Source organism: Methylomonas koyamae, from assembly GCF_019669905.1.
GTDB classification, from domain to species: Bacteria; Pseudomonadota; Gammaproteobacteria; order Methylococcales; family Methylomonadaceae; genus Methylomonas; species Methylomonas koyamae.
Genome location: NZ_AP019777.1, coordinates 3,092,175 through 3,207,517 on the forward strand (window position 1 = coordinate 3,092,175; position 115,343 = coordinate 3,207,517).

At 55.0% G+C, this 115,343-nt stretch carries 93 protein-coding genes and 1 pseudogene (1 of these 94 only partly in view); 44 read left to right on the plus strand and 50 right to left on the minus strand.

Translation table 11 applies throughout. The annotated features are described in order from the left end of the window. Window positions 1-117 carry the 3' end of a type II toxin-antitoxin system PemK/MazF family toxin gene (locus tag MKFW12EY_RS13870; protein WP_054762489.1) on the plus strand. The gene continues 273 nt to the left of window position 1, outside the view, so only the last 117 of its 390 coding nucleotides appear in the window; its start codon lies beyond the left edge, outside the window; its stop codon occupies window positions 115-117. Window positions 118-285: 168 nt separating this feature from the next. Here MKFW12EY_RS13870 and MKFW12EY_RS13875 read toward each other — a convergent pair whose 3' ends face one another. After that, window positions 286-741: a hypothetical protein gene (locus tag MKFW12EY_RS13875; protein WP_157199434.1), complete on the minus strand. Its 456-nt coding sequence runs from the start codon at window positions 739-741 to the stop codon at window positions 286-288. Window positions 742-821: 80 nt separating this feature from the next. After that, complete coding sequence (locus MKFW12EY_RS13880) at window positions 822-2,399, minus strand: RNA-directed DNA polymerase (RefSeq protein WP_221053193.1); 1,578 nt, start codon at window positions 2,397-2,399, stop codon at window positions 822-824. 229 nt (window positions 2,400-2,628) lie between these two features. Here MKFW12EY_RS13880 and MKFW12EY_RS13885 point away from each other — a divergent pair, with 229 nt between their 5' ends. Both MKFW12EY_RS13885 and MKFW12EY_RS13890 read left to right on the plus strand, forming a co-directional pair. Next, complete coding sequence (locus tag MKFW12EY_RS13885) at window positions 2,629-3,162, plus strand: REP-associated tyrosine transposase (protein WP_054762483.1); 534 nt, start codon at window positions 2,629-2,631, stop codon at window positions 3,160-3,162. 383 nt (window positions 3,163-3,545) lie between these two features. After that, window positions 3,546-4,094: a flavodoxin gene (locus tag MKFW12EY_RS13890; RefSeq protein WP_221053194.1), complete on the plus strand. Its 549-nt coding sequence runs from the start codon at window positions 3,546-3,548 to the stop codon at window positions 4,092-4,094. Between the two features lie 163 nt (window positions 4,095-4,257). On the opposite strand, the gene MKFW12EY_RS13895 is transcribed toward MKFW12EY_RS13890, so the two are convergent. Together MKFW12EY_RS13895 and MKFW12EY_RS13900 are read right to left on the minus strand one after the other, a co-directional pair. Beyond that, on the minus strand, window positions 4,258-5,964 hold the full coding sequence (locus tag MKFW12EY_RS13895; protein ID WP_221053195.1) for an AAA family ATPase: 1,707 nt from the start codon (window positions 5,962-5,964) through the stop codon (window positions 4,258-4,260). A 207-nt stretch (window positions 5,965-6,171) separates the two neighbouring features. Then, the gene (locus MKFW12EY_RS13900) at window positions 6,172-7,530 is read right to left on the minus strand and encodes a heterodisulfide reductase-related iron-sulfur binding cluster (protein ID WP_054762481.1); all 1,359 of its coding nucleotides are present in this window, start codon (window positions 7,528-7,530) and stop codon (window positions 6,172-6,174) included. Between the two features lie 311 nt (window positions 7,531-7,841). Here MKFW12EY_RS13900 and MKFW12EY_RS13905 point away from each other — a divergent pair, with 311 nt between their 5' ends. Then, window positions 7,842-8,150, plus strand: a complete 309-nt coding sequence (locus MKFW12EY_RS13905) for a DUF6156 family protein (RefSeq protein WP_054762507.1) — start codon at window positions 7,842-7,844, stop codon at window positions 8,148-8,150. A gap of 37 nt (window positions 8,151-8,187) precedes the next feature. Here MKFW12EY_RS13905 and MKFW12EY_RS13910 read toward each other — a convergent pair whose 3' ends face one another. The 12 genes from MKFW12EY_RS13910 to MKFW12EY_RS13965 all read right to left on the minus strand — a co-directional run bounded on the left by MKFW12EY_RS13910 (window position 8,188) and on the right by MKFW12EY_RS13965 (window position 22,419). Further along, window positions 8,188-9,897, minus strand: a complete 1,710-nt coding sequence (locus tag MKFW12EY_RS13910; protein ID WP_221053196.1) for an ABC transporter transmembrane domain-containing protein — start codon at window positions 9,895-9,897, stop codon at window positions 8,188-8,190. A 75-nt stretch (window positions 9,898-9,972) separates the two neighbouring features. Continuing rightward, the gene (locus MKFW12EY_RS13915; protein WP_221053197.1) at window positions 9,973-11,703 is read right to left on the minus strand and encodes a bifunctional protein-serine/threonine kinase/phosphatase; all 1,731 of its coding nucleotides are present in this window, start codon (window positions 11,701-11,703) and stop codon (window positions 9,973-9,975) included. A 31-nt stretch (window positions 11,704-11,734) separates the two neighbouring features. Continuing rightward, window positions 11,735-12,034 (minus strand): hypothetical protein, encoded by a 300-nt coding sequence (locus MKFW12EY_RS13920; RefSeq protein WP_064024006.1) that lies wholly within the window; start codon window positions 12,032-12,034, stop codon window positions 11,735-11,737. 50 nt (window positions 12,035-12,084) lie between these two features. Further along, entirely contained in the window at window positions 12,085-13,560 is a 1,476-nt protein-coding gene (locus MKFW12EY_RS13925; RefSeq protein WP_221053198.1) for a NarK family nitrate/nitrite MFS transporter, read from the minus strand. A 28-nt stretch (window positions 13,561-13,588) separates the two neighbouring features. Then, complete coding sequence (locus MKFW12EY_RS13930) at window positions 13,589-15,382, minus strand: bifunctional protein-serine/threonine kinase/phosphatase (RefSeq protein WP_221053199.1); 1,794 nt, start codon at window positions 15,380-15,382, stop codon at window positions 13,589-13,591. Window positions 15,383-15,400: 18 nt separating this feature from the next. Further along, entirely contained in the window at window positions 15,401-15,844 is a 444-nt protein-coding gene (gene cynS, locus MKFW12EY_RS13935; protein WP_054763667.1) for a cyanase, read from the minus strand. 65 nt (window positions 15,845-15,909) lie between these two features. Then, window positions 15,910-16,722, minus strand: coding sequence for a formate/nitrite transporter family protein (locus tag MKFW12EY_RS13940; protein WP_054763668.1), 813 nt, complete (start codon window positions 16,720-16,722; stop codon window positions 15,910-15,912). Between the two features lie 682 nt (window positions 16,723-17,404). Then, a complete protein-coding gene (locus MKFW12EY_RS13945; RefSeq protein ID WP_221053200.1) occupies window positions 17,405-18,004 on the minus strand; it encodes a PqiC family protein in 600 nt (199 codons plus the stop codon). A gap of 16 nt (window positions 18,005-18,020) precedes the next feature. Then, window positions 18,021-19,013: an MlaD family protein gene (locus MKFW12EY_RS13950; RefSeq protein WP_221053201.1), complete on the minus strand. Its 993-nt coding sequence runs from the start codon at window positions 19,011-19,013 to the stop codon at window positions 18,021-18,023. Next, on the minus strand, window positions 19,014-19,805 hold the full coding sequence (locus tag MKFW12EY_RS13955; RefSeq protein ID WP_054763615.1) for an ABC transporter ATP-binding protein: 792 nt from the start codon (window positions 19,803-19,805) through the stop codon (window positions 19,014-19,016). 2 nt (window positions 19,806-19,807) lie between these two features. Continuing rightward, window positions 19,808-20,968, minus strand: a complete 1,161-nt coding sequence (locus MKFW12EY_RS13960) for an MlaE family ABC transporter permease (protein ID WP_054763616.1) — start codon at window positions 20,966-20,968, stop codon at window positions 19,808-19,810. Between the two features lie 308 nt (window positions 20,969-21,276). Continuing rightward, entirely contained in the window at window positions 21,277-22,419 is a 1,143-nt protein-coding gene (locus MKFW12EY_RS13965) for a TIGR03118 family protein (protein WP_054763617.1), read from the minus strand. A gap of 594 nt (window positions 22,420-23,013) precedes the next feature. Between MKFW12EY_RS13965 and MKFW12EY_RS13970 the strand changes: the two genes are divergently transcribed. The 3 genes from MKFW12EY_RS13970 to MKFW12EY_RS23300 all read left to right on the plus strand — a co-directional run bounded on the left by MKFW12EY_RS13970 (window position 23,014) and on the right by MKFW12EY_RS23300 (window position 25,835). Further along, a complete protein-coding gene (locus MKFW12EY_RS13970; RefSeq protein WP_245006310.1) occupies window positions 23,014-24,045 on the plus strand; it encodes an IS5 family transposase in 1,032 nt (343 codons plus the stop codon). A gap of 928 nt (window positions 24,046-24,973) precedes the next feature. Beyond that, window positions 24,974-25,147 carry a hypothetical protein gene (locus MKFW12EY_RS13975; protein ID WP_157199652.1) on the plus strand — a complete coding sequence of 58 codons (174 nt, stop codon included), beginning with the start codon at window positions 24,974-24,976 and terminating at the stop codon, window positions 25,145-25,147. 67 nt (window positions 25,148-25,214) lie between these two features. Further along, window positions 25,215-25,835 (plus strand): DUF7002 family protein, encoded by a 621-nt coding sequence (locus tag MKFW12EY_RS23300; RefSeq protein ID WP_054763656.1) that lies wholly within the window; start codon window positions 25,215-25,217, stop codon window positions 25,833-25,835. Between the two features lie 360 nt (window positions 25,836-26,195). Here MKFW12EY_RS23300 and MKFW12EY_RS13980 read toward each other — a convergent pair whose 3' ends face one another. Then, a complete protein-coding gene (locus tag MKFW12EY_RS13980; protein WP_054763655.1) occupies window positions 26,196-27,263 on the minus strand; it encodes a sigma-54 interaction domain-containing protein in 1,068 nt (355 codons plus the stop codon). Between the two features lie 883 nt (window positions 27,264-28,146). Here MKFW12EY_RS13980 and MKFW12EY_RS13985 point away from each other — a divergent pair. The 6 genes from MKFW12EY_RS13985 (at window position 28,147) to MKFW12EY_RS14010 (ending at window position 32,515) form a co-directional block, all read left to right on the plus strand. Then, window positions 28,147-28,944 carry an energy transducer TonB gene (locus MKFW12EY_RS13985; protein ID WP_221053202.1) on the plus strand — a complete coding sequence of 266 codons (798 nt, stop codon included), beginning with the start codon at window positions 28,147-28,149 and terminating at the stop codon, window positions 28,942-28,944. Between the two features lie 9 nt (window positions 28,945-28,953). Beyond that, the gene (locus MKFW12EY_RS13990) at window positions 28,954-29,724 is read left to right on the plus strand and encodes a MotA/TolQ/ExbB proton channel family protein (RefSeq protein WP_221053203.1); all 771 of its coding nucleotides are present in this window, start codon (window positions 28,954-28,956) and stop codon (window positions 29,722-29,724) included. After that, on the plus strand, window positions 29,724-30,137 hold the full coding sequence (locus MKFW12EY_RS13995; protein WP_054763817.1) for an ExbD/TolR family protein: 414 nt from the start codon (window positions 29,724-29,726) through the stop codon (window positions 30,135-30,137). The genes MKFW12EY_RS13990 and MKFW12EY_RS13995 overlap by 1 nt, the downstream gene beginning before the upstream one ends. A gap of 202 nt (window positions 30,138-30,339) precedes the next feature. Further along, entirely contained in the window at window positions 30,340-31,233 is an 894-nt protein-coding gene (locus MKFW12EY_RS14000) for a dienelactone hydrolase family protein (RefSeq protein ID WP_221053204.1), read from the plus strand. A 17-nt stretch (window positions 31,234-31,250) separates the two neighbouring features. After that, window positions 31,251-31,961 (plus strand): cytochrome b/b6 domain-containing protein, encoded by a 711-nt coding sequence (locus MKFW12EY_RS14005; protein ID WP_054763780.1) that lies wholly within the window; start codon window positions 31,251-31,253, stop codon window positions 31,959-31,961. Window positions 31,962-32,053: 92 nt separating this feature from the next. Continuing rightward, a complete protein-coding gene (locus MKFW12EY_RS14010; RefSeq protein ID WP_054763781.1) occupies window positions 32,054-32,515 on the plus strand; it encodes a c-type cytochrome in 462 nt (153 codons plus the stop codon). Between the two features lie 325 nt (window positions 32,516-32,840). Here MKFW12EY_RS14010 and MKFW12EY_RS14015 read toward each other — a convergent pair whose 3' ends face one another. Further along, window positions 32,841-33,938 carry an IS5 family transposase gene (locus MKFW12EY_RS14015; RefSeq protein WP_221053058.1) on the minus strand — a complete coding sequence of 366 codons (1,098 nt, stop codon included), beginning with the start codon at window positions 33,936-33,938 and terminating at the stop codon, window positions 32,841-32,843. Window positions 33,939-34,290: 352 nt separating this feature from the next. On the opposite strand from MKFW12EY_RS14015, the gene pyp reads away from it, so the two are divergent. The 3 genes from pyp to MKFW12EY_RS14030 all read left to right on the plus strand — a co-directional run bounded on the left by pyp (window position 34,291) and on the right by MKFW12EY_RS14030 (window position 37,569). Continuing rightward, a complete protein-coding gene (pyp, locus tag MKFW12EY_RS14020) occupies window positions 34,291-35,829 on the plus strand; it encodes a photoactive yellow protein (RefSeq protein ID WP_221053205.1) in 1,539 nt (512 codons plus the stop codon). A 44-nt stretch (window positions 35,830-35,873) separates the two neighbouring features. Further along, entirely contained in the window at window positions 35,874-37,031 is a 1,158-nt protein-coding gene (locus MKFW12EY_RS14025; RefSeq protein WP_172680400.1) for an AMP-binding protein, read from the plus strand. Window positions 37,032-37,380: 349 nt separating this feature from the next. Then, entirely contained in the window at window positions 37,381-37,569 is a 189-nt protein-coding gene (locus tag MKFW12EY_RS14030) for a hypothetical protein (RefSeq protein ID WP_157199658.1), read from the plus strand. Between the two features lie 144 nt (window positions 37,570-37,713). Here the strand turns inward: MKFW12EY_RS14030 and MKFW12EY_RS14035 are convergent, their stop codons facing one another. Continuing rightward, window positions 37,714-37,878 carry a hypothetical protein gene (locus MKFW12EY_RS14035; RefSeq protein ID WP_157199657.1) on the minus strand — a complete coding sequence of 55 codons (165 nt, stop codon included), beginning with the start codon at window positions 37,876-37,878 and terminating at the stop codon, window positions 37,714-37,716. Window positions 37,879-38,018: 140 nt separating this feature from the next. Next, window positions 38,019-38,177, minus strand: a pseudogene (locus tag MKFW12EY_RS23305) (transposase); the annotation flags it as partial. 95 nt (window positions 38,178-38,272) lie between these two features. Between MKFW12EY_RS23305 and MKFW12EY_RS14045 the strand changes: the two are divergent. Continuing rightward, on the plus strand, window positions 38,273-39,304 hold the full coding sequence (locus tag MKFW12EY_RS14045) for an IS5 family transposase (RefSeq protein WP_245006310.1): 1,032 nt from the start codon (window positions 38,273-38,275) through the stop codon (window positions 39,302-39,304). Window positions 39,305-39,461: 157 nt separating this feature from the next. On the opposite strand, the gene MKFW12EY_RS14050 is transcribed toward MKFW12EY_RS14045, so the two are convergent. The 13 genes from MKFW12EY_RS14050 to MKFW12EY_RS14110 form a co-directional block, all read right to left on the minus strand. After that, window positions 39,462-42,968 (minus strand): NACHT domain-containing protein, encoded by a 3,507-nt coding sequence (locus MKFW12EY_RS14050; protein ID WP_221053207.1) that lies wholly within the window; start codon window positions 42,966-42,968, stop codon window positions 39,462-39,464. A 201-nt stretch (window positions 42,969-43,169) separates the two neighbouring features. After that, the gene (locus tag MKFW12EY_RS14055) at window positions 43,170-43,994 is read right to left on the minus strand and encodes a hypothetical protein (RefSeq protein ID WP_221053208.1); all 825 of its coding nucleotides are present in this window, start codon (window positions 43,992-43,994) and stop codon (window positions 43,170-43,172) included. Between the two features lie 422 nt (window positions 43,995-44,416). Beyond that, window positions 44,417-44,623, minus strand: coding sequence for a twin-arginine translocase TatA/TatE family subunit (gene tatA / locus MKFW12EY_RS14060; RefSeq protein WP_054763543.1), 207 nt, complete (start codon window positions 44,621-44,623; stop codon window positions 44,417-44,419). A gap of 92 nt (window positions 44,624-44,715) precedes the next feature. Continuing rightward, window positions 44,716-46,374 (minus strand): PepSY domain-containing protein, encoded by a 1,659-nt coding sequence (locus tag MKFW12EY_RS14065; RefSeq protein WP_221053209.1) that lies wholly within the window; start codon window positions 46,372-46,374, stop codon window positions 44,716-44,718. Between the two features lie 163 nt (window positions 46,375-46,537). Further along, window positions 46,538-47,122 (minus strand): peroxiredoxin, encoded by a 585-nt coding sequence (locus MKFW12EY_RS14070; protein ID WP_054763189.1) that lies wholly within the window; start codon window positions 47,120-47,122, stop codon window positions 46,538-46,540. A 48-nt stretch (window positions 47,123-47,170) separates the two neighbouring features. Then, complete coding sequence (locus MKFW12EY_RS14075) at window positions 47,171-47,791, minus strand: c-type cytochrome (protein WP_245006311.1); 621 nt, start codon at window positions 47,789-47,791, stop codon at window positions 47,171-47,173. A 123-nt stretch (window positions 47,792-47,914) separates the two neighbouring features. After that, complete coding sequence (locus MKFW12EY_RS14080) at window positions 47,915-48,496, minus strand: peroxiredoxin (protein ID WP_054763190.1); 582 nt, start codon at window positions 48,494-48,496, stop codon at window positions 47,915-47,917. Window positions 48,497-48,510: 14 nt separating this feature from the next. Continuing rightward, window positions 48,511-48,897 carry a hypothetical protein gene (locus MKFW12EY_RS14085; protein WP_221053210.1) on the minus strand — a complete coding sequence of 129 codons (387 nt, stop codon included), beginning with the start codon at window positions 48,895-48,897 and terminating at the stop codon, window positions 48,511-48,513. 529 nt (window positions 48,898-49,426) lie between these two features. Further along, a complete protein-coding gene (locus MKFW12EY_RS14090) occupies window positions 49,427-50,386 on the minus strand; it encodes an SMP-30/gluconolactonase/LRE family protein (protein WP_221053211.1) in 960 nt (319 codons plus the stop codon). Window positions 50,387-50,491: 105 nt separating this feature from the next. Then, the gene (locus MKFW12EY_RS14095) at window positions 50,492-51,955 is read right to left on the minus strand and encodes a DUF1501 domain-containing protein (RefSeq protein WP_054763192.1); all 1,464 of its coding nucleotides are present in this window, start codon (window positions 51,953-51,955) and stop codon (window positions 50,492-50,494) included. A 32-nt stretch (window positions 51,956-51,987) separates the two neighbouring features. After that, a complete protein-coding gene (locus MKFW12EY_RS14100) occupies window positions 51,988-54,306 on the minus strand; it encodes a DUF1549 and DUF1553 domain-containing protein (protein ID WP_221053212.1) in 2,319 nt (772 codons plus the stop codon). 112 nt (window positions 54,307-54,418) lie between these two features. Further along, the gene (locus MKFW12EY_RS14105; protein WP_221053213.1) at window positions 54,419-54,865 is read right to left on the minus strand and encodes a rhodanese-like domain-containing protein; all 447 of its coding nucleotides are present in this window, start codon (window positions 54,863-54,865) and stop codon (window positions 54,419-54,421) included. A gap of 363 nt (window positions 54,866-55,228) precedes the next feature. After that, a complete protein-coding gene (locus tag MKFW12EY_RS14110; protein WP_221053214.1) occupies window positions 55,229-58,132 on the minus strand; it encodes a TonB-dependent receptor domain-containing protein in 2,904 nt (967 codons plus the stop codon). 583 nt (window positions 58,133-58,715) lie between these two features. Here MKFW12EY_RS14110 and MKFW12EY_RS14115 point away from each other — a divergent pair. The 7 genes from MKFW12EY_RS14115 (at window position 58,716) to MKFW12EY_RS14145 (ending at window position 64,582) form a co-directional block, all read left to right on the plus strand. After that, window positions 58,716-59,171 (plus strand): cupin domain-containing protein, encoded by a 456-nt coding sequence (locus MKFW12EY_RS14115; protein ID WP_054762605.1) that lies wholly within the window; start codon window positions 58,716-58,718, stop codon window positions 59,169-59,171. 114 nt (window positions 59,172-59,285) lie between these two features. Then, the gene (locus MKFW12EY_RS14120) at window positions 59,286-60,446 is read left to right on the plus strand and encodes a pyridoxal phosphate-dependent aminotransferase (RefSeq protein WP_221053215.1); all 1,161 of its coding nucleotides are present in this window, start codon (window positions 59,286-59,288) and stop codon (window positions 60,444-60,446) included. 247 nt (window positions 60,447-60,693) lie between these two features. Next, window positions 60,694-61,350: a GTP cyclohydrolase II gene (ribA, locus tag MKFW12EY_RS14125; protein ID WP_054762602.1), complete on the plus strand. Its 657-nt coding sequence runs from the start codon at window positions 60,694-60,696 to the stop codon at window positions 61,348-61,350. Next, window positions 61,328-62,050: a RibD family protein gene (locus MKFW12EY_RS14130; RefSeq protein ID WP_221053216.1), complete on the plus strand. Its 723-nt coding sequence runs from the start codon at window positions 61,328-61,330 to the stop codon at window positions 62,048-62,050. The genes ribA and MKFW12EY_RS14130 overlap by 23 nt, the downstream gene beginning before the upstream one ends. After that, entirely contained in the window at window positions 62,044-63,066 is a 1,023-nt protein-coding gene (locus MKFW12EY_RS14135; protein WP_054762600.1) for a zinc-dependent alcohol dehydrogenase, read from the plus strand. Before MKFW12EY_RS14130 ends, MKFW12EY_RS14135 begins: the two co-directional genes overlap by 7 nt. A gap of 42 nt (window positions 63,067-63,108) precedes the next feature. Beyond that, the gene (locus tag MKFW12EY_RS14140) at window positions 63,109-63,486 is read left to right on the plus strand and encodes a 6-pyruvoyl trahydropterin synthase family protein (RefSeq protein WP_054762599.1); all 378 of its coding nucleotides are present in this window, start codon (window positions 63,109-63,111) and stop codon (window positions 63,484-63,486) included. Window positions 63,487-63,490: 4 nt separating this feature from the next. Further along, on the plus strand, window positions 63,491-64,582 hold the full coding sequence (locus tag MKFW12EY_RS14145; protein ID WP_054762597.1) for a glycosyltransferase family 4 protein: 1,092 nt from the start codon (window positions 63,491-63,493) through the stop codon (window positions 64,580-64,582). A gap of 31 nt (window positions 64,583-64,613) precedes the next feature. On the opposite strand, the gene MKFW12EY_RS14150 is transcribed toward MKFW12EY_RS14145, so the two are convergent. Beyond that, complete coding sequence (locus MKFW12EY_RS14150) at window positions 64,614-65,306, minus strand: hypothetical protein (protein WP_054762595.1); 693 nt, start codon at window positions 65,304-65,306, stop codon at window positions 64,614-64,616. Window positions 65,307-65,502: 196 nt separating this feature from the next. Here MKFW12EY_RS14150 and MKFW12EY_RS14155 point away from each other — a divergent pair, with 196 nt between their 5' ends. Next, window positions 65,503-65,865 (plus strand): hypothetical protein, encoded by a 363-nt coding sequence (locus MKFW12EY_RS14155; RefSeq protein WP_221053217.1) that lies wholly within the window; start codon window positions 65,503-65,505, stop codon window positions 65,863-65,865. A gap of 106 nt (window positions 65,866-65,971) precedes the next feature. On the opposite strand, the gene MKFW12EY_RS14160 is transcribed toward MKFW12EY_RS14155, so the two are convergent. The 5 genes from MKFW12EY_RS14160 to MKFW12EY_RS14180 form a co-directional block, all read right to left on the minus strand. Next, on the minus strand, window positions 65,972-66,649 hold the full coding sequence (locus tag MKFW12EY_RS14160; RefSeq protein WP_221053218.1) for a class II glutamine amidotransferase: 678 nt from the start codon (window positions 66,647-66,649) through the stop codon (window positions 65,972-65,974). 81 nt (window positions 66,650-66,730) lie between these two features. Further along, the gene (locus MKFW12EY_RS14165; protein ID WP_054762586.1) at window positions 66,731-67,012 is read right to left on the minus strand and encodes a hypothetical protein; all 282 of its coding nucleotides are present in this window, start codon (window positions 67,010-67,012) and stop codon (window positions 66,731-66,733) included. Then, entirely contained in the window at window positions 66,978-67,175 is a 198-nt protein-coding gene (locus MKFW12EY_RS23310) for a DUF6316 family protein (RefSeq protein WP_221053219.1), read from the minus strand. Before MKFW12EY_RS23310 ends, MKFW12EY_RS14165 begins: the two co-directional genes overlap by 35 nt. 264 nt (window positions 67,176-67,439) lie before the next feature. Next, complete coding sequence (locus tag MKFW12EY_RS14175; protein WP_221053220.1) at window positions 67,440-68,438, minus strand: lysylphosphatidylglycerol synthase transmembrane domain-containing protein; 999 nt, start codon at window positions 68,436-68,438, stop codon at window positions 67,440-67,442. Next, complete coding sequence (locus tag MKFW12EY_RS14180; RefSeq protein WP_221053221.1) at window positions 68,438-69,490, minus strand: CDP-alcohol phosphatidyltransferase family protein; 1,053 nt, start codon at window positions 69,488-69,490, stop codon at window positions 68,438-68,440. Before MKFW12EY_RS14180 ends, MKFW12EY_RS14175 begins: the two co-directional genes overlap by 1 nt. A gap of 189 nt (window positions 69,491-69,679) precedes the next feature. Here MKFW12EY_RS14180 and MKFW12EY_RS14185 point away from each other — a divergent pair, with 189 nt between their 5' ends. Continuing rightward, window positions 69,680-71,302, plus strand: coding sequence for a sulfatase-like hydrolase/transferase (locus MKFW12EY_RS14185; RefSeq protein WP_221053222.1), 1,623 nt, complete (start codon window positions 69,680-69,682; stop codon window positions 71,300-71,302). Window positions 71,303-71,614: 312 nt separating this feature from the next. Here MKFW12EY_RS14185 and MKFW12EY_RS14190 read toward each other — a convergent pair whose 3' ends face one another. The 4 genes from MKFW12EY_RS14190 to MKFW12EY_RS14205 form a co-directional block, all read right to left on the minus strand. Continuing rightward, entirely contained in the window at window positions 71,615-72,853 is a 1,239-nt protein-coding gene (locus MKFW12EY_RS14190; RefSeq protein WP_221053223.1) for an RBBP9/YdeN family alpha/beta hydrolase, read from the minus strand. Between the two features lie 47 nt (window positions 72,854-72,900). After that, window positions 72,901-73,518, minus strand: a complete 618-nt coding sequence (locus tag MKFW12EY_RS14195; protein WP_221053224.1) for a redoxin domain-containing protein — start codon at window positions 73,516-73,518, stop codon at window positions 72,901-72,903. 19 nt (window positions 73,519-73,537) lie between these two features. Beyond that, window positions 73,538-75,673, minus strand: a complete 2,136-nt coding sequence (locus MKFW12EY_RS14200; protein ID WP_221053225.1) for a protein-disulfide reductase DsbD family protein — start codon at window positions 75,671-75,673, stop codon at window positions 73,538-73,540. A gap of 376 nt (window positions 75,674-76,049) precedes the next feature. After that, window positions 76,050-76,358: a hypothetical protein gene (locus tag MKFW12EY_RS14205; protein ID WP_221053226.1), complete on the minus strand. Its 309-nt coding sequence runs from the start codon at window positions 76,356-76,358 to the stop codon at window positions 76,050-76,052. A 12-nt stretch (window positions 76,359-76,370) separates the two neighbouring features. Here MKFW12EY_RS14205 and MKFW12EY_RS14210 point away from each other — a divergent pair, with 12 nt between their 5' ends. From MKFW12EY_RS14210 to MKFW12EY_RS14240, 7 genes are read left to right on the plus strand one after another with little or no spacing between them, the layout of a single operon-like run. Further along, window positions 76,371-76,796, plus strand: coding sequence for a DUF6152 family protein (locus tag MKFW12EY_RS14210; protein WP_197495999.1), 426 nt, complete (start codon window positions 76,371-76,373; stop codon window positions 76,794-76,796). A gap of 34 nt (window positions 76,797-76,830) precedes the next feature. Continuing rightward, on the plus strand, window positions 76,831-77,631 hold the full coding sequence (locus MKFW12EY_RS14215) for a hypothetical protein (protein WP_231914875.1): 801 nt from the start codon (window positions 76,831-76,833) through the stop codon (window positions 77,629-77,631). A gap of 24 nt (window positions 77,632-77,655) precedes the next feature. Then, window positions 77,656-78,714: a hypothetical protein gene (locus tag MKFW12EY_RS14220; RefSeq protein WP_221053227.1), complete on the plus strand. Its 1,059-nt coding sequence runs from the start codon at window positions 77,656-77,658 to the stop codon at window positions 78,712-78,714. Window positions 78,715-78,768: 54 nt separating this feature from the next. Then, a complete protein-coding gene (locus MKFW12EY_RS14225; RefSeq protein ID WP_221053228.1) occupies window positions 78,769-79,581 on the plus strand; it encodes a hypothetical protein in 813 nt (270 codons plus the stop codon). A gap of 46 nt (window positions 79,582-79,627) precedes the next feature. Continuing rightward, complete coding sequence (locus tag MKFW12EY_RS14230) at window positions 79,628-80,125, plus strand: DUF6644 family protein (protein WP_054761889.1); 498 nt, start codon at window positions 79,628-79,630, stop codon at window positions 80,123-80,125. Between the two features lie 16 nt (window positions 80,126-80,141). After that, window positions 80,142-80,615: a DUF6644 family protein gene (locus tag MKFW12EY_RS14235; protein ID WP_054761893.1), complete on the plus strand. Its 474-nt coding sequence runs from the start codon at window positions 80,142-80,144 to the stop codon at window positions 80,613-80,615. 21 nt (window positions 80,616-80,636) lie between these two features. Further along, window positions 80,637-81,185, plus strand: a complete 549-nt coding sequence (locus MKFW12EY_RS14240) for a cytochrome c (protein WP_054761897.1) — start codon at window positions 80,637-80,639, stop codon at window positions 81,183-81,185. A 492-nt stretch (window positions 81,186-81,677) separates the two neighbouring features. Here the strand turns inward: MKFW12EY_RS14240 and MKFW12EY_RS14245 are convergent, their stop codons facing one another. The 5 genes from MKFW12EY_RS14245 to MKFW12EY_RS14265 all read right to left on the minus strand — a co-directional run bounded on the left by MKFW12EY_RS14245 (window position 81,678) and on the right by MKFW12EY_RS14265 (window position 91,843). Continuing rightward, window positions 81,678-85,622 carry an NACHT domain-containing protein gene (locus MKFW12EY_RS14245; RefSeq protein WP_221053229.1) on the minus strand — a complete coding sequence of 1,315 codons (3,945 nt, stop codon included), beginning with the start codon at window positions 85,620-85,622 and terminating at the stop codon, window positions 81,678-81,680. Between the two features lie 359 nt (window positions 85,623-85,981). Further along, the gene (locus tag MKFW12EY_RS14250) at window positions 85,982-87,616 is read right to left on the minus strand and encodes a SulP family inorganic anion transporter (RefSeq protein WP_221053230.1); all 1,635 of its coding nucleotides are present in this window, start codon (window positions 87,614-87,616) and stop codon (window positions 85,982-85,984) included. Between the two features lie 414 nt (window positions 87,617-88,030). Further along, the gene (locus MKFW12EY_RS14255; RefSeq protein WP_221053231.1) at window positions 88,031-89,119 is read right to left on the minus strand and encodes an XdhC family protein; all 1,089 of its coding nucleotides are present in this window, start codon (window positions 89,117-89,119) and stop codon (window positions 88,031-88,033) included. Window position 89,120: 1 nt separating this feature from the next. Next, complete coding sequence (locus MKFW12EY_RS14260; RefSeq protein WP_221053232.1) at window positions 89,121-91,373, minus strand: xanthine dehydrogenase family protein molybdopterin-binding subunit; 2,253 nt, start codon at window positions 91,371-91,373, stop codon at window positions 89,121-89,123. Continuing rightward, window positions 91,370-91,843, minus strand: a complete 474-nt coding sequence (locus MKFW12EY_RS14265; RefSeq protein ID WP_054761917.1) for a (2Fe-2S)-binding protein — start codon at window positions 91,841-91,843, stop codon at window positions 91,370-91,372. The genes MKFW12EY_RS14260 and MKFW12EY_RS14265 overlap by 4 nt, the downstream gene beginning before the upstream one ends. Before the next feature lie 255 nt (window positions 91,844-92,098). Between MKFW12EY_RS14265 and MKFW12EY_RS14270 the strand changes: the two genes are divergently transcribed. The 5 genes from MKFW12EY_RS14270 to MKFW12EY_RS14290 all read left to right on the plus strand — a co-directional run bounded on the left by MKFW12EY_RS14270 (window position 92,099) and on the right by MKFW12EY_RS14290 (window position 96,991). Continuing rightward, window positions 92,099-93,049: a chromate resistance protein ChrB domain-containing protein gene (locus tag MKFW12EY_RS14270; RefSeq protein ID WP_221053233.1), complete on the plus strand. Its 951-nt coding sequence runs from the start codon at window positions 92,099-92,101 to the stop codon at window positions 93,047-93,049. Next, window positions 93,042-94,394, plus strand: coding sequence for a chromate efflux transporter (gene chrA / locus MKFW12EY_RS14275; protein WP_221053234.1), 1,353 nt, complete (start codon window positions 93,042-93,044; stop codon window positions 94,392-94,394). Before MKFW12EY_RS14270 ends, chrA begins: the two co-directional genes overlap by 8 nt. A 12-nt stretch (window positions 94,395-94,406) precedes the next feature. Next, window positions 94,407-95,162, plus strand: coding sequence for a superoxide dismutase (locus MKFW12EY_RS14280; RefSeq protein ID WP_054761910.1), 756 nt, complete (start codon window positions 94,407-94,409; stop codon window positions 95,160-95,162). A gap of 257 nt (window positions 95,163-95,419) precedes the next feature. Beyond that, a complete protein-coding gene (locus MKFW12EY_RS14285; RefSeq protein ID WP_245006312.1) occupies window positions 95,420-95,644 on the plus strand; it encodes a Fe-Mn family superoxide dismutase in 225 nt (74 codons plus the stop codon). Between the two features lie 312 nt (window positions 95,645-95,956). Next, complete coding sequence (locus MKFW12EY_RS14290) at window positions 95,957-96,991, plus strand: IS630 family transposase (protein WP_221053235.1); 1,035 nt, start codon at window positions 95,957-95,959, stop codon at window positions 96,989-96,991. A gap of 31 nt (window positions 96,992-97,022) precedes the next feature. Here the strand turns inward: MKFW12EY_RS14290 and MKFW12EY_RS14295 are convergent, their stop codons facing one another. Further along, window positions 97,023-98,141: a restriction endonuclease gene (locus MKFW12EY_RS14295; RefSeq protein WP_082409838.1), complete on the minus strand. Its 1,119-nt coding sequence runs from the start codon at window positions 98,139-98,141 to the stop codon at window positions 97,023-97,025. Window positions 98,142-98,396: 255 nt separating this feature from the next. Continuing rightward, the gene (locus tag MKFW12EY_RS14300) at window positions 98,397-99,734 is read right to left on the minus strand and encodes a pentapeptide repeat-containing protein (RefSeq protein WP_221053236.1); all 1,338 of its coding nucleotides are present in this window, start codon (window positions 99,732-99,734) and stop codon (window positions 98,397-98,399) included. A gap of 530 nt (window positions 99,735-100,264) precedes the next feature. Between MKFW12EY_RS14300 and MKFW12EY_RS14305 the strand changes: the two genes are divergently transcribed. From MKFW12EY_RS14305 to MKFW12EY_RS14330, 6 genes are all read left to right on the plus strand, one after another. Further along, a complete protein-coding gene (locus MKFW12EY_RS14305; RefSeq protein WP_221053237.1) occupies window positions 100,265-103,438 on the plus strand; it encodes an efflux RND transporter permease subunit in 3,174 nt (1,057 codons plus the stop codon). An 8-nt stretch (window positions 103,439-103,446) separates the two neighbouring features. Then, complete coding sequence (locus MKFW12EY_RS14310; protein ID WP_054762752.1) at window positions 103,447-104,664, plus strand: efflux RND transporter periplasmic adaptor subunit; 1,218 nt, start codon at window positions 103,447-103,449, stop codon at window positions 104,662-104,664. A 292-nt stretch (window positions 104,665-104,956) separates the two neighbouring features. Further along, entirely contained in the window at window positions 104,957-105,385 is a 429-nt protein-coding gene (locus MKFW12EY_RS14315; protein ID WP_054762750.1) for a desulfoferrodoxin family protein, read from the plus strand. 370 nt (window positions 105,386-105,755) lie between these two features. Continuing rightward, window positions 105,756-107,225, plus strand: coding sequence for an MBL fold metallo-hydrolase (locus tag MKFW12EY_RS14320; RefSeq protein WP_221053238.1), 1,470 nt, complete (start codon window positions 105,756-105,758; stop codon window positions 107,223-107,225). 709 nt (window positions 107,226-107,934) lie between these two features. After that, entirely contained in the window at window positions 107,935-110,049 is a 2,115-nt protein-coding gene (locus MKFW12EY_RS14325; protein WP_221053239.1) for a PAS domain S-box protein, read from the plus strand. Next, window positions 110,036-114,562 carry a PAS domain S-box protein gene (locus tag MKFW12EY_RS14330; protein ID WP_221053240.1) on the plus strand — a complete coding sequence of 1,509 codons (4,527 nt, stop codon included), beginning with the start codon at window positions 110,036-110,038 and terminating at the stop codon, window positions 114,560-114,562. Before MKFW12EY_RS14325 ends, MKFW12EY_RS14330 begins: the two co-directional genes overlap by 14 nt. Window positions 114,563-115,343: the final 781 nt, after the last annotated feature.

Below are 115,343 nucleotides of genomic sequence, written 5' to 3' on the forward strand. Positions count from 1 at the left end.
TCCTTCGACTGGCGCTTGCGCAAGGCCAAACCGCATCCGCTCAAGTCATTGCCGAGCAATTTGTTCGCTCAGGTTTGCGAGCGGTTGAATCAGATTATTCAGATCGGTTCGTGCTGATCTCGCGATAAGCATGGTCGATCCGGGCTCCGGCGCTGAGCTCTGGTTCCCAAGCTCCGGCTTGGGAACCCCGGCCTTGGAAGCTCCGGCTTCGAGTTTGGTTGTAGATGAAAAGCTAGAGCTTACTAGATAGCGTTCCCAAACTGGAGTTTGGGAACTAGAAAAAACTCAGGGGCGCGCCGCTTTTTGCGCGTCCCCTGGAGCGCTTGGTTGGGCAGCGGGCACGGTGACTGGACACTGCGCGGATTGAGAAGTGATTGACTCAGCGCCAAAGGCGGAAGCCAGAATATTTTCAAGACGAGCCATACGTTTTTCGAACTTTGTACTTTCAAAGGGAGCTCCTGTTGCATAGAAACAGACCGCAACACCTTGTTCGGTAAGCATTGCCCAAACATGCGTTGGCTGCTTGGAGCACTCAAACGGGAACTGATTTGACTCTGGACATGATAGCCCCAATTCAGCAGCGAATTTACGAATGGCGTCTATCAGCACGGCGTTTGAAGAAGAATCGACGGTGAAAGAGGTATTTGCTCGTGGGGTTACATCAATGCGTCGCCAAAACCAAGCATCGCATCCGGCAATAGACAACACAAGCAAGATTATACTGACGTAGGTTAGTTTCATGCCGCCCAACGATAGCCATAACGGGCGTCAAAATGCGAAGCGAAGCTTTTTGACGTCCCAGTTGATGGCATTGTTATATTTCATTTTTTCGCTTTCTTTGGATCGAATGATTCAATCGCGAAATAATCTTCGGATGAATGTACTTTTACATTTTTACGCCACGGGCGCTTTTCTTCTTCTGAAAGGATGGAATCGACAATTCTAATAATTGACCTCTTTTCCCAGAGATCAGCCCTTGGGTAATACTGTCTTATTTCCAAGACATCGGTTCTTGTTGTATTTTCCGAAAGAGCATCCAAGACCGCTCGCCCGATATATGCTCCTGAATTTCTTTTTAAACTACGAAACAACTCCATCAATGAGCTGGCATTTGAAAACCCTTTTGTGCCCAGGAGTCTGACGATAGAAATTAACATGTATTCCGGATACTTCGCACCTTCTGACAAAATATCTGAGAAATAGCCTTTTATTGACTCCTTTAACGCGACTGGAATAAGGGGTTCTTTCTTGATAAGAAGATCTACGAGCAAAGGGGTGAACTGAGGAAACTTCTCGACCAAAGATTGATACAGAGAGAGCTTGCTGTAATCGCCACTTGCGACAACAATCCGGAGAAATCTCCTAACATCATCAGGCTGCAAGATTTCGTTTGTCGTGATTTTCTTTTCTAATTCCTCGGTTGCAACCTCTTTGAGTTCGGAAATATCGCGTTCGGACAACTCTCTGAATTTGGTAGGGATAGTACCTGAGTAGCCAACAATTATTCGCCCTTGGCGAAGTTCATTTGCAACCTGCCTTGCCTCCTCAGATATAGCTGTTGACGATTTAGATTTCTTGGAAACATCTTCGATAACTGTTTTTGCTGGATTTACAGTTAAACCCTCCAAATATAATCTTTCTACCAAGATCGTTAGCCATGCGTGAGCAGTTTTGGCATCAGGGGCGAAAAGACGATAATCATCCACGAATCTGCAGAATTGGACTTTTAATGAACGCAAATAATCATCTACGGAAGTCAAGGCCGCTTCTGCCAGGATTCTGCTCGCGTTGCCTCCAATAGGAAGACTATATGAATCTCTATTCGCCCAGAACAACAACAACTCGTTGGTGAGTTTTATCAGTTTGTTGTCGATTGGGAGACTAAGCAGTGTTGATTCAAGGCGATGAAGATTCAGACGATCATAGAAGTTGGATATGTCACATTTAACAAGCACCTTGACCCTTCGGCTTTTTTGTCGCTCCGAGACATGTGCTTGAAAAGAAGTGTAATTGTACTTGGGGTCAAAAAGGTAACCGCCTTTGGGTTTGAACCTATAGGAAAAAACAACATTATTTCTTTTTTCAATACGGTGCTTCTCAATAACATCTGCGTACATCAGTACAAGAGCCAGATAAGTTATTGTATCGACTGGTTGAATCAGCGCGGCACGACGGAAATCATAGGCATCCTTTTTGGGAAAAAGGACGTGGCTGATTGGGTATACTTTTAGGCCAGCTAAAGAGTTGGAATTGATTCTTGCCTTGATTTGGTCAGATAAGAGCACACGGAAATGCTCATTTTTCAACAATGACACTTCGAAAGGCGTGGTAAAGATATCCGTCAGCCCCTCCTTACGGATATTATCTAGGGCTAATTCGATTGCCTTGTCGATGTTCAAGATATTCCTCTATGAAATATAACTATTAATTATTAGGCAAATCTGCCCGTATACGCTGATATTAACCGCGTTTTCAGGCACTTGTGCTTGCGTATTCGGAAAAGTGGGCATATTTGCCTCGATAACTTGATATTGGCGGCCAATTCAGGCAAGTTTGCCTGCGTAAAAAATGCCGCTGACTCTATCAGGTAGAATTTTTGTGTCAACTGAAAACGCCCAACCCTAAGCCATGACCCGCAGCCGCTACCGAGTCCTGCAAAACCCCAGTCCGCACTTTATGACCGCGACGATCAACCATTGGCTGCCGCTGTTTACCCGGCCGGCGACGGTTAATATCGTGCTGGATTCCTGGCGGTTTTTGCAGCGCGAAAACGGGTTTCAACTGTACGGCTATGTGATCCTGGAAAACCATCTGCATTTGATCGCCGCGTCGGCGGATTTGAGCCGAGACATGCAGCGCTTTAAGGCTTATACCGCCAAGCAAATCATCGCCTATCTACAACAAAGCGGCTCGGCGCGGGTGTTGGAGTTATTGGCGTTGTTGAAGCGGCCGCATAAGACCGAGAGCGAGTTTCAGGTGTGGGAAGAAGGCAATCATCCGCAACTGATCGAAACCGAGGCGGCGATGCGGCAGAAGCTGGATTACATCCACCGGAATCCGGTAGAGCGCGGTTATGTCGATTTACCGGAGCATTGGCGCTACTCCAGCGCGCGGAATTATGCGGGGTTGGAAGGCTTGATCGAGGTGGTTCGGGAATGGTGATCGAGTCGGGAAGCTGGAGCTTCCGAAGGAGTGGGTTCCCAAGCTGGAGCTTGGGAACCAGAAACCAGAAAATACTGAGCGAGTTTATTCGCAAGCTGACGTCAACCTCGCCCTACGCCAATGGTTCCACCAAGCCATTTGTCGCAAACTCGTCCCTCTGTTAGCTGAATTGTTGCCAAAACCACCAAGCGCGCTCCGTACGACTTGACCAACTCGGTGGCTTCTTTGGCCGGCAGCTTAGCGCCCTACCCCAAAAACCATATAAATCAACGGTTAGCGGCATATAGAGCGCTTTTACCTAGGCGGACCGTAGCGCGCCCTCCCAACGCAAGAGTGGAGTAAATTTTGCTTTGCTGATTGGGACGACAATCCGAGGCTAAACGATGAACAAAATCGGCATTTTCTACGGAACCGAACAAGGCATGACCGAGATGATGGCTCAAGTCATGTACCGAGTGCTGGGCGACGATATCGCCAGCGAACCGGTAAACGTCAATCGGGCGTCGGTCGCTCAGCTATTAAGTTACCAGGCCTTGATTCTGGGCATACCCAGCTACGGGGTCGGCGAAATTCCCGGCCGGACCACCGGCAGCGAAGAAGGCAACTGGGAGGAATTCTTGTTCCGGCTGGACGAAGCCGATCTGTCCGGCAAACGCATTGCCTTGTTTGGCTTGGGCAATCAGCAAAAATATTATGATCGCTTCGCCGGTTCCTTAATTCATTTGTACCACTACGTGGCCGGCTACGGCGCCGAGGTGGTGGGCGCCTGGAGCACGGACGGCTACCACTTTACCTATTCCAACTCGGTGGTGGACGGCAAATTTGTCGGCTTGGTTCTGGACCACCACAATCAACCAGAGCTGACCAAATCGCGGATTCTGGATTGGCTGGATCAAATAAAACCGGCATTGCTGGAGAAGCTAGACTGTTAAAGCCTACAAACCTGTTCGCCAGTACGTCCTGTAGCTATTGAGCGGGGCGCACCGCATAAGGCTTTGACAGGCTACGCCCAAGCGGAATACTCGCATCGCTGCCCCGCGCCGTTCCGAAACGAAAGAAGGATCGTTCGGCGGTGGCGCGGACAGTAAACCACTATCAAGCCGCTTGATCCACCAACTCCAAGCCCCGGAACACCGAACAACGAATAAACACGTCCAAGGTCGGCGCCAGTTGCTTTTGCATGCAGAACTTGGCGACCAGTTTGGTCAGGCCCTTGATATCGCGCCCGGAGGCGCCGGGGAACAAGTCCACCAGTTGCTCGATCAGGTCGTCCGCGACCGGCAGCGAGAACTGTTCGGTCATCACTTTCCAGATTTTGCGGCGGTCGGCGCTGTTCGGCGAGTGGTAACGGATCATCGCGATGCAGCGGGAAATGATGGCTTCGTCGATGTCGTCGACCCGATTGGTGGTCAGGAACAACAGGCCATTGAAGTATTCCAGCACCCGCAGGAACACGCCTACCACGGCGTTGGAAGCCAAGTTGTCGGCGCGCTTTTTGATGTAGACGTCGGCCTCGTCGATCAGCATCACTGCGCCCCAGCGTTGGGCGCGAATCAAAGTTTCCTTCAGAGTTTTTTCCATTTCGGCGACGTTCAAACCGAGCTGGCCGGAATGCACCCGGTACAGCGGCCGCTTGATGATTTCCGAATAGACCTCGGCGGTCAGCGTCTTGCCGACCCCGGCCGGCCCGGCGCACAGCACCGTAGTGCCGCCGGATTTGCCTTCGACGATGTCGTCCATCAGCATGTCCATTTCGGCGGTCAAGATGTCGATCAAGTCGGTTTGCTCCGGCGGCAGAATCAGTTTTTGTTTCAGTTCCGGTTGGTAGACGTAGGGCTGCATATCGTCGACATGGACCCAGACGTGGTGATGCAATTCCAGATGAAACAGCAGGATGTAGCCGTGCACCGGCAATTCGGTGAACAAGCCCTTGCCGACCTCGGCCTTGGCTTGTTCCATCTGGCTTTCGGTCTTGCTGTCGTAGCGCATGCTTTTGCCGGCCTTGCGCAAATAGGTGCCGAAGATGTCGCCGGAGGCTTCCAGCGTCAACGCCCGGTCGGCCAGGATGTTCTCGTCGTTGACCAGCCGGCAGGCGCCGCCGCCGGACGACAGTACCACGGTGTTTTTGCGGGTCCAGTCGCTGCTGCGGTGGCTGGCGGTCGGGTCTTCGGCATAAATGCCGGTACCCCAGCCGGAAAATTGCTCGCCGTAACGGCCGCGCCATTCGAAATAGCGGGCGGCGGCTTCGTCGTAGCTGGCGATCAAAGCTTCGGTTTCTTTTAAATAGCCCTTGCCGGCGAAGATTTCCGGGATGGTTTTGTGGTCCAGATCCTTGCCGCGGATGACCAGGGTTTCGATGGCGATCTTACCCTTGCTGTTGGCTTTTAATTCGATCAGGATACGGCCGGCCTCTTCCTCGCCCGGCGGGGTGTAATCGACCCGGGTAATCAAATAAGCCAAGGTGCGGCCGCCGTGCTCGACGTGAAACAACCAACCGCGAATCGCACCGTCCAGCAAATAATGAGCGATGTCCGGCAGCAATTTTTCCAGGTCGTCCGGGCCGTAGCGGCGCTGGTCGTCGCTGAAGGCGTGCTGCAACGCGGTCAGTAACGCGGCCTGTTGCTGCAGGCTCTCGCCTTGCTGGGCGTAAATGCCGGCCAAGGTCGCCATCTCGGCGCTGCTGAGCTGGTCGTAAAACACCAGAGCCTTGCTGCCAAAGCGCAGTTGCTCGCTCAGGCCGTTCAGGCGCGGGTGGGCGGCCAACAATTGCTGGAGATGCGGTTTTTCTATGGACAGTTTCATCGATTTATTCCTTATCAAAGCGGCGAAATTCAAAAACTTCTGGTTCCCACGCGCCGCGTGGGAATACATATCGGCCGCGCGGCGGTCACTTTGTTAGCGGTTGCCGCAGCGCGGCTGCCCAGAGTTACTACGCAGAAAACTAGGTACGCACCGCGTACCTTTTGCAGTCTTGCCAATCGGAGCCCGTCGAGGTACGCATTGCGTACCCTACGTCTGAGAAGGTAAGGCAAGACAAAGTAATTCCGATAAATGCAGCGGTTTGGCAAAGCCACCGCCGACGATTTGTTCGCGGCAGGAAAACCCGCTACCGACCAGCAAGGCATCCGGCTCGGCGCGCAAGGCCGGGAACAAAGCCTGCTCGGCCATCGCTTGCGCGTCGGCGTAATGTTCGGCTTCGACGCCGAAATTGCCTGCCATGCCGCAACAGGACGATTCGATCAGTTCGAACGACAGCTCGGGAATCTGCTTCAAGAGTTTACGCACCGCTTTAATCGAGCCGACCGCTTTTTGGTGGCAATGGCCGTGCAGCAGCACGCGGGATAGCTTAGGGATGGCCTGGAACGCCAAAGTCCAGCGCTTGGCGCTTTGTTCGCGAACGATGAACTCTTCCAGCAACACGACTTTCTCGGCCAATTTACGGGCCGATTCGCCCAAGTCCAGTTTCAGGTATTCGTCGCGCAAACTCAGAATGCAGGACGGCTCCAGGCCGACGATGCTGCGGCCGGCCTCGATGTGTTCCGCCAGCGCGGCCAGCATCCGGCGGGCTTCGGTCCGGGCCTGGTCCAGCATGCCGTTGGAAAAATAGGTGCGGCCGCAGCATAGCGGCCGCCGGTCTTTATCGTCTGCGGCCGGCGCAGCGACGTGGACATGGTAGCCGGCCGCGGTCAACAGTTGTCTCGCGGCGTCGGCCGAAGCCGGATTGAAGTAATAGTTAAACGTATCGACCAGCAGCACTACTTGCCGCTCGGCCAATTCCGGATGCAAGGCCAAGCGCGACTGTTTCGGTATCCGAAACGGCGATGGCGCCGGCAGTGGCAATTCGGCCTTGGCGCTGATGCCCAAAGCGGTTTGGGCCAGCTTGGCCAGCAGCGGCGAACGGTTGCGCCAAGCGATCCAGCGGCGCAATCCCGGCCAGGCCAACAGTTTGGGCAGATGGCCCCACAGTTTGCGCCGCAACGGCAAACCGCGCCGGGCGGCTTGCTGGGCCAGAAATTCGGCCTTGATCGCCGCCATGTCCACCTCGTTTTCGCATTCGCGCTTGCAGCCCTTGCAAGCCACGCACAACTCCATCGCCGCAACCAGTGCCGGGTCGAACAAGGCTGCCGGATCGTCGGCGTTCAGTGCCGCTTTCAATAATTTGACCCGGCCGCCCGGCGACAAATCCGGATTGCCGCTGACGCGATAACTCGGGCACATCACGCCTTTGTCGACGTGTTGCTGGCACTGCTTGCTGCCGATGCACACCGCCACCGCCTTGGCAAAATCGGCGCCGTGCTTGGGAATGTCGGCGTAGGCGTCGCCCATGCCGGCGTTGCGGTAGGACGACCAATCGAGGAACAGCTTCATAGGCGTTATGCAATCGAAAACCTATGCCAAGCAAAATCGGCGCCAGCAATGGTCAAGGCTAATGCGCTGCGCTAACCGCGGCATCGGCAAGCAAAACCACGCTATTGGGAACGGTGGAACCGGCTGCGCAAGTCATTTGCGGTTGCCGATCAGCGAAGCGCTAATGTCGCAAATCCGACAAAGCGGTGCGGCGGCGGACGATTTACCACAGCGATAACAAGCTTAATCGACGGCAAACCGCGCCACTGGCCGCGGCAAATTTCGGCACAATATTTGCGGAAATTAGGCTTTTATTTTGCGAGGAGCATTACGTGGAATTGGATAACTGTGCCTGCCGTTATTTCATCAGCTACAGCGGCGTCAAATTACCGCTGAAACTGGTCAACGAACTGCCCGACGAAAGCCACCTGGAAAATCGCAACACCTACTTCCGCGGCTTTTTCGACGGCAACGAACGCCTGTTGCTGCTGGAAAAACTGGTCTACGGCGACGTCGAACTGCGCCACCGCTACCGTTACCACGCGAACGGCGCATTGGCCGACGCCGAAATTACCGATGCCGACGGCGAGATCGACATACTCAGGTTCGACGAGAACGGCGCGGCCATCGCAGCCGGCTGAGCGGACGCGGCGCCGCAAACGGCTGCCCTCCCCGCCTTCAGTGCATCTCGAACTGCAAACTCGCCAGCCTGGCGTACAGACCGCTCTGTTGGCGCAGGTCATCCGGTGCGCCGGTTTCGACGATGCGGCCCTGATCCAACACGACGATGCGGTCGACATTTTTTACCGTCGCCAAGCGGTGGGCGATGATCAACGTGGTCCGGCCTTGCATCGCGGCAGCCAGGCCTTGCTGAACCAGAATTTCCGACTCGGCGTCCAGCGCGCTGGTGGCTTCGTCGAGTAATAACAGCGGCGCATTTTTCAAGATGGCGCGGGCGATGGCGATGCGTTGGCGTTGGCCGCCGGACAAGCGAGTGCCGCGTTCGCCGAGGAAGGTTTGGTAAGCCTCCGGCAAGCGCCGGATAAATTCGTCGGCATGCGCGGAACGGGCCGCAGCGATGACCTCGGCGTCGGTGGCATCGGGCCGGCCGTAGCGGATGTTTTCCAGCGCGCTGGCGGAAAAAATCACCGCTTCCTGCGGCACCACGGCGATTTGCCGGCGCAACTCGTCGAGCGCCAAGCGCCGAATATCGATGCCGTTCAGCAAAATCGTCCCCTGCGTGGCATCGTAAAAGCGCAGCAATAATTGAAACAACGTGGTTTTGCCGGCGCCGGACGGACCGATCAAGGCCACGCTGTCGCCGGCGCTAATCTCCAGCTCGATGCCGGCCAGCGCCGCATGCTCGGGACGCGACGGATAGCGAAACTCCACGTTGCGGAATTGGACGCCGATTCGGTGTTGCTCGGCCCTCGCGAATATTTCCTCGCCGCCGACGATGGCGGCTTCGCTGCGCAACAGCTCCAGCAGACGGCCGGCGGCGCCGCTGGCGCGCATCAAATCCCCCCACACTTCGGCGATGGTGCTAACGCCGCCGGACACCAGCGTGGCGTACAGCACGAACGAGGCCAATTGGCCGCCGCTCATCTCGCCGGCCTTGACTTGGTTGGCGCCGACCCACAACACGAAAATGATGGCGCCCATCACAGCCATAATCACAAAAGCGGTCAGCAAGGCCCGGAACCGGCTGCGGCGGATCGCCGTCGCGAAACTCGCCTCGGCCCGCCCGGCGTAACGTTGCGCTTCGCGGACTTCCTGGGAATAAGCCTGCACCGTCGGCACCGCATTCAGAATTTCGCCGGCCAGCGCCGAAGCGTCGGCAATTTTATCCTGCGACTCGCGCGACAATTTCTTCACATAACGGCCCATCGCCATAAGCGGCAGCATCAGCAACGCGATCAGGCCCAGAATCAACGAGAACAGGTGGAAGCTGGTCACCGCCAGCATCGCCATGCCGCCGATAAACTGGAACAGGCTGCGCAGGCCCATCGATACCGAACTGCCGACCACGGTTTGAATCAGCGTGGTATCGCCGGTCAACCGCGACAGCACTTCGCCGGTTTGCAAGGTTTCGAAAAATTGCGGCGACTGCGCCAGCACCTTGCGGTAGACCGCGCTGCGCAAATCGGCCGCGACCCGCTCGCCGACCCAGGACACCGTGTAATAGCGGGCGGCTATCGTCACGGCCCACAGGCTGGCCAAAGCGAACAAGGCCAAGAAGCGGCCGTTCAGGCTCAGGCCATCGGCCAAGCCGCCGTTTGCCGGCGTCTGCTTGCCGCCGAAACCGAAATCGATCAGGTCGCGGAACGCCAGCGGCACCAATAACAATGTCGCCGAACCGAGACACAGCAAGACGAAGGCCAACGCCACCTTGGCGCGATAGGGCCGCTTGTTATAGCACAGGCCGCCGGCGCACGATCCGAAACCCGCCGCGGCCGGCGCGGGCTAATGCCGGCTCAACAGCAGCAAGGCCAGCACAAAGCTGCAAGCAAAGAAAAACAAGGCCGCGCTTTTCCAGAACAACAACGGATTGCGCTCGACCAACGGGATTTTGTCTTCGGTTTTCAGAAATTGCGGATTCGGCATGGCCAGGTCGTGCAGAAATTCGGACAGTTCGTCGTAACGGCTGCGCGGCGAAATGCTGGTGGCTTTGCGCAACGCGCCGTCGATCCAGACCGGTACCATGGCATTGCGCCTGATGCTGGGGATATAAGCCAACCGCTCCAGATTGGTCCGGTTCGGTTTTTCCGGCAGCGGGCCGAACGGCAGCTCGCCGTTCAACATTTCGTAGCAAATCACGCCCAACGAAAACAAATCGGACTTGACCGTGCCGCGCTGGCCGAGATGGTACTCCGGCGCCGTGTAATTGCGCGTACCCAGCACATTCTCTTCCCCGGCCTGTTCCAGCGGCGTGATTTCGGCAATGCCGGCGATTTTCACCGAACCGAAATCGATGATTTTGACGCGGCCGTCGCCGGCGATCATGACGTTTTCCGGCTTCAAATCCTGGTGCAGCATTTCCATGCGGTGGAACGCACGCAGGCCCTTGGCGATTTGTTCGACCAGCGCCCTGACCTGGCGTACCTCCGGCTTCGGATTAGCGGCCATCCACTCCCGCAGCGTACGGCCGTCGATGTATTCGGTGACGTAATACAAGCAGGACTTGGCCCGGTCGGTTTCCAGCACCTGCAACACGTTGGCATGCTGAATCCGTTTGCCGGCCCATTCCTCGTGCAGAAAATGTTCGATGTAATGGGTATCGTCGTCGTACAGCACCGACGGCGTCTTCAAAATCACCCGCCGCTGCTGCACGGTATCGTAGGCCCGGTAAATCTGGGTGCGCGTGCTGGCGTGCAATTCGGCTTCGATCCGGTAGCCGTCCAGCACCATGCCCGGTTGCAGCGGCGGCGGAAACGGCAAATGGCCGTTGTGGCGCAACACCTCGTCTTCCTGCAGCAACGGCAGGCCGTCGATCTCGACAATCTGGCAGGTGACGTTGTCGTCGCTGGCGTTGGCCAGCGCCAGCGCCACCAGGTTTTTGGCGATCAGCTCCGGATCGCCGGCCTCGGCCAATTGGGCGCGGATGTAAGCTTCGCCGACGAAGTCGTGCAGGCCGTCGGTGCTGAGCAGAAAACGGTCGCCCTTCTCCAGCGTCAACGATTTGTAATCGATCTCCAGATGCGGCTCGATGCCCATCGCCCGGTTCAGATAGCTCTTGTCGTCGCTAACCCACAACCGGTGGTCGCGCGTGAGCTGTTCCAACTGCCCCTGCCGCCACAAATAAATGCGCGAATCGCCTACGTGGAAAATATGGGCGGTATTGGATTTCAGCACCAACACGCTCAAGGTGCTGACCATGCCTTTTACTGACGCGTAACGCATCCGGCCCTGGCTATGCAGCCAGGAATTGGTCGCCGACAGGATTTTTTGGCCGGCCTTGGTCACCGACCAGGAATCCGGCGTGCTGTAATAATCTTCCAGGAAGGCGGTGATACAACAATGGCTGGCTTCCTTGCCGGCCTCGCTGCCGCTCATGCCGTCGGCAATCGCGACGGCTATGCCTTTTAACGTTAACTGCGGTTCGGCCGGCACCAAGGCGCCCCAGAAATCCTCGTTGTCGGCTTTGACGCCCTTGTCGCTGGCGGCGCCGATGCGCACCGCTAAGGTTTTGGCCATGCTGCGTGTTTAACTTGGTTCGGATTAACCCTTATCGGCAAGCCGGCCTGCTGCCGAACTCGGCCAGAACCTGTTGCAGTTTGGCGCTGACCAGGGCTTGGTGGTGGCGGCGCAATACCGAATCGGACGGGCGCGGCGCCAGGCCGGCTTCGATCTCGTTATTGATTTGTGCCAGAAAATGCCGGCGCAATACCGCGTCTTCCGGCAGGCGGCGAACGCCGGCCGCAGCGGACATTTCGCCGGCCGGCGCCGCTTCGGCCGCCTGGCGGCAGGCGGTGCGCCAGCAAAATACCATGCCCAGTGCCACGGTAGCCAATACAGTTTCAATCATGTCGGGTACTCCTATCGATCATCGCAAAAAGGCCGGACGCCGCCGGCCGTTCAGTTCAGTTCTATCATCGCCACGCTGCCGTCTTCCATGACTTCCGCCATGTGCCCGGCCGGTTCGGCGATGAATTGAACGCTTACCGCCACTACCGCCGCCGTGGCGGCAATGGTCAGGAAGAAGGTTTCCGGCGTCACGAACGACAGCACGGTCAAAAAGGTCACGCCGCCGACGTTGCCGTAAGCGCCGACCATGCCGGCGATTTGGCCGGTCATGCGGCGTTTGATCAGCGGCACCATCGCATACACCGCGCCGCAGCCGGCCTGGACGAAAAACGAGCACAAGAAGGTCACGGCGAAGGCCAACGCAATCGGCCAGCTCGACTCAATTTGCGACATCGCCGCATAACCGACCGCGCAACCGAGTACGCAGATAGTTAACGACAATTTGCGGCCGTATTTATCGCTGAGCCAGCCGCCGCCGGGACGCGCCACCAGATTCATGAAAGCGAAACTGGACGCCAGCAAGCCGGCTTGTACCGTGCTGATTCCGGTATGTTTGAAAGTATCGTGGAAGAACATCGGCAGCATCGACACCACGGCCAGTTCCGAGCCGAAAGTCACCAGATAGGCCAAATCCAAAATCGCCACCTGTTTGAACGGGTAGCGGTGTATCGCTTCGATGGGTTGGGCCAGGTGTTCGGCGTTGATGTGCACGATTTTGTAAACGTTGTAGGCAAACAGCGTCCAAATCGCGACGTAAGCGGCGATGGTGGCCGGCTCCGACAACAATTTCATGCCGGTCGGCGACAGTTTCCAGGCCAGCAGGGTCAATGCCGCATACAGCGGCACACTCATCAGGATGTACAGCGCCAAGTCGGCGTAGCTGGTGACTTCCATCGCCCCGGCCTTTTTCGGTTTGAAATAGGTCGAGCCCTTCGGCGTATCGCTGACGCTGAAAAAATACAGGACCGAATACAGCAAGGCCAATACGCCGGTCGCCGCAATCGCGTAACGCCAGCCATTCTCGCCGCCGAAGGCCAGCGCCAGCGACGGCAATACGATAGCGGCCGCGGCCGAACCGAAGTTGCCCCAGCCGCCGTAAATGCCTTCGGCGATGCCGAGCTGCCGGGCCGGAAACCATTCGCCGACCATGCGGATGCCGATCACGAAACCGGCGCCGACGAAGCCCATCAGAAACCGGGCCAGCGCCAGTTGTTCGAAATTGTCGGCCGCGGCGAACATGAAGCACGGCATGCTGCCGACGGCCAGCAAGGCCGAATAGGTGCGCTTCGGCCCGAACTTGTCCACCAAAATGCCGATCGCGATCCGCGCCGGTATCGTCAGCGCCACGTTCAGAATCAAAATGGTCTTGGTCTCGGCCGGGCTGAGTTTCAGCGTTTCGGCAATCGCCAACATCAACGGCGCGTGGTTGAACCAGACCACAAAGCTGATGAAGAACGCCAGCCAGCTCATGTGCAAAATTTTCATTTTGCCGGTAAAACTGAAAAGTTCGAGTTTGCTTGCAGACATAAAAAATCCAAGAACGGAGTGAATGAAACTATTGGCCGGCGGCCGCGGCGGACGGCGATGCCGCGCCGGCCGCCGCAATGCGCGGGTGGGTGGCGTTGTGCAACGCCAGAGATAAAGCGAAAACCAAAAGTGCCAGCAGCAACGACAAACCCTTCCAAAACGCCAGCGGGTTGCGTTCGATCAGCGCCGGCCGGGCCTGGCGCAGATAGGTTTGGTTGGGGTAGCGCAGGTCGTGGACGAATTCGGCGATGTCGGCGTAGCGCTGGTTCGGGTCGGGATGTAAGGCCTTGCGCAACGCATGGTCGACCCACAGCGGAATCTGCGGTTGCGCGTAATGCAGCTCTTGGTAGCGCAGTTTGTATTGCGCCTGCCGGCTGCGGCACTGGCTGACTTCCGCGCCGTACGGCAAGCGGCCGCTCAGCATCTGGTAGGCGATAACCGCCAACGAATACAAATCCGAGCGCGGCGTGCCGGCCTCGCCGAGAAAATATTCCGGCGCGGTGTATTGGGCCGTGCCGAGGATGGCTTGCCGTTCCGGTTCCGGCAGGATTTCGGCAACGCCGGCCACCCGCACCGAACCGAAATCGATGATTTTTACCGCGCCGGCATGGTCGATCATGACGTTTTGCGGCCGCAGGTCCTGATGCAGCATTTCCAGGCGGTGAAACGCACGCAAGCCCTTGGCGATCTGTTCGACGATGGCCCGCACCGCTTCCAGCGCCGGCTGCGGATGGTCCAACATCCACTGCGCCAAGGTGCGGCCGTCGACGAATTCGCTGGCGACGTAGAGGAAATGGCGTTTGCGGGTCTGCGGGCACGGCTTCAGCACGAAGGGGCTGTCGATCCGGCGCGCGATCCAGTCTTCCATCAGAAACCGTTCCAGATAGGCCGGATCGTCGCGCAGGTCGAGCGACGGCGATTTGATCACGACCGGCAACCGACTCTCGGTGTCGATGGCCAGATGGACATGGCTGCGGCTGCTGACGTGCAACTCGCGCAGCACGGTGTAACCGTCGAATTCCATCCGCTCCCGCAACAACGGCGGAAACGGCAGGTCGGCCAACGCCGTCAGCAATTCCCCGGCATCCGCTTGCGGCAGTTGCTCGATGCGGACGATCTGTACCGTCAGGTTGTCGCCGCTGCCGGCGGCCAGTGCGGTATCGGCCATGGCTTTGGCCGCGGCGTCCAGATCGTGGCCGGCCGCGGCGACGGCCTGGGCCATCGCGCTCGGTTCGACGAATTCGTAAACGCCGTCGGTGGCCAGCACGAACACGTCGCCGCATTCGACCGGCTCGGCCCGGTAATCCAGTTCCAGATGGCTGTCCATGCCCAAGGCCCGGCTCAGATAACTGGTGTCCGGCGACACCCACAGCCGGTGGTCGTTGGTCAATTGCTCCCATTCGCCGCCGCGCACGCGGTAAATCCGGCTATCGCCGACGTGGAACAGATAGGCGGTGGCGGATTTGACCACCAGCGCGCTGAAGGTGCAGACGTAGCCGCGGTCTTTGTCGTAACAGTAGCGGCTGTAGCGGGTTTGCGCGTACAGCCAGGAATTGGTGGCAAACAATACTTTCTGCACCGATTTTTTTACCGACCAGGCTTCGGAGGTACAGTAATAATCCAGCAAAAAACCGGTTACCGCGGCCTGGCTGGCGACGTGGCTGACGCCGCTGCTGCTGATGCCGTCGGCCACGGCGACCGCGATGCCTTTGGCGCTCAATTGCGGTTCTTTGGCAATGTAAACGCCGTAGTAATCCTGGTTCAGCGGCTTGCGGCCGCGGTCGGAATATTGGCCGACGCCGACGGTAAGTCGCCCGGACATGTTCGCTCCGGCCCCGGCTCAGTAGCTCTTATACGGCAGGAATTTGCCGCTCATCACAATCCTGACCCGGTCGCCTTTCGGGTCCGGCTCGCGCTGCAAATCCATGCTGAAATCGATCGCGCTCATGATGCCGTCGCCGAACTCTTCGTGGATCAAGGCTTTAAAAGTCGTGCCGTAGACGTTGACCAATTCGTAAAACCGATAGATCAGCGGGTCGGTCGGTACCGCGCTCGGCAGCGAGCCTTTGTAAGGCACCACTTGCAATTGCTCGACGGCTTCTGCCGGCAATTCCAGTAACGCGCCTATCGTCGCGGCCTGCTCGGCGGTCAAGGTCATCTGCTCCAACAGCGCGGCCGTGGTCCATTCCTTGCTCATGCCGATAGCCTCGGCCAGTTGCGGCCAGGTCAGTTGTTTGCGCAGTTTTTGCGCGATAACCAGTTCGGTGACTTCGTTACGGTTCATGTTGTGTGCTCCTGGGCTAGCGAATAGGCAATGGCCGGCCCGCCATGCTGCGGGCCGGATCGGGCTTAGTGGACGGCACGCTTCGGCGCAGTTCTGACGTGGGTCGAATACAAGGTCAGGCCGGTAAAGGCCAGACCGCCGACCAGATTGCCGAGTACGGTCGGAATTTCGTTCCAGATGAAATAATCGGCGATAGAGAAATTGCCGCCCATGATCAAGCCGGACGGAAACAGAAACATGTTCACCACCGAATGCTCGAAGGTCATGCCGAAGAACAGCATGATCGGCATCCACATCGCGATGACCTTGCCGCTGACCGAAGTCGAAATCATCGCCCCGACCACGCCGGTCGACACCATCCAGTTGCAAAGCATGCCGCGGATGAAAATGGTCATCCAACCGGCCAGGCCGTATTTGGCGTAACCCAGGGTACGGGCTTCGCCGATGCCGGCCAGTTTCTGGCCGACCGCATCGGGCGACACCGAAAAGCCGTAGGTAAACACGACCGACATCATTACCGCGACGGTCAGCGCGCCCAGAAAGTTGCCGACGAAGACCAAGCCCCAATTGCGCAGGATACCGCCTAGCGTGACGCCGGGCCGCTTGTCCAACCAGGCCAGCGGCGACAGCACGAATACGCCGGTCAACAGGTCGAAACCCAACAAATACAGCATGCAGAAACCGACCGGAAACAGAATCGCACCGAAGATCGGCGAACCGGTCTGCACGGTAATCGACACTGCAAACACCGCCGCCAAAGCCAGGATCGCTCCGGCCATGTAAGCCCGGATCAAGGTATCCCGGGTCGACATGAAGACCTTGGATTCGCCGGCATCGACCATTTTCGTGACAAATTCCGCTGGAATCAGATAAGACATAATTCACCTTTGAGTTGGATTAGGTACGCAAAAACCCAGACGCAACAGTACAAACGCCCGGATGGATTTTATGGAGCCCGATCGCGCAAGCCTCCGTCCCCGACAACTGGCGCCGTTATTCGCCGATTGTTGGACCTGAGACTTCAAGGTGGGAAACAATGGGCAAATGCCAAGCGCCGCCCGCAAATCGCGAGCCGCTGTTCAACGCCATTGTTGAAGGGGAATTGGTGCTACCGTGCACCGGCCAGATGTGAAGCAGAATTAATGCCAACCTTCGCAATACCGCCAATTGCCGGGCGGCGTAGCTCGCCGAACCCGGCATCGGCGGCGCGAACCCGCACCAACTTGGATCGGGAGCGCACCAAAACCGGAGCAAGCCGGCGGTCGGCCAGGGTTTGGCCAGCCGACCCGGTTTACGCGGATGCCGGCAACTATTTCGCAGCGGCTAACGCTCATCGTTATAGACAAGTGCCGTCATGCCCGCAGGACTCGGGCATCCAATGCCATGGACGGCAACGTCAAGCTATCCTTGCAGCCTGGATTCGCTTAACGGTCTACGGCTCCGGCACAAATCCGTCAGGAACGGATTTGCATTAACCCGAAGGGCATTGGGCAGGATAGCCCAATGTGAATCCCTGCCGGAATGACGGTTACAAACAAAGATGTGTATAACGGCTAGCGGCTAACGCGCCGTAGCTGCGGCGCGCACGGCGCCGGCCAGTTCGGCGGCGAAGCGGCTCAAACAGGCACTCTGTGCGGCAACGATGGCGTCGGCACTGTCGGCCGCCGCTTCGCTGCATTCGAAGCGCTTGCCGGCCAGGCTTCGTTCGCCTTGCTTCAATTGCCATTGCGCCGACAGCACGCTACGCCCGGCCGCAGTCTGGTGCAATTGCAGAATGTCGAAACTGAGCTGGTAATCCAGCCGCTGCCGGGCCGGCCACGGGTAGCGCACCACCTGCTCGACACCGAGCCGGCCGGCTAAGGCCTGACTCAGGGTGCGGGCAATATTCTCGTCCAGCCGTTCCGCCCAGCGGTTGCGTTCGTCCAGCCGGTACTGGTGCTCGCTCAAAGCCGTGACCAATTGCGGCCGGTCCAGATAAGCCGGCAAGCGGATCGGCCCCAAACCGATGACCGTTCCCGCCGGCAGCGCCGGGCCGGATTCGACGAGCGGCGGGTTGTCGGCCGCCAGCATGTAAAACTGCAGCGGCGCGCTGCCGCACGCGGCCAATCCGGCCAAAGCCGCGGCCGCCAGGGCCGGAAAACTCCATCGCATCCAGTTCATCGCCTGTAACTTACCTCTATTTACCGTAAATGATCGCGCTCGGCTGCCGCTCCAGCGATTCGCCCAGGTCTTTCAGGGCACGGGCGGCGTTGCGCATTTCCTGCATCGCCTGGCTCAACGGTGCGTCCGGCGCCGCCATCGCCTCGACCGCAGCCAGCGTACCCTGCGACGATTGCATGACCTGGGTGGCGGTGTTCAAGCTGGTTTCCACGGCTTTCAGTACCGGCAGCAATTGCTTGTTCAACTCCTGTAACGTAGTGCGGGTATCGCTCAGCGCGCCGTTGGCGTTGGTCAGCAACGGCCCGCTTTGGCTATTCAATGTCGCCATCAGTTTTTGGGTTTCCTGCAGCGACTTGGCCAGGGCCGCCATCGATTTGCGGGTATCGTCCGATTGCAACAAGCCGCGAATTTCGGCCAGGGTTTCCGACAGGTTTTTCAAGGTGTCTTCCAACGGCAACTGTTTGGCGCGGTTGATGATTTCGTCGGCGGTATTGCGGATTTCGTCGACCGTGGTCGGCACGCTGGGCAGTTCCGGCAAGTTCTTGTAATCCAACTTGACCAGATTCATCGGTTTATCGGCATGGAAATTCAGATCCACGTACAGCAAGCCTGTTAGTAAGCTTTGAGTTTCCAAACGGCCTTTCAGGCCCAGGTCGATCAATTTTTGCGCGGCCTGGCGGTGCTGTTTCTCGGTATGGGCGCCGCCCTGCTGGCCGGAGACGTCGCGCAGCAAGGCCGGGTCGATTTCGATCACGACCGGTTTGAACACCCGCCCGGTGGCTTCGTCCATCACTAGCGAAATTTCGTTGACATTGCCGATCTGCACCCCCTGCAATTTGACCGGCGCGCCGACGTTCAAACCGTTCAAGGCCGAATCGAAAAAAATCACGAAACGGTTCTTTTCCTTGAAAAACTGGCCGCCGCCGAACACCATCAAGGCTACGACCAGCAGCGTCAAAGCGCCGACCAGAAAAGTGCCGATTGCCAATGGATTGGCTTGTTTACTCACTTATTTACCGCTCCCTTTTATGTGCTTGCCGGCGTGGCGCCCGTCCTGCTCGCCGCGGGTCAAGAAGCGGACGATGCTCGGGTCGGCGGATTGTTCCAGGAGTTGGCGCGGCGGGCCGCCGGCGATCATGGTGTGGGTCTCTGCATCCAGAAACACCGAGTTGTTGCCGATAGCGAAGATGCTATCCAGATCGTGGGTAACGACGACGATGGTCGCCGACAACGCGTTGCTCAAGCTCAAAATCAAATCGTCCAGCAGCTTGGCCGTGATCGGGTCCAGGCCGGCCGACGGCTCGTCGAAAAACAGAATTTCCGGGTCCATCGCCATCGCCCGCGCCAGGCCGGCCCGCTTTTGCATGCCGCCGCTCAATTCCGACGGGTAATAATCCTCGAAGCCGGCCAGGCCGACCAAGGCCAGTTTGTACGATACGATTTCCCGGACCTTCTGCGCCGGCAGCGTGGTGGCTTCGGTGATCGGCAACGCCACGTTTTCGGCCAGCGTCATCGAACTGAGCAAGGCACCGCTTTGAAACAATACGCCGGTCCGGGCCAGAATCCGCTCGCGGGTTTTCGGGTCGGCCTGCCACAAGCCCTGTTCGCCGTAATATACGTCGCCCTGCGCCGGCGCCTTCAAACCGATCATGTGCCGCAGCAGCGTGGTTTTCCCGCAACCGTTGCCACCCATCACGACGAAGACGTCGCCGCGGTTGATCGTGAAATTGAGATCGCGCTGAATCACGAAATCGCCGTAGGTCATGGTCAGGTCTTTGACCGTGATGCAAGCCTCGGACATGACTAGATCCCGAGCCGGTTGCAGATAATGGTCATCACCGAATCGGCAACGACGATGAAAACAATCGCAGTGACCACGGCCGACGTGCCGGCCTCCCCCACCGCCGAGGCGCTGCGGCCGCACTGCATGCCGCGCATGCAGCCGGACAACGCGATCAGGATGCCGAACACCGCGCATTTAACAAAGCCGATGGTGAAGTCCTTCATTTTCACGGCGCTGGCGGTGCGGTCCAGATATTCGGTCAACGACACGTCGAAGAAATTGACGGTGACCAGGCCGCCGCCGATGATGCCCATCAAATCGGCGTACAAGCACAACAGCGGCATGATCAGAATCAGCGCCAGCATCCGCGGCAATACCAGAAACGCCATAGGGTCCAGATTCATCGTGCGCAAGGCGTCGATCTCGCTGTTGACGTGCATCGTGCCGAGCTGGGCGGCGTAGGCGGCGCCGGTGCGGCCGGACATGATGATCGCCGTCATCAGGCCGCCCATTTCCCGAGTCATGCCCAAGCTGACCAGATTGGCGATATAGATTTGGGCGCCGAACAACGACAACTGCACCGCGCCGACGAAAGCCAGAATCAGGCCTACCAACAGGCTGATCAACGTGACGATAGGCAAAGCCGACGGCCCGCATTCCTGCACGTACAACCACAAATCTTCGCGGCGGAAGTGGGCCTGGCCGCGCACGGTCGCCAGCGTACTCAACGCCATTTCGCCGACGAAAACCAACATGGCCCGGCTTTCGCGCAAGGTTCCCAACCAGGCGGCATGCATGGCCTCGTGCCAGGATACCGACTGCTGGCTGCGGTGGGCGTCGATCCGCTCCGGTACCGCTGCGGCTAGCGCCAACAGGTTCTGGATCGGCAGCGGCAAGCTGGTTTTATCGACCGCGACGCCGCTGCGATTGGCGCATTCGATCAATTTCACCACTTCGGTGACCAGCATGCTGTCCCAGCGGCCGAGACCGGCGGTCGCAAACTGCAGGCTTTTTAATTGGCTATCGTGTTCGATTTGCGCCAGCACCGGCTCCAAGGCCGGTACCGGCGCGTCCAGCACCCAGTCGCCGCTCAACGCCAGTTCCAGCGTTTGCTGGCGGCGGACGGTATTGATCGAGGCAGCGGAGTTAACGGTGGCGGACGATTGATTGCTAAGCGTCATTCCTGAAATTACCGAATGGAGCGGGCGACAAGTATGCGCACAAGCCCGCAACATGACAAGAGCCTAGCAGCAAATGGCCGTGGGCATCGGGTGCGGCAGCCTTTTCGTTCGAGACCGATTTGTCTTATGTTTGGGTCATGCTGTGCGCATGTCCCACGGCAGCTTTCGACCCAAAGTAGTCGGTGATAGAGCCTAATTGAGCGATAGCAGTTCAGCCATAACCAGCCAATGGTATTGCATTTCTTCCTTAGAAATCCAAAAGACCAAACCCAGCAACGGGTTTGGGACTTTTCAGTTTTGGCAAATCTTCAAGCGAAGACTTTCTTTTTTCCATATTCACGGCTAGCAAATCCCAATCCCCACATGCCAAGGACAACGAGAGACAGACTACCCGGTTCGGGAACGGTTGCCGATAAACTGCCGAAAAGACCGTCGGCCTCGTCGTTAAGCCCGGCGGTGAAATAGAGCTTGTTCTTTTCTCCACCATTGCCTCCGTTGCCGAAAGCAAGCCCCCAAAGTCCATCGATCACTATGGGATTGCCTGAATCGTCCAACAAATCCCCGAGAAGAACGCCGGTAACGGGATCGAAAGCGTTGATCCTGCCGTCGCCGAAATTGCCAACCAGCAAGGCGTTGCTGTATTCGCCAAAATCGGAGGGCGCTATCGTGATACCCCAAGGGGAGTTTAGTGGTCCATTAGAAATTAGACGCGTAAATTCGTTGGTGTTTGGGTCGTATTTGTCGACAAAGCCATTACCGTCGCCGGGCATGTCGTCACCCCCTACACCTTGTTTAGCAAAGGTGACGAAGATGGTTCCGCCGATATTCTGGACGTTGAATGGGGCAAATCCGTCAGGCAGGGTGGGATCGATGAAAGAACCGAGCGGATTGTATGAACTGCCATATTTTTCCAATCCGCCTGATGACGCAAAATTGGCCGCAAAAAGCGCATCTTGAGTAGAGTCGATAGCCAATCCTTTGTAATTCACACCAGATGTGGAATTATCGACCCGTGTTGCTGCGACGGTACCACCTTGCCAACCCGCGATCGTGCCACCTTCGGTGGCGAAAATAAATCTATCTCCGGAAAAAGCCGTTACGTTACTGTTGAAGACCTGACCGGTGGGTTTGGCTACAGTGCCTACCGGACTACCCGGTGGTGGTGGTGGCACCGTGACAACAAGACCCTGAGGGATTCCGCTTGTGTTGTAAATCGTAGAAAGCCCAGTTCCATTATCTGAAACCCAGAATGGGCCTACAGGACTAGAGGATATTCCCCAAGGATTCACTAAATTGGGATCGGTGTAAGCCGCGAGTCCAGGTATGTTGGAAACTAGGTTTTCCTGGCGATACCCAGCCATCGCCTGTTGCGATAATAAGCTGGCGCTAATGGCTGCAATAAGGGCGATCAGGGGCAAAGAAATGCCTTGAGTTGTGCGTATAGGATACATGGCTGGAATCTCCCGTGTCTTAAAAGATAGATTTGTTCACAAACTCTGCCGATGAGGCAGTCACAGATCATCTTGCCCCCCCAGAAACAAAGATTGGTAATTCAAAGAGCTAGTACACCCTCGGTTTAGGAGGATTGTCTTGCCTTATTCTTCGAAGTCGTCAGTATTGGCTAGTGTTTGAATAGTTATGAGAAAGGGGTTGCGTAGCCCGTTACAGACTACAAAACCACCTAGTCCCAGATTTCCAGTTCGCTATCATTTCGGCGAATTTGTACAACTCGGCCAGTCGTATTTTGTTCAATCCGAGCGATGTTTGGATCTTCTACGGTATCTGCAATGATGTGTCAACACAAAAACGGACACATAATTCAACGGCTTGATGCCGCAATGCGTAATTAACCGGAGACAGATAGCCATTGGCGGAATGCAACCGCTCTCGGTTGTAAAACGCTATTTACTTTCTAAACAGAGGCTAGTTTTTATCGTTTTATTAAACTCTTTCAAGATATTCAAGTGAAATAATTAATGGGAACCTCTAAAAATTGCGCCCGGCGAGTAAAATGAGTCGGAGCTAAAGACCTTTGGAGAGCAGAGATGACGGTGGCACAAGACGACCTTTTCGGTTCCCTGTTTGAACATCGAGATCGTCGAATCGATCGTTTGGGTAATCCGTTGTTGGAATTGGACGCGCAAGTGGATTGGGACGCGTTCCGGCCGCTGCTGGATCGAGTCCATCACAAAGTCCGCAAATCGTCTGCCGGGCGTAAGCCTTGGGATGGGGTGTTGATGTTCAAAGCGTTGGTCATCGCCAGTCTCTACAATCTGAGCGACGAGCAACTGGAGTTTCAAATCGAAGACCGGCGCAGTTTTCAGCGTTTTATCGGTTTGTCGGATGCCAAGCACGCGCCGGACCGCAACAGTTTCTGGCTATTTCGCGAGTCGCTCAAGGCGTTGAAATTGACCGAAACCTTGTTCAACGAATTCAACCGGCAATTGGATCGCGCCGGCCTGATTGCCCGCAAGGGTCAACTGATTGACGCCAGCTTCGTCAAGGCGCCGGTGCAGCGTAATACGCCGGACGAGAACGCCCGGATTAAAGCTGACGAAACCGTCGAGGACTGGTCAGCCTCCAAACGCCGTCAGAAGGATACCGATGCGCGCTGGACCAAGAAAGGTGACAAGAGTTATTACGGGTACAAGAATCACGTCAACGTTGATAATGCCCACAAGTTGGTGCGCAAATACACGGTCACCGATGCCAGCATCCACGACTCCCAAGCCCTGAACGGCTTGCTCGATAGCGGCAATACCAGCCGGGATGTGTGGGCCGACAGTGCGTACCGATCCGAAGCCACGGAAGCCTGCCTTAAAGCACAAGGCTACCGCAGCCGGATTCACCGCAAAGGGGTGCGCGGCAAACCGCTGACTGACCGGGAAAAACAAGGTAACAGTACCCGCTCCAAAACCCGTTGCCGGGTCGAGCACGTGTTTGCCTGGATGGCGCAATGGGGCGGTAAGACGATCCGTTGCATTGGCCTAGCCCGCGCCGAAGTGCGTATCGGCTTCATGAATCTGGTGTACAACATGCGACGTTTTTGCGCCATTCGCAGGGTAGCTGCGTCTTGATGCCGCCCATCGGAGCTGAAAAGGTTTCGAGTTGAAGGTAGTCCGCTTGGAAATGTCCGCTTTCGAGCGCGTTTTACGCCCCGAATCTGATTAATCGTGGATTTTTAGAGGCTCCCTAATGCCTTTTCATTAATGTAGTTATGCATAAAAGTTGACAAAAATCCTCAGTAGAAACCATATAACCTCTATGCTATATCTTGCGTTAACTGCTAAATCTATCGGAAGGCAGGTGGTGAAAAGCCGCGGATCCCGAATAAATAAGCTACAGGAAAACCGACTTCAGGATGGGTTATTAGAATTTCCACAAATCCATATCAGAACGCTGAATTTATATGGATTGGTTGAGGAGCATCGTCTTGGATAAAGAAAAATAATGCCTCAAAACTATTTGGTATTACCAATGTGACCAATGCCTGCATCAACCCCAATACACCTGGATTTAGCTGGAAAAAGCCCGACCTAAATATTCTGAGACGGCATACATCGAACCAAATCGGTTCACGGCAGAATGGACAAAGAGCCTTTGAAGCTTTGCGATAAGCTGTCGCTCAAAATGCGGGGTGGGTTTGCTCAATTCCACTTTTTTCTTGGGGCGAACTTATGAAAAAATTATTATTGATATTCCTTATGACATTTTTAGTTGGTTGTTGTGGATTAGATAAGCCACGATTTTGCGTGCCAACAGTGTATAAAGCTGCAAGAGGGAGGCCGACTATAAACTCCGAAAGAACTGTGTTTGGAGTTATGGGAAGAAATCTATGGTGGTACACGCTCCTTCCCTTGGCTATACCTGTTGACATCATCAGCGTTACTCTATTAATTGGCACGATGCCCATTTCTGGTCAAATCTTGGATGCGGGAAGATAATTTCCGAACGCTGAATACCTTCGAAACGGAACGAAGTAGAAGTAGGCTGGGTTGAATGATAATGAAACCCAGCTTCGAAGCTGGTAAATTTTGTAATCCAACGAGCAGTTTGAATGCAAAGAAACTCGGTTATTTCAAAGCAATTGCTGGGTTTCGCGTTGCTCTACCCAGCCTACGGCCCTTGTTTGAAAATGCTTGTGCAAAAATCAATGAACTCAAACAACAACTGGCATAACACGTCGCTCAAAGAGAGGCTCCGCTTCGCCGCGCGCCCCTTAGCTTGGCGTTAGGCAGCACCCAAAATGCCACTCGATCTCCACCGCTTGTCGACGCTTCGGCCATTCCTGTATCACCTGACGGCAAGCCAGAACCTCGCCTCAATCGAGCTTAGGAGAGAGCTTTCGTGTACAAATCAATTGCTTACCGAAGTCAGTATGCAAGGTCTCGGAAGCAAACGACGCACGGAGCACTTGGAGCTTGGAACTGGCATAGTCATCCGTGACCAGAAGCCACTCTCGGCCGGGTCTATCGCCTTCGAAGATGGTTGGAACCTTGAGCGCTTCGTCTCCTACGTGAACGACCATGTCTTCTTCTGGCCCGGCACTGAGTCTGGGCCTATTGACGCAGGGATAAACCACTACACAAGGTACGCGCATGAGCAACCCGTGGTCCTACGCTTTCCAGCAGATCCCAACACACTCACGAACCTCTACTTTTGCCGGTACAACTCCGGCGCACCACGCTGCTCAGGTGGAAAGCACAGCCCGCGCGGCAGTTTCACCTATCAGCCAGCAAGCCACTTCAACGGCAGTTGCTCGCAAGTCACTGAAGTCGTCGCGAAGGGTAAACTCGCGTTACCAGGCAGCACCCAGGTGGCAGCCTCTCCTTCAGGGCCGTGGGCACCGCTCGCAGGTGCTACCTAATCGGGTAAGAGTCTGTAAGGTACACACCGCGTACCATCAGTAAGCCATCATGGTAGCGACAGCCAAAAGGTACGCTGTGCGTACCCTACATCTGGTGTGGGAAAAACCAAGTCGTTGACAGAATATGGCCGGTTCGCAGTCGTTGGCTTGCATATGCTTTTTGACGGCTTGTGGCCGAAAGCCAACCCTCCTCAACACAAACCACCACACCGGCAAAAAACCTGCAAGCTGATGTCCAAACTACGCTCGGCCAGCAAGCCTCGATGGAATCGAGGCTTCGGAGAGCAACATTTTTTCAATTGCCGATATTGGCTCGATGGCGAAATGGTCGCCCTAGCCGGCGGTTAAATCCTTAGGGGCTCAAGCCACCTCCTGCTCTGCCGCCCGGCGTTGGCCGTTGGGCAGCATGCCGTACAGGCCCAGTTTATGGCGCAGCACGTTGCGGCTGATGTCCAGCATCCGCGCGGTCTGCACCTGGTTTTGTTCGCAGTATTCGAAGGCGGAACGGATCACCGTCTCTTCGATGATTTCGAATAACTTGGCCGGCGCCTGGTCGAACAGGCGTTGCAACGAGGTTTCCAGCGATACGGTGGAAACGGCCTGGCTTTGCTCCGCCACCCTGACCCCGGACAGTTTAAAGTCCTCCGGCCGCAGGCAATTGCCGGGGCAAACCAGCAAGGCGCGATGCACCGCATTTTCCAGTTCCCGGATATTGCCCGGCCAGTCGTAATTCAGCAGCGCCAACTCGGTGGCCGGCGACATTTTCACGTCGCCGTAACCCAGACGGTCGGCGTAAATTTTCAGGAAATGCCGGGTCAACGGCAGGATATCGCCCGGCCGCTCGCGCAGCGGCGCCAAATGGATCGCGGCGACGTTGAAGCGGTAATACAAGTCGGCGCGGAAATGTTGCGCGGCGACGGCTTCTTCCAGGTTGACGTTGGTGGCGGCGATGATGCGGACATCGACAGGCACCGGGTGGCGCGATCCGACTTTGACCACCTCCCGTTCCTGCAACACCCGCAGCAACTTGGCTTGCAACCCCAACGGCAAATCGCCGACCTCGTCCAGAAACAGACTACCTTTATTGGCGGTTTCGAACCACCCCATTTTGGTAGCTAGGGCACCGGTAAACGCGCCTTTTTCATGGCCGAACAATTCGCTTTCGATCAAATTCTCGCTCAACGCCGCGCAGTTCAGTGCGCCGAAGGCTTCCCGGCTGCGCCGGCTCAAGGCGTGGATATGCCTGGCCACCAGCTCCTTGCCGGTGCCGGTCTCGCCGATGATCAATACCGTGGCGTCGCTGGGCGCGATCCGCTCGATCTGCTCCAACAGGCGGCGGGAAACCGGGTCCTCGAAAACCAAGGCGCTTGCCCGCACCGACAGTGCCAACGAACGCGATTGTTGCTCGTCAAAAGCTAATAAAGTCATAACATCCCCTAATAACGGTCAATAACAATTTAGCCGTCTTATATTCAAATTTATACCGGCAGTTAGGTTCGATATTCCTACCGCAGGTTTTCCGCTGCAATTGCGTTTTAATTACCCGGCTCCGGTGCAGGTTAAACCGGGAATTTGGTCGATTTAAACGCTGCGGCAGAACCGGAATCTATCGGCTTTAACGGATTAAACGATCCGAATATTCAGGCCGGCAACGAATCCGGTTTACCCATGGAATTAGCAAGCTATAACCGAAAAACGCTTTAGCCGTATCGGCCGATATTTAATTGGTAGGTCTCGGCAAAGCCAATAACCGCATTTATCTTTAATGGACGAATCGAGCGTCGAAATTAAAATCGGTAACCCCTAAAAATAAGGTTTGGCCCAACCAACTTACGGTAAATAGTACCGTTACAGCCCCCCGCGAATAAAACGTTAAAATTAGAAAAGCAAATCGAATTAGTGCATAACAATCAGCGGATCGCTCACGCCGAGGCATATCAATCCGCATGCGCCAACCCCCGCCGCACGAATCGACCGAGATCGTCGAGACACCCCATCCCCCGGCTGCTGCACTGCCAGCAGCCGATAAACACTCCGCCGCCAAATCTGATGCCAGACGAACATTCCGCCCCCTCCTCCAACCGGACCGATTGGCAAGTTGCACCGAGTCGCTCCGGATAGATTGAAAATTTTCTACCTTAAAAATCAGCCAATTAGAAAATAGCCACTAAGACCCAGCAGCAAAAACCGCCCGATCCGTCCGGTTTGGCACAGCTTGTGCGATATAGCTCACAGTCACCCCGAATTTCGAACCGGAGCTTGCATCCGCGCCACGAACAGCCGGGACGTTTTTTCTGAACGAGGAACCACGATGAGTACGCCTTTCGCAACAATCAAACATCTGGATGCCGAGAGCTGGACCGACGCCGAAGTACCGTCATTAAAACCGGCGGCAAATTCGCTGTTGGACGGCTTCGCACAAACTCCGCTGGCTAATGCCTTACAGAGCTTTAAGTACACCAGCAAAACCCGCGACCACAAGCTGGTCGATTTTCTGGCAATCGGCGTTCTGTCCGTGCTGATCCACACCACGCTGCTGGAACAATTCCGCGGCGCGGCGTTGGAACAGGAATTCGTCGAACCGGTAAAAGAACCGCCCAAAGTGCAAATCACGCTGAGCCGGCCGCGGCCGGTAGCACCGCCGCCTCCGGTTGTGCGCGAACCGCCCAAACCCAAGGTTGTGCCGCTGAAACCGCCCAAGGTCAAACCCAAACCGGTGAAACAGGAAGCCGAACCGGCGCCGATCCCCGATCCGACGCCGGGACCGGTCAGCGATTCCGCGCCGCCGGCTCCGCCTGCGCCGCCGGCGCCGGTGGTCGAGGAAAAAATCACGCCGCCCACGGCCGGCGCCGACTATCTGCATAACCCGCCGCCGGAATATCCGGACATTGCCCACGAACGCGGCTGGGAAGGCAAGGTGCTGATGAAGGTGCACGTCCAAGCCGACGGCAAACCCGACAACATCACGGTGATCAAAACCAGCGGCCAAAAAGTGCTGGACGACGCCGCAGTCAAGACCGTTTCCAAATGGTCGTTCGTACCCGCCAAACGCGGGGATACCCCGGTCGCCGGTTACGTGACCGTTCCGATTACTTTCAACTTATCTTGAGGTGTATACATGTCTGATATCGCAACCAACGTCATCGTCGATGGCACATTAAACACGCTGATCGGCGCCTCGGTCGTCACCTGGGCGTTGATTCTGGTCAAAGGGGTGCAACACCTGCGCATCTCCTACCACCACCGCAACTTCAGCAAACGCTTTTGGAGCGCCGCCGATATCCAGGCCGCGTCGCAATTGCCGGACCAGCACGGCCCGGCCGCCCGCGTCGCCGGCATCGGCTTCTCGACCTTGATCGAAACCGATAGCGGCGCCTCGACCCACGATCTGGAACATACCTGGGACCGCCAGGAATTGTTGGATCGCCGCCTGCGCCAGCAAATGCAAAAAGAGCGCGGCTCGTTGGAAAGCGGCCTGGCGGTATTGGCCACCATCGGCAGCATCTCGCCCTTCGTCGGCTTGTTCGGCACGGTATGGGGCATCATGGGGGCGTTGACCAACATCAGCAAAAGCGGCTCGGCCAGCCTGGAGGTCGTGGCCGGCCCAATCGGCGAAGCCTTGATCGCCACCGCGGTCGGGATCGCGGTCGCGGTGCCGGCCGTGATCGGTTACAACTTCTTCATCCGCCGCAACAAAGTGATCTGGGCCTTTCTGGACGACTTCGCCATCGATTTCGTGCATCTGGCGCTGAAACACGGCTTCGTCATCGAACGCGCCGGCAACAAATCCGCCAATGCGGCGGCACGGCTGACCGAAATCAGCGCGGCCAAAAAACCGGCATCGAAGCCGCTGCATGACGAACTGATCGCGAAGGAGGCGCACGCTTAATGGCTTTCAATACTAAAGACGACGGCGGCGACGACGTCATGGGCGAAATCAACGTCACCCCGCTGGTAGACGTAATGCTGGTGCTGTTGGTGGTGTTCATCGTCACCGCCCCGCTACTGACCAATGCGGTACACGTCAACCTGCCGAAAACCGCGGAAACCGCGCCGCCGGAAGAAAAGGCCGCCACCTATCTGAGCGTGGATGCGCAAGGCAAGGTGTTCATCGACAAGCAGGAATTTGCCGTCGATGCCGTCGAAACCGAGCTGAAAAACCGCAAAGCGGCCGATCCGGAACTGGCGCTGAACCTGAACGCCGACGACGGCGTGCAATACGGCATCGTCGCCAAAGTGATGGCCGCCATCGAGCGGGCCGGCGTCACCAAACTGGCCGTGCTGACCGCACCGTCCAACTAAACCCAAGCCAACCCGGCCCGGCAACGGCAATGCCGTTGAGTTAAACGGTTCGATGTTCACTCCCCTCTTTGAAAAAGAGGGGGCGGGGGAGATTTTTCAAATCCCCCTCGATCCCCCTTTTCCAAAGGGGGAGGCCGGCTTAACTTAACGGCATTGCCGGCAACGGGCCGGGTTTAGTCGTTACCCAATCAAGGAGAACCCAATGGCGCGCAAAACCGCCGACGACTTCCACCCGGAAGCCCTGAAATTATTCGACCAATACGTGCACGGCGATATTTCCCGGCGCGATTTTTTATCCTCGGTCCCCAAATACGCCCTGCTCGGCCTGAGCGCCGAAGCGCTGCTGGAGGCGCTGAATCCGCGCTTTGCGGAGGCGAAACAAATCGCCGACAACGACCCGCGCGTCAAAACCCGTTATCTGGAGATTCCGTCGCCGCACGGCAACGGCAAAGTTCGCGGCTTGCTGGCAGAACCGGCCAATGCCAAAGGCAAACTGCCCCTGGTGCTGGTGGTCCACGAAAACCGTGGCCTGAATCCGCACATCGAAGATATCGCCCGCCGGTTGGCGGTCGACAATTTCATCGCCTTCGCCCCGGACGCGCTATACACGCTGGGCGGCTATCCGGGCGACGAAGACAAGGCCCGCGAATTGTTCCAGAAGCTGGATAAAACCAAGACCCAAAACGATTTCCTGGCCGCGGCCCAGGCCCTGAAAAAATTGCCGGAAGGTAACGGCAAACTCGGCGCGGTCGGCTTTTGCTACGGCGGCGGCATCGTCAATTTCCTGGCGACGCGGTTACCGGACCTGGCAGCCGGCGTGCCGTTCTACGGCGCCCAACCGCCGGCCGAAGAAGCCGCCAAGATCAAGGCGCCATTGCTGATCCATTACGCCGGCGTCGACGACCGCATCAACGCCGGCTGGCCGGCCTACGAAGCGGCGCTGCAAAAAGCCGGCGTCAATTACGAAGCCCATACCTATCCGGGCGTGCAGCACGGCTTCAATAACGACACTACGCCGCGTTACGACGCCGCAACGGCCAAGCTGGCTTGGGATCGAACCATCGCTTTCTTCAACGCTTATTTACGCGACAGCTAAACGTAAGGAGGTTAACCGTGAAAGTGGAAGTACATGTCTGGGATTGGCCGTTACGGCTATTCCATTGGTTGTTGGTGGCGGCCGTGGTCGGCGCTTACTGGACCGGCAAAGTCGGCGGCGAATGGACCGACTGGCACGGCCGTTTCGGCAGCGCGGTACTGGGCTTGGTCGTGTTCCGGCTGGTGTGGGGTTTTGTCGGCAGCACTCACGCCCGCTTCGCCAATTTCTTTCCGACCTTTTCCCGAATCGCCGCCTACATCCGCGGCGAATGGCTCGGCGCCGGCCACAATCCGCTCGGCGCGCTGGCGGTATTTGCCTTGCTGGCGGTGTTGATCGTACTCGCCGGCACCGGCTTGTTCGCCAACGACGATATCGCCTTCGAGGGCCCGCTGTTCGACCTGATCGACAAGGATCTCAGCGACAAACTCAGCGGCTGGCATTTACGTAGCGTCAACGTGCTGCTGATCCTGGTCGGCGTCCACGTCGCGGCGATTTTGTTTTACCAGCACGTGAAAAAAGCCGGTCTGATCGGCGCGATGCTGACCGGCAAAAAGCAGTTGCCCAGGTCGTTGGCACCGGCAGACGCCACACCGGCCGGACCGATACGCTTGATCGCCAGCATCGCCTTGGCGCTGTCGGTGGTATGGGGCGTTTGGGGCGGCGAACCGTTGCAGGCCCTGGCCAAACTGGCCGGCGTGCAGAACGTACAGGCCGGCAACAAACTCTGAGTAACCTCGGTTTGCCGGCCACCGGCCGCCGGCGAACGCGTTTGGCAAGCAAACCAGGCCGGACATTTTTGAACAATAAAGGAGCAAACCCAATGAAAACCCAATTGGCAATCGCACTGGCGCTAGGCGCGGTTACGACGGCGGCTTTGGCCGGGCCGATCGAGGAGCAAATCCGTTTCCGCCAGTCCGCTTATTCCTTCCTGGGCTGGAACACGGCAAAAATCAAAGCCCAAGCCGCCGACCACCCGGAAACCTTCAATAAAGACCAAGTCGTCGCCGCCGCGAACGCGATTGCCGCGGTGGCCAATGCCAATCTACTGGAATTGTACGGCCCCGGCACCGACCAAGGCATCGGCTGGAAACCGACCCGCTTGAAGCCGGAATACTTTCAAAAACAAGCCGAAGTCAAAGAGCTGGAAGCCACGTTCATTAAAGAAGCCAACGAATTGCAGAAAGTGGCCGAAGACGGCGATGTCGGCGAAATCAAGGCCCAGTTCGGCAAACTCTCCGCCAGTTGCAAAGGCTGCCACGATTTGGTCAGAGTCCGCGAGTAAGCCGTTTCGAAAAAATACACGGCCATTCCAATCCAAAAGCCAACCGGGGGCTTGCCACCGGTTGGCTTTTTTATGCCGGAAACATTGGTTTCGACAGCGGCGATACCTAACGACACTTAAAGCGACAAACCGGTGTAACTTCAAAGCCAACACAGCATTAACAGGCTGGTGAAAAACCCACTGATATTTCCCCTTACCCACGGTTTCCGTGATTTTTTCGTGTTGAAATCGGTCATGACATCGAGTTTCAACCGTTTTGCCCCTGTTTCAAGGGCTTTTTATTCGCCTGAAGCCGTCTGTGGACGGTTTTCAGGCGCACTTCGCCCTAGGTGGGCGCACTCCACGCCGGTTTCGGCGTGAACACCAATAGGTTGAGCAAGCGCGTCAGGTTGTAGGCGGCAAAGCAAAACAAGGCCTGACCTGCGACTTTGGCTAAGCCGATGTGGCGGGTTTTACGCAGGCCCCCGACGGTCTTGATCCAGCCGAAGGCTTCTTCGACGATTTTGCGGCGCTTGAGGCTTTGAGCGTACGCTTTGCCGCGCGCGGTGCGGCCATCGACGGCACTGCCGGTCTTTTTGCGAGCAACATGGGCTTTGATGTCTTGCGTCTTGAGTTTGTTGACGAACGCCGGTTGGTCATAGCCTTTGTCGGCACCGACGCTGCCGCCTTTGGGAACACGGCGTTTGATCATTGTTTGCGCGGCTTCGATTTCAGCGGTGCCGGTGGCTTGGGTGGTTTCGACATCGACAATCAGGCCGTTACGATTCTCGGATAGGGCATGGGTGATGTAACGCAGTTTGGCCTCGGTGTATTCGCCTTTCTTGTAAAGCCGCGCTTCGGGGTCTGTCGTGCTCTGATGCGTGGCATTGCTGCGCTTTTCGCCGCTGAAGTCGACCTCGGGATTGCGGCCGGCGGGTTTATCAGGACCGCTGCCGTCTTTCTTCACGAAGCTTTTGTGCGAGGCCCAGGCTTCGATCAGGCTGCCGTCGACACTGAAGTGTTCGTCGGACACCAGGTTTTGCCATTCGGCAATGGCCAAGACCCGCTCAAAAAACTCGCGACTCAGTGCTTCGGACAGCAGGCGCTCGCGGTTGGCGCTGAACACGCTGCGTTCCCAGACAGCATCGTCGATACCCAAACCGACAAACCAGCGAAACAGCAGGTTGTAGTCCAGCTGTTCCATCAACTGGCGTTCGCTACGAACGGTGTACAGCACTTGCAATAGCAAGGCGCGCAGCAGTTTTTCGGGCGCAATCGACGGGCGGCCAGTATGGGAGTAGCATTCGGCAAAGACCGCATCCATAGAGGCCAATACGCCATCGACGAGTAGCCGTAAACGACGCAACGGATGCTGTTTGGGAATACGGTCTTCCAGGCTAACGTAGCTGAACCAGCTATTTTGAATGGCATCGTGTCCGCGCATGGGGGGCTTCTCCAATTTAGATGCGCTATTTTACTTGTTTGCTGAGGCTATGCGCCTTGATGACTGCAGCTTTGGGAGTTTTTCACCAGCCTGTTAAACGAGTCTGTATTTCAAAAGCTTAACGTTAAGCGACCAATCTCTTCACCGTCCGCAGCCTTTTAGTGCAAGGCAAATTGCTAAGCCGCGCGTCTAAACCTGCCGGATTTGTCACAGTTTTAGTTCGGCAAAACAGTACTACACTGGAATGCTGTTACCTAGACAATACAAACGAATATTCAATAGAGCGATGCTTAATCAAACTTCAATCAAAACGCGTGTTACCGGGATTATTCTTTTTGTAAACATTGTTTTCTTGCTTTTAGGCATTTTTTACTGGGTCTGGCTGCAAAGCCAACCATTGGCCAGCATGCCGGCAGACGAGTTGATTGCGAAACTGAATAACACCGTGCGCCTACTTGCTGGCGGCTTTGTCGCTTCGATAGCCTGTTCGGTATTCGCTGTGTCGATGACCATAGAGGCGCATGTCAGTCGTCCCATTGAGCAGGCCATCGGTCAGCTGAAACGCATGCAGCAAAATTTGCATACCCGATTGGACACCGAGGCCGATGACGAATTGGCGAGGTTATTTTCAGCTTTTAATAACCATTCCGACGGTTTGCAACATATCATCGAAGAAGTGGCTGTAACTTCCGATGATCTCAACGTTGCGGTTGAACAATTCATCGGCAACAGCCAACAGAGCATCGATTTGGCAACCTCGCAACAACGTGAAACCGATCAGGTGGTCCGAGCCAGTTCGCAAATGGCGCTTTCTTCCAACGGTATGGCCCATCATGCCGAAGCCACCCAGTCTTCCGCGTCCAATGCCAAAAAACAAACCGAAACTGGCTTACAGGTGGTGAACCAAACTATCCATGCCATCGGTTCGTTGGCCGGCCAAATGGAAGGCATGCAGAGTACTGTGACCCGATTGGATAAGGGCAGCCAAAATATCGGTGACGTGATAGACACCATCGCCAAGATTGCCGATCAAACCAATCTGTTAGCATTAAATGCCGCCATCGAAGCTGCCAGAGCTGGCGAACACGGCCGCGGTTTTGCCGTGGTAGCCGATGAAGTACGCAAACTGGCATCGGATACTCAAGGCGCGACTCAGCAAATTCACCAAATTATCGTCGATCTGCAAGGCGCGGCGCGGGATGTGACCAATGCGATCGGCAAGGGTACCGAGCAAGCGCGTAACTGTGTCGAACAAGCCAATTCCGCCGGCGCTGCGCTCAACGAGATCAACCATCGCGTCGATTCGGTCAACGCCATGGGCCAGCAAATTTCGGTAGCGGCGCAACAGCAATACCAATCCGCCGAGGAAATTAGCCAGAGCATGCTGCGCATCAACCAGCTTGCGGAAGCCAACACGCAAGCGATGAACCAGAACCAGGAAGTCAGCGAAATTTTGTCGCAACGGGCCAAAAAACTGGAACAACTGGTTTCCCGCTTCAAGCACCCATCGGGTTCGAATGCCGTGGAATTCGGCCGGGACGACATCGTCAATGCCGTCAGAAACATGAGTGCGGCTGAAATCGACCGGATGGCGTTTGGCGCCGTGGAACTGGACAGCAATGGCATTATCATTCGCTACAATGCCGCGGAAGGGGCGATTACCGGACGTAAACCGCAAGAGGTATTGGGCAAAAACTTTTTTACCGACGTAGCCCCGTGTACCAACACGCCCAAATTCAAAGGCGAATTCGATCAAGGCGTGCGTAGAGGGATGTTAGACAAGAAATTCGAATATACCTTCGACTACAACATGCGCCCCACCAAAGTGAAAGTGCACATGAAGAAATCGCTGAGCGGTAACACTTACTGGATTTTCGTAAAACGGATCTAAGCGCGATGTGGTGGGCGAATAGCGCCAATCTTCGCCGGTTAATCGTGGATATCGTTTCCGGCTACTTTGCTACGCAGCGCCTTGGCGGCTTCGTACCTTCCATACAAAACATCACCCTGGCCGATGACTGGTTGCAGCCGCCGGTAGCGATGGATTCTATCGAACTACTCGACTGCGCCACGCAGTTTGCCCAACGGCTCCACATTCACGACACCGGATTGGAAGATTTATTACTGATCCAGCCGTGTTTGAAAAACTGGAAAGCGGTCGCCGAGCAGAGTCTGGAAAAAGCCCATCGCAATATCAGTTTCTTCAGTTCCGGTTCGACCGGTCCAGCCCAGCGCTATTGCCTACCGGCCGCACATTTGATGACGGAAATTCAGTTCATTGCCGAGCATCTGTTACCCGGAACTGCGCCGGTTCAAAGGCGGGTATGGACCTTGGTACCTGCCCAACATATTTACGGCTTCATTTTCACAATCCTGTTGCCTGCGGCATTAACCGACCGTCCCGAAGTATTGGATGGCCGCCGGCGCATGCTGTCAGCCTTGCAGCGGGAATTTAGACCGGGTGACATCATTGTCGCCGTCCCGGACTTTTGGCGGCAATGGGTCAAAGCCGGTCAGATGTTACCGCCCGGCGCTATTGCAATCACCGCATCGGCGCCATGCGAACCCGATGTGTTACAGGTATTGCAAGAACAAGGGGCTGAAATACTCGAAATTTACGGCGCTTCGGAAACCGGAGGCATTGGTTTTCGCAAACAACCCGACTCGGCATTCACCTTAATGCCCCACTGGCGTGTGAAGCAAAACAATTTAGTCAGTACCTTCCATAGCGCCGCGATCCCAGACCATCTGCAATGGTTAGACGAACAAAACTTCATAGTTTGCAATCGCCGAGACGGAGCGATACAACTCGGCGGAACCAATGTCTATCCCGATGAAATTGCCCAATTGATTTGCCGGCATGACCGAATCGAAGCGGCGGCGGTGAGATTGCACGGACATCAACTTAAAGCCTTTCTTGTACCCAATTCCCCCATCCAAGCCGACGCCGAATTGATAGCCGATGTGTCGGTTTGGCTAGCAGCCCGCCTCCCCGCCTTACTTATTCCCAAACATTTCACCGTTGGCGTTGCGCTGCCGCGTAACTCGATGGGCAAACTCAGCGACTGGCCGCTCAATTACCAATCCAATTGATCCGAGCACTCGTCCACAGGAGTATTCAAACCATCGATAATGGCTTGCTTGATTTTCGGGTCTTTAGATAAATAGTCGCTGTCTGCCTCAGCATTAATATTGTTTTTTAGAAATAGCACAAAGTCGAGGACTTCTTTTTGAGAAGGTAACGGCAATGTGTTGATTTATTTATGAATTTTTTCTTGCAGAGAATTCATTTATTAATCTCGATTTGTCGCTCGGTGATTGCCTAATTTATCCAGCAAAATCTTCATGTTTTGCCTTCAAAGGCATCCAGCAGGTCATCCGGCACAGGCGCAACTGTCGAGTAACACCCGGTTCATGACGGAATCTCCAAGTCTCGTAATGCTTGCCAATTGTCGTCAATATCGACCGCCCCTCTGCAATTCAGCAACTTTTGATGCTGCTTGAAGCGGATGTATTCCTCAATCGCTTTGGCAATGCCTTCCTTGCTGGTTTTGGCTTAGGTGTAAATCAGAAGTTGCTCCAGAACCGAATTATCCAGGGAGGTAGTGGTTTTCATGGAACGACCTTTTAATAACATTTCAGAACTTATAACATGCCAGCCTACAAAACCCGGTAGCCGAAAAAACGGCGCAAGCGTCCAGTAACAGCTTGATGGTTGATTCCATTCGTTGCGCATGGTTTGAAATTCGGTGTTTATAGCTTCATCGCTACGCTGTCAGACCGGCAGGCTGTGTAGAAAAGCAACCAAGGCTTCGTTGGCTGCAGGTTCCGGCGTCGAGTCGGGTTTGGATTCGGGAAATTCGACGAAATGTAAAACCTCCAACACCTTGGCGATCGGTAGGGCTTTTACGTGTTGGTAGATGGTGTCGGCGATGGTCATTTAAGTTGTTATCCAGGAATTTTAGGGAGCCTCTAAAAATCCACGATTAATCAGATTCGGGGCGTAAAAAGCGCTCGGAAGCTGACATTTCCAAGCGGACTACCTTCAACTCGAAGCCTTTTCAGCTCCGATAGGCGGCATCAAGACGCAGCTACCCTGCGAATGGCACAAAAACGTCGCATGTTGTACACCAGATTCATGAAGCCGATACGTACTTCGGCGCGGGCTAGGCCAATGCAACGAACCGTCTTGCCGCCCCATTGCGCCATCCAGGCAAACACGTGTTCGACCCGGCAACGGGTTTTGGAGCGGGTGCTGTTGCCTTTAGGGAACCTCTAAAAATTGCGCCCGGCGAGTAAAATGAGTCGGAGCTAAAGACCTTTGGAGAGCAGAGATGACGGTGGCACAAGACGACCTTTTCGGTTCCCTGTTTGAACATCGAGATCGTCGAATCGATCGTTTGGGTAATCCGTTGTTGGAATTGGACGCGCAAGTGGATTGGGACGCGTTCCGGCCGCTGCTGGATCGAGTCCATCACAAAGTCCGCAAATCGTCTGCCGGGCGTAAGCCTTGGGATGGGGTGTTGATGTTCAAAGCGTTGGTCATCGCCAGTCTCTACAATCTGAGCGACGAGCAACTGGAGTTTCAAATCGAAGACCGGCGCAGTTTTCAGCGTTTTATCGGTTTGTCGGATGCCAAGCACGCGCCGGACCGCAACAGTTTCTGGCTATTTCGCGAGTCGCTCAAGGCGTTGAAATTGACCGAAACCTTGTTCAACGAATTCAACCGGCAATTGGATCGCGCCGGCCTGATTGCCCGCAAGGGTCAACTGATTGACGCCAGCTTCGTCAAGGCGCCGGTGCAGCGTAATACGCCGGACGAGAACGCCCGGATTAAAGCTGACGAAACCGTCGAGGACTGGTCAGCCTCCAAACGCCGTCAGAAGGATACCGATGCGCGCTGGACCAAGAAAGGTGACAAGAGTTATTACGGGTACAAGAATCACGTCAACGTTGATAATGCCCACAAGTTGGTGCGCAAATACACGGTCACCGATGCCAGCATCCACGACTCCCAAGCCCTGAACGGCTTGCTCGATAGCGGCAATACCAGCCGGGATGTGTGGGCCGACAGTGCGTACCGATCCGAAGCCACGGAAGCCTGCCTTAAAGCACAAGGCTACCGCAGCCGGATTCACCGCAAAGGGGTGCGCGGCAAACCGCTGACTGACCGGGAAAAACAAGGTAACAGTACCCGCTCCAAAACCCGTTGCCGGGTCGAGCACGTGTTTGCCTGGATGGCGCAATGGGGCGGTAAGACGATCCGTTGCATTGGCCTAGCCCGCGCCGAAGTGCGTATCGGCTTCATGAATCTGGTGTACAACATGCGACGTTTTTGCGCCATTCGCAGGGTAGCTGCGTCTTGATGCCGCCCATCGGAGCTGAAAAGGTTTCGAGTTGAAGGTAGTCCGCTTGGAAATGTCCGCTTTCGAGCGCGTTTTACGCCCCGAATCTGATTAATCGTGGATTTTTAGAGGCTCCCTTTAATTTAAAAACGTCCAAAAACTTGCAAAGTCCGATGTTTCAACGTTCTTCAATATCTATTTTTTGCTTAACGCAAACGATTTCATTTTGCTCGTTCAATGAATACACGAAAGAATGAACTCTGCGCCCAACGAAATCATCGTGATGCTCGCCATATGCGCCTTTTTCTCCGGCAATAATCCAAACCGGAGCCAAGTTTTCTTTATCCAGTAAATTTAAAAATGCCGTCTTATTGATCAGGGCAGTGCTCGGTCCTTCTTCCTCTACTGATGGATCTTTGAACAAAGTTTGGCCGTTCTCATCTGCAAAGCACAGCGTGCGCCCATCAATTAGCCTTAAACCAAGCTTTTGTATTAGCCACGGCGCTGGCAAATAAATATTGATACTCCCATCAAGCGAGTAATCGTATCCTCCACGTTCCGCAGTGTATTTGGCGAATGTTGGTAACAGTTTGGAACGAAAACCATAATCTCGGTCAACTGTTGTCCAGTCATCGTCCAACTTATATGACGGATGCCAAGGGTATTCGCCTATAAACGAATCATAAAATTCGCCGATTTTTGGAAACGCATTGGGATCGACCAAGTTATGTTTGGAAATCGCGTTTATGAATTGGTTTTTATGCCGCTTTCTGACGACCACACACCAACATCTACACCATGAGTCGATACGCGAGTCCAAATCATAAGAAGTGCTGTAATGCTTGAAACTTTTCAAAACCAACCAACGCTGCCCCGTTTCTGAATCAGTTACATCTAGCAACGACGAACTATTCAATTGATCGGATTCGTTTTGTAACCAAAGTTTTTGCTCTTGCTTCTTCAGTAATCGCAACTTTAGCGTTTGCGGCGACCACCAGGCATAGCGATGATTTTCCCAGTCGTCGTCTTTGGTTTTAAAAATTAATAATGACGGATCTATATTTCGTTTACCAATCTGCCACGGGCCATAGTATTCGTGAACATCATCACTATAACCAGAGTCGTATATTAAATTATCCGCCATCCGTGCCAATAATTCATACAAAGCCAGCCATTGATATTTCTTTCCAATCCGTTCCATTTGTTTATGGCGTCTGCCGCGGCCAGAGCCAATTCTGCTATCGAATTCGCCAAATAAATCAGTTGACCATCCGTAATCGTGAGCCCTTTTGGTTACCCATAGCTGAGCTAAAATATCGTCAAAATGCTCCGTTCGATTAGTTGAATATCGATTCAGAATTTGTCTTATTCCTTGTCGGCATCCAGCCCAGTATTCGTATTTATATTTGTCGTCGAGTAAGTGAATAAATTTTTTTTCAAGCTCTTCGAATCTAGCTTCGTTTTGCTTCTTTATCTCTAAATTCTTATCGTCATAAGCAACAATTTTGATCTTGATTTCAGTGCTGGACGCTTGTTTTTGTGATTTTTGATTTTCCGTATTTGGCTCCGAGCTATTGCAATCGATACAGAACTCCAGCATTTCATTAAATGCCGATAACTGATCAGAGTTTGCATGATCGGCTAGCATTGAACGGAAGACTTCAAAGTTCTCGTGCGGCGTTAATGCCTTATCTAAGTCAAGTGTTGTTACTGTCCAATAACGAATTGAAGGACTGATAATATATTTGGCAAAATCCCCCAGCCACTCACTGCTCGCCGACCTAACAATATGATCTTTGAATTTGTCGCCATATTTCTCTAAATCCTCTTTGGCCACGAATTCAATCGGCCAATCACTGTGATATGGTGGCCTTACTTTTTCAATATCTACTTCTTCCGGCAACAACTCGCAGTGCAACGTGTATTCGATGATACCTCTGGCATAGTCGCGTAAAAGCAAATGGGGTGGCGGCTTACCATCGGCAAAAATCCATTGGTAAACAAAAAGAGCAAGTTCGGAGAGATTTTTTTGGGTTTGAGCTTGTAATGTAGCGCCATAGCAGGCCGCTAATAGCCGCTCCAAAATGTAAAGGTCATCGACCTGTTTGAAGCGTTCCAACAAACTAAGTGCTAACAGCAATCGTGGCGCTAGTAAAGCGGTTAATCCTTTGGTAGCCCGATCTCGAACAGTGCGATACGACGTCGAAAATAACCATGCCAACATCGTTGCCGCCAATTCGGCGCGCAGTGGGTCTATTTTCTCAAAACCCGATTCCACCGTCCAGGAAAGCAAAGTATCAAGCGGTTCGCCATCTTCAAGGTTGAGATTGGCGATAGCAATAGACCATTTCGCATCGCGCTCAGGCATCGTCAAATGAGCTAATTTTCCATGCAGATAATTAGCATTGAAGCGGTTGTCAGGCTCCGTACTAACAGCAATAAGTGTTTCCAGCCAGTGGTTCCGATAATTTTGTGATAAATCAATCACTAATTCCCGAGTTCTATCGGTAAAACAATCCTGACGACGTAATAATAAACTTTTGAAAAATGCTTCATTAATTATCCATTTATATGATCCGTTCGCTGATGGAAATATATCGAGCAATTCACAATCTCTTGTTTCCGATAGTAAAACCGCTAGTGCTTCGATAATACCGGCAACCCTGTAAACATCTTTACGGGAAAGAAAAGTGTGTAGCGGAGTCCCTGTTTCCAAGGGTTGAATGCTATTTTTCGAAGAAATATGCTCATTTAACAAATGCCCAGCAATTTGAAAGTCGCTGAAACGCTCGAACGTAAAACGTGCTTGTTCTTCTAACTGATTATTTTCGATATAAATAGGCTCAATCGTTAAAATTCCCTCATGTTCTAATTGGCTCAACAAGCTGCGGTCTTGTTGACCCGTAGAGGCATATATCGAATCAAAACAAGCGATAGTCGTTTCAATTGACAGGTAGGAAGATTGATTGGTTAGTAATTTTGCAGTAAATGCCTTTAACCCCCGCACAATAATATTCTGCCTTTTATCCAGCCCCATCCGCAATTCAATTTGGTTGGCTAATGATTTTAGATAAAAATCGAAATATTCCGTTAAACCTTGTATTCCTCGTGGAAAACAGTTGAGCCCTTGTCGTTCCAAACTGTCGCACAAGGTTTTAAGGAAAAGCGGGTTGTTAAATTCAGGTAATAACTGCGGAACACTAGGCCGGATAATTTTGCGTTTGGCCAGATAAGTTCTGGCTGCGTACCCGCCTCCATCGGCAAAACCGTGGTGTTCTATCTGCTTCAAGCTATCACGCAGTAATGAATCGGCGGGCAAGACAAACGGTAAGTAAGTTGTGCGGCATGAAACAATAAGGGCGAGATGGGGATAGCGTTTAACTTCCTCTATTATCGGAGCCAGATGTTGAGGCCAAATTTCGACACCGAAACGTTCGTTTAACGCGTCGATCATCAGCAACGTTCTCACGCCTGCTGCTTGTCCCGCCGCATCCAACGCTCCGAGAAAGGTTGAAAATGAGATATGTCTTAAATCCAACTGCTCAAGAATTTGTGTGCGAGGGTCTTGTAAAAAAAACTGACTGTTGATCAATAAAACAACCGGATAACCTTTTTTGAATGCATCATTGGCAATGTCAGCCAACAGGTGCGATTTGCCGGATCCCGCTTCGCCGTAAAGAAGCACAGCCTGTTCGTTTGCCAGTACCCAAATATCTGAATTGAGTTTTTCGTCTATTTCCTCAAGCGTTTGTACGAACTGATTAAGTTCGTTTAATGCGGCCCGGACTTTATCTTTTTTCGCTTTATCTTTTTCTTCTGAATCGAGATGCCAGAAATGGGCCTGCCATTCATTCGTAACAGCCTGTAGTTTTTGAATTTGGCTGCGCTATTCCGCGATAGGGTAAGGCTTTGTTATCGAATAACTTTGCTTAAGGACATCGATTAGTTTGTCGTTTTCGTTTAATAAAGCCTGTAAATCTGTTTCTGGGATATTAGCTTGTTGAAAATCATATTTTAAGCTATTGAGTTGTTTTCTTATCGGCGCAATGAAACCCTCGCGTTGTTCCTCAAGCCAAGGTGATCGACTAATTCCTAAAAATACTTGCCGTATTGGTAACGATATATGAAATTCAGGTGTATATCGGGAACCTAACGAACTACAGGCAGTGTTGATGTGCCGAGAAAACCAAACAGGCGTAAAGTAAAGTTCATCAAAGAAAAAACTTATTCTTCCGGCGTAATACGGGTCATTGCGATGCAAGCGTTCTCGAATATTGGTGGCTTGCCAAAGTACAATATCTATATTGCGTTCTTCATCTAATTCGGAGAGCTGAGCAGTTTTCCAATCTATCCAACGTTGCCCTTCAGTTTTACGTTTTCCGGTTCTCCCATCTTTAAGATCTATTGGTAAACAAACGATATAACGATTCAGTTTGGGATGCTTTTCAATCGCTTGTTGCAACGACTCGGTAAGCTGCGCCATCTGACCGGAATCAAATTTATCGAAGAATTTTGCTTGCCAACCTGTTTCGGTTTCGTCAGCGTGACGTATGTAACATTCAACTCCGGCATCCGATCCAATACCCTTACGAAGAAACTCATCGCCCATTGCTCGCGGTTCAAGAGAGGCAAGCTGACAACATAACTCTTCGAAGGCATAGTGTTGGCTACCATTTAACGCGCGAATTTTTAATAGATCAGTATCATTCATTAGTAATCGCTGTAGCTTTTTTAAAATGCGCTGTAGATTTGACAGGATACTGATTGAGTAAGCCGACAGAGCCCATAAGTGGTCGCCTGAATCCGGAGTGCGGTTGAATGGGTAGTAAATCAACTGGATGTTTTAGCTAATTTTCCAGGCAAAGTCACGTTGCAATCAGTGCGTGACAGTCAAAGTCTTGATTTACTGAATCACCGTTGCAGAATCAGGCAAAACGCTAGCCGATCAATCGGCAGCCATCCCACGAACCAGCCCAATAAATGCCGAATCAGCCATGTGCATTGCAAAGGAACATCAGCCGCGACGGTATAAACAAGATGCAGGGTATCCGGCCCCGCCGGAAAGGATAAACCGCCATCGTCCAGCGGGCGACGGCGGTTGAAATATGGCCTGCGAGCGGCCTTGGAGAAAGGTTACTGTTCGGTTTTCGGCAGATTGGCGTCGTTCAGCAAGCGGTCGTTGCCGGCGCCGGCCGCATCCGCTTCGCCCTCTTGTACCGCTTTGCGGAAGCCCTTGATCGCATCGCCCAAGTCGGCGCCGACGTCTTTCAGACGCTTGGTGCCGAATACCAGTACCACAATTGCCAGCACTACCAATAAGTGCGGAACGCTAAAACCCATGTTGAATCTCCCATCCGGTTATATCGATTGAGGCGGCGCGGCGCCGCCGGTTAATTAGGCCAAGCCGCCGCCGGCAGCCTGGCTGGTTGAATTTAATCCACCGCTTCGGTGGCCAGCGTTGCCGGCAACGGCCCAGCAGCCTGAACCGCAGCTCTGCGACGCTTTTTCGGGGCGAAGGTTTTTTTCAGCCGTTTCCAGCCGATTACCAGTGAGCTGGCGCCTAACACCACGCCGAATCCGACCCAGGTCAGCATCCACACGTCCCAAATCGGCCGGTAATACAGCCAGCCGAAATCCCAATGGTGCAAGCCGGAATACAGCCAGCGGTAAAGCCGGCGGCTGCTGTCCAGTTTGGCAAGTATGCGGCCGTCTTGCGGATCGAGGTAAACCCGGGTGCCGGCCTGGTCGTGGAATTGCGCCAATACTACCGGCAGCGGCTTATCGACCTGGGTTTGATGGTGGCGCGGGTAGTAATAGCTGTCGTAATCGTCCAACACCGCCAGCTCGACCGAGTCGCCGGCGCCGTCCAGGCGTTGCAACGCGGCGGCCAGGGCGGCTTCGCTGAAGCGCGGACCGACGCCGTCCGGGGTTTGCGGCAGACGTTGGCCGTCGCGAGCGTTGGCCAGCAATACCGTGTCGCTACCGAGGCGGCGCCAGTTGATTTCGACGATGTCCGCCCGCCGTGCGGTCTCCGGTAACGGACCGGGCCGCCAGTCGAACATCGCGGTCGGCAATTCGCCGCCCAGGTAGCGGCTGGCTTCGGCCTTGGCGATATTGCCTTCCGAAAACAGTTTGCCGGGATTGGTATCGATGAAGCCGCTCAAGGACCAACCCAACGCAACGGTGCCGCCGATCAAGCCGGTCCAGAAATGCCATTTGAACCAGAATTCCCGGTAGGGTTGGGTGCGGCCTTGAGAATAGGTCGGCTTGCCGCCGAAACCCGGCCGCCAGCGCAGCCAGCCGATGATCAGGCCGGTGATGCAGGCAATCGTCGCCGCCAAACCGGACCACAATTGCACGTCGTGGCGGATATGGCCGAGGCCGATGGCCTCCAGCGGCTTGAATAAGTGGATCCAATTACCGACCCAATACAAGCCGCGATTGAAGCGGGTCGACGCGTGCAACACCTCGCCGGTCCGTGCCGAAATCAGCAATTCCTCGCCGCCGTCGCCGGCTATTTTGTGGAACGGCCGCAACGCGCCCTGGTTGCGCAGGATGATCGGGTTGTCGACGCTTTCCATATAGCTCAACTTAACGTCCCGTTCCGGCTGTTCGGCTGTGAACCAGTGTCGGGCGATTTGCAGCGCCTGTTCTGTGGAAATTTCGCGCAAGCTTCCGTCTAACGCCGAGAACGCAAACCGGTTGCCCTGGGTATCTTCTATCAACCACAGCGGCTCGCCGGCGGTGCGTACCAACCGCGCGTCGGCAATGTTAAGCGGCAATTCCTCGGCGGGTTTGGCTTTGGCCGCGGCGGCCATAGTCTCGCCGCCCGCTGTTGGCGTGGCTTTCAACTTGGCGACCGCCGCCTGGCGCGGCCCGACGCTGTTGGCCCAGACTTCGCCCAAACTCAGCCAGCCGGATTGCGGCTCCAGCGTTTCCGCATGCGCCAGTTGTTGCGCCTTGGTCTGCGTCATCGGCGTCGTATACATAATGGACAGGCCGGACGCAAACCAGACGAACATAAACAACGCCAATACCACGCCCAGCCAACGGTGGGTTTCGTATAGCAACCAATTCAACGACTTCTTCATACTGCCTCGCTTATTTGCTTTATCGAAAATTTTGCCGCCGGCTGCGGCGCAGCGTTGAGACGGTCGGGTCAGAGGCCGGCCAAACCACATCCATGTCCAAGGGGGTTGGTGCCTATATTCGTCTCCGGCCTCTGACCGGACCGCCCGACGCCGGCGTTCGGTTTCAAGATCGGGTGTTTGCCACGGCGGCTTTGACTATCTCCAGCGCCTTAGCCACGTTCTCGGCCGGTTTCAAATCGCCGACCTTGCCCAGCACCTTACCGTCCGCGCCGACCACAAACGTGGTGCGGGCGATAGAACCGTGGTCGACGACGCTGCCGCGGCTATCCAGACGGCCCACGGTGGATTGGTCCACCGCCAAACCGTAAGCGTTGGCGATTTTGCCGTCCGGATCGGAGGCCACCGGGAATTTGCCGGCACAGGTATTCGGGTCGGCGGAGAATTGATTCAGCCGCTCGATACCGTCCAGCGACACGCCGACGATAGAAGCGCCGGCCGCGGTAAATTCGGCGTAATGCTCGGCAAAAGCCCGCGCCTGCACACTGCAGCCGCGGCCGAACGCAGTCGGATAGAAATAAACCACGACCGGGCCTTTCGCCCGTGCCTGGCGCAGCGAGTAATGCAGCGGCTTGCCTGCGTGCGACGCCTGGGCGTCGATATCGGGTGCATAGTCCTGTTGTTCCAGATCGGCAAACACCGAAAACGCTGCCGTCAACCACAACAGGCTAGCGCCGATAAAACGTTTCATATCTACTCCGTAAAAAGGATGGGCGGGATGCGTCGGCCGAGACATGGCTTACAACCCCGATACATAATCGACCAAGGCCTCGATCTCATCGTCGGCCAAGGCTTTGGCTACTTTATTCATCACAGCCTCCGTACTGTTCTTGCGTTCGCCCAATTTCCAATTCAGCAATTGCCGGCGCAGATACAATCTGTTCTGGCCGCCGATCACCGGATATATCACCCCGTTCTCGACCCTGCCCTTGCCGTTCTTACCGTGGCAGGATTCGCAGGACGCCAATTCCCGGGCCGGATCGCCGCTTTCGAACAAACTCTTCGCGCGCGGGTTTTCGTGCTCCACCCGGCCGCGCATGACGGGCTGCCCGGCGAAATAGGCGGCGATATCCGCCATATCCGCCGGCGTCAAATCGGCCGCCATTTTCACCATGATTTCGTGCCGGCGCGCCCCGCTTTGAAAATCCTGCAACTGCTTGACCAAGTAAGCGGCAAATTGCCCGGCATGTTTCGGAATCCGCGAATCCTCGGCGTTGCCGTCGTGGCCGTGGCATTCCTGGCAACGTTCGCTGTCGGATTTGAGCTTGCCCGCCACCGGATCGCCGGCACCGGCATGCTGCACGCCGGTTTCAGAAACAGGATCCGCCGCCAGACCGGGAGCGGATGCGATGATTGCCACAGTTCCCAGCGCCAGCCAGGCCCGCTTCCGCCAACACCTACCGCTGCGGCGCCAACCGCCAACGGCAGACGCCGATTTGGCGCGGCGAACCGCCGGCGCCGTTTGTAAATAAGCCGCCACCGGTTACGGCTTGTGTTCGGCCAGGATCTTCACCACCTCTAAGGCCTTGGCCACGTTCTCCTCGGGTTTCAGACCGCCGAAACTGGCCGCGATCTTGCCGTCCGGCCCGACCACGAAGGTGGTGCGTTCGGCAAAGCCATGCCCGATTTCGACGCCGCGGGTATCCTGTTTACCCGGTGCCGCTTCGCGCACCGACACGTCGTAGGACCGCGCAATGCTGCCGTCGGCATCGGACGCGACCGGAAACTTGCTCGCGCAATAATTCGGATCGGCCGAGAAATCGTTCAACCGTTCTATGCTGTCCAGCGAGACGCCGACGATGGAGGCGCCGGCGGCGGCGAATTTATCGTGGTTTACGGCAAAGGTATGCGCCTGCAGATTGCAACCGCCGGTATAGGCCGACGGGTAGAAATAGACCACGACCGGACCGTTGCGCAGCGTGTCTTTCAACGAATACGCAAATGCCTTGCCGGCCAGAGAAGCCTGCGCCGAAAAATCCGGCGCCGGATGGCCCTCCGGCAACGCCGCCAGCACCGGCAAGGAAACGGCGAACGGCAACAGCGCCTTGAATACAGTTTTTTTCATTGGTTCAACCTTGTTTACAACGGTTTATATTTATCGTGGCAGGCGCCGCGACATTGTTTGGAAAAGTCGTTCGCAGCCACTGCCGCGGCATCCAGGTCGCCGGCAGCCAAAGCGCTTTGGATCGATTGCGCCTTGCCTTGGTATTCCTGCGAGTTATGCACCGCATCCGGCGCATCGCCCCGTTTCTGAAAAAAGCCCTCGACCAGTTTGAACTGCTCCTGCAATTCCTTGGCCTGGGTCGCGGCGGTCGCCGCATCCTTGGCGGCGATATTGTTTTGCACGTTTTGAATTTTGGTTTCGACATCGTTCATCAATTCTTCGAAATCGAATTCGGCTTCGGCAAACGCCGCGCCGCAAATCAAGCTCAGGGCCAACGCAAAAGCCCACTTTTGAGTTCCCATGCTAAAAATCAGTCTCCTCGTTAATCCTCGAAAAAATCCGCAACCGGATTCGGTTTAGTTAGGTAAATGCAATGCATGTGCCAGCTTGTGCAAAAAACTCGAATTAGCGCCAAGCACTATTAACCATTGTTTTAACGGGATTTTTACCGGCTTTAGCCGACACATTGCCAAACCGGGACTGGCTGCGAGACGGTAGCTGGTGACTGGTCAACATCCCGGCAGCATTCCCTGTTGCTGCGCTAGCAAATGCGAACCGTAGGTGCAAATGTCTAAGCGGCCGGCAATACGGCAAAAAAAAAAGCGGGCAAGACTTTCGCCTTGCCCGCCAAGTGTCAAACACCACGAGTACCGAGATACCTATTGATCGATTTGCCGGCTCCCCGCGCCGGCAGGCGTCTTACTTTTCAACTGCGTCCTTGGGCAACCGTTCCGTCGATTGCCGGCGGCGAAACCGAGGTTCAAGGAGATAATCCCGCGGCCGCCGCTTGCTTCCCAGCCCAGCGATGAAAACTTATAACCAAAGCAACTGCTATTTGGCGCGCGTCGATATACCGCGGGCCAATAGCGGAATTTTATAGGCCGATCCGCGGCCGACCACATACAGCACATTCTTGTTCGGCCCGGAGAACGCCAGATTTTGCGGTTTTTTCGGGATCGGAATCACACCCAGCGCATCGCCTTTGTCGCTGAAAACTTCGACGCCGGCATTCGAGGCCACGTACAAACGGCCTTCGTCGTCCAGCGCCAGACCGTCGGCCCCACCGGACCACTTGCCGTCCTCGCCTTGTCGCCAACCGGCCAGTTTGGCGAAATTCCGCCGGTTCTGAATCGTGCCGTCGGCGGCGATATCGAACGCCAGCACGTGCTCGCCGGCCGTATTGGCGACATAAAGCACCTTCTCGTCCTTGCTCAACTGAATCCCGTTCGGCCGCTCGATATCGTTGGCCAGTTGCTTCAATTCGCCGCCCGGACCGATGTAATACACGCCGGGATGACTGGGCGGCGGATTCGGATTGTCCTTACTGGGTCGGGTGCCGCTATCGGTGAAATAAATTGCGCCGTTATTGGCCCGCACCAGATCGTTGGGACGCTGGAACGGCGTACCTTGGTAATCGGCGGCCAGCGTCTGCTTTTTATCGGCCGGATAAACCACGCCGACTTGGGTTTTCAAGGTCTGCACCGCAACGATACTGCCGTCCGGCGCCAACGCCAGGCCGTTAGCGCCGTTGGACTTATCCAAAAAGGTCGAGACCGTATCGTCCGGCGCAATCCGGATAATTTTATTGGCGTTGGTTTCGGTAAACAGCAAACTGCCGTCGCTGTATCCGAGCGGCCCTTCCGTGCCGTTGAATCCGTCCTTGATTTCATCGACCAGCACCCCGCCGGCCGCCACCCCAAGAATAGGCGGCGTATAAACATAGTCGGCTCCCGCAGCCGCAGAACTCAGCAGCGCACCGATACTGAACGCCAGCAAACGCTTGGCTAACATATTCGTCTCCTCTTTCCTGCTTAAAGCGTGTCGGTAAATTCGCTATCGCAACGGCCCTCACCTCCCCAGCCCAACCGGGAAGATGAGGCACGCGCCGCAGAGCTGTTACGCAATCAACTCTTTGATCACCTTGCCGTACACCACGGTCGGACGCTCGGAGCGGCCGTTGTGGAAGTAAGTGGTTTTCAGATGGTCCAGACCCATCAGTTGCAACACCGTCGCATGCAGGTCGTAGGTATCGACCGCTTTGCTCTTATCGGCGACCTGCAAACCGATTTCGTCGGTCGCGCCGTGGGTGTAACCGGCATTGACGCCGCCGCCGGCCAGCCATTGGGTGTAACCCCAAGGGTTATGGTCGCGGCCGTTGCCGCTTTGGCCGTAGGAGGTGCGACCGAACTCGGAGGTCCATACCACCAGCGTGGTATCGAGCAGGCCTCTTTGTTTCAAGTCGGTCAACAGACCGGCAATCGGTTTGTCCACCGCGTAGGCGTGTTTCTTGTGGTTTTCCTCCAAGTGGGTATGGCCGTCCCAGTTGCGGCTGTCGCCGGCCACTTCCTGCGGGCCGGAAATGACCTGTACGAAACGCACGCCGCGTTCGACCAAACGCCGTGCCCGCAGCAACACTTCGCCGTAGCTTTTGCTGCCGTCGTCGTTAATGCCGTACAGGGCTTTGGTCGCATCGGATTCTTTTTTCAGATCGACGGCTTCCGGCGCCGTGCGTTGCATCCGGTCGGCCAATTCGTAAGCCTGCAAGCGGGCTTCCAATTCGGAATCGCCGGGGTATCTGGCGTCTTCCAGCTCGTTCAAGCGTTTCAACAAATCCAGGGTTTTGCGCTGCTCGGAGGCCGAAGTCAGCTCCGGACGTTCCAGATACAGGATCGGCGATTCGCCGGGACGGAACGCGGTGCCCTGGTACACGGCCGGCAGGAAGCCGGAACTCCAGTTGATCGAACCGCCGGTCGGCTCTTTCTTGTCGTTGTACAACACGACATAGGCCGGCAAATCCGGATTGGCGGTGCCCAATGCATATTTGATCCAGGCGCCCAGCGACGGCCGGCCCGGATTCAAATCGCCGGTGTTCAATTTCAGAATCGAAATGTTATGGGTCGCGCCTATCGTCACGCTGGATTTGATGAAGGCCAGCTCGTCGGCGTGTTGCGCCAGATTCGGCAACAGGTCGGAGAACCAGGCGCCGCTTTGGCCGTATTGCTTCCAGGTACGGTTGGTGGCAAACAATTTACCGGTACCGCCGCGCACCCCTTCCTTGATGCCTTCCATGAACGATTTCGGGATATCCTGGCCGTGCATTTTCACCAATTGCGGCTTGTAGTCGTACAAGTCGATGGTGGACGGCGCGCCGTCCATATGCAGCCAGATCACCGATTTCACTTTCGGCGCGAAATGCGGCGCTTTCGGCGCCAACGGATCGACGATACCGGCACCGGCGGCCAGTTCGGAAGCCATTGCGCCGGAAAAGCCGTTCAATCCGGGCAGCATGCCGCCCAACGCCAAACCGCCCAGGCCGTAACCGCTCTTGATTAAAAAGTCTCTACGAGATTTATTGTTCATTGTCTGTTTCCTAATATTCAGTAAGTGTTCGCTTAGAAGCGGTAGACGAATTCGTTGGAGTTGGCCACCGCGTGCACCAGGTCGACGAAGGCCGACGAACGCACCGGGTCAAGCTTTTCCGCATCCTTCACGCCGACCGGCACGCTGGCGGTGAATTTGCCTTCCGCAACTTTTTGCTTAATCACTTTTTCCTGCTCTGCCAGGAAGCCTTCCAGAGTTTCTTTTTCCGCGTCGGTCGGGCTGCGGGCGAACAGAATCTGGTACAAGCGTTCCAATTGGTCGGATTCGTCGGCGCCGGCTTCGTTGATTACTCGCCCGGCCAGAGCCTGCGACCAACCGAACACGGTATCGCTGTTGAACAGGGCCAACGATTGCAACGGCGTCGTCGTCACGTCGCGCTTGCTGTGCACTTGCTGGGCGGAGGCCATATCGAAGGTATCCAGCATCGGATACGGCACGCTGCGTTTAGTAAACACGTACAGGCTTCTGCGGTTGGTTTCCTTCGCGGTTTTATCCACCGGCCATTTATCGCCGGCATTCAAACCTTTAGGCACTTCCGGGAATACCGGCGGCCCACCGACGCTGTCTTCCAACTTCGCTGAGGCGACCAGCAACGAATCGCGGATTTGTTCGGCTTCCAAGCGTTGGCGCGGGAATACGGCCAGCAATTTGTTGTCCGGATCGGCTTTAGCCACGTCTTCGCGCGGTTTGGAATCCTGGCGGTAGACGCTAGACAGCAGGATTTCCTTGTGCAGCTTTTTCACGCTCCAATTCTGTTTGATGAAATTGGATGCCAGATAATCCAGCAATTCCGGATTGGTCGGTTTGGTACCGGCTTTACCGAAGTCGCTGACGGTTTCGACGATGCCTTTGCCGAAATACTGGCCCCAGACCCGGTTGACGAACACTCTCGCAGTCAACGGATTGGTCGGGCTGGCGATCCATTTCGCTAGAGCGGCGCGGCGGCCGGACGATACCGCGGTCGGTTTAATATCCGGTTGCTCGCTGGAAATTGCGGCCGGGAAGCCGGGTTGCACTTCTTCCAACGGCTTGTCGAACTGGCCGGCAAAACGCACGTGGGTCGGCGGTTGCTGCGGATGGCCCAGCTCGGACACTGCGGAGATGTAGACAGAACCTTTCACGGGCTTCAATTTTTCCCATTTTTTCAGTTCTTTATTGATCTCCTTAAACTCTTCGGCTTTTTTCTCATAGCTCGGATCGTAGCTGTAGGCGCCTTTGGCCGAGTTGTCCTGATAGAAGGCTAACGCCGCGGCCGCTTCGTTCTCGTTGGAATCGTAACGGTGGTTGATCCAGCGGTCTTCCGGCGTCCATTGGCTTTCCGGTTTGTTCAATGCCGCCTGAGTCTCCAGCGAGAACCGCTCGTAGTTGTATTTCCGGGCTTTATCCTTGACCGGATCGATCAAAGCCTGGCGTTTGGCTTTGATTTCCTTGACCGCCTCTTCCCATTTGGCGTTGGCTTTTTCCCATTCCTGTTCGGTTTCGCCTTTGACCGGCACCGGAATCTTGTCCACCGCATTGACGTTGGCGAAGAACGATTGCAGTTGGTAGTACTCCTTCATCGAAATCTTGTCGAACTTGTGGTTGTGGCAACGGGCGCAACCCACTGTTTGCGCCAGAAACACCTCGCCCACGGTATCGGTGATATCGGTCTGGTTCTGGAATTTTTTCTGGACCAGGTCGCGCGAGTTGCTGTCGTCGGGATAGCTTCGGATGAAACCGGTGGCGATCAAGGCGTCGGTATTGCCCGGATAAATTTCGTCGCCGGCCAATTGTTCCTGTACGAATTGCGCGTAAGGTTTATCTTCGTTGAACGACTTGACGACGTAATCGCGGTAACGCCACATGTTGTCGCGGTTCTCGTCGTTGGTGAAGCCGGAACTGTCGGCATAACGGGCCAAGTCCAGCCAGCGCCGGGCCTGGCGCTCGCCGTATTTCGGCGACGCCAGCAAGCGGTCGGCCAGTTTCTCGTAAGCGTTGTCCGACGTGTCGTTGACGAAGGCTTCCACTTCTTCCGGGGTCGGAATCACGCCCCAGGCATCCAGCGTTGCCCGGCGAATGAAGGCGGCGCGTTCGATTTCCGGCGACGGCGCCAATTCTTTAGCCTCTAACGGCGCCAACACAAAAGCGTCGATTGGGGTTCTGACCCAGTCCTGGTTTTTGACGGCCGGCGCTTCCGGCGATTTCAACGGCTGGTAGGCCCAATGTTTCGACTTCGAACCGCCGGCTTCGGCCTTGGCCGGCTCGGCCGCTTTTTCTTCTGCCGCGAACGCTTGGCTGGGTAGCGCTAACGTCACCCCCCACAGCAGCGCGGAAACCAATTTCAATCTCATAAGATTCCTCCAAAAATTAACAATGTCGCGTCGGCTCCGCAACGGCCGGAAAACTGGGCGTTTTCCGCTTCCTGCCGCGGCGGCTGCCGTTTGGGTTTCTTCAATCCTTAAATTATTTTTTCGGTTCCGGCGGCGCGATTTTGGCCAGCTTGCCGCCTTCTTCTTCGTAGTTTTGGGCGCCGACCGCACCGACCACCTTGAAGCCTTTACTTGCCAACAGATCGCCCGCAGCACCGGCTCTGCCGGCATGGTTGGAAACGGTGACGACGTTTCTGTCCTTCGGAATGAAACCCAGGCTGTTTTCGATCTCGGCGGCTTGAATGCTCAAATACACCGGAAAGCCGCCTTTGGCCGTCAATTCGTCCGGCCGACGCACGTCGATAATGGTTAACTGCTCCGGCTTGACCAGCAGCGCGTCGAATTGGGCGCGGTTCAATTTCGGCGTTTTATATTTGTATTCGGCGGCCGGCTTTTGTGCTTGCTGATGCTCGTCGGCGGCAAATGCGGCCGGGGCGCTGAGCATTAAGGCCAAAATCGCAAGCTGGATGGTTTTATTCATATTCTGTTTCTTCCTGTTATGAGTTATTCGCGTACAAACGCGATTGAACGGTGAGTACCTTTGGTAAATTGCAACTTGCATGCCACGAATCCGCAAAATCGACGGCTGGCGAAAATTTTTATTAGCCATTGATTTAATTAGACTTTTATAAAGATGCCAGCACAAACTCAGTGTCGAGCGACGCCGTCGCCATCCGGCCGGCTTATCGGCTGATGCAGATTCAACAGCGGCACAACAGCGGCTGTTGTTGGGCTAGCAGGCGCGACTTCGATTGCGGGATAGGCAAAGCGCGCGGACGGAACGCAAAAAAAACGGGCCTGGGTTGTTACCCTGGCCCGTACGGAGGCACCACGAGAAATTGGTTTAGAACTTGCCGTTCAGCGTCACGCCGAACCACTGCGGAATACCCGGCTGCCAACTGTTCCAGGTTTTGGCAAACGGGGTCTGGTTGTTGAAGATGTTCTTCGCCACCAGCGACACGTCGAACGCGCGGTCCTTGCGGCCGATACCGATGGATAAGTCGGTCGTGGTGTTGGCCGGAATCACGCTGTATTCGGACAAGGCCACGTCGGATTTATAGCTGCTGGTGAACGCAGTGGTGAAGCTGGTGTGGAATTCCTGGTTGCTGCCCAACACTTCCACCGGATACCTGAATTCCGGACTGACGCTGAAGGTAAATTTAGCCGCGCCGGGCAATGTTCGGCCGGTCAAATCGAAAGTGGGCGAGGCCAGGTTATTCCATTCGGCAGCTTTACCGGCGTTTTTGAAATCGGTGTAAAACGCTTCGTTATACGAACCCGAGAAATTGACCGAGGTAAACGGAATGGTATCGACCAACGAACCGTCCACCTCGACCCCGTAGGCGCGGACACCCTTGGCGTTGCCGGTAATCGAGGTATAAGTATCCTGACCCAAAGCCGCGGTTTGGTATTGGTCGATAACCTGTACCGCTTGCTGGTAATTGTTGATCTCGGTCCAGAAAAAGTCGGTATTCAAAGTCAGCGCCCGATTGAACAAGGTCGATTTCAAACCGATTTCGAACGAGTTGGTTTTCTCCGGCTCGACCAGGTAAGCCACGCTGTTGACGGTCTGCGACAAACCGGCCTTTTCGTTGTAGCCCCAGGACAGGTAACCGGTATAGTCCTCGTTGAATTTATAGGTCGGCCGCACTTGGTAGCTGGGCTGGGTGGATTTGAAGCTGCGGCCCGGCTCCCGGCCCCAGAGCAAGCCCATCTGGCCGGCCCGCAAGCCTTTCGCATCGCCGACCTGGCGCCGCTGCGCCGGCGTCAGGCCGGCATATGTCGCCACGCCGAAGTATTTCAAGGCCACCGCATCGGCCCGCGCCACTTGTACCGGGTCCAGCCCGGCACTGGCTGTTAAATCGCCGGTCGCGGTCACAGTATCGAAACCGCCCAGGTTGATGCCGTTGACCGAGTACGGATTCAATGCGGCACCGGAACCTTGGTTGGTAATGAATTTGTCGGTCTCCTGGCGCCGGTTTTCGATGTTGAAACGTACCCCGGTTTCCAATGTCAACGGCTCGGTGATGTGCCACTTGGCATTGACGAAGGCGGATGCGGTTTTGTTATGGATGTAATACGGGTTGTCGGTATGCAATTCGTTTAACGAATCCATCATCAACTGGCGGCCGGCCGAGTCGGCATCCAGCCGGCCGTAAGCGCCGGCTCCGGCCAACCAGGCGCCGGCGTCGCGGCCGAATCCGACCCGGTTGCCTTTGATCATTTTCCGGTCGTTGAAATAGGCGCCGGCGACGTAATCGACCAGATTGCCCCAGTTGGAAGTGAATTTGATCTCCTGGCTCAATTGCCGGAATTCGGGTACCGCGCCACCGCCGTTTTTCTGGACGTCGAACGGGGTCGAATCGCCGTCGTTACGGGCCTGGAATTCGAAATCGCGATAAGCGGTAATCGAGGTGAACTTACCGATACCGGCGTCCCAGTTGGCTTCCACCGAGCCGCCCTTGCTGGCGGTGATCAAGGCGTATTGCGCATCCTGGTTGAAGGCGTTTTCGCCGTTGCCGTACAGGTAGTTGTTTTGGTAGCTGTATTCGGGCTTGCCCTCTCTGAACCAGCGCCGCGCCAAGCGGGTTCCGGCATCGTTGTTCAGGTTGGTCGGCAAGCCGTTGGCCGAGATTCGCGGCGTCGGCGTATAGAAGTTGTTGCCGTTGTTGAATTCCTCGCCGCGCGGATTGGCGTCGAAGCGGATCAGAGTACTGAAGGTCTCGCTCGGCGTCAGCAAAAACTGGATCCGGCCGGACACCCGGTCGCGGTTGTACCAGGTCTGGTCGGTGTTATATAGGTTTTTGGTGGCGCCCTCGCCTTTGTTGACGTGGAACGCGCCGCGCCAGGCCAGGAAGTTGTCGATCACCGCCCCGCCCAAGGCGGCGTCGCCGATGTAAGTGTTGAACTGGCCGTAGGTAGCGGAATAGGTCGCTTCTCGGTTGAAGGTAGGCCGCCGGGTGTTGATATTGACCCGGCCCAAGCTGACGTTCTTGCCGCCGTCGGTGCCTTGCGGGCCGCGCTCGACCTGAATCGAATCGATGTCGTAATGGTCGAAGCTGGACAGCGGGTTATAGGCGTAAGGCACGTTATCGACGATGGTACCGACGCTGGGGTCCATTGCGTCGGTTTGCGCCTGCTGGCCGACGCCGCGCATCGACAAGCTGCTGGTGCGGGCGTTACCGTAGTTCCATTTGACGTTACCGGCCCGTTTCAAAATGTCGCCCAAATCCATCGCCAATTCCTTATGCAACTCCTCGCCGGTCCGGACCGAAGTCGAGTTGGGGATGTCTTTCAGCTTCTGCAAACGAGGCCGGGCCTTAACCACCACCTCGCCCAAATCTTTGGCCTTGTCGTCTTCCTGCTCGGCCAGTTGCAATTCGGCTTCCGCGGCCTCGGCGCCGGGCTCGGTTGCCGTAGCACCGCCCGCAGCAACCGCTCCAGCGGCACCTGCAGCCGCCGAGCCTTTCCTGATCAACTCCAATTCCCTGGCCTTTGCCGCCGCCAATTCCTGGCGCAAACGCTGGTTCTCGAGTTCCAAATCGCTGGCCGCCTTGCTGTTGCCGGCGTTACGTTTTGCCGCTTTCTTGGCCGGCGCCGCCTGGGCGTCGGTCGCCGCTAGTAGCGAAGCGCCGGCAATCGCCACCGCAACGCAGGCCGATAGGGTTCTGCGTCGGCTGACGGTTTTCGGAACGCCCGCATCCGGTCCGAGCGTTTGCGGCTCTGCGCTTGTCGAATAATCTTTCACTGTTTCACCCGATTTAATTGTCCAAATTAGAAATTAGGCATCCATGCAGCAACGGCCGCGATGAAATGTGCCCTGCATCACCTTTTGCAATGCACATGCCATCGTTCGGCCAACCGACGGATGCGTAATGGCCGGCGACGCCGCAATCGGGATTAAATCTCGCTGTTTATAAGCGTTTAACGCGGGTTTACATTTTTTAACCGGCGGCGGGCTAACGCGCGCACTGACGCCGCTTTTTTGCGGAAAATTGTTGAACCAGGGACAGCCTATGTTGGCGCCGTGCTGATCGGGCAGCAACGCCGCGCGGCGAAATTTTTGCGTCGGACAGCAGACGCAACGGTAAGCCATACCTTTAAAGCCCGCACTTTTCCAGTCCAGCAATCTCCGGTTGGCTTGCAAATTGCTGAATCGAGACTGAACACTCGCCCAGCTCGGTCGAGCCTATCCGACTGGCTGGGTTTCGGAGTGTTCGGTCGGGTTTTTTGGCGGCTGGGTTCCCGCCAATCGATCCACGGAACGGAGAGCCCAAGACCGAACACTCCGAAATCCAGCCGCGAACCGTCTTTTTTTTTTTGGAGAACACATGTTGCACATCATCCGCAAACCGCACGCCCCAGTACTGGCTATCCTGTTGGGCTTAAGTTCGGCCGCAAGCAACGCCGCCGAACTGGACCCGAAAGCGATCTCGATCAAACTGCCCGAGCAAATCAATTGGGTTGCCAACCCCAGCGGTTCCGAGACTGCCGTATTGGTCGGCGACCCGGCCAAACCCGGCCTGTACGTGGTATTGAACAAATGGAAAGCCCACCACAACAGCAAGCCGCATTCGCATCCTAACGACCGCTTCATCACCGTCATTTCCGGCACCTGGTGGGTCGGCACCGGCAGCGACTACAACCCTGACGAGCTGAAGCCGGTGCCGGCTGGCAGCTTCGTCACCCATTACGGCAACGAAATCCACTACGACGGCGCCAAGGACGAAGACACCATCCTGCAAATCGTCGGCATCGGCCCGGCCACTGCCACGCCTGCCAAATAAATTTGCCGTTTTCGGAAATTTCGAAATCCATATCGTTTTTTGCCGTTTGCCGCCGCCTTGAGCGGCGGCTAATCTGATCGGCCCTACAGCCAACTAAATTTTGCCAATCCACCGATGAGCTTTCCCGTTTCCCGCCGTATCGAAAACCTGCATCCCTCCGATATTCGCCTGATGACCAAAGCCTGTGAGCGGGTCGGCGGCATAAATCTGGGCCAGGGCCTGGGCGATTTGCCGGCGCCGGCCTTGGTGCGCGATGCGGCGATCCAGGCCATACAGGAAGGCCAGAACACTTACACCGCCTCGGAGGGCATCGCTCCGTTGCGGCAGGCGATTGCCCGCAAGCTGAAACGCGACAACGACTTGGCAGTCGATGCCGAGGCCGAAATCGTCATCAGCGCCGGCACTACCGGTGCTTTTGCTGCGACGCTGACGGCCTTGTTCAATCCCGGCGACGGCGTCCTGTTGCTGGAGCCTTATTACGGCTACCACCTCAACACACTGCTGCTGCAAGGCCTTGAGCCGCAATTCTTAACTCTCGCACCTCCGGCCTTCAGCCTGGAAGAATCCGCACTGGACGCGGCTGTCAAACCTAATACCCGCGCCCTGGTGATTTGCACACCGTCCAATCCCAGCGGCAAGATATTTAGTACCGAGGAATTGGCAATCGTCGAACGCATCGCCCGCAAGCACAATTTGCTGGTCATCTCCGACGAGATTTACGAATACATCACCTACGACGGCCGCCGTCACATTTCGCCTGCCAGTACTCCGGGCTTGGCCGAACGCACGGTCAGCATCATGGGCTTTTCCAAAACCTTCAGCATCACCGGCTGGCGCTTGGGCTACGCGGTAGCCAAGCCGGACTTGGCCAAAGCCATCAACCTGGTCAACGACCTGCTATACGTCTGCGCCCCTTCGCCTTTGCAATATGGCGTTGCCGCCGGATTGAATGCGCCGGCCGACTATTTCGCAAAGCTTAGAAACGAATACCAGCGCAAGCGCGACATCATCTGCGACGGCCTGGCCGCCGCCGGCATGGCGCCGTTTATTCCGCAAGGCGCTTATTACGTGTTGGCCGACATCGCCCATTTCGGTTACCCGGATGCCAAAACCGCCGCATTGGCTTTGCTGGAACAATCCGGCGTAGCCAGTGTACCGGGCAGCGCCTTTTACCAGGGCCGTGAAGGCGACGGCCTGGTTCGCTTCTGCTTTGCCAAGGACGATCAAACCCTACATGAAGCCGTACACCGACTGGGTAAATTTCGTCCGGCGTGACGCGCTGCCTTCCCGAACCAACCTGTTGACCAATCAACAGCCCGCCAGCAAAAACTGCTTAGCAATCAGCAACACAAACTGCGTAACCACTTTGCGCAGCTTAGATATTGGCATTTGCGGTTGGCATGTAATTTGTTTAAGCGATGGTTCATTACCTTTTTGCGCGCCATTCATTCAACGACCAATACCGGCCGGTTGACGCAATCGATATAAACGCCATTCATTTAGCGCGCCCTTGATAATAACCATGAACAAAGCCTACGTTAGCCAAATCACCAGCGCCCGAATACCCACCGCTTACGGCGAGTTTCGGCTGTGCTACTACCAAAATACCCTGGACCATAAGGAGCACCTGGCCTTCGTCGCCGGCAATGTCGCCGGCGCGGAACGCGTGTTGGTGCGGATCCATTCCGAATGCTTTACCGGCGACGTGCTCGGCTCCCGGCGCTGCGATTGCGGAGAGCAACTGGACCGCTCGCTGGAATGGATTGCCCGACGCGGTGCCGGTATTCTGGTGTATTTGCGCCAGGAAGGCCGCGGCATTGGCTTGCTGGAAAAACTGCGCGCATATAACTTGCAAGACCAGGGTTACGACACCGTCGACGCCAACCTGCTATTGGGCCACGGCGCCGACGAGCGCGACTACTCGCTGGCGGCCCGCATTCTGGAGGATTTGGGGGTACGGTCAGTACAATTGCTAACCAACAACCCGGCAAAAATCAGCGCCCTGACCGCCGAGGGCATCCACGTTGACAGCCGCTTGCCGTTGGAAGCCACTGTTAACCACGATAACCTGGATTACCTGCGCACCAAAGCCCAACGCATGGCCCACCTGCTGCAATTCAAACCGACCCAGGCCAACGCGCCATTTACGAAACACGATGAACCTGAACCGGCAAATTGAGCGCTGGTTGCTAATACAGCGCCGCGCCGCCGCTGTTCGTAACCGCCCGTTCGTAACGCTGAGTTACGCCCAAAGCTGGGATGGCAGCATTACCACCCGCGCCGGCGAAAGCCTGGGGCTGAGCGGCGCCGAATCGTTGCGCTTGACCCATCAACTGCGCAGCTTGCACGACGGCATTCTGGTGGGAATCGGCACTGTGCTGACCGACGATCCGCAATTGACCGTGCGCGAATGGCCGGGCCACAGCCCGCAACCCATCGTATTGGATAGCAGCCTGCGCATGCCGAGCTCGGCACGGCTGTGCCGCCGCAACGATAAACGTTGCTGGGTGTTGACCCGAGCCGGGCATGACCGCCAATTGGCCGGGCAGGCCGACGTGATCGGCCTGCCCGGCGACCCGACAGGCCGGGTGGATTTGTTTGCCGCGCTGCAATGGCTTAAACAACAAGGCGTCCGCCATCTGATGGTCGAAGGCGGCGCCGAGGTCATTACCGCATTTTTAAAAGCCGGCTTGGCCGACGCCCTGGTGCTGACTATCGCCCCTACCCTGGTCGGCGGCTTGAAAGGCGTCGGTGATTTGCAAATCGGCGCCAAACAACCACTGCCTCGCCTGCATGCCATGCAATCGCACATGCTGGGCGACGACCTGATCCTGTGGGGCAGCCTGCAATACCATCGCGAGACAGCCATCGCGTGCTAGCACAACAGCTTTGGTTTACCCAGCCCTTTGAGGTACAAATCCGCGAAACGCGGTTACCGGCGCCGGCGGCCGGCCAGGTTTTGGTGAAAACCCTGTGTTCGGCAGTCAGCGCCGGCAGCGAGTTGTTGGTGTATCGAGGCCAATTGCCGCCCGGCATCGATTTGGACGCCACGTTAACATCCCTGCAACATGCACCGACTTATCCCCTGCCCTACGGTTACGCCTGCGTCGGCCGCGTCGAACAGCTCGGCGAAGGCGTTGATCCAGCCTGGCTGGACAAACTGGTATTTTCGTTTCAACCCCACGCCAGTTGTTTTATCGCCACGCCGGATCAGCTTTTGGCCGTACCCGACGGTATCGAACCGGAAGCGGCGGTATTTCTGGCCAACGCCGAGACCGCCGTCAGCCTGGTTCACGACGGCGCCCCGTTGCTCGGAGAACGGGTCGTGGTGCTCGGACAAGGGGTAGTCGGCTTGCTGTTGACCGGCTTGTTGGCGCGTTTCCCGTTGGACCAGCTGTTTACGGTCGACGCCTTCGCGCTCCGCCAGGAATGGTCAATAAAACTGAAGGCTAGCGGCACGTTCGACGCCACGGTCGCCGCCCAAATAGCACAGTTGAAAACCATGCTGACCGGAGCGGATGCCAACGGCGCCGATTTGCTATACGAGGTCAGCGGCCAGCCGCAAGCCCTCAATCTGGCGGTCGACTTGTGCTGTTTTGCCAGCCGCATCGTTGTCGGCAGCTGGTATGGCGATAAATCGGCGCCGATTGCGCTGGGCGGCGCGGCGCATCGTAACCGGATTCGATTCACTACCAGCCAGGTCAGCAGCATTGACCCTGTCTTGAGCGGCCGCTGGGACAAGACCCGGCGCTTTACCGCGGCCTGGCGCGCCATTCGCCAGCTAAGTCCGCAACAATGGATCACTCATCGTTATCCATTGGCGCAAGCCGACGAGCTTTATCGGCGCCTGGATCAAACGCCAGAATCGGTTTTGCAAGCGCTATTGGTTTATTGATTTTTTACCCATCCACTTCTTCTATAACGCCCGGAAACCAACATGTACAGCCTAGCCGTCACCCGCGACTTCATCGCCAACCACTACCTGATCGGCGGCGATTGGGGCAGCGAAAATCTGCCGCATGCCCACCATTACGTCGCCGAAGTACGCATCAAGGCCAATAAGCTGGATCAACACGGTTATTTGGTAGACATCGTTGCGGTCGAAGCGGCTTTGGATAGCGTGCTTGCCGAGTTTCGCGATCAACTACTGAACGATAAACCGGAATTTGCCGGCCTCAATCCCAGCATCGAGCACTTCAGCCGTATCCTGTGCGAGAAGCTTTTGAAGGGTATAGAGCCGCCTAAACCGGGCAATTTGCGAATAAAACTTTGGGAAACGCCGCACTGCTGGGCCGCTTACCAGCGGGAATTCTAAGCCGGTGCGGATCGGCCTGTTGATCTACGGCGACATCGATTCGGTCAGCGGCGGCTATCTGTATGACCGCAAATTAGTCGAATATCTGCGCCGAAATGGAGAACAGGTCGTCATCATCAACCTGCCGCCGCGCCGGTTTTGCTGGCAGTTAACCGACAATCTAAGGCGCGATGTTCTGCGGCAAATCGACGCCACCAAGCTCGACATCCTGATTCAGGATGCGATGGTGCAGCCGTCGGTGTTTGCCTTGAATCGGCATTTGCCGTTACCGGTTGTCGGCTTGGTCCATTTACTAAATAGTTTTGACAGTCACCCGCGTTATAGCCGCTGGTTGTTTCGAGCCATCGAACGGCGTTATCTGGCAACGCTGTCGGGATTGATCGCCAACAGCCAAACCACGCTGGCACAGTTGCAGCAACTGTTCCCCTCTAGCCTGCCACCACATTGCCTGGCTTTGCCGGCAGCCGACAATTTCACTGCGGCCGACACCGAAATCGATGCCGATTTCGTGAGCCGACGTGCGCTGGCGGCTGGTCCGCTAAGGATATTGGTGGTTGGCAACGTGATTCGCCGGAAAAGGCTGCATGTGTTGATTCAAGCGCTGCGGCAATTACCCGCCAACGATTATCGGGTCACGATTGCTGGCCGGCTGGATATGGAGCCCGACTACGTGGCCCGAATTCACAAGTTGATAGACGGTAACGGCCTGGCCGCAAGCTTTACATTGCAGGGCCCGGTGCAAGGTACGACGCTGGCCGGGTTTTATCGGCGCCACCAAGTCATGGTGCTGCCGTCAATCTATGAAAGTTACGGCATTGTCTACGCCGAAGCCCAGCAATTCGGACTGCCCGCTATCGGCACTCGCGCTGGCGCAGCCTCGGAAATCATCGGCCACAACCAACAGGGCTATCTGATCGAGCCGGACGACGCGAATGAATTGGCGGCCGTCTTAAAACATTGGCACGGTGACCGGCAGCTATTGACAGACCTAAGCGAAAACGCGCTGGCCAACTTTGCCACGCTGCCGCGCTGGGACGATAGCTGCGGAACCATTCACCAGTTCCTGCGCAAGAGCTGTCAGTCGATTGCCGGATAAGGAGAGGCGTCAGCCGCCTCTCCGTGCCGGATTAATCTGCGGCAAAACAGTAGAAATAGCCGGCGCCGCCGGTGCTGACCAGATTTTCCTGGCTGCAGCCGCGACTGTCATGGGTGGAATTCCAGGAGACGTTACCGCCATTGCGGCCGCCGTTGGTGCGGTCGAAATGGCCGACCCGAACCGTGCCGTCACCGCTGCTGGTGTAGTTTTTACAGGTATGATCGGCGGCATCGGTATAAGCCGTACCGTCCGGTTTGGAGCCGGTGATGATGTCGTGCTCGTTCGGATTATCACCCACCCCTTTCAGTTGCTCACCCTTTTCGGTAAATGCGGTTTTCTTATGCAGATTGTTGCCGAGCTGGGCCAGCTCCAGCGTATCGCCGTGCAAATGCGCAACGTCGTTGGCCACAAACACACCGGCAGCGTTGGCCCATGGCCCCTTGCCGATGCGGTCGCGGGCGTTAACCGCCGGCTTGCCGCCTTCCGGCTGCGTGCTCAAGTAAGCGCGCCATGTCCGGTTACCGGCGCCGACACCGCTCGCCAGCTTTTGGCAATGCGCGTCCGCGCCGGCCAAGCCGCCAAGATCGGCGCCCTTGCCCACCCCGGTACTGGTCACGAAAAATCCCAACGGCGGTTTCGGTGCTTCCGGTGCGGGTGGTGTTTGCGCGTGCGCAGCATTGGCGGTCACCAGCAACAAGCCGGCGGCAACAGTTGTAAGTTTCATGCTTCCTCTCTCGATAAAATTGACGTTTGTGCGCAAGCATTTTGGTTTGCGCAGCTTGAAACGGCATTTATCGTGCCAGCGAGCGAGTTACGGAATAACCGGCGATCGGCTGTGGATTTCAAACATTTCTGCTGCTAACTGAGCAGGCAATGCTGATTCGGTGCTGCTGAGGAAGCAATTTTCTTTGCATTGCAACATGCCCTGCCATTCCGGACGCCAGAATGTTAAACAGTACTTCCGAACCTTCGATCGGCTGCTGGCCATAGCTAAAGCCTCCACTCCAGACCCAGCGGTCATTTTGCCGCCACTGGCCACCAAATTTGTATATCGTCATATCGTTCCAGCCAATGCCGGGACCGTTGCCGGCACCCAATTTGGCGCCGCTAAACAGCGGATTCAACGGTGTGCCAACGGCTTTTATTTCGCTGTAGCGAATATGCTCGACGTCGAAGTTGGCGGTGCATATTATTTTCCTTTGAAACTGGATCCAAGAAATACGGTATCAGCCAAGCAAAGGTTGCCAAAACGCTTAAATTGGATTTACATACCAAAAACGTAATAATTACGCTTTATTGTCTGAATTAATCAGCAACGACTCAACGAAAATAAATTAATTTTAATTAGATAAGCATCAAACTTCCGCCTACGATTGAAACACGAAATAGTTATCCGGAACAATAATTGAATTTATTCAGGCCTTGCCCAAAACGCTCTACCGTTAGTTTTAATTTTGAACAAGCATCGCTGACCGACTGGCTGTTACTACAATTAGGCTGAGTCAAACCGAATTTGGCAGAATCAAACCACTTTGTATTACTCAACCAAACCCCTTGATATTCAGTACCCAAAGACTTATTGATAATTACCGTTTTTTGCCGATCGGCATCCATAAACACCATTCTGTTATTCGCGCCAATATTTTTGGCGATATAGCTTTGAAAAGATTTGGCATGGATCATATTCGGGTTATGCCGCAATAAAGGCTGCAACAAATCGTTTGCCATATGCCAGCTATCCGAGCGCCCTGGAATCCGGCAATTAATATCCAGCGTACCGTTATGGGCCATGTAAATGGCATTGCTTACTCGAAAAGGATGCGTGTTGGCATAGTTGATATGGCCGCGTGTACGTAAACGCAAATGAATCACGCATTCGTGCTTGGCGAAATGAACGTAGGCGCGGCGCAACGCCTCGAAATGGGTGTATTGATCTCTAATGACGCTGATTTTTTGCGGGCCGGTAAACGCCATCAAGCCGTAACCGTGCGGATTGTATTGACTGGCGGAATGCAATAATTCCAAATCAAGCTTGGCATCTTTGGGTTTATGAATAATCAAACACATGCACTACCTACCAAATATAAAAACTAATCGACCACTCAAAAACAGCCAATTGACACCATCTAAAAAAGACACGACTTTTTATCAACGGCTGTTGATATAAGACCTGATAAACGATATTTGATTATCTTGCCGTAATTCAGCGCCTATCGCCTGAGCCTCTGCCAAATAATCCAGGTGCAAACGGTCGACATCCCGGCCACTGATATGCGCATACATCCCATATCCGGTTAAAAACAGGAACTCTTGATGCAGTTGCTCGAAAAGCTGAAAACGATGATTTAACAAATCGATACTATTCATAAAAGCAAAACCACGGACCTTTTTAGCCCTAATAAGCCGGAACAAAACGGGTTCTGGGGACATGATTTGGCAAGCTGATACTTTTCAAAATAAATTCGTCCAGATTCCGACGGGCATCCGCCTCGGATACAAATGGGCCTTGCCGACCTTCTCGAGTTAGAAAATACCAAACCGGCAATCCGCTATCGTTACTTATCACTGTAAATATTCGATTGGTTTTAAACATAAGAGTATTGCAATTCTGTGCTGTCCGGATAATGGATATTGGCTATATAAGCTGAGACAGCATTTTGTGTGCCGATAAATTATTACTACCCAAGATATGTCGATTGAGTAGGCAATTACTCGCCTAAAATGCTGTATTAGCAGGCAAATAGCCGGCACATTGGCTTGCCAACGGCCCCCGAAACCAGTGCAGGTGGGCACGATTGACTGCTCGATCCGCAGCAATCCGGCAACACTGGCTGCGGTCCAGGCAACTGCAGCCAAGTCAGGCTTGGCCCGACTTGGCTGCTCGCCAACCGCCAAGCCACGCCATACACCCGAGACCTGCCGCCACAAATACCGCATCGCGAACGCGCATCAGCGCGATCAAGGCCAGGGCCGCGCCTGGCGCGGCGTGCAGATACTGAAATACCCAAAACATGGCCATTTCCAGCGAGCCCACACCGCCCGGCAGCGGTAACAGAAACGCCAGCCGCATCGCTACCAATACCAATAGAAAATTCCAAACCCCTTGCGGAGCATGGACCCAATCGAGCAGCAGCCATAATTCGGCCAACAATGCGGCCCAACCCAGTAGCGACCATAACAAGGCCTGCACCATTATCCGACGCTGACCGAGCAGTGTCCGCCAATCCCAAGCAGGATCGTGGTCGGCGCCGGTTACTGCCCGCGGCACGCTATGCCGGCGCCAGCGCCTGAATAATGACTGCAAAGCCTGAGTAAAACGTCCAGGTTTGCCCAGTAAAAATCGCCCGGCAACGGCAATGCTCAATAACGCGCCAATCAAGCCCACACCGACCGCTTGCCAGTCGGCTATGGCCGCTAGCGGCGAACGCGCCAGCAAAAAAACGCCTGCCGCTAACAGCAAAAGATTGACGGCAAATTCGTAAAGCCGGTCCAAGCCCAGCGCCAACAGCGCCGCGGGTAACGGCGCCCGGTACCGCCGATGCAGCCAGTAAACTTGCAAAGGTTCGCCGCCGAATTGCGGCCCCGGCGTTAAAAAACTGACTGCCTGGCCGGCCTGACGAATTTTAAGCAATTGATGCAAGGTGACCGGAACCCCCAGACGGCGGGTAAACAGATGCCAACGGCTTGCGCCGGCTAGAGCGATACCCGCATTGACAGCCAACCACACCAACCACTGGCCCGGATCCAAACCGCGTAAGGCCTGCTCCGCTGCTGCAAACGGCGTTTGGCTCAACATCCAGCCGGCCAAACCCAAGGCTACCAGCCACAACACAGGCAATCGATTGAAACGCGCCATCAGGCACCGTCGTAACGGGCCACCCAGGCATCGCCCCAACCCCAGAGGCTGGCTCGGCCGCTGCCCAGCATCAACAACCAACTGCCGGCGAATACCAAAGTTAAGTAGGCGAAAGGTTTAAATACAGTGACTCCAGACCCGCCCAGCCACAGCAACAAAGCTAATGCCGCGAGACGGCCGGCGAAACCCACCGCCAACATAACCACCACCACTGCCAACGACAGAGTAGAAATGCCGTCCACAGCCAAACCGGGCAGGACCTGGCCAACCACGACAGCCGTCAGCAGCCTTAAGCCCGGCTGAAATAAGCGCTGGCTGCAAATAGCCAGTCTTTGGTAATTGGCTGCACTTAGCTGGCCACAAACCACGAACCAGTCGGCGACAAAACCGAACAGCACCGGCAACATGAAGGCGACGCCGGCAACACGGGTTAACTCGGCATCCAGCCAGGACCAAAGCGCAATGGCAACCAGACCCATTTGAAAACCGGCCAGGGTACGGCGCAACGGATTATCGGGCAAAAGATAGAGTGGCAAGCCCAGCGCTTGCCGGCGCTGCATCGCCCAGCGGTACAGGTAAAACGCCGCGCTCAATAACAGGTATGAAAGATGCAAACGCCCTTGGACGATGGCCAATAAGGGCGCAACCACCAATCCCAGCGCATCCAGTTGCACATCAAGCTCCCCGCCCAATAAACTGACCTGCCGGCCACGCCGGGCCAAAAAGCCATCGCAGCGATCAAGCAAGGCCGCCAACGAATAAGCCGCCGCCGGCAGCCAACTTATCGGCACTGCCGAAAGGTCTATCGATAAACAACCGCCGGCCAAGGCGATCAGCCAGCCGCGCAGCAAGGTTACCCGGTTGCCCCAACCCAAGGCGGCATACAGCGGAGCGTGCAACGCGGCGCGATTCAAATCCAGCAAAGTCCAAGTGCGCCAACTAATCCAGCACCAGATCGCGGTGGCTGGCAATAGCCAGAATACGGCCATGTACCAGCGCTCGGCAACGCCAAGCCACACTGCCACCGATAGCAGCGCAACGGCACCGATCATGGAAATAAATTTTAATTCCCGGCGTAATAAATCTTGAGTTGGTAATGCTGGGAAAACGTCTGACATGTTTGTGTGGGTGATTGCGGTAGGGCAAATGATCAGCAAATCTCACGCCAACCCATACGCATATAAAACGGCACTGAATTTGCTGCGTTTAGGGTCCGCTAATTTCTATCGATACTTCTTGCGATGACCGATTTCCCGATCCTTGGCAAACCTGCTGCCGCGCGTTCACGTCTGGCTGGACCTCTATGCGCGCTGACTTTAGTGTTGCTGATTTTGCTGCTACCCAACCGGCTCAGCGAAATCACGCCTTCGGCGTTTGCCCGCCTGCCACTGGAAGCCTTGTTGCTGGGATTTTTACTAACGTTACCGGGCATCGCCGGTTCGGCGCTGCGTATCCTGGCCGCCGGCTTACTGGGTTTGAGTCTGATTTTGAAATTGGCCGATCTCGGTGTGGATCAATTTTTCGGCCGACCATTCAACCCGGTATTGGACGGCCGTTTTCCCCGCGACGGCATGCAGTGGCTGACCGGCACGGTCGGCCAGCTCGGTAGCTATCTGGCGGTAGCGGCCCTGGCCTTGTGTCTGATCGGCCTGCTGCGGCTGGTCAATGCCGCACTGAATAGCTTGCAAACCGCGCTTGCCGGCAAGCGTGGTGCCAGAGTCGGTTTGGCGGCAACCGCTGCGGTCTGGCTGGTTCTAAATTTCAGTGCGCCAACAATCGCAGTCCGGCCAACTATCGACTGGCTAACCAGCCATTGGCAAAACGCGCGCGACAGTCTGGCCGACTTGAAGCAGTTCGCTGCCGGCGTTGACAACGACCCCTACGCCAGCACGCCGAACCCGGCATTGTTCCAAAAACTGCAAGGCAAGGACCTGATGCTGGTGTTTGTGGAATCCTACGGCCGCACAGTGTTCGATCAACCGGATTACGCCCAGCACGTCCGGCCGCGCTTGCAACAATACGCCGCGGAACTGGGCGCCGCCGGCGTTTCGATGCGCAGCAGTTACTTGACCTCGCCCACCTACGGCGGCATCAGTTGGCTGGCGCACGGCACTTTATTGTCCGGCCTATGGATTAACAGCCAAAGTCGCTACGACCGACTGGTTATGAGCCGGCGGCCCACTTTAAACCGTTTATTCCAGCGCGCCGGCTGGCGTACGCTGGCCGTGCAACCCGCCCATACCCTGCCTTGGCCGCAGGGCGACTATTTCGGCTACGACCGGGTCTATGCGGCACAAGATCTGAATTATCGCGGCCAGCCGTTCAATTGGATCACGATGCCGGACCAATACACCTTGTCCGTTATTCAACGCTTGGAACGGCCGGCCGGCCCGCGCCAGCCGGTCATGGCGGAAATGGCTCTGATCTCGTCGCACGCACCCTGGACGCCGCTGCCTCGCTTGGTGGATTGGCAAGACGTCGGCGACGGCTCGATATTCAACCAAGCCAGAGAAGGCGATACGCCTGAAGCCGTCTGGCAAAGTACCGAACGGATTCGCGAGCAGTACCGCAAATCGATCGAATACGTCCTCGAAACCCTGGTGTCTTTCGTCAAAACCTATGGCGACGACAAGCTGGTGCTGCTAGTGGTCGGGGACCACCAACCCGCCTCCTTTGTCAGCCACGACTCAGCCAGCCACGACGTGCCGGTGCATTTGATCGCCCGCGATCCGGAGGTCATCAAGGCGATAGACGGCTGGCAGTGGACGCCCGGCTTGATTCCCGACGCGCAAGCGCCGGTTTGGCGGATGGACGAGCTGCGGGACCGCTTGATTCGTGCGTACTCCGCACTACCTACCCTTTGACCACTGTCATGGTCAACTGAAACCGGCGACCTACCAAGCCGGATTTTTAAATAATCCGGTTCGAATTGAAGCCGGGATTGGTCGGCACAAGTCGAGTGGCTTCGACGACCATCGAAGAAGGCCAAATAATCCAGCAGACTTCATTTTGCGGCCTGTTTGGTTATTAAGGCCTCGTGTTCAAGTTGCTCGAATTCAAACCGCGGAGAAAACGTTCGGAGGGCGCGTTATCCGAACCGTTTCCCTTGCGGCGGATACTTAGCTACATCTCCATCGGCTTACTGCCGGTTAATTAAGCTTTCGCTGTTTGCATGGTTATTCGACGCTCCTATCCTGACCCGCTCGAATCCAGCCAGCCGTCTGCTCCAAACTGTGTTCAGCAAAACACCAAAACGGTTTTTGATTGAGAAAACCGTGATTGGGCAGGACGTTTTTATCGGTCTGCACAAACCATAACGGCGCGGCTTGCGATCTGGCGGGCAGTCGTTGCAAGCGCAAGCTGGGCTGGTTAAGTTGAGGCAGCTCGTCGCCGGCGGCGGCCAACAACTGCGGATTACCTGCCAGCCCTGCGCTGCCATCCGCCACAGCCGGACACGCCGCGTCGTCCGACAGCCCTGGTGCGGACTCCAGGCGATGCGTCAGAAAGGGTTGGTAATGGCCAATGGCGGTGGTGCTCAGTTCCCAGGGCGAGGCCTCCGGCAATTCCAGTGCAAGGCCCGGGTCGGGGCCTGGCTCGAACAGCGCCGGCACTGCTCTGGTCCAGGTAAAGGCCGATCGGGTCATATTGTCGGCTTCAGAGCCGATCACCATCAACGATGGATAAGCCGGTTCGCCCGACACCGGTTCCGAATCGGGTAACGCGTGGCGCAGCTCGATAAAACGGCGGGCTTCGATGGCCGGATTGACCAGCAACAGCAAATCGTCGAAGCCGGAACCTTGCCGGCGTAGCCGTTCCAGCCACTCGGACTGTAGCGCGTTGTAAATTGCCAGCGCCCCCAGGCTATGACCTATCGTCAATAGCCGATTTTCCGAATGGGCCTTGACGGTGCGTTCGACCTGAAGCAGAAAATCCTTGAACGGGCCCCGGCCCAGCCTTTCACTGACCGCCCGCCGGTTCCAAAAGGTCAGCATCCGCAGATACGGAGTATCCAGGATTTCGCCGCGCCAGCCCAGATATAGCCCCACCACTCGATAGCCTGGGTGGCGTTGTTTAATGCTCTGCAAACTGTCTTTGAAGCGGCGGACGTTGAAGTCGGTGTCGCTGGCGTTATGGTGCCAGCCGTGGGTATAGACCACGACGTATTGCGGCTCGCTGCTGTTTTGCAGCCAGTGCAGCACGCTTTCGGCCTGGCGGGCGTCGTAAAAACACCCTTCGTCGTCGAATTCAACGAAGCCCAGCGCATATCCGCGGTCTTCATCGACCAGTAAACTCGCCTCCCGGCAATCATGGTTCGCCGAGCGGGCACAGGGTGTCAGCTCGACTTGGGTGCGAAAGTAGTCGCGCGGACCGCAACCGGCGAGCAGCAGTAACAGAATCAGGCAGGATTTTTTCATCTGCGAAGGGTGGGAGGCAGCCGTTTGGCCTCCTCCCGGAACTTGCCTTAGCTTGCGTATTTGACGGTGCATCCATAGGGTTTGGTTACCGTCTTGCTGATTGGCTTGCCGGCCGCCAGCTCTTTCAAGGCTGAATCGATGTAGTTTTCGGCACCGGCGATGTCATCCTTGTCCGCCGAAGCGATGCTGTCGATACCGCCCTTGTACAACAAAAGCCCTTTCGGATCGATGATAAACAGTTGCGGCGTGTTGGTGGCACCGTAGAGCTTACCGATGGAGCCGTTCGCGTCGAGAATGGTATTGGCCGGCGTTGCCCCCCGCTCCTGGTTCAATTTTTTCGCGGTCGCGGCGTCGACAAAACCTTGCTTGCCAGTACCTGACGAAATCACTTGCAGCCAGACGATGCCCTGGCTAGCCGCCTGCTTTTGCAATTTGGGAATGTTGCCGGATTCGTAGTGCTTTTGCACAAACGGACATTCGTGATTGGTCCATTCCAGAATCACGGTTTTGCCGCGCAAATCGGCCAGGCTTAGGGCGCCACCTTCGGCGGCGGTAGCGGTAAAAGCGGGGGCCGGCTGACCGACCACCGGTTCGGCACGGACCGCCAATGGCGCCAACAAGGTAAAACTCAGGGCAAAAACGCCAAACAAACGTTGCGATAACATAAACACTCCTCTGGATCAGTTACAAACTGGCACCTTTGACAGCACCGATGACAAGATCCGGCGTCAGCAACTGCGGCAATACCGCCGCCTGCTGGGCACCGGGCGCAAAATACAGGTACAGCGGCACGCCGCTCCGGCCGTGTTGGGCCAAAACCTCGGCAATCGCCGGATCGCGGTTGGTCCAATCGCCTTTCAGATAGACGACGCCGCGCTCGCGAAAGCTATCGAGCACTTGCCGGTTAGCGAGCGCCACTTTTTCGTTGACCAGACAGGTGATGCACCAGTCGGCGGTGAAATTGACGAACACCGGCGTACCCTCAGCACGCAACCGGCTCAACCGTTCAGCGCTGTAGACTTCGAATGCTTTGGATTCCGAACCAGCCTGCCGAGTTGCGGTACTTCCCGAAGCGCCGACGACGATGGTGCCGCCGGCCAAGGCCACCGTTAGCGCCAAGGTCGCAACACTAAACGCCAGATGCCGCGCGAAATCGGCGGCAGGTCGGCTAATTTGATAAAGCCAGGCCGCCAAACCGATCAACACCAAACCCAGCAAGGCGGCGGCCACGGCATCCGGCCCGGCTTGGCGGGCCAACACCCAGATCAGCCAGGCGGTCGTCGCGTACATTGGAAAAGCCAACCCCTGTTTCAAGGTTTCCATCCATGCTCCAGGCTTGGGCAAGCGGCGTTGCCAGGCCGGCCAGTGGCATAGCAGCCAATACGGCAAGGCCAGACCGGCACCCAGACTCAAAAACACCGCCAGCATCGCGACGGCCGGCTGAGTCACGGCAAAGCCGATGGCGGCACCCATGAACGGCGCGGTACACGGTGTGGCCACTACGGCCGCCAACACCCCGGTAAAAAAACTGCCCTGATAGCCACCGCGCGCGGCCAGACCGGAGCCGATACCGGCAATCCGCGAACCGAACGTAAACACGCCGGACAGGCTCAAGCCAACGGCGAACAGCAGGTAGGCCACGATCAATACGAACAGCGGCGATTGGAATTGAAAGCCCCAGCCGATAACGGCGCCGCCGGCTTTCAGCGCAATCATCAAACCGGCCAGGCCGGCAAAGCTGGCCAACACGCCGGCCGCATAAGCCCAGCCGTGGCGGCGGGTCTGGCCTGGCTGGTGTTTGGCCTGTTCGAATAAGGCCAACGCTTTCAACGACAACACCGGAAATACGCAGGGCATCAAATTCAGGATCAGGCCGCCGGCCAGCGCCAATAGCGCGGCCCAGGCCAAAGTCAATTCGCTGCGGGGCTGAATAAGTCCCGGCTGGGCCTCGGCCTCGGCGAGCGGTTTGGCCGTGGTTATGGCCGGCCAAACCGCGCTGACTTGATAGCCGCTTGCCTTACCGTTGGCACCGACCGCGACGACGCCGCGTAACGTTTCCCCAGCCGCCAAGGGCTGATCGCCAGCTTTCAGCAAAATCTCCACCGCATCGTCTTGCACCGTAGCCTGTTGCTGGAAACCATGGGCGATGGGCCCCCATTGCTCCGGGTAAAACCACAGCGGCTGCTCGCGCAAAGCGGCCAGATCGGCGCCGCTCAGACGTAACTTAACCGTATCATCCGCCGCAGCCACCACTTCTGCGTGCCAGGGAGATGCCGTCGGCCAACTGGCCTTGGCAAGTTCAACCAACGTGCTACCGGGGCCAACCGCCGCCCCGGCTGCGACGACCGGCAAACGCAGCGCCAACTCAGCCTGTTGCGGAATACAAATTTCGGCGCAAACCAGCCACTTTACCTTGGCGCTAATCGGCAATTCCCCGCCTACCGGCGCATCGGCGGCTACCTGCAACGGCGACAATAATGTCACCGCCTCTTCGTAGCCGTAATTCACCACCGGCCCCAATACAATCTTGCTCGGCGTCGGCCACGTGATTTCGCCCACGCTCGAGCCGGCCGGCAGTTGGTATTGAATTTTGGTCGTCAACCCGGAATCGCCGGGGTTTAGCCAGTAGGTATGCCAGTGCGGGATGATTTGCTGATGGACGCCGATCCAGATTTGATCGCCGGGGTGCACCGCCGCAGCCGATGCAACCAATTGCACTTTGACCTGCTCGGTCGCCGCCTCGGTACTGGGTTCGGCACTGGCCGGGGTTGGTCCGCACAGTATCGCCACCAAAATCGGTAAATAGCGGGTTACAGACATGCGATTGCCTGGCAACAAATTCACTGAAATATCTCCATAACCGGATTGTTTTTTCGCCGCGCGCAAACCGAACTGCGCAGCGGCAGATTGGCGACATCCGCTTCTTACTGCTCACTCGAACGCGCCAAATCGGAATCGCGTTCGGTAAGGACTTAAAAATTCAGATGTTGCCAGCCAACGATTCCTGCGGCCCACCGCGCAGCCAGCCGTCAGCGCCTTAGCTACAAGCATTGGTCTGACAACGAAGGCGCCGAAAAATTGCGGCAAATTCTGGCTGCCAGGCCTTGACTAACCGACACGGAAAGCGCCGGTTGCGTATTGAACCGCGAGTATCATGCAAATTAGCGGCCAGATGTTCGGCTGCTGTCTGCCAGGCCTAAGCCAGCCCCGTTAACCACATGGCGTGCCGGCTGCCGCTTGCCTTGATCGGATGCGGTAAAACCGCAAAGGCATCGAATACCCGTCCAATAGTTTGCCCAGCAACAGCTAATGCAGCTCCGCTGTTGCTGAAGCAGCAATCATTGGCCAAGCGGCAGTGGCGCAATGTCATCGCGTCAATTTTCCGCAAGCCGCGTTTTCCGTTGATCGAAACCGTTTCTGAAAGCCAAGCAAGCAATCGGGCCCGTTTTTTGCGTTGCAGGCCTAAACCTTTTTTTAATTTCAGAGCGACTGAGATGCGCAACAACGAGAATCCGAGATGAACAAAAAAGATCTGTTACCCATTTTGTTTGCCGCCGGCCTGACCTTTCTGGTTACCAAACCGGTCGACGCCCACCATGCGTTTTCCGCCGAGTTCGATGCCGAACAGCCTATCGAGCTGAAAGGCGTCGTCACTAAATTGGAACTGGTCAATCCGCACAGCTGGCTGTATCTGGACGTCAAACAACCCGACGGCAATCCGGCCAATTGGGGCTTCGAGTTCGGCGCGCCGTTCAGTTTGAAGCAAAAAGGCATCACCAAAGCCAGCCTGCCGATTGGCAGCGAAGTCACGGTACAAGGCTTCCGCGCCAAAAACGGCAAAAACTTCGGCTATGCGGTGACGACGATATTGTCGGACGGCCGCGCGGTCAAAACCGGCGGCGCGCAGGATGCACCGGGCGCCCAAGAAAACCCGGCGCAGTAACCAAAACCTAACTCGAAAGCAAAGGAGTTCTTTCTTGAAGACCAAACCCACGCAACGGCCGACGCTGCCGCAAACCGTTCTGTTACTTGCCAGCAGCGTTTTACTGCTGGCGCTGGCCGCCCATAACGTCAACGCGGCGACGCAGAAAATTCCGCGCCTCGCCAATGGCAAACCGGATTTTTCCGGTATCTGGCAAACCACTAGCGCCGCCGATTACGACCTGGAGCCGCACAGCAACCGCAAGGACGCCCCGCCCAGCGCCGGCGTGGTAGAAGGCTTTTATCTGCCTTATCTACCGAAGGCGCTGGAGCAAAAACAAAAGAATTTCGCCGAGCGCGACAAACTCGATCCGGCCCTGAAAGGCTATACGCTGGGCGTGCCGCGCGGCATTTATTACCCCGAACCGTTCCAGATCTTTCAGCGTAAACAGGATTTGACGCTGGTCCACCAATTCGGCCATTCGGTGCGCACGATCCACACCGACGGCACCGGCCACCCGAAAGACCCGTACGACTGGTGGTTGGGCGACTCACGCGCGCATTGGGAAGGCGACAGCCTGGTGGTCGATGTCAAACATTTCAACGATAAGACCTGGTTCGACCGCGCCGGCAATTTTCATAGCGATGCCTTGCATGTCGTCGAAACCTGGACGTTTCTGGACCCGAATACCATCGAATATAAAGCCCATATCGAAGACCCCAACGTCTTCAGCAAGCCCTGGGATTTATCGGTGATGTTGTACCGGCACCGGGAAAAGAATTTTCAATTGATCGAAGACTACCGGTTCACGCTGGATTACGACGAGCACTACCCGCCCAAACCCGACGGCAAGTGATAGCAGCCCCGCCATGAGGATGATATGAAATACAGCTTACCCAACCGCCCACTTGGCCGCGCCGGCCTGGTGGTTTTATCTTTGCTTACCACGCACGCTGCCACGGCTGAGGACGCCAAGCCGACCGAGAATGCCGCGGCCCAACCGACCGGCGCGGCGCCGGCCGCCGCCCCGCGCCAACCCCGACCATTGAAACTGGGCGGCCCAGGCATCGACCAGGAACGCAGCTTTAAACCGATTAGCTCCGGCAAATGGACCGGCCCACGCCTGGCTGACGGCCAACCGGCCGTGCAAGGCCACTGGTCCAACACCATCGCCAATCACAACAATTTTACCGACCCGCAAGGCGGCATCATTAACGACCCCAACCCGAATCGGGTCGCCAAGGGCCCGCGCGAGGAACGCGCACCGAGCCGGGTCAGCGATCCGGCCGACGGCCAGGTGCCGTTTCAGCCTTGGGCGCTGGCCAAGGTTAAGGACTTTCAAGCCCATTTTCACGACCCGGTGCAGCCTCAATACATAGAACCGCTGGCGCGGTGCGCGCCGGCCGGTATTCCCAAATCGCTGTATTGGCACGGCTACCAGATCAGCCAATATCCGGGCTACGTACTGTTCCAGTTCAACTCCGGCACCCGCATCATCCATCTGGACGGTAAGCCGCATTTGCCGGACAACATCAAACTCTGGAACGGCGATTCGCGCGGCCATTGGGAAGGCAACACCCTGGTGGTGGATGTGACCAACCAGAACGGCAAGGCCTTGTTCGGCCGCTCCGGGGAGTTCATCAGCGAAAACGGCCATATCGAGGAACGTTACATTTTCAGTAACGAGGAACGTGATCGCTACATTTACCAAGCCACCCTGACCGATCCGACGGTGTACACCCGGCCGTTTACCGTGACGGTTCCGGCCCGGCGTTGGTCGGCCAAGGACCAGCCGAATGGCTGGCATTTTGAAGTGGAGCCGGCCAATTATCTCGGCAAGGACACGCTGAAGGAGCCGATTCTGGACCATTACGAACGGGTCTGCGCCGAGAACAATGGCGGTTTCGGCTTGGTTGCCGAAGAAAGCGCCAAGAAGTAACACACCACAAAACCAATAAAACGGATGCTTAAATTTTCTGACTAAGGATTACTTGTGAAAAACACGACATGGCGTCACGGCCTGTTACTAGCGTTTGTATTTTGGTCAGACGCTAACTTGGCTAGTACGCTGAGCACTCCTGACAATATCCAAATTCACCCTGGGGGTAATTTAGATATCCAGGCCGGTCAAACTTCAGTAAATCTGGCAATTACAAAACCGCCGTTGATTGCAGCAGGCAACATTCAACTTTCGCCTAGTGGCAGGATAGAAATTCAAGCGGGTCAAACTCCTCTCAATTCCGGCACAATCCAGACAGCGGCATTACCTTTGCCTGGCGAAACCAAATTTTGGGCAATACATTGGACATCAGGCATCACCCGAATAGGGGACTACTTCGATATTGAAGTGGCAGCATTTGCGCCGCTGGCTGACGCCAATACCGACGAATTGATAGTAGGTTTTGGCTTTAATGCCTTGACCGGCGGTACGGGTTCGGCACAGTTCCTCGGAAGCAGTGCCAGTTCCTTATTCACCGACATCTCCGCCCAAGACGGGGTTAATTTGACCGCTGCCGGCATAGCCTCTCCGGGTTTGGGGTCTAATGAAGCGGGTTCGTTACTCTCGCTGGCAGTTTTACATTTTCGGGCCATTGCGGCGGGCAACTGGAACATTGCCATTACCGGCGACTTGAGCGACCCCAATCAGGGTTTGATTTATCGGAATCAGGCGCGGTTGGCGATACAGGCGAACAACACTGTGACCATCAGCGCCGTACCCTTGCCGGGAGCCTGGCTGGCGTTTCTGTCTGGAGCGGGGATTTGCCTGCGCCGACTGGCGCGCAAGCCAGCGCTGCTGCACCCTTGATAAAGTTATTAATCCCAACCCTCAAATAACCTGCCTTTTGACCAACATGGCTTTACTCGACTTTGCTCAAACTCTTTACGACCCCGAATTCGGCACCGGCTTACGCGAATCGGTGCTGGTGTTTCCGATTATCGAAGGCCTGCATTTGATTGGCCTGGCCTTCTCGGTCGGTCTGATTTTCTTTGTCGACTTGCGCCTTTTGGGCTGGTTTCTACCGAAAGTCCCGGTTCACAGCATTCTGCAACCTTTAAGGCCCTGGCTATTCGGCGGCTTTGCCCTAACGCTAGTGACTGGCGTCGTGTTGTTCATTGCCACTGCGGTCAAGGTCATCGTCCTGCCGGTGTTTTTTTACAAACTGGGCTTCATCGCCCTGGCCGGTGTTAACGCCACCTGGTTCGAGTACCGCTGGGGGCGCCGGATCGGGGATTGGAGCGAGCATACGATATTGCCAAGCGGCGTCCGCCGGGCCGGCTGGGCATCGCTGGCGTTATGGAGCCTGGCCGTCGTCACCGGCCGGCTGATTCCCTATCTGAGCTACCAATAACCGGCGAGGAACTGTTATGTCCGCTTTGGAAACTTTTAAAGCTTTGCAATCCAGCGAATTCGGCCGCTTTATCGGCGGCCAGAACCATTTGTTCTGCGCCGGTCTGGAGTTGGCGCACATCGTCGGCATGATTCTGCTGCTGGCCTCGATTGCCTTGGTCAGCCTGCGCCTGTTCGGCATCGGTTTGAAACAACAATCGGTAGCCGCCTTGAGCAAGGCTACCGCCGGCTTTGTCTGGACCGGTTTGGCCTTGTTGGTTGGCTCGGGCTTGCTGATTTTCATCCCCGCCGCCACCAGCTACTACCCCAACGATTTCTTTTGGTACAAGGCCGTATTGCTGGCATTGGCCCTTGCCACCCATTTAACCGCGTTCCGCTGGGTCACGCGTAACGAAACGCCGTCGCCGCTGATTGCCCGCACGACCGGCGCAATAAGCCTGAGCCTGTGGTTGTCGGTGGCTTTCGCCGGCCGCTTCATCGGCTTTTTTTAATTTTTAGCACGGAGTTAATGCGTGAAATTGCACCGTCCCCTGGCCGCAATGGCTTTATCGGCACTGGCTGCCTGCGAACAACCACCAGCCGCCAAGCCCGCGGAACTCGCGTTTAAGCCGGTCGCCAGCCTGCAAGAACTGATGCTGGCGGTGATCGATCCCAACATCGATTTTGTCTGGAACTCGGTGGCGTCGATCACCAGCACCGAGGGCGAGCAGGAACGCCGGCCCACCAAACCGGAAGACTGGGAAGCGGTACGCCAGCATGCGCTGGTTGTCGCCGAGGCGGCCAATCTGCTGCTGATCGATCGCCCGGTAGCCAAGGGCAGCATCAACACGGCCAGCGGCGGTGCTGAGTTATCAGCGTTGGCAATTCATAACCTGATTCAGGCCAACCGCGAGCAATTTCAACAACGCGCGGTCGCCCTGCAAGACGCCAGCCAGCAATTGTTGGCGGCAATCGATCAGCAAAATGCCGACGAACTGGAGCGCGCCGGCGGCGTAGTCGAACAGGCCTGCGAACAATGCCACAGCCAGTTCTGGTATCCGGGCGATAAGCGGCCGAAATAACCAATCGGGCTGAGATCACCGGTTTAAGGAAATACGATAGTTGCCGGAGTTTTCAGGAACCCATTCGCCAGACAGCGGAAGCCGTTCGACGGCTCTCATTTCGTGCGCAACGGCTGTGTTTGCATATTCCGATGAAACCGGCCACCTATTCCAATCGCAAAACAGCCCGCAATTGATCGAAACCCGCAAGCGATGCCGACCGGCCAATACCGGTCGAAGATGATGTCGGTGAAATTTTTAATCCCTATTTGCAGCGAATGGCAGCTTTTTGGCAAGCAATCTCGTGCCTTCTTCGGCTCAACCCGGTCAAAAGCAGACAGATGGTTTTTCTGACGAAGGTCTGCTGATATATCTACAGCCGCCAGCCGTAATCCCAAAAAGGTTCGACCACTTATAGGTTGTGCCGAGCCATGCGAGGCGCAACAACCGCGAACTGGGCATCTTATGGCCTTGGATGCATTTCCGCAGCGGAGCGTGAGAACGATGAAAATGTTAAAAACTGATTAACGGTAAGTTCATCATTTTAAGTTTCGCCTCATCAAAGCCACTGGGTTTTGCTTCCAAAAGAGTTTGCCTCAACGTTTCGGCTCTGGCGCGGAGTTGCCATTTATCTTCTGGGATAATCTCAAGCAATTTCTTTAATACAATTTCTAAGGCAATCGTTTCTTTTGCGTGGTGTTCGAGTGCGGACACTAAAATTTCAAAAGCTTGTGGCTCGCCATTTTCGCCTGTGACAAATGCGAATTGCCCAACCATTTGCTCTGCTTCGCTAAACAATAAATCTTGTTGCGACATTCGCACTAACATTGCCGCAAGCCGATATTTGGGTTCTTGGAATTTTTCTAGTGGGAACAAAACGGCTGGGTTAATTGCCGCTTGCCTACCAGCCGCACACCAAAATCCTGCTAACCGTAACAAGCCCAGTTTTTTTGAATCCTCGGCAAAAGCATTTAAGATTTGTTCGAGAGGGACGCTTTCAATTTTCCAATTCTGATTTGTAAAGCATAATGTCGGTAATTTCCCGAAACAATCGTAAAATTCGATAAACTCACTTAATAGTTCAGAGTTAAGTTTTTCTAACTTGATTATAAAGTCTCGATCAAACCATTGCTTTTTGGATGATATGATATTTGACTTTAATAAATTAGGATCAAGACTATTTAGCTTTCCTTTACAGGCCCCATAAAACCCGATTATCCTAAGAATTTCTTTTCTTATATCATTGCAAGTTATATCTGCTAGATATTTAGCCATATGATTTAAAGCAGGTAGGGAAATGATTCCATTTTCTCCGCCGCCAACTTTAGTTTCTATTATTCCCTGAACTAAAGTCACTTCGCTACTAAATAATGGATTTATTAATTCTTCAAAACTAATGCCATTGTTTTTCCATTTCGTTTCTAATATAAGCCACTGCTCTGCGTCTCCGAACATGCCTGTTCGTATTTGTTGGGCAAAGGTCATTAACTCTGCTTTTGTTGTTGCTCTCAACAAATGTACTGCTAGTGGCCAAGGCGACTTTCTTGCTAAGAAAGACCAAATTTCCGGCTCACTAGCATCGGCGATATATTCAAGGGCATCGGTGAGATTGTTGACTGTGGGCTCTATATAAAAATCGATTATATTTATTAGTAACTTCCAGTCGGGATGTAATGAGATTTCCAAGTCTAAAGACTTAATTGTTTGAAGTTCAATATATTCATGTTGCTGTGAAATTGAAATTAATTTAATTGTAATTTCTGATTCAATAGAATTTACAAATAATTTAGCCTCTATTCGATTAAGCTTATTCCACCAATGTATTAATGTCGGCAACCAAATCAAGCTACAATCATTTGGGCTATTGAAAAGACTATTATGGCATTCTTTGAAGGATAGATTTGGAAGCAATTTCTCTAATCGATTTGAGGTAAACTTATCCAAAGGGTTATCCAAACCGAACCAAGTTGACAATAATATTGCAGCCTCACTTGCTTTTTGTGGCCAATACTTGCATATAACTGACGTTGCCCACTCAATATAAGATTTCTCAAGATACAGAACCAGCATCCATGCCGGCAAAGCACGATTCATATTTTGTTGGCCCAGCCAAATATCAATTTGAGATTGAAATACATTTTGCACAGATGTGGAATAAATATTTCTAATTCGGCTTTGTAAATTGATTGATTCGGCGATTGGTTGGGCAAGCAGCTCTAACGTACACGCTGTTAAGCTGCGAATGATTAGCGGCATATTGCCGATGATACCGCTTTCTAAAATTTCCAATGCCAGATAGGAGCCTAATTTTGTTTGTGCTTGTTCATCATCGCCAAAATTCAAATCTTCGCAAAATAGCCTGATTTTATCGCGTTGACTACGCAGATGTTCATCAACGAAAAAGCGACCGATTGCAAAAAGCAGAGTGTTTCGCCAGTAAGCTGAATGGGCAATCGTATTCAAACGCTGAATGATGACATCTGAATCGGCATTATTGGTTAAACACGCCGCCGCCATGTATTCTTGTAGTGAGCGCACATCAAAACTCAATCGGTCTGGTGTCCGGCTGGTCAGAAAAACTAAACGCTGATTTGCTGCTCCTATAATCAGTTCTTTTTGGTTTTCCAGTTCCGATTGGGATAAGCCGTTTTCTTCTAAACAGTCGATGACCAGCCTTTCAAATTCTGCAATTGAAATATCTGCTTGGGTTTCCCCTGAGGATTCGGCACGGCATTGCAAAATAAAACCCACCCGATGATGTAATGTACCGATGTCAGAACGACGTTCGCTTAAGGCAACATCAAACGGCGGCACAGCCTTATGTAATTCGCGTTCATAAATAATCCGATAATAATCACTGAAAAGCTGCCAGCGGCTATCGCTGGGTTTGCCGCTGGCGGCTACGACGGTTACCATAAAAGTGACTTGCAATGGCGAACACATCAGTTTGGCAATCAATGGATTGTCAACAGCACTGGTCAATGTTGCCATCGCTTCTTTAGCCCGTTGGTGGCCTTTGGTAGCAGTTTTGGCATCGACATAGCGTTGGGCACAAACCAATGCTTGTTCTTTGGATAAGGGCTGTAAGTATTTATAAGCCACTTCATCGTCATCAAATTCGCCCGCATAACCATCAGGGCGGGAACTTGCCACGATCATTAAATCGGCTTCCACATCCCTCGCTTCACTTAGAAAATTGTGGATAGCTGCGATTACTTCACTGCGGTTGCTTGAGGAAGGCACTTCGTCTAAACCATCTAAGATAAGCAGCCAAGGGAACAAACCTAACCATTCGCGTAAGTCTTGATGAGAAAGTTCTTCATCTTGGCTTAAGTGACGACGTAAATAGGCGGATAATGTGTTGACTTCCTTTTTTGCGAGGGCTTTGGCAAAAGCATTTAGCTCGATACGGAACGGATAACGTGGCGTAGTAGGCCAAGACACTTGTTCTTGTTCGCAACGGGCTTTGATTTCTTTGATGATATTTTTGACTTTATTCTCTACACGACGAGGTTCGCGCCTATCCAACAACGCAGCACGATGGATTTGAGCGAGAAATTGCCCTATGGTGGATTTACCGGAGCCTGGGCCGCCTAAGAATACAAAGCGCCCATAAACCCGCTTTACTCTGAGTCTCTGGTTATTTAATGCTTTTCGATACTCTTCTAACGCCAATGGATCGAGTTTAAAACCTGAGGCTTGAAGAAGCTCTTGTAACGAACTGTGGCGACTTCGGTTAAAATGATGTTGTTCTTCCGGTTCAAAATTTAGCTTATCGGCAACTGGTAAATCGACGAATACATTGGCTAATCTAATTCTGTCTTCGGAGCGATCACCGGCTTGGCTCAGCTTAGCGTCTTCATCCGCCAATATTTCTTTACACAAATAGGCAGTTAAAACAGAATCAGGATTAACGGCTTTGGATAATTTTTTGGCGATGGCTGCCAATAAATCACCAGGGGTGAAAAAGCATTCAAACCGTTGCCGAATTTCCGCGTAACCATCAACATAGCCCGTCAGTTGATTGGCATCCCAGATGGCAAAATCTTTTAAGCCTATTTTGTCTTTATAGTCTTTAAATACTTGATTTATGATGTCTTTACCGCCGTTAGTGGCGGAACTGAGTTCAACATTGGTACAGAAAATGAAGTAATCCGGTTTTGGCTCACGCTTATGGTTTACAACCCATTTTTCGAGTTCGGTTTCTAATTGTGATTTTGCCCATTGTTGGTCTTTTTGGGTTGTTTCGGGTTTTTCTTTGAATTTTGCTTGTAGGACTCCATAGCCATTCCAAATATTTTCTGGTGGTGAAGGAAAACTGGCTTTCCCTTCAAAATTAGCTTCTCGCCCTCCATCGGGTCCATTTCCGAAAATAGTAACACCAGGGCCAATGACTTTTAAGGCAAGGGCGCGAATGAATTGCTCGAATGAATCGGGTGAAAAGCCTTGGAAGTTCATTTCTTTAAAGTCACTTAATGATTATTGATTAGAGGCTAGGGCTGGGTGGAGCCGCAACGATACCCAGCTTTAATGGCTTTTAGCTGGGTTTCATTGTCATTCAACCCAGCCTACTTCCACAAACGCAGATTCAGCTTATGATCCATTACCGGTCATTTGAAAATTCAACCGACTGTCTCTGTCGGGTCGGTTGGACTCAGTAACGAATAGCCGCTTTCAGGTTTCGGAATTCACAGCTTTCCGGCGATGAATCTGAAGAGGTGACGGTATATGCCGCCATCCCAACTTTTTCCAGTGAGAGAAGGAGCGGATTTAGCTTTTACGAAAGCCTCCTCTGGGTTGAGGGACAAGCAGAGAAGTTATTTTTTAATTATATCCATAGCGATCTGTTGTATTCGGTCCACCACATTTGGCTTGCCGACTTGACCAACCAGCCCTGCGCGGCGGAGTTTTTCCAAGACATTCGGTCTTGCGCCGCACAGGATTAGTCGGGTTTTGTGCCGTTTGCAGTTATCCAGCAAATCCCATAGCGATTGCAGGCCGGTTGCGTCGATGAAAGGCACTTTTTCCAGGCGCAAGACCAGAATTTCGGTATGGCCGTGAATCACTTCCAGAGCGGATTCCAACCTTGCCGCCGCGCCAAAAAAGAAAGGCCCTTCCATGGCAAAAACCACGGTATTGGCTGGCAGCGTAAAATCCGCATCATCGAGTTCTTCCATGACGGCGTCGTGCGCTTGCCGCTCTATGCCCACGGCTTCCGACATGCGTTTCATGAATAACAGCGCCGCCAGCATCACGCCGATATTGACGGCGATGACCAAATCGCTGAACACGGTAAGCAAAAAGGTAATCAGCAGCACCGCCACATCCGACTTCGGCGCCGTTCTGAGCATATGGCCGAAACGGTGCAACTCACTCATGTTGTAGGCTACGACAAACAAAATGGCGGCCAACGCGCTTAGCGGAATCAACGACGCATAAGGGGCCAGTAACATGACGATGCCGATCAAGGTCAAGGTATGAACAATCCCCGCCAGTGGACTGTTGGCACCATTGCGCACATTGGTCGCCGTGCGGGCAATCGCCCCGGTAGAGGCAAAGCCGCCGAACAATGGAGAGCATATGTTCGCAATCCCTTGACCGATCAATTCCTGATTGGCGTCATGTTTGGTGCCGGCCATGCTGTCGGCGACCACGGCTGACAACAGCGACTCAATCGCGCCCAGCAAGGCAATCGTAAAAGCCGGGCCGATTAATTGCAGCACCTCCGATACCGACATTGCCGGCAGTTGGAATTGCGGCAACTGCTGCGGAATGCCGCCAAAGGCGCTGCCTATCGTCGCCACGCCGTCCCATTGCAATTGCCACTGCGCGCAGGTGGCAATCAACATGGCGACCAGCGGGGCGGGAATGCGTTTCAGAATCCGGCCGGAAATCAGCAACACCGCCAAGGTCAAGCCGCCTAGCAAGGCGGTTTCAACGTGCAGCCCAGGAAACGCCTGTGCCAACGCCCAAAATTTTTCATGAAATTGCTCGGCGCCGGCGGCGGGGCTCAAGCCAAAAAAGTCTTTCCATTGCCCCACAAAAATGATGACCCCGATACCGCTGGTAAAGCCGACGATGACCGGATCGGGTATATATTTGATGACGCCGCCCAACTTGGTAAGCCCCATCAATAATAATATGATGCCGGCCATCAAGGAGGCTATTTGCAAGCCGCCGATGCCGTATTTGCCGGTAATGCCGGCTAGAATCACGATAAAGGCGCCGGTTGGCCCTGCGATCTGCACGCGGCTGCCGCCAAACAATGATGTCAATCCACCGGCCACGATGGCCGTGTATAGCCCCTGCTCGGGTTTGGCGCCAGAGGCTATCGCAAAGGCCATGGCCAGAGGCAGTGCCACTACGCCGACAATCACGCCGGCCAACAGGTTATTCAGCCAATGCGCCCTGGACAATAAACCCGCGCGACTGGCTTCAAGAATTGCAATCATTGGAATAGTTTTAAATGTTTATCGAGGGGGCCCATGATAGCACCCGGGTTGTAGCGATTGCCGCAGGAAGCAAGTCGTGACCGCCGAGCAGTTTGGTTGGGTACACATCGCGTAACTTGTGTCAGTCGCTACCATGATGACCCTCTATGGGTTCGCGAGCGTACCCTGCATCTACATCTGGACTTTGAGACAAGCCAAATCATGGTCGGAATACAGCCGGTTTGATGCCATTGGTCGGAGCATACTCAATGGCTCAAATAGGCCGACTGCCGGAAACCACGAAAGCCCGCTTCGTAGCAGCGAAACCCGAAAAACGATGTCTGGACTTGTGGCCGCTTTGGAGAATGGCGAAGACGGGTGAGGGTCGATTTCGACAAGTCGCTACAGCTTGGGCACCGGCCATGCCAAACCGGTTTAGGCGTTACACGGCCGAACGCACCCCACATCGTCAGGCCGGGCCAGCAGCCCGCCGCGGCGACCTTTGAGTACGGCCTGAATCGCGGCGACAATGGCCAAGGCTATTTCCTCCGGCGTTTCCGCGCCAATGTCCAAGCCCACCGGCCCGAACAAGCGTGTCTGCAATTTGGCCGCCAACCGCTCCGGCAGACTATCCAGCAAGCGTTGCCGGCGCCGCGCCGGGCCTAGCAGGCCGACATACGGTATCTCCGACTCGGCCAAGGCCGCTAAATAACGTTGATCGTGTTCGATGTTATGGCTCATCACCACGCAGGCACTGAAGCGATGCAGTTGCAACCGTTCGGCCAAATTAGCCGCCTGCAGCGTGCACACGCAATCCGCGCCGGCAAAACGTCCGCCTTCCAGATATGCCGGACGCCGGTCGGCAACGGTTACTCGCCAACCCAGGGCCTTGGCGCCAGCCAACAGCGGGATCGCATCGTCGCCGGCGCCCAACACCAATAAATGGGTCGGCGTCCGCACGGGCTCGTAGAATACCGCGACGCTGTGGCCGGCAATTTGCTGATTTTCCAGACCGGCGCGCTGCGGTAATAGCGGGTGGGTCAATGGCCAAGCCGATAGTCCTCCGGCAAACGGCAGAAGCCGGCTGAGGCCGGCCGGAAAGTCGGGATGGTCGGATTCGACGACGGTTGCCAACGTGGCGGTTTGCTCGGCCTCGGCGGCCTGCACCAGCAGGCCCAAAGCGCCAAAGCCATCGTCGGCAACCAGCGTCTGCAAAAATATCCGCGCCGCGCCGTTGCAACCCAGGCCTAACCCCCACAAGGCGTCTTCGGCGGCCCTCATGTCGTAAAACAACGTTTTCGTGCCGCCGGTTTCGAACAGGATTTTGGCATGTTCGATTAAGTCGCGCTCGAAACAACCGCCGCCCAGCAAACCTGTCAACTCGCCGTTCTGCCCGATCAGCATCCGCGCCCCGGCCTTTTGGTAGTTGGAACCGATGGTTTCGATAATGGTCGCCATCACCAGCGGTCGCCGGCTTTGCATCAAGCTGGGATAGGCGGCTAACAGGCGATGGTGGCGGGACATCTCAACTCCAACTCAAATCGGTTTTGCGCAACGGCAATTCGCGCACTCGAATACCGGTGGCGGCGAAGATGGCGTTGCACACCGCCGGCGCCAACGGCGGCAAGGCCGGTTCGCCGAGGCCGGTGACCGGAAAATCGGTCTTCAGGAAATGTACCTCGATCTTGGTTGGTGCATCGCCGATGCGGATCATCGGGTAATCGCCGAAATTGCTTTGCACGATCCGACCTTTGTCGATATCCAGTTCCTGGAACAACAATGCACCCAAGCCGTCCACCACCGAGCCCTGGACCTGATTTTCCGCGCCGCTCAAATTGACAATCTGCGCGCCGATGTCGGTCGATACCACCACGCGGTCGACTTTCAATTTACCGTCTTTGGAAACCGTGACTTCGGCCACCTGAGCGATGTAACCGCGATGGCTGAAATGGAAGGCAATGCCCTGCCCCTGGCCGCGCGGAAAATGTTTCTTGCCCCACTCGGCTTTTTCGGCGACGTGGTGCAGCACATGCTTCATCCGGTTCACGTCGTATGGGATGCCCTGCTCGCCGGTGCCTGGCAGAAAGCCCTTGTCGCCGAGCAGTTCCAAACGAAATGCCAACGGGTCCTTGCCGACGGCATGCGCCAATTCGTCGATAAAACTATGAAACACCCAGGCTAGTACATTGCTGCGTGGCGCCCGCCACGGCCCCATCGGGATGCCGCATTCCAACGCGGTATGTTCGATCCGGCAATTGGGCACCCAGCGACCAGGAAACTCGTCGCCGGACAAATTGGCCCCGGCGCCAAGCTCAATTACCGGTTTGCCGTCCTTGAACACCGGATGCGAAAAGGTGACGAAATGGTTGTGCCAGGCAATGAGCTTGCCAGCCTCATCGAGGCCGCCGCGCAGAAAATGAAAGCCGCCGGCCCGATATTGGTCGTGTTGCAGGTCATCCTCGCGGGTCCAGGTCAGTTTGACCGGGCCTTTTACGCGCTGCGCGATGGCCGCTGCTTCGATGATGTAATCCGGAATCAAGCGCCGACCGAAGCCGCCGCCGCTACGGGTGATGTGCAGCGTGATTTTGTCCTTGGGAATTCCCAACACTTCGGTGACGATTTTCTGGCCGGCTTCCGGATTTTGCGTCGGCGCCCAAATTTCGATGCCGCCGTCTTTGACCCAGGCCGTGGCGTTTTGCGGTTCGATGCTGGCGTGGGATATAAACGGGTAGCGGTAGGTCGTCTCCACCGTTTGAGCCGCCTTGGCCAGTGCGGTTTCGACATCGCCATCGTTGCGCAAAACTTCGCCGGCCGGCTGTTTAAACAGCGCCTTGGCCTGCTTGGCGAAACCCTGCCAACTTTGCTCGGCGACTTTGCCTGCGTCCCACTCCACTTTTAACTGCTTGCGGGCACTGAACGCCGCCCAGGTCGAGTCGGCGACAATCGCCACGCCCGGCAACAGTCCTTTCAGATTGGCGGTGCCGTCGATAACAAAAGCGTCGCGCACGCCCGGCAATTTTTTGATGTCGTCGAGATTGGCGCTAACCACCTTGCCAGCAAAAGCCGGCGACTTGACGTAAGTGGCGTACAGCAAACCGGGCAGTTGCACGTCGATACCGAACAAAGGCTTGCCGGTGACGACGGCCGGATTGTCGACGCCGCCGATGCGTCTGCCCAGCAAACGAAATTCTTGCGGATCCTTCAGTTTGATTTGGTCGGCCGGCGGCACCGGCAATTTGGCCGCAATCGGCGCCAATTTGCCGTAAGACAACTGTTTACCGCTGGCTAGATGGTGCACGGCGCTGCCACGGGCGACCAATTCGTCGGCCGGCAGTTTCCAGGTCAACGCCGCGGCCTGAATCAACATAGTCCTGGCAGTAGCACCGAGTTTGTGAAACTCCTCGTAATTGGTCGGCGCCGAGCGCGAGCCGCCGGCACTTTGGCTGCCGTAAATCGGATCGAGATCGCCCTGGACAATGACCACATCCCGCCAGTCCACTTCCAGTTCTTCGGCGATGACCATCGGCAACGACGTTTTGATGCCCTGGCCGATTTCCGGCTGCTTGCTAATCAGCGTGACTTTGCCGTCCGGCGCGATGCGAATGAAGGCGTTGGGGCGAAACTCGTTGCCGCCAGCCTGAGCGCCGGGCTTGGCAACGCCCTTGCCGGCACCGCTGGCAGCATCGAAATAAAAGCCCAACACCAAGCCGCCGCCGGCTAACGCCGAGGTTTTCAAGAAATCGCGGCGAGCCGGATTGATCGGAGTATCGACTGTCATACCGCCCCCTCTGCTGCCAGTTCGGCCGCGCGATGAATGCCGGCGCGGATACGTAAATAAGTACCGCAACGGCATAGATTGCCGTCCAGCGCCGCATCGATTTCCGCATCGCTGGGTTTGGGCGACTTTTTCAACAGCGCAGCAGCCGTCATGATCTGCCCGGCCTGGCAATAGCCGCATTGCGGCACATCCAGTTCCTGCCAGGCTTTTTGCAAAGGATGGTCGCCGTTTTTGCTCAAACCTTCGATGGTCGTCACCTGCCGCCGTCCCACTTCGCCGACCGGCGTAATGCAGGCGCGAGTTGGCACGCCGTCCAGATGCACGGTGCAGGCCCCGCACTGGCCGATGCCGCAACCGAATTTGCTGCCGACCAGTTGCAATTGGTCGCGCAACACCCACAACAACGGGGTTTCCGGGGCGGCATCCAGCGTTCGCGCCGCGCCATTGATAGAAAGTGTGTATTGGCTCATGTTGCCGGTGTACTCCATGGTTTGTGTTTTATAGCCTGTGCCCTTGCCTCGACCGCTCCGCTGAGTAAAGCAGAATCCATACCGCTTAGAGCCGGCGAATCAGGCTGGATTTCCGGGTCTTTCTCTCCGGCAATTGCTGATAACGCAACAAATACTGTTGATTTACTGGCGCCCTGTCAGCACTCGAAACTATCCGGCAGCGTTGGTTGAAATTAATATTTGTAAATCTCAAAACAAATATGTAGAGTAATTTACATGACCTGGAATTTACTGATCCTCAGCCTGCCCACAGAAAACGCCACGTTGCGCATGCGCGCTTGGCGCGGCCTGAAAAGCGCCGGTGCGGCGGTGTTGCGCGACGGCGTTTACCTGCTGCCGGAGCTTGCCGATTGCCGGCAAACCTTGGACGGCATCGCCGCCGATGTCAATGCCGCCGGCGGTAAAGCCTTGGTGTTGGCAATCGCCGACGCCGAACACGTCGATCTGAAAGGCTACTTCGACCGCAGCAGCGATTATGCCAAGCTGATCGAAGCGGCCATTGCGATTCGCCAGCAACTAAACACCGACAGCGTCGGCGACTGCCTCAAGCAAACTCGCAAGCTGCGCAAGGACTACGCGCAATTGGCGGCCATCGATTTTTTCCCCGGCTTGGCCCAACAACAAACCGACGGTACCTTGAAACAACTGGAACGCGCGATTGCCGTGGCGTTGGCACCGGACGAACCGCTCCCCGCCGACAGCGAAATCGCCCGCTTGCCGGCGGCCGATTACCAAGCCAAGACTTGGGCCACCCGGCGCCGGCCGTGGGTGGATCGGTTGGCATGCGCTTGGCTGATTCGGCGCTTTATCGATCCGCAAGCGACCTTTCTCTGGCTGGAAAGCCCGGCCGCCTGCCCGGACGAGGCCTTGGGTTTTGATTTCGACGGCGCCCGCTTCAGCCATGTCGGCGATTGGGTGACGTTCGAGGTATTGCTGGCCAGCTTTGGCCTGGAACAAGCGGCCTTGAAGCGGCTGGCGACGTTGGTGCATTTTCTGGACGTCGGCGGCGTGCAGCCGGCGGAAGCCAGTGGCGTCGAAAGCGTGTTGAAGGGTCTGCGGGACAGCGTGACCGATGACGACCGCTTGTTGAATCTGGCGACGGCGGTATTCGACGGCCTGTATACGGTATTTCAAGCTCCCCACGCAACGGTATCCGCCGATGACTGACAACAAACTCCCCTCACCTACCGTACCCAGCCTGGCCGAAGCCAGCAAATTCTGGTTAAAACTGGGCTTTATCAGTTTCGGCGGCCCGGCCGGCCAGATTGCGATCATGCATCAGGAGCTGGTCGAGCGCCGGCGCTGGATCAGCGAAAAACGCTATTTGCACGCCTTGAACTATTGCATGGTGTTGCCTGGCCCGGAAGCTCAGCAACTGGCGACTTACATCGGCTGGCTGCTGCACAAAACGCCGGGGGCGTTGATCGCCGGCAGCCTGTTTTTTCTACCGGCGCTGTTGATACTAATCGGTTTGGGTTGGGTGTATATGCGCTTCGGCGATCTGCCCAGCGTGGCCGGCTTGTTGTACGGCATCAAACCGGCCGTCACCGCCATTGTGTTGTTCGCCGCTTACCGGATCGGTTCGCGGGCGTTGAGAAATCGCTGGCTATGGGCGATGGCCGCGGCGGCGTTTCTGGCGATTTTTGCGTTGCGGGTGCCGTTTCCGTTGATTGTTATTGCCGCTGGCCTGATCGGCGCCGCCGGCGGCCAATGGGCGCCACAGTATTTCACGGTCGGCGGCGGCCACGGCAACACCAAGGCCCATTTCGGCCCGGCCGTGATCGACGACGATACGCCAACGCCGGAACATGCGCGCTTCAGTTGGGGAAAATTCTATCGTTTGCTGGCGGTTGGTTTAGCGTTATGGGCCGGCGCACTCGGCTGGCTGTGCGCCGAATACGGCTGGCAAGGCGGCTTGACGCAGATGGGTTGGTTTTTTACCAAGGCCGCCTGGCTGACTTTCGGCGGCGCCTATGCGGTGTTGCCCTACGTGTACCAGGGTGCGGTCGAGCATTACCACTGGCTGACGCCGCAGCAAATGATCGACTCATTGGCTTTGGGCGAGACCACGCCCGGCCCACTAATCATGGTCAACACCTTCGTCGGCTTCGTCGCCGGCTGGGGCCAGGCCTGGTTTGGTGCGGATTCGCCTTTTCTGGCCGGCAGCGTGGCTGCCATCGTCGTGACTTACTTTACCTACCTGCCCAGCTTTCTATTCATCCTGGCCGGCGGGCCGTTGGTGGAAACCACTCACGGCAATTTGAAATTCACCGCGCCGCTAACCGGCGTCACCGCCGCCGTGGTCGGCGTCATCGTCAATCTGGCCGCGTTTTTTGCTTATCACGTGTTCTGGCCGCAAGGCTGGGACGGGCAGTTCGATTTATTTTCCGCCGTGCTGAGCCTGGCGGTGCTACTGGCGCTGTTTCGCTGCAAGATCGGCATTATTCCGGTCATCGCCGGCTCCGCGTTGAGCGGCTGGCTGTGGCTGTTTTTACAACCCTGGTTCAACTAAAGGAGTGTTGCCATGGAATCCGTTACTACCCGCCGCGATTTTTTAAGCCTGGCCGCCGCCGGTGCCGCTTTGTCGATAGTCACGCCCGGCATCGCCCGCGCCGCCGAAACCGAGGCTCCGACTATTGCCTTGCCCAGCGCCTTTGCCGCCGACCACGCGCCAAAGCCTTTGGGTTTCGATCCGGCCAAACTGAACGGTTTGTCGGAGAAACTGATCCGTTCGCACTGGGAAAACAATTACGGCGGCTCGGTCAAGGCGCTGAATGCGGTCAAACAAAAACTGTCGGTATTCTTGGAAGACGGCAATCTGCCGGCTTATATCTACAACGACCTGAAACGCGAGCACCTGCTGCGCACCGGCTCGGTGGTGTTGCACGAACTGTATTTCGACAACCTGGGCGGTAGCACCGCCCCGGACCCTGCGTTGAAAAATCTAATCGCTTCCGCGTTCGGTTCGTTCGCAACCTGGGAAAAAGAATTCCGCCGCATCGGCGCCGGCTTGGGCGGAGGCTCGGGTTGGGTGACCTTGGGTTTGAATTTGCATACCGGCACCCTGGAAAACTACTGGCATTGGGACCACCAATACGCCCCCACCGCCAGCCTGCCGATTCTGGTATTGGATATGTACGAACACTCCTACCAAATGGACTACGGCGCCGCCGCGCCGGCCTATCTGGACGCGTTCTTCAAAAACATTCAGTGGGAAACGGTGGCGGCGCGGTTGGACAAGGCGTTGAGGTTATTGGAAATTGCTCGTCAAGCTGGCTGATGCAATGGCTTGGATGTAGGGTTCCGTCATGGCGGCAGAAGCCAAGCAAGGTACGCGTTGCGTACCTGCGGGTTAAAGTCGACGACCAGGCGTTATCGACGCGATTGGCCATTAGCAGTCATAGAATGCACGCCAACCAATGGCGGCAAACCATCTGTGTCCAGTCAATTATCTGATTTGTCTAATAATCCAGACGTAGGGTACGCATCGCGTACCATTAAAAGGCCGTCATGGTGGCGAAAGCCAGAAGGTACGCGTTGCGTACCCTACTAGGCTACTGGCATTGGGACCACCAATACGCCCCCACCGCCAGCCTGCCGATTCTGGTATTGGATATGTACGAACACTCCTACCAAATGGACTACGGCGCCGCCGCGCCGGCCTATCTGGACGCGTTCTTCAAAAACATTCAATGGGAAACGGTGGCGGCGCGGCTGGACAAGGCGTTGAAGTTATTTGCAATTGCCCGTCAAGCTGGCTGAGGCAATGGCTTGGATGTAGCGTACCGTCATGGCGGCGGAAGCCAAACCAGGTAGGCGTTGCGTTCCTGCGGGTTAAAGTCAAGGACCAGGGATTATTGACGGGATCGGCCAAAAGCCGACGGGCCTTTAAATGTTTGATCGTCCGATTAAGTGCTTTTATTAGATGGGTGGGCAAATTTGCCCACCATTGCAACCCGCGTGGGCACAAAAAGCCGTGCCCACCCTACCGGGCTGCAGTGGTCACGAATGATGAGCTCCACGCTGTTACTGCTCTTAAAATAAGTTAAGCCATATTCATGAGAAAATAGCCTCATGAAATGTAAAAGAGATTCCGACGGCCGAGAAATTGATCACCATACCCTGCAAGTGATGCGGCAGCAGGCGGTAAAAGCCGTAAAAAATGGGCAAACCGCGGCCAGCGTGGCGGCGGCGATGGGGGTCAACATACGCACGGTGTTTCGTTGGTTGTCCGATTTTGCCAGCGGCGGTCAAAATGCTTTGCTAGCCAAGAAGATCACGGGGCGCCCACCACTAGTGACGCCCGAAGAAATGCGCTGGATCGCCGATACCGTGCGGGACAAAACACCCTGGCAGATGAAACTGGAGTTTGGCTTGTGGACCTTGTCGTTGATTGGCGAAATCATTTACCGTCAGTTTGGTAAACGCCTGACCGCACCGAGCGTAGGACGGATCATGCGGTTGCTGGGTTTTACAGCGCAAAAGCCCTTGTATCGGGCTTGGCAACAGGACCCGGTTTTGGTGGAAAAGTGGCAGGCGGAAGAGTTTCCTGCCTTGAAGGCCGAAGCCAAGCGCATTGGCGCGGTCATCTATTTTGCCGATGAAGCCGGCGTGCGTTCTGACTTTCATGCCGGTACTACTTGGGCGCCGGTTGGACGGCCGCCGACCGTGAAAACGACGGGGCGAAGGTTTGGTTTGAATTTGATCTCTGCGGTCAGTGCGCGCGGCGACTTTCGCTTCATGGTGCAAGAAGGCAACGTCACCGCCGAAGTGTTTGTCGAATTCCTGAGACGTCTGCTACGCGGTGCCGAACAGCCAATCATTCTGGTCGTCGACGGCCATCCGGTTCACAAGGCTAAGAGCGTTAAAACCTTTGTGGGGCAGCAGCAAGGTCGGTTGAAATTGGCTTTTCTGCCACCCTACGCGCCGCAATTGAATCCCGATGAACAGGTGTGGGGCTATATCAAACCGCGAGTAGCCAAGCAAATGCCAGAAAATAAAATCGAATTAAAGAAACTCGTTCAATCCGCCATGCATCGATTACAGAAACTCCCGGATGTTGTTAAATCTTTCTTCAGACACCCGGAATGCCAATATGCTGGCGGGTGACAATACTTTCTTTATGAGCAGTAAACGCATCTTATATGCACTGTGTTTCTAAATTGTTTTCAATAATCGTAGTATTGTAGTCATCTAAGTATCTTTGTAACTCATCCCTGTCAACAAGCTTAATTTTTGCGCTCAAGGCAAGTTCCTTAGCTGATGGAGTAAAATACCTGTTTGTAATGACCATGCCATCACTACAAGAATAAAATTGTTTAGCCGCTATAACTTCTTGAACGGCCTTGTTTCCAATATTTCCCTGATAGTTCTTCGCTTGAACAACTATTCTTTGACCAAATGATTCAATAAACAAATCTGCTCCTTGATCTCTTCCTTTAGGTGTGCTTTTTACTTCGCAACCTTTTTTCTTAAATAACTCAACCAGAAAATCCTCAAATTCGTAACCATCCATCCCATCAATAGCATAAATTGTTACATATTGATCGGGATTAAAATTCTCAAGTGTATGTTGAAATCTTTTCACCCGTACCTTCAAGTATATATTCTCACAAATATCGTAGACATCTTGATGATTTCGCGTGGCATAGTCAATATCAGCCATATCTCCATATGGATCAACTTTTCTCGAATACAAGATGCTTTCGTTAAATAAAGCCTTATCATAAATATAATGAATTAACAATGGAAGTTCATACCTAAAAAGATCGCCTTTTTCCTCTATCCAGGAAGCCAGCGTTTCCTCTAGTGAATCTTTTATATGATGTGAAGTTATTTCAATAAAATTATTGAATTTAAAATTAAAATCCGTTGATATAATCAGCTTTTCAAGCAATCCTGGGTATTCGCTAATTTCATCAAACCCCAAGTTAAGCAGCACCTGTTTAAAAAGATCGAAATCATTAAATTCTATTGAAGATGCAATGTTTCTTAATGCATTTTGAGATGACAAAAAACAATAGTTTATAAAATATGGACTCTTAAAAGTATTATATTTTGATAAAACAGCATCTAACTTGCCACCTATTTTTTCTTGCTCTTTCTTCTTAAAAAGAATATCCCCAATAAGCCCTTTTGATTTATACTCAAACTCAGGATAATATTCAGGCTTTAGCGGAATATTGCTGTCAACACCTCCGCATTGAGGGCAATTCTTGTGGAAATTATAGGAGTTGCATTTATAGCACTGATAAATCATACTTAATTCCATTAAATAAACAAATAAAAACTATAGACTTATTAACCTTTGGCGCTGATTTATATTAGGTTGAACACTAAATTCAGGCTCCGATTACGCTTCCCTATTCGAAGCTCACAAGCTGGAGCTTGCGAAAGTTGGAGCTCCCAATCAGGAGCTTGAAAGCAAGCAAATCCACCCGTCGAAAAATATTGTGACAACAACCATCCCCAGCACTAAGGAGGAACCACAGGGTTTCGTTTTGCTCAACCAAGCTTACGAACTTCCTTTTTGAAATCGCGTCCTTATTGCCAAAGTTGCCAGTATCAACACTAAATACGTTCCAAGAAATTGGATGCCCGCCAATATCTGAATAAAAATATTAGAGGTTAAAACTAGAGGCTTATGAGAAATAATCCCAAAAGGGGTAAATACGTTTTGTAATGCGAAAATTAAGGATGGACATTTTGCAGAGCACAAAAATTCACCTTGTGTAGGGTCGATTTTAAATTCAGAAAAGCCTAAGCATTCCGCACCTATAAACATTAGGAATGACATTATGTTGATGCCAAGAAGCCAATATACTGCACGATTGACGTTGCTGCCGTATTCAGATATCCAGTCGTAACCCAATGAAATAAACCATTCAATGGGAGTCCAACGAACAAAGCAATATTTCCAATACCTAAGCCTACCCGGATGCCAAGTATCAAAAACTAGCAAGTCATTAAATCCAAGCTTACCTTGCTTGCTCGTTCTGTAGGATTCATTTTGCCATTCCAAGCGAGGAGCCAAAAAGACTTTTCGATAATATCTCTGTTCCAAGGCAAAAAAATTAGCTTCATCTTGTTGGCCTTTATAAATGGCGGCGAGTTGCCTTAATGTACGCAATGCAATGATTTCTTGCTGAAAGTCTCGCTGAAATTTGTCATGCCCCATTTCCTCAAAACGTGCGCCTGTAAATGAAGAGCCTTGAGCAAGCTTGGCCTCGTGAAGGATTGGCGCGCGATTAAAAACCGCGCGACTAAAGTCCGCTCGTCTTGAAAACGTAGCTCTTTGAAATGATGCACCTTTATTAAATCCAAATTCACAATTAACAAAAAATGCCTCCCTGTAAAAAAGTGCACTATCGAAATTAACTTCCCCATAAAATTTTGTTTCATCGAAACGAATATCTAGACAAAATTTCACATCATAAAAACTGGCATTGCCAAGGAATATATTGTGCGCAAACAGGAGATAGTTATCATGGATTTCGGAATAATCGAAGTTAACCGGCGCCCAATCTCGACTGAATTCGCTCTGATCAGCTATAAGATCAGCTGGTGAAAGCGAAATAAACAACCCGCGACAATCAATAAACCACTGGCTTTTAAAATTATTTTTCTGTTCTTCAGGTATAGACTGCCACTTTTCAGTAAATTCCTTTGCATACTCAATAACCTCATTTATGGAGGCTTTTAAAAGCGGTTTATATTCCCCTCCAAAACTGACTAATTTAGGTTCATTTTTTTCATCGCGCCATTCTTCTAAACCAGACCTAAACCTTTGTGTCAGTAACTGAAACTCATCTGGTTCAGGTAGATAATTCTTTTGTATGTCTTGGCCTTTCATGAAAAATCCATATTATTTTTTTGTTTAGATCTGTTCATTATGCATGTTTACAAAACGAGGTCATGTCTTGAAATCAATCCCTGATGTTACATTGAATGAAAGTTATGTATTCTAGCCAATAAAACTCATTATACTGGCGCCTGCAACGGCTCGCTCTCGACAGCCCAAAACTTCCCGCCGTCGTGATCTTTGCCTATCACAGTACCAAGCTCCTCCCGAATCCAATCAATTCGCCCCCCAACAACGAAAGCAACTGCTGATACAGCATCAACAACTGCTTCGCACCTGCTCCATTTCCAGCACGCCAGCCAACACTAAAATCAATTTAACCCCGGACATAATCGCCGCCACCAGCGGCCACCACCGGAAACCGCCCGCCGGACCCACGCCAAAAAACGCCCGCATAAAACTGGCTTACTACTTGCTGATTTAAGCGCATTTGTTGTCTTAAATGGCGCATCGGCGGGTTGAAATAAGGCCAGGCCTGCCAGGCAAGGCACGTCACACGCAATCGAATTCCCCAAAACGCCATGTGGATTGTCCAAATCGCCCTGCGCCGGCCGTATACCTTTGTGGTCGCAGCCTTGCTTATCATTTTGTCCACGCCTTACGTGCTGCGCAAAATGCCGACCGATATCTTCCCGACCATCGACGTACCGGTGGTGGCGATGCTGTGGGATTACAAAGGCATGACGCCCAAGGAAATCGCCGACCGGCTGACCGCCAACGTCGAACGCAGCATGAGCTTGATCGACGGCATCGAGCACAGCGAGTCGTTTACCTATCCCGGCGCGGCGGTGATCAAGGTATTCTTTCATCCCGGCACCGATATCCGCACGGCGATTGCCCAAGTCATGTCCAGCAGCAATTCGGTGTACCGTTCATTGCCAGCCGGGACCATGCCGCCGCAGGTGATTCAATATTCGGCCGCCGACCTGCCGCTGGTGCAGTTGGGTATTTCCAGCGCCTCGGTACCGGAAACCGAGGTCAACGACTACGTTAACAACATCGTCCGCACCGAACTGCAATCCAAGTGCGGCGTGGCGATGACCAACCCGTTCGGCGCCAAAAGCCGGCAAATCACCCTGGACGTCAACGCCCCGGCCTTGATCGCGCGCGGCCTGTCGCCGTCGGATTTAAGTAATGCCCTGGCCGAACAAAACCTGATCCTGCCCACCGGCAGCGTCAAAGTCGGCAGCAACGAGTTCGACGTAACCTTGAACGGTGCGGTAACGGCAATTCCGCGTTTGGCCGACCTGCCGGTCCGCACCGTCGACGGCGCCACCACGCTGGTCCGCGATGTGGCCACGGTGCGCGATGGCCCGGCACCGACCACCACCATCGCCCGGCAGAACGGCGAACGCGGCATTTTGACGTCGATTTTCAAGATCGGCCGCACCTCGACGCTGGAAGTGGTCGAGCACGTGAAGAACACGATACCGCGCATGCTGAGCCTGATGCCGGAAGGCATCAACATGCGCTTGATGTTCGACCAATCGCTATTCGTCAAAGCCGCCATCGGCAACGTGTTGCACGAGGCGTTGATCGCCGCCGCGTTAACTGCGGCGATGCTGTTGCTGTTTCTGGGCAACTGGCGCACCACCAGCATCATCGCGGTGTCGATTCCGCTGTCGATTATGGTGTCGGTGATTGCGCTGTATCTGCTCGGCGAGACTATCAATTTAATGACGATGGGCGGCCTGGCTTTGGCGGTGGGGATTTTGGTGGATGATGCCACCGTCGAAATCGAGAACATCGAACGGCAAATGCTGCTGGGCAAGAATCCGCATCAGGCGATTCTGGACGGTGCGGCGGAAATTGCGATGCCGGCTCTGGTTTCGACGCTGTGCATCTGCATCGTGTTTGTGCCGATGTTCTTCCTGACCGGCGTGGCTCGCAGCCTGTTCGTGCCGATGGCCGAAGCGGTGGTGTTCGCGATGCTGGCTTCGTACATTTTGTCGCGCACCTTGGTGCCGACGCTGGTGTTATACGTGATGTCGGGCCACCACGGCCATCTTAAGCAAGCGCCGGGCAATACTTTGGCCCGCGGTTTTCAACGTCTGCACCGGGCTTTCGAGGCGGGCTTCGAGCGATTTCGCGGCCATTATGTGGTGCTGGTCAGCCACCTGTTAAAACACAAATTGCGCTACGGCTCGGCGATACTCGGTTTTTGCCTGGCGTCGCTGGGCCTGGTGCCTTTGCTGGGCCAAGACTTGTTTCCGGCGGTGGATGCCGGCCAGATTCGCCTGCACGTGCGCGCGCCGTCCGGCACTCGTATCGAAGAGATGCCTCAGCACATTGACGCGGTCGAAGCCGTTATCCGTCAAATTATTCCCAAGGACGAAATCGCCGACTTGCTCGATATCATCGGCGGCCCGTACAGCACCCGCAACACCCTGTTCGGTAATTCCGGGACGATGGATACCGCCGATAGCGAGATCATGATTTCATTGCGCCCCGGCGAGCATCGGCCCAGCGTCGAGTACATCAAGGCTCTACGAGCAGCCTTGCCCAAACAGTTTCCGACCCTGGAGTTTTTCTTTCAGCCGGCCGACCAGGTCAGTCAAACTCTGAATTTTGGCGTGCCGGCGCCGATAGACATTCAGTTCATCGGCGGCAAGCCGGAAGAGGTCATGCCGCAAGTATTGGCTTTCCAGCATCGGCTACAACAAATTCACGGCATCGTCGATGCCCATATCTATCAGCGCATGAATAAACCGGCGCTGGAGCTGGAGATGAATCGCCAGCAGCTCCAGCAAATGGGCTTGTCGGCCCGCGACGTGGCGCAGAATTTGTTGTTGACCTTGAGCGGCAGCATGCAAACTGCCCCACAGTTCTGGCTGAATCCGGCCAACGGCAATTCGGTCAATATCGGGGTAATGGGCAATTCGCTGGATCTGGACAATCTCGACGCGTTAATGCGCATCCCGGTCAGCGGCAGCGGCGACAAACCGCAATTGCTCGGCAATTTGGTGTCGTTAAAGCGTACGGTGCTACCGGCTGCGGTGACCCATTACAACGCCTACAACGTGCTGGACATTTACGCCAACGTCGAAGACCGCGACCTTGGCTCGGTCGGCCGCGAAATCGAGACCATTGTCCAAGACCTACGCGGCAAGTTGCCACGTGGCGTGGATTTGAACGTGCGCGGCCAGTTGCAAACCCTGGATAGCTCCTTCACCGGCCTGGCGTCCGGCCTGGCGGTGGCCATCGTGCTGTTGTACCTGCTGCTGGTAGTCAATTTTCAATCCTGGCTGGATCCGGCCATCATCGTCAGCGCCCTGCCCGCCGCGCTGGCCGGCATCGCCTGGACCCTGTTCCTGACCGGCACCACGCTCAGTATTCCGGCATTGACCGGCAGCATCATGGCGATGGGCGTGGTTACCGCCAACAGTATCTTGCTGGTGTCGTTTGCCAGAACCCGCATCACGGACGGCGTGCCAGCGGCCACCGCCGCGCTGGAGGCCGCCGCCACCCGCTTGCGGCCGGTGTTGATGACCGCCTTTGCGATGATCGTCGGCATGCTGCCGATGGCGATCGGCTGGGGCGAAGGCGCCGAACAAAACGCGCCGCTGGGCCGGGCCGTGATCGGCGGCCTGGCTTTTGCCACCGTTTCCACCTTGTTATTCGTGCCGTTGGTCTTTGCCGGCGTTCATCGCTGGCTGGAACAACGCCGCCCGCATCCCGTTTTTTCAGTTGCCTAGCATTATTTATGAAAACCCAGACCAGTCATGCTTTTGAATTACCCAAAACCGATAACCCCGGCACCACCTTGCGCCTGACCAAGCGTACCGGTCTGGTGATACTGGGCCTGTTGTTGTCCGGCGCCGCATTGCGGCTGGCGGCCAATCAACGCCACGACCAGCAATTGCAGGAAACCACCGCCGCAGCCTTGCAGCGCAATGTCATCACCGCCCGCCCGCGTCTTGGCGAGAATGCCCGCAAACTGGTGTTGCCCGCCACGTTGCGCGGCTACACCGAAACCCAAATCTTCGCCCGCAGCAACGGCTATTTAAAAAAGTGGCACAAGACCATCGGCGACTCCGTCAAGCAAGGCGACTTGCTGGCGGAAATCGATGTGCCGGAACTGGAACACGAATTGGCGCAAGGCCGGGCCACGCTGGCACAGGTCAAGGCCAAGGCTGAGCTGGCGCGCACCACGTTGCAACGCTGGAGCCAGCTCAACGAAACCGACGGCGCCCCGTTGCAAGAGTTTGAGGAAAAACGCGCCGCCTTCCTGCAAGCCGAGGCCGATGTTGCATCCGCCGTGGCCAACGTCAAACGTCTGGAAAACATCGAAGGCTACCGGCGAGTGCATGCGCCTTTCAACGGTGTCATTACCCGCCGTGCAGTGGACGTTGGCGCGTTGATCAACGCCGGCACCCAGGAATTATTCGCGCTGACCCAAACCGATCCGTTGCGCCTGAATGTCTGGGTGCCGCAGGCTTACGCCGACGAAATCAAAACCGGCCAGGACGTCAGCGTCAGACTGCCCGACAAGAAAGACGGCAAAGCGCTGACCGCCCGCGTCGAACGGGTGGCCGGCGCGCTGGACACCGAAACCCGCAGCCGCCAGGCGGAAATCGTGCTGGCCAATAACGATGCCAAACTGTTACCGGGCAGTTACGTCGAAATCAGCATCAACGTGCCCACCAAAACCCCGGCCTTGCTGGCCCCGGCCAATACGCTGGTGATCGACCAGGCCGGCGTTCACGTGGTTGTAGTTGGCGAGGATAAAAAAGTCAGCTTCAAACCGGTAAAACTGGGACGGGATTTTGGCAAGGAAGTGGAAATTGTCGAAGGCATTGCCGCCGATGACATACTGGTCGCCAGTCCGTCCGATTTGTTGGTCGAAGGCGAAAGCGTCGGCATAGTCGAAGCGACGCCAAAAACCGCGGAAAAACCCAGTCAAGCGAAGAAAACCGGTTGACGCTCAGCCGATGTCTCCCTCTGCTGATGGAGAGGGCTGGGGTGAGGAGAACTAGAAACAAGGACAATACCCAATGTTGATTCCCCTCACCCTGCCCCTCTCCCCTAGGGGAGAGGGGATGCTTGCCTTAACTTAACGACAACCTCATTGCGGGAGAGACAGTAAACCAGCTATTTTTGGCCGAAGCTGAATAGTGACAGCCGATTAATACTTTAACCCGACAGATTTATCATTTATCGCTGCGCAGGAAACTGCTCACCCAAAACCACCCACACACTATCAGGAGATCACCATGGAACGTCGCGATTTTATCAAACTCAGCGCCGCCGGCGCGGTAGCCGGCCTGGCCATTCCGGCCGTCGTCAACGCCGAAGCCGGCAAGCTACCGACCCCGCCCGGCGAAGTGTTTTATACCAAAGACTCGCAAGGCCGCTGGAACGGCAAGGCCGCCACGCATTTGCCGGTCATCGAAGCCAGCAAAGACGGCGGTAAAACCAACGTCAAAGTCACAACGCCGCATGAATTGAAAGGCTACGAACATTACATCGTCAAGCACGTGTTGCTGGACAAGGATTACAAATTCCTGGCCGAACACTTTTTCGATCCCACCAAGGACACGGTGCCGGTTTCGACGTTTAGCCTGGATAATTACAGCGGCACCCTATACGCGTTGAGCCTGTGCAACAAACACGATTTGTGGCTAAGCAGCGCCGAAGTGTAACCACCTCAAACCCGCCGCCGGCGGGTTTTTTGTTTGAATCGAGAAGTTAGTCCATCGCCCTGGCGACGAGAAAACAGCTTGTCCACGGCGGCCTGACATCCTCGCAACACCTTCCACCTTGTCGGCGCAAACCTGCGTCCCCAGCAACAGCGCAACAGCAATTTCTGCCGACTGACCAACAAACATGGGTTTAACCCTGACCGGGTTTGCATAGCCTGATTCGCCAGCTTCACTGGCACCAGCGGCAAATACCCGGATAAATTCTGCCCAGGCACGAGGTTTGCACTACTTGGCTTTCTCAATTTTAAATTTGGCTGCTCGTTGGCAGGAAACATCCAGTGGCAGCCGTTTTGAACATTCAGGAGCCAACATGCGCAACCCTCTATTCACCGCCGCCGGTTTTACCCTGGCGCTAACCACCGTCAGTTGCAGTTCTCTGCACCAGAACGCCGTCAAGCAGGCAGCGGATGCCGCTGGCGTCGATAGCATCAAATCCATCGAATTCAGCGGCACCGGCCGCTGGTACCAGTTTGGCCAAGCGCCCAGCCCCGAACTACCGTGGCCGCCGTTTGCGGTAAAAAGCTATACCGCTGACATCAATTACGAAACGGCCAGCGCGCGGGTGCAAATCAGCCGTTTGCAGGAGATAGGAGCCGGCCGCAATCGGCCGGTGCCGACCGAGCAAAAAGTCGATCAATATATTAACGGCAACGTGGCCTGGAATCTGGCGCCGCCGGCGGCCAACGCCAGTACGCCAACGGTCACGCCGCAACCGGCGGCAAGCGCAGAACGCGCGGCGGAAATTTGGAGCACGCCACAAGGCTTTTTACGTGCGGCGCAAACTCATCAAGCCAAATCGGAGGCCAAGGGCGAGAACACCGAAGTCAGCTTTACAGTGGCCGGCAAATACCGCTATGTCGGTACGCTGAATGCCGAACACCAACTGACCAATGTCAAAACCTGGATCGATAATCCGGTGCTGGGCGACACCTTAGTCGAAACCCGCTTCAGCGATTACAAAGCCTTTGACGGCGGCGAGTTCCCCAGCCACATCGTCCGCCTGGCCGGCGGTTTTCCGGTGCTGGACATCAATGTCAACAATGTCAAAGCCAACCTGCCGGTCGATCTACCCATTCCCGCCGAAGCTTCCAAAAAGCCCTCTGTCGTCGTAGCGGCCAATAAATTGGCCGACGGCGTGTATTACTTGACCGGCGGCACGCACCATAGCGTGGCGATCGAGCAGAAAGATCACATCGTTTTGGTGGAAGCGCCGCTGAATGAAGAACGCTCGTTGGCCCTGATCGAAAAACTGAAAGAGACTGTCCCCAACAAACCGATCAAGTATTTGGTCAATACTCACGCCCACTTCGACCATTCCGGCGGCTTACGGACCTTCGTCGATGCCGGCGCGACCATCGTCACCCACGACCCCAATCAAAGTTACTATCAAACCATTTGGAGCAATCCGCATTCGATCAATCCGGACCGGCTGGAAGCGTCGAAAAAAGCCGCGAAGTTCGAGAGTTTTACCGGTAAAAAAGTATTGAGCGACGGCAAACGCAGCATCGAGATCCATTCGCTGGCCGATAACAGCCATAACGATGCCTTTATTGCGGTGTATTTGCCCAAGGAAAAAATTCTGGTCGAGGCTGACGCTTACACACCGCTGGCCGCCAACGCGCCGGCACCGAGTTCGCCTAACCCCTATTCGGTGAATCTGTACCAGAACATTCAAAAACTGAAACTGGATGTGAAGCAGATTGCCGCATTGCACGGGCCACGGGTAGTAACGCTGGCCGATTTGCGCAACGCCATCGGCATCACCAAAGCCGCCCGCTAAACAAGAAAGACCGCTGCCAAGACATTGCGTGGGAACGAAAACGTTACCCACGCACCTCAGTTCCCCCCCTCCGACACCATCCGTCATCCAAGCCGGTTAAAGCGCTTCCTAGCCGCAATGCCGTCAAGTTAAGAAAACCCTGAACAAGTCTGTTTTTGATATTCCAACGCGAAGAAAAACACTTCAATTTTATCCAGGTCCGCCGATTTGCCCCTGATTTCCCAGGGGGCGGGACCGGATTTCGCCCTGGGTGGGCAACCAGGCGTTTCGAATCGGGTACTCGTCAAGCCGGCTGAAGCGATGGCTTGGATGTAGCGTTCCGTCATGGCGGCAGAAGCCAAACCAGGTAGGCGTTGCGTTCCTGCGGGTTAAAGTCGACGACCAGGCGTTATCGATGCGATCGGCCTATAGCTGCCGCTGAGGATGCTGGCGAAATTTTCCAGCCTTAAGTTCAGAGGATGGCGGCTTTTCGGCACGCGATCTTGCGTCCTTTTTGGTTCGCCCAGGCCATTTTGCGACATTCAAGAAAGAGGGCAACCAGTGGTTCAAACAGCAGGTTTTAAATCATAGATGAGGCGTTACCGAAAAATTGAACAACCGATTAAGTGAAACACCTGCTATTTTTGAGCGTCCGTCAGGACTAAGCCGATGCCCAATTTCGGGCTTTTGGCTTGCCTATCATCAGTCATTTAACACGCCTATTCGTAATATGGACCCCTATAAACGCATTTTTGAGTCTACTCCCGATGGTTTATTGGTTATTAATAAATTTGGGAGTATTTCGGTGGTAAACGAGCAAGCGGAACGGATGTTTGGCTACGACCGCGATGAACTGGTTGGTAAGGAAATCGAAATCCTGATCCCCAGTCAGTTCGCCTCCCATCATGTCAAGCACCGTTCGGACTACTTTAAAAATCCCAGATCGCGCCCCATGGGGGCTGGTCTGGAGTTATTCGGTCGTCGCAAGGATAACAGCGAATTTCCGGTCGACATCATGCTCAGTCCTATCGGTGTCGAAGCGGAAAGCGCCGTTTTATGTGTGGTCCGCGACATTACTGAGCGACATCGTGCGGAAAAGAAGTTTCGTGGTTTGCTCGAGTCGGCCCCGGATGCGATGGTGATCGTCGATGCCAACGGCCACATTGTATTGGTGAATTCGCAGACAGAAATAATGTTCGGCTACCGGCGCGACGAGCTGCTGGGGAAACCGGTTGAAACACTGATGCCGAAACGCTTTCGTACGCATCATTCAGACCATCGCAACGGTTATTTTGCGGGTCCTAGGGTCCGTCCGATGGGCGCCGGCTTGGAATTGTACGGTTTGCGGAAGGATGGCTCGGAATTTCCGATCGAGATCAGTCTGAGTCCGTTAGAGACCGAAGAAGGTGTTTTGATATCCAGCGCCATTCGCGATATTAGCCGGCGCAGGAGCGCTGAAAACGAGCGTTCGCGTCTTGCCGCCATTGTGGAATCGGCAACCGATGCCATCATCGGCAAAAAGCTGGATGGTACGATTTTGAGTTGGAATCCCGCCGCAGAACGCCTATTTGGCTACCGATCGGACGAGGTGATTGGACAGAACATCAAGATGCTGATCCCGCCGGATCGCTTAGAGGAAGAATCTCGCATCTTAAATTTGATCCGCAATGACGCGCGTGTCGAGCCTTACGAAAGCGTCAGACAACGTAAGGACGGTACGTTGATCGAAGTATGGCTGACCATGTCGCCGGTAAAAGACGCCGACGGTAATGTCATCGGCGCGTCTAAGATCGTTGCCGACATCACCGGACGCCGGCGCGCCGAGAAAAAATTCCGGGGTTTGCTCGAGTCGGCCCCGGATGCCATGGTGATCGTCAATGCCAATGGCCAAATCGTATTGGTGAATTCGCAGACAGAAAAAATGTTCGGCTACCCGCGCGATGAGCTGCTGGGGAAACCGGTTGAAACACTCATGCCCCAACGAATGCGCGAGCATCATCCAGGCCATCGCAAGGGTTATTTTGCAAATCCCAGGGTCCGTCCGATGGGCGTTGGCTTGGAACTGTACGGCTTGCGGAAGGATGGCTCGGAATTTCCGATCGAGATCAGTCTGAGCCCGTTAGAAACCGAAGAAGGCGTTTTGATATCCAGCGCCATTCGGGATATTAGCGAGCGCACGCAAGCGGAGAAAAAGATTCTGGAGTCTCTGCGGGAAAAAGAAGTGCTGCTTAAGGAGGTGCATCATCGCGTCAAGAACAACTTGGCCGTGATTTCCAGTCTGTTTTACCTGCAGTCGACCTACACGACTGACGAACTGATGCTGAAAATTTTGCAGGAATGTCAGGACAGGGTGCGTTCGATGGCTTTGGTGCATGAAAGCCTCTATGGTTCGGAAAATTTCGCAGCGGTCAATTTTGCCGAGTATGCACGTAATCTTAGTGAACAATTGATTCATACCTATGGACTAACCACCAACCAGATTCAATTAACGACAGACATGGATACCCTTCTAATCGGCATAGATTTGGCGGTGCCATGCGGCTTGATCTTGAACGAATTGCTGACCAACGCCATCAAGCATGCCTTCCCGAACGGGCAACAGGGTATGATCGGATTAGGCTTACGCTTTACCGATAACGATCGCGTATTCAGGTTGCTTGTGAGCGATAATGGTATCGGGTTACCTACCGGGCTCAATATCGAGACCTGTCCGTCGCTGGGACTACGCCTGATTCGGTCTTTGACTCGCCAAGTTGGCGGGCACTTCGAATTTGCAGCCACGCATCCAGGAACGGAAGCACGACTTACCGTGCGATTGGATCATCATCATAATGACAGACAATAATCAGACTTTGGGTAAACGCATTTTAATCGTCGAGGACGAAGCCCTTATCGCCGAGGAAATGCAAGATCGGTTACAACGCTTGGGTTATCAGGTCGCCGGTATTGCTGACACCGGGCCTACGGCCATCAGTATCGCCGAACAAACCCGGCCCGATCTGGTGTTAATGGACATCCAGCTCAAAGGCGAGATGGATGGCATCGAAACCGCGGAGCGCATTTATCGGCAGCTACATATTCCTGTGGTCTATGTGACGGCGCACGCCGATCATGCCACCCTCCATCGTGCTAAAAACATCGCGCAATTCGGCTACATACTTAAACCGTTCCAAGAACGAGAGCTAATGGCCTCCATCCCCATGGCGCTGCATCGCCACAGTGTGGAGAAGCTGCTCCAGGACAGCCAGATTACCTATGCGACCATATTAGCCAGCATTAGCGACGGCGTTATCGTCACCGATGAGCACGCCCGCCTGCGTTTCCTGAATCCCGTAGCCGAAAAGCTAACCGGATGGCGTCTTTCGGAAGCGCACGGTGCTGCTGTCGAAAGCGTTTTAACGCTGGTTGACGAAGTCACTCAGCGCACATTCGAAAATCCACTTATTCAGGTGCTGCAAACAAAGTCCGTTGCCACCTTTAGCGAAGCCTGTTTGTTAATCGATCGCAATGGACGAGCCATACCCATCGACTACAGCGCCGCTCCCGTGATAGGGACCTCCGGCGGCCTGGTCGGAGCCGTCGTCGTGGTCAGAGATATCAATGCCCAGCGTGCCGCTGAAAGGAAATTCAGAGGCCTGCTGGAATCGGCGCCGGATGCCATGGTGGTCGTCAATGAAGGCGGTCAAATCGTATTGGTCAATTCGCAGACAGAGAAAATATTCGGTTATCCGCGTCAGGAGCTGCTCAACCAGCCGGTCGAAAAACTCATGCCGGCCCGCTTGCGGGAACAACATCCCGGGCATCGTCAAGGTTATGTTGCCAGCCCGCGGGTGCGGTCCATGGGCGCGAGCATGGAGTTGTATGGTCTACGGAAGGACGGTACCGAATTTCCGATCGAGATGAGTTTAAGTCCGCTGCAGATCGATGATGGCCTACTGGTTTTCAGTAATATCCGCGACACAACTGATCGCAAGCAACGCGATGCGGAATTGCTCGCCAGCGAACAACGTTTTCGCACGCTGGTTGAACAGGCATCGGACGGCATTCTTACTGCCGATGCCAATGGGGTCTATCTCGATGTCAATGCGGCCGGCTGTGAAATGTTGGGTTATTCGCGGGAGGAGATATTGCAAATGTCGATCGCAGACTTGCTCTCTCCCGAGGAAGTATTGCGTATAACACCGGAACTGGCCCGCTTGGGCGAAGGCGCCGCGGTTAAAAGCGAATGGCGTTTCCGCCGTAAGGATGGTTCGATTTTTGTGGGCGAGATTAATGCCCGGCAATTACCCGACGGTCGATTATTGGCCTTTCTGCGAGACATTACCGAAAGAAAGCAGACCGAGGATGCATTGCGCATCAGTCAGGCGCGTTTGGCCGAAGCTCAGAAACTGGCCGAACTCGGGCATTGGGAACTGTGTTTCGGCAGCAATCAACTGATGTGGTCCGACGATGTACACCGCATCTTCGAAACATCGCCCGAAACGTTCGGCGCGAGCTATCAGTATTTTGAGGAGCGCGTGCATCCGCATGACCGGGAGGCTGTCAACCAAGCCTATACCGAGTCACTGCAGAATAAGACGATTTTGGACGTGGAATATCGACTGCTGATGGCCGATGGGCGCATTAAATATCTTCATGCCCGCGGGCTGACCGAGTATGACGCCGCCGGCACGCCGCTGCGTTCGCTCGGTACCGTTCAGGACATCAGCAAGCGGAAACAGGCGGAACAACGCATTGAGCGGCTCAACAAGCTATATGCCACGCTGGCCGAGACTAACGAAGTCATCGTCCGCGTTCAATCCAGAACGGAATTATTTGCCAATATCGTCCGCATTGCTGTCGAATTCAGCGAGCTGGCGTGCGCTTGGATTGGCTTGGTCGACGCAAAGAGGCAGCGTTTGCGACCTGTAGCGGTATATGGCCCCAGTTCATCCTATGTCGACAACCTTTTGATATCGTGCGATCCGCTTCTGCCGGAAGGATCTGGGCCTTGCGGGTTGGCGCTAAACGAAGACAGCCACCAGCTCAGCAACGACTATCAGCACGATCCAAGAACCGCCCCTTGGCGGGCTGCCGCCAAGTCTTTCGGCATACACTCGGCCGGCTCATTTCCGTTACGACAGCAGGGACAGGTTATCGGCGTTTTGACGCTTTATGCTAATGAAGTGAACTTTTTTACCGAGGACATCGTTCGTTTATTGGAGGATATGACGATCGACATTTCTGTCGCGCTGGATCGTTTCGTCCATGAAGAAAAGCGTCAATTGGCTGAAAACGCCGTTCGCGAAAGCGAGATGCGCCTCAATTTGGCCATTGCTTCATCCAAATTGGGCATTTACGATGTCAACATCAAGACCGGCGAGAGGACTTACAATTCTGAATACGCCGCCATGCTGGGCTATGAACCGACAGGTTTTGAAGAAGACGCCGAGAGCTATTTCGAACACATTCATCCCGATGACCGCAAGGCGTGGTTGAACGCTTACAACGACTGCATTTCCGGCAACCGGGAGCATTTCCGCGCCGAATTTCGCAAGCGCACCGCGGACGGCGATTGGAAATGGATCTCGGCGATTGGCGCCGTGGTAGCGCATGATGCAGACGGAAATCCCTTACGTTTTATCGGCACGCATTCCGATATATCAGAACGTAAGTCCAGCGAGGAACATTTGCGTCTCTTGGCATCCGTTTTCGACTCGAGTCACGAATCCATCGTCGTCACCGATGTCAATCTCAATATTGTTGCCGTCAATAAGGCTTTTGCGGAAATGACCGGCTACAGCGCCGAAGAGTCCATAGGGCAACATGTCAGGATTTTCAAATCCGGGCATCATGACCATGCGTACTACGAAACCATGTGGCAACACATTAATAGCCTGGGCTATTGGCAAGGCGAGCTTTGGGTGCGGCATAAGAGCGGTGACAGCTATCCCTCCCTGACCGCAATCTCGTCAGTCCGCGCTGATAACGGCGGTGTTACCCACTATGTCAAAATATCGGCCGATATTACGCAACACAAGGAAGCCGAACAACGCATCAAGCAATTGGCCTATTACGATGCCCTGACGGGAATTCCGAACAGAATACTCATGCGCGAGCAGGCGCAAAAGGCATTAGCCCTGGCGCAACGCAATCAGACCGAGCTTGCCTTATTTTTTATCGATCTCGATCGTTTCAAGAACATCAACGATTCGCTGGGCCATATCGTAGGCGACCAATTGCTACAGATCATGGCGGAGCGCCTATGTCAACTCGTGCGCGACACGGATACCGTGTGCCGCCTCGGCGGTGACGAGTTCTTATTGCTTCTGTCCGCCGGCGCCTCTACCGCGGCCCGCGTCGCTCGGAAGTTGTTGGCGGAGTTGGCCGAACCTTATGACATTGCCGGACATTCGTTACGGATTACTTGCAGCATTGGCATCGGCATTTTTCCCAAGGATGGGGGCGGTTTCGATGAGTTGCTAAAAAATGCCGACATTGCCATGTATAAGGCAAAGGAATCGGGACGCAATGCATTCCATTTTTTCTCTGCGGAAATGAACGCCGGCGCGATGGAGCGTCTGTTGCTGGAAAACGCCTTGCGGCAGGCACGCGTTAACAATCAGTTTTCGTTGTACTACCAGCCGCAAATCGATCTGTCCGATGGCCGTGTCATAGGCATGGAGGCATTGATCCGTTGGCAACATCCGGACACGGGTTTCATCTCACCGGCCAAATTTATTCCGATTGCCGAGGAAACCGGCCTTATTGTGCCGATAGGCGAATGGGTATTGAAGGAAGCATGCCGGCAGAATCGAGCTTGGCAGTTAACCGGTCTGGTCGACGTGCCGATTTCCGTCAATCTATCCGTACGCCAGTTTTCGCATGACAATGTGTTGCGTTTGATCAGCAAAACCCTGCGAGAGACTGAGATGCCGGCGACGAGTTTGGAAGTCGAGATTACCGAAAGTATCCTGGTGCAGGATGTGGAAAAGACGCTGGGCGTCTTGCATGAGTTGAAGGCCATGGGGGTGAAGATTGCAGTCGATGACTTCGGAACCGGGTATTCGAGCCTGTCTTATCTGAAGCGCTTTCCATTGGACAGATTAAAAATTGACCAGTCGTTTGTGCGTGACGTGGTCGAAAACCGGGACGATCAAGCAATCGCTTCCGCTACCATTAATCTTGGGCATAGCCTTGGGCTGGTTGTCATTGCCGAAGGTGTCGAAACCAAAGCGCAATTGGATGTCCTGCGAACGCTCGGTTGCGACGAAGTTCAAGGTTACTTCTTCGCTAGGCCGATGCCGGCAGTAGCAATGGAGCAGTTCTTACGGGACAAAGTCATCAATGGATCGAAGAATTACATTGAGCGCTGTTAAATTATCCGAGCAGACATGCAAATCTCAAGCCAAACATTGAAGCTTGACTTATCGTATTGAATTTAGAGCCTATAAACGCTTAGTTTTGAAAAAACGCCCGCTGGCAACCTGTTTTGAGGAGATAGAAGCTACCGTTCAATAGGACTCGGAACTCTCGCGGTTTTGAACCACCGGGCTTTAGGCGTTTGAACCGTTCCAGTAAGGGCTCAACAAGCTCCCAACAATCGTCCGAAATTTCTTGATAGCCCATAACTGGCAAATGCCATCGATAAATCAAGAGATTATTCAATATTCACAACATCAGGCACTAGTTGTGCCGGATATCTTCTAACCACCCGACTGCGCAACAGCAGGCACCCAAATTACGGCGCCTTCGGCACTGCCAGCGAAACCCGGTATTAGCGCCGGCCCAGCCCGGCCTGTAAACGAATGGAAGGCCCTCCACGACGGCGCCAAGGACGAAGACACCATCCTGCAAATTGTCGGCATCGGCCCGGCAACATCGGTGCCGGCGCCGGCCAAATAAGCGGCAGCGCTAGTGGGTACAAGCGGCGACGGCTGCTGCCACGGCAACAACCCTGCAACAACACTTGCGCCGGCAAAAACATATTCCGGGCATTGTTATTTAAATCGCCAATAAAATCAGAGCATTAGCTCTGGCACGCAATTTGTGTATTCCATTACGGCGCCGCGCATGTCTCGATTAGCCTTGGCCAACCTTTGCGTAACCGGTGTCGAATTCACTTTTTAAACAAACCAATCCAATAACGGGGGACTTTCC

Bases quoted from the DNA above. Each gene is read 5' to 3' on its own strand.
- MKFW12EY_RS14015 (WP_221053058.1), bottom strand. From the start codon at position 33,938: ATGCGCGGACACGATGCCATTCAAAATAGCTGGTTCAGCTACGTTAGC.
- MKFW12EY_RS14270 (WP_221053233.1), top strand. From the start codon at position 92,099: ATGACCTGGAATTTACTGATCCTCAGCCTGCCCACAGAAAACGCCACG.
- MKFW12EY_RS14175 (WP_221053220.1), bottom strand. From the start codon at position 68,438: ATGGCGCGTTTCAATCGATTGCCTGTGTTGTGGCTGGTAGCCTTGGGT.
- MKFW12EY_RS14130 (WP_221053216.1), top strand. From the start codon at position 61,328: ATGAACCTGAACCGGCAAATTGAGCGCTGGTTGCTAATACAGCGCCGC.
- MKFW12EY_RS13925 (WP_221053198.1), bottom strand. From the start codon at position 13,560: ATGTCTGCAAGCAAACTCGAACTTTTCAGTTTTACCGGCAAAATGAAA.
- MKFW12EY_RS13975 (WP_157199652.1), top strand. From the start codon at position 24,974: ATGAAACCCAGCTTCGAAGCTGGTAAATTTTGTAATCCAACGAGCAGT.
- MKFW12EY_RS14080 (WP_054763190.1), bottom strand. From the start codon at position 48,496: ATGAAAAAAACTGTATTCAAGGCGCTGTTGCCGTTCGCCGTTTCCTTG.
- MKFW12EY_RS14250 (WP_221053230.1), bottom strand. From the start codon at position 87,616: ATGATTGCAATTCTTGAAGCCAGTCGCGCGGGTTTATTGTCCAGGGCG.
- MKFW12EY_RS13885 (WP_054762483.1), top strand. From the start codon at position 2,629: ATGACCCGCAGCCGCTACCGAGTCCTGCAAAACCCCAGTCCGCACTTT.
- MKFW12EY_RS14230 (WP_054761889.1), top strand. From the start codon at position 79,628: ATGGCTTTACTCGACTTTGCTCAAACTCTTTACGACCCCGAATTCGGC.
- MKFW12EY_RS13915 (WP_221053197.1), bottom strand. From the start codon at position 11,703: ATGGCCAAAACCTTAGCGGTGCGCATCGGCGCCGCCAGCGACAAGGGC.
- MKFW12EY_RS14265 (WP_054761917.1), bottom strand. From the start codon at position 91,843: ATGAGCCAATACACACTTTCTATCAATGGCGCGGCGCGAACGCTGGAT.
- MKFW12EY_RS23310 (WP_221053219.1), bottom strand. From the start codon at position 67,175: ATGTTTAAAACCAATCGAATATTTACAGTGATAAGTAACGATAGCGGA.
- MKFW12EY_RS14180 (WP_221053221.1), bottom strand. From the start codon at position 69,490: ATGATCGGTGCCGTTGCGCTGCTATCGGTGGCAGTGTGGCTTGGCGTT.
- MKFW12EY_RS14055 (WP_221053208.1), bottom strand. From the start codon at position 43,994: ATGAATGATACTGATCTATTAAAAATTCGCGCGTTAAATGGTAGCCAA.
- ribA (WP_054762602.1), top strand. From the start codon at position 60,694: ATGAACAAAGCCTACGTTAGCCAAATCACCAGCGCCCGAATACCCACC.
- MKFW12EY_RS13965 (WP_054763617.1), bottom strand. From the start codon at position 22,419: ATGTATCCTATACGCACAACTCAAGGCATTTCTTTGCCCCTGATCGCC.
- MKFW12EY_RS14300 (WP_221053236.1), bottom strand. From the start codon at position 99,734: ATGAAAGGCCAAGACATACAAAAGAATTATCTACCTGAACCAGATGAG.
- MKFW12EY_RS13940 (WP_054763668.1), bottom strand. From the start codon at position 16,722: ATGTCTTATCTGATTCCAGCGGAATTTGTCACGAAAATGGTCGATGCC.
- MKFW12EY_RS14235 (WP_054761893.1), top strand. From the start codon at position 80,142: ATGTCCGCTTTGGAAACTTTTAAAGCTTTGCAATCCAGCGAATTCGGC.
- MKFW12EY_RS13955 (WP_054763615.1), bottom strand. From the start codon at position 19,805: ATGTCCGAGGCTTGCATCACGGTCAAAGACCTGACCATGACCTACGGC.
- MKFW12EY_RS14260 (WP_221053232.1), bottom strand. From the start codon at position 91,373: ATGACAGTCGATACTCCGATCAATCCGGCTCGCCGCGATTTCTTGAAA.
- MKFW12EY_RS14315 (WP_054762750.1), top strand. From the start codon at position 104,957: ATGGAACGTCGCGATTTTATCAAACTCAGCGCCGCCGGCGCGGTAGCC.
- MKFW12EY_RS14330 (WP_221053240.1), top strand. From the start codon at position 110,036: ATGACAGACAATAATCAGACTTTGGGTAAACGCATTTTAATCGTCGAG.
- MKFW12EY_RS14120 (WP_221053215.1), top strand. From the start codon at position 59,286: ATGAGCTTTCCCGTTTCCCGCCGTATCGAAAACCTGCATCCCTCCGAT.
- MKFW12EY_RS14165 (WP_054762586.1), bottom strand. From the start codon at position 67,012: ATGTCCCCAGAACCCGTTTTGTTCCGGCTTATTAGGGCTAAAAAGGTC.
- MKFW12EY_RS23300 (WP_054763656.1), top strand. From the start codon at position 25,215: ATGCCACTCGATCTCCACCGCTTGTCGACGCTTCGGCCATTCCTGTAT.
- MKFW12EY_RS13960 (WP_054763616.1), bottom strand. From the start codon at position 20,968: ATGACGCTTAGCAATCAATCGTCCGCCACCGTTAACTCCGCTGCCTCG.
- MKFW12EY_RS13945 (WP_221053200.1), bottom strand. From the start codon at position 18,004: ATGAACTGGATGCGATGGAGTTTTCCGGCCCTGGCGGCCGCGGCTTTG.
- MKFW12EY_RS13895 (WP_221053195.1), bottom strand. From the start codon at position 5,964: ATGAAACTGTCCATAGAAAAACCGCATCTCCAGCAATTGTTGGCCGCC.
- chrA (WP_221053234.1), top strand. From the start codon at position 93,042: ATGACTGACAACAAACTCCCCTCACCTACCGTACCCAGCCTGGCCGAA.
- MKFW12EY_RS14195 (WP_221053224.1), bottom strand. From the start codon at position 73,518: ATGTTATCGCAACGTTTGTTTGGCGTTTTTGCCCTGAGTTTTACCTTG.
- MKFW12EY_RS13980 (WP_054763655.1), bottom strand. From the start codon at position 27,263: ATGACTTTATTAGCTTTTGACGAGCAACAATCGCGTTCGTTGGCACTG.
- MKFW12EY_RS14010 (WP_054763781.1), top strand. From the start codon at position 32,054: ATGAAAACCCAATTGGCAATCGCACTGGCGCTAGGCGCGGTTACGACG.
- MKFW12EY_RS14305 (WP_221053237.1), top strand. From the start codon at position 100,265: ATGTGGATTGTCCAAATCGCCCTGCGCCGGCCGTATACCTTTGTGGTC.
- MKFW12EY_RS13890 (WP_221053194.1), top strand. From the start codon at position 3,546: ATGAACAAAATCGGCATTTTCTACGGAACCGAACAAGGCATGACCGAG.
- MKFW12EY_RS14140 (WP_054762599.1), top strand. From the start codon at position 63,109: ATGTACAGCCTAGCCGTCACCCGCGACTTCATCGCCAACCACTACCTG.
- MKFW12EY_RS13995 (WP_054763817.1), top strand. From the start codon at position 29,724: ATGGCTTTCAATACTAAAGACGACGGCGGCGACGACGTCATGGGCGAA.
- MKFW12EY_RS14220 (WP_221053227.1), top strand. From the start codon at position 77,656: ATGAAATACAGCTTACCCAACCGCCCACTTGGCCGCGCCGGCCTGGTG.
- MKFW12EY_RS14210 (WP_197495999.1), top strand. From the start codon at position 76,371: ATGAACAAAAAAGATCTGTTACCCATTTTGTTTGCCGCCGGCCTGACC.
- MKFW12EY_RS14035 (WP_157199657.1), bottom strand. From the start codon at position 37,878: ATGACCATCGCCGACACCATCTACCAACACGTAAAAGCCCTACCGATC.
- MKFW12EY_RS14290 (WP_221053235.1), top strand. From the start codon at position 95,957: ATGAAATGTAAAAGAGATTCCGACGGCCGAGAAATTGATCACCATACC.
- MKFW12EY_RS14070 (WP_054763189.1), bottom strand. From the start codon at position 47,122: ATGAAACGTTTTATCGGCGCTAGCCTGTTGTGGTTGACGGCAGCGTTT.
- MKFW12EY_RS14045 (WP_245006310.1), top strand. From the start codon at position 38,273: ATGACGGTGGCACAAGACGACCTTTTCGGTTCCCTGTTTGAACATCGA.
- MKFW12EY_RS13970 (WP_245006310.1), top strand. From the start codon at position 23,014: ATGACGGTGGCACAAGACGACCTTTTCGGTTCCCTGTTTGAACATCGA.
- MKFW12EY_RS13990 (WP_221053203.1), top strand. From the start codon at position 28,954: ATGTCTGATATCGCAACCAACGTCATCGTCGATGGCACATTAAACACG.
- MKFW12EY_RS14190 (WP_221053223.1), bottom strand. From the start codon at position 72,853: ATGAAAAAATCCTGCCTGATTCTGTTACTGCTGCTCGCCGGTTGCGGT.
- cynS (WP_054763667.1), bottom strand. From the start codon at position 15,844: ATGAACCGTAACGAAGTCACCGAACTGGTTATCGCGCAAAAACTGCGC.
- MKFW12EY_RS14255 (WP_221053231.1), bottom strand. From the start codon at position 89,119: ATGTCCCGCCACCATCGCCTGTTAGCCGCCTATCCCAGCTTGATGCAA.
- MKFW12EY_RS14245 (WP_221053229.1), bottom strand. From the start codon at position 85,622: ATGAACTTCCAAGGCTTTTCACCCGATTCATTCGAGCAATTCATTCGC.
- MKFW12EY_RS13985 (WP_221053202.1), top strand. From the start codon at position 28,147: ATGAGTACGCCTTTCGCAACAATCAAACATCTGGATGCCGAGAGCTGG.
- MKFW12EY_RS14295 (WP_082409838.1), bottom strand. From the start codon at position 98,141: ATGATTTATCAGTGCTATAAATGCAACTCCTATAATTTCCACAAGAAT.
- MKFW12EY_RS14100 (WP_221053212.1), bottom strand. From the start codon at position 54,306: ATGAGATTGAAATTGGTTTCCGCGCTGCTGTGGGGGGTGACGTTAGCG.
- MKFW12EY_RS14200 (WP_221053225.1), bottom strand. From the start codon at position 75,673: ATGTCTGTAACCCGCTATTTACCGATTTTGGTGGCGATACTGTGCGGA.
- MKFW12EY_RS14115 (WP_054762605.1), top strand. From the start codon at position 58,716: ATGTTGCACATCATCCGCAAACCGCACGCCCCAGTACTGGCTATCCTG.
- MKFW12EY_RS14320 (WP_221053238.1), top strand. From the start codon at position 105,756: ATGCGCAACCCTCTATTCACCGCCGCCGGTTTTACCCTGGCGCTAACC.
- MKFW12EY_RS13920 (WP_064024006.1), bottom strand. From the start codon at position 12,034: ATGATTGAAACTGTATTGGCTACCGTGGCACTGGGCATGGTATTTTGC.
- MKFW12EY_RS14000 (WP_221053204.1), top strand. From the start codon at position 30,340: ATGGCGCGCAAAACCGCCGACGACTTCCACCCGGAAGCCCTGAAATTA.
- tatA (WP_054763543.1), bottom strand. From the start codon at position 44,623: ATGGGTTTTAGCGTTCCGCACTTATTGGTAGTGCTGGCAATTGTGGTA.
- MKFW12EY_RS14185 (WP_221053222.1), top strand. From the start codon at position 69,680: ATGACCGATTTCCCGATCCTTGGCAAACCTGCTGCCGCGCGTTCACGT.
- MKFW12EY_RS14085 (WP_221053210.1), bottom strand. From the start codon at position 48,897: ATGGGAACTCAAAAGTGGGCTTTTGCGTTGGCCCTGAGCTTGATTTGC.
- MKFW12EY_RS14105 (WP_221053213.1), bottom strand. From the start codon at position 54,865: ATGAATAAAACCATCCAGCTTGCGATTTTGGCCTTAATGCTCAGCGCC.
- MKFW12EY_RS14095 (WP_054763192.1), bottom strand. From the start codon at position 51,955: ATGAACAATAAATCTCGTAGAGACTTTTTAATCAAGAGCGGTTACGGC.
- MKFW12EY_RS14150 (WP_054762595.1), bottom strand. From the start codon at position 65,306: ATGAAACTTACAACTGTTGCCGCCGGCTTGTTGCTGGTGACCGCCAAT.
- MKFW12EY_RS14155 (WP_221053217.1), top strand. From the start codon at position 65,503: ATGCCCTGCCATTCCGGACGCCAGAATGTTAAACAGTACTTCCGAACC.
- MKFW12EY_RS13900 (WP_054762481.1), bottom strand. From the start codon at position 7,530: ATGAAGCTGTTCCTCGATTGGTCGTCCTACCGCAACGCCGGCATGGGC.
- MKFW12EY_RS14310 (WP_054762752.1), top strand. From the start codon at position 103,447: ATGAAAACCCAGACCAGTCATGCTTTTGAATTACCCAAAACCGATAAC.
- MKFW12EY_RS14280 (WP_054761910.1), top strand. From the start codon at position 94,407: ATGGAATCCGTTACTACCCGCCGCGATTTTTTAAGCCTGGCCGCCGCC.
- MKFW12EY_RS14090 (WP_221053211.1), bottom strand. From the start codon at position 50,386: ATGTTAGCCAAGCGTTTGCTGGCGTTCAGTATCGGTGCGCTGCTGAGT.
- MKFW12EY_RS14160 (WP_221053218.1), bottom strand. From the start codon at position 66,649: ATGTGTTTGATTATTCATAAACCCAAAGATGCCAAGCTTGATTTGGAA.
- MKFW12EY_RS14065 (WP_221053209.1), bottom strand. From the start codon at position 46,374: ATGAAGAAGTCGTTGAATTGGTTGCTATACGAAACCCACCGTTGGCTG.
- MKFW12EY_RS14325 (WP_221053239.1), top strand. From the start codon at position 107,935: ATGGACCCCTATAAACGCATTTTTGAGTCTACTCCCGATGGTTTATTG.
- MKFW12EY_RS13930 (WP_221053199.1), bottom strand. From the start codon at position 15,382: ATGTCCGGGCGACTTACCGTCGGCGTCGGCCAATATTCCGACCGCGGC.
- MKFW12EY_RS13875 (WP_157199434.1), bottom strand. From the start codon at position 741: ATGAAACTAACCTACGTCAGTATAATCTTGCTTGTGTTGTCTATTGCC.